This is a genomic window from Ruegeria sp. YTSC106 (genome assembly GCF_059609765.1).
In genome coordinates, this window is the sequence record NZ_JBXWMI010000009.1 from 1 (window position 1) to 113,972 (window position 113,972).

Below are 113,972 nucleotides of genomic sequence, written 5' to 3' on the forward strand. Positions count from 1 at the left end.
ATACCCCTGAAGCTCGCGGGTATGAATCACGCAGGCGGGATGGCGACAACCAAATTAATAGGTCCAGAACCTAGGTTCAGCGGGGCGGAGGTGGAAGCACTTTCTTCGACTGGAGTACCTGAAGGATGTCAATAATCGCCTCAGTACTCGTTTCGATTGAACCTCGGAAGAACAGTCCTACACCACCTTCCCCTAACTCCAGTGTGCCACCGGCGTCGTAAGCTGGCGAGAGAGAGACAAGTTCGGGAGGAAGTTCTGGGCATACCGGGTTTCTTTTTAGTATTGCGTTTGCGGTCTCGAAGAATACCTGCCGAACCTTTTCGACATTGCCCTTTGCATCGGACGTATCGGTGAGTTGATCTGGAGCAAGTCTCAGGTCATTCAGACGGAAATAAAGGCAGTCATCTCTGAATTCTGCCGAAGCGGAAGCACCCATCGTTAAACCACCAGCGAAGAGTTTCTTACCGCGTATAGATTTTCCGCCGTTACGGCTTTCGCATCGGAAGAGCTTTGCTTCGATCCTCCCGCTTAGCGAAAGCACTGTATCGTCGGTACGAACTGTTGCTTCGGTCACACCGATCAGTGCGTTGCAGACGTCTACAATCGGGGCTCCTTTGAGTTCCTCCACAAGTATTTCTTGTGCCCGGCGTAGGTCGACGACACTTTCGATCGAGATCCTTGTCGCGTTCACATCTTTTAGTCGCAACGCCAAATCCGCCGGGAACTCACGATCTCCTAGATTGACGTCCCCGGTTGCTATGAAGCTAACCTCTTCAGCCAGCAGCGCAGTTCCGAGAAACCCGGCAGTAATAAGTATCAGAAGAAAGATCCGCTGCATCATCCTTCCCCCCCAACAATACCGCGAGATTGCATAACCGCCAGGAGCTCCATCATCGTCACCGCACTGGTGTCGATTGAGCCGCTCAACGCAACACCGATACCACCGTCACCAATCTCGCGGGTACCGCCAGACTCGAAAACCGGTTTCAGAGAAGAAAGCTCCGAGGGCAATTTCGGACAAATCTCATTCTCTTCGGTGAACTCCTTTCCCTTGGTGAGAACGACCTCTTCGACGCGTTCTGTGAGGCCAATGAGATTAAACAACCCTCCGACAAACCCCGTGGGTTGAAGCACGACATCAGCAAGATCAAAGTGGACGCATTGCCCTCGAACATTGGCGCGTGCCGCTGCGGCGACTCCGATAGTCGTCGAGATAAGACGTGCTCCACGCCCGTTGCCACCCTCGGATTCCTTGTCCCGACAACGATAAAGCTCGACGTCCACTGAGCCTACGAGCTCGATGAGATCACCTTTGGCGCTGGTGTCGTCGAGTTTAACGTCAACATTCAGAGAGCAACTTTGTTCTAAGGTGCCCGACAGGAGCGCGGGCGCTTGGACTTGGAACTCTCGCAGATCCAGGAGACCGCGGAAACCCAGGCGCGTCGACGTCACGCTGCTGATGCCGGCGTTAAGCGTGTAAGGTACGCTTTTTTCTCGTGTGGCGATCTTGTCGGAGATGCTAAATTGAACTTCGCCAGCGTAGTCGTTTGGCGACGCACTCTGTGCAGTGGGTCGAGCATTCAATTCGGACTTCAATAGTTCTGGGTCTGTGGTTGCGCAGGAGGCGAAGAGAAACAAGCACACAAAGGCAAAAGGCGCGGCATTGCGCGTTCCAAATTCGGCCAAACTCCATTGTAGATCAGTACCCATTATACTTCGCCTAACTTAGCCGTCGAATACAAACCCTAACGTACTGTGTCACGGCGATGGTCAATAGTTTACACCACTAAAAGAAACTGTTGCGGTTTTGTGTTGTAGCAACGACCTGTAGTTGAAACAGGATCTTTGAAGATTTCGCACATGTGCCCGGTACGCAAGAACCCGCGCCCGCATCAAGCCCCAAGTAGGTGCCGTTGTATTCCGTTAGCTGTCGCGACTGCGAGGATTTGCTTTCCTGCTGTTGCCGGGCCAGCCCTTGTTACCAGCAAACCAACTCCTAAGCGACAGAATGTGTTTTACTCTCGACACAGGGTGTTTTTCACCTCCACAAGGGTGTTACGCTACCAAATAAGGAAAAACCATGCGCTTGCTTCCTATATTTATTGTGACGGTATTATTCACAACCGGCGCGGTTGCCCAGACAATCGACAGGATAACAAAGAACAACGAAATCCGATTTGGTTTTCGAACGGATGCTGCTCCGTTGTCTTACATTAACAACCAAGGTCGCCCGTTTGGCCTCTCACCGCTGATTTGCGATCAAGTAGCGAAGGCTATTGCGAAGAAACTGGAATTGAAGGATCTAAATGTTCAGTTCATTCCAGTCGACGCGAAAGATCGTTTCGACAAAGTTGCTTCAGGAGAGGTGGATATGCTCTGCGGGGCAGCAACGATAACACTTTCCCGACGCGAAATTGTAGATTTCTCAATACCAATTTATGTCGATGGCACGTCCGTATTGTTACCAATCGAGGCCGCGGGCACCATGGGTGCCCTCGCGGGAAAGAAGATTGGCATGAGAAGCAACACGACAACAGAGGCATCTGTTCAGAATTCATTTAAATCCGCTGGTATCGACGCAGCTATGGTTCGTTTCGCTTCACATCCAGACGGTATCAAAGCTCTTCGAGACGGCGAAATCGACGCGTACTTTGCAGATCAGTCGATTTTGCTGGTTAACTATATTTCTGCGGGGCTGAAGGGTAAATTCAAACTATCCCAGGAAATACTGACGATAGAAAAGCAAGGATTGGCCATTGCGAGGGGCGACGATGACTTTCGACTCTTTGTCGATAATGTTCTGTCAGAAATGTATGCTCAGGGCACAATGGAAGAGTTTTTTCGTCTCGCTTTGCCGGGGGTGGAGCCGAGCGAAGCACTAAAAGCTCTGTATGTTATCGCCCCCATTAATCCCTGAGTCTTGCCGCGCAAATCAGTATTGTTGGGAGTTAATCGCCCTGCGCCATAGAAGCTGGCTTGTAGGCAAATTGACGGCTCAAGCCAGATTGGCCAATGACCGTGTTTTACTAAATGATCCTGCATTTGGCATGCCAGTTGCCAGAATCACGCTCTTAGGCGATCCTTCGATAAATTGAAGGATCGCAATATGTTTAGATATATAATTTTTGCTCTCAGTTTAAGCGCATCTAACGCCCTGTTTGCACAAGAGGCGTCCGATACTGTTGCAACGGAAGATACGTCTGAGACTTCATCCGGCCTTCTATCTGATGCTGAATTGCAAACTTTGGTAGCCCCGGTGGCTCTTTTCCCCGACACTCTACTCATACAGATACTTGTTGCGGCCACTCAGCCACTGCAGATTGTTAAAGCAGAACGGTATTTGTTAGATAACGCCGACCGCGACCCCGTAGAGCTCGAGCCGGAAATCGAAGCTATGGGCTGGGATCCATCTGTAAGTGTATTAGCCACGGCGTTCCCAGCAGTCGTTGGTCAAATGGCCACCCACATCGATTGGACTGAGACAGTCGGCACCGCCATGCTCGCCCAATCCGATGATATGCTGGATGCAGTACAGGTAATGCGGGATCAGGCAATTGATAGTGGAGCCCTTGTTTCAGGGCCAGAGCAAACTGTCGAGGTGTCTGATGATGACGCAGTTGTAATTACTCCGACACAAACCGAAACAGTGTACGTCCCGCAGTATAATCCCGAGACTGTCTATACGGGCCCGTCGACCGGGGACGTAGTGGGCGCGGCGTTGCTGACATTTGGCACCGTGGCGCTGATCGACGAGATTTTCGACGATGACGACGACTGGTATGGCTACTGGGGGTGCCGGAATTGCGGCGGATGGGGCGGTGGCCCGATATACAGAAACCCAGATATCGACATAGACGTCGACGGCAACGTCAATATTGGCAATGACATCGATCTTGGCGACCGTACAAACATCGGATGGAACCCCGATCCTGACCGAAAAAAGGAAGCCCAGGACAAGATCTCTGATCGCAAAAGGCCGGGAGGTGGTCGCGGCGACCTGCCTGTCAACCGCCCCGAGGGTCGCACGGACGAACTCCGCGCAAAACTGAGCCGTGAGTCCGGTGCTGCCGACATCAGCAGGGGAGGCGCGGCAGCAGTTGCAGCCGGTGCAGGGGCGGGGGCTATCGCGAGCGGTGCTCTGGCCAATCGAGGTAGTGGGAGCAAGCCCTTGCCGCAGGTGAATCGCGGTAACGTTGATCTGGACAAGGCTGCTGCCAAGCAGCAAGCCATCGACCGGACGAAACGGCCGGATGCGGCGAAGAAGTCTGTCAAAAAGAAACCGCAAGCAGCCAAGAAACCTCAAGTAAAAAAGGCCACGGCTCAGCACAAGCCAGCAGCGTCCAAAGGTAAGGCTATGAAGAAAAAATCTTCAGGCGGCAAAGCTCACAAGGCGTCCAAACGGGGACATGCTGCTAAAGGCAAGGGGAGGCGGTAATATGCGTAAATCGGTTTATTCTTTTTTAGTGCTAGCTGTGACTACTGGACCTGCGTTTTCCGACGGTGCCCTGTTCGAAACTCCGCAAACCGCACTGGACGCTTTTGTAGAAGCGTTAACGGCCGATGATCAGAACAAGCTGCTCGAGATTTTCGGACCAGAGGCAGAAGATCTAATCGGAACAGGTGATCCGGTGGAAGATCAGCAAAGAAGGCAGGAGGTGCTTGGCATGTATGCTGAAGGATACCGCTTTCAGCCCGAGGATGATGGGGTTTTTCTTCTGCTTGGCGAAGATAGTTGGCCCTTTCCGATCCCAATTCTACAAGCTGAAAATGGTTGGAAGTTTGATTTGGAAGCCGGGGTAGAGGAGCTTTCGGCTCGTGAAATCGGACTGAATGAATTGGAAGTAATCGAAACGCTTGAGGCCTATGTAGATCTTCAGGCGGCGTTTCGTCTTGTGGATCACAATGGCGATGGCGTCATGGAATTTGCCCGAACCATCATATCGGATCCCGGCGCACGAAACGGCCTCTTCTGGCCAGAAGAAGACAGTTTTGTCGGCGCAGCCCTTGCCCGCGCCGCCGCCTCGGGCTGGAGCGACGGTGCGGTTGATTTCGAACCCGAACCTTTCCTCGGTTACTACTTTGCAATTTTGCAGGGGCAAGGGCCAAATGCTCCGGGTGGTGCCTATTCCTATTTTGTCGGCGATCGGTTCGTCGCAGGTCACGCCTTGCTTGCGGTGCCTGCGGACTACGGAGTAACGGGTATCCATTCTTTTCTCGTGGGTGAAAACGGCACCGTGTTCGAGGCAGACTTTGGCCCGGATACGCTTGAAATAACTGCTGAGATATCGACCTACGATCCCGGCCCAAATTGGTCACCAGCCGAGTGAACTTAGATTGGCGGTGACGCACTGTTGCCGGGCTTTGGTTTGCCCCCTTTTTTTGCGGTGTGCAGGCGTAGATTGAATGCAATTTTCAACTTAAGTGGCACTGGTTCGGGAAGAATCGAAGTTGGGACATCTAATTAGTCGATGAAATAACTGCCCATGGTTCAATTTGACCCAATTTGCCCGCAATGGTTTGACTGAATGGCCGCTTTGTCCGCATTGCGGTCGCTCGCGATACTTGGGCGAACGTCTGCACCGAGCCCATTCGAGACCTTCGTAGATCTCGCAGCATCAGTCAGAAACGAGCGGAAAGCAGACCTTAGCTGCAGTACAGCGCAAAATCACTCAATCAATGGAAGCGGAAGTTGGAACCTGAAAGTTCACCAAGTTGGCCCGCGAATGGTGATCACCAACACACCGGAATCAGTATTTAACCCCTAGTCAAAGCGTAAGCGCCAGCAAGAAAGGCGTTCTTCAAGTAGACAGGTAGTTTCTCGGGGTACACTTCAACTTCCTTCTTTGCAAAATGGGATAGTGTCACAGGACTGACGAACCTCGTGTTACGTCCTTCAACAAGCTGGATCAGAGTCTCGATTTAGAGGATATGGCTCCACCAGCCATTCTACCTTTCTTGGCACGTGTTTTAATCACAAATGTTTCAATTTCGTTTTCGCGGGAAAAATTGTGAAGAGCAGCTAGAAATGATCGAAGATCGGCCTCGGATGTGTCGTCCTCAAGCTCAATCCGGGCGGTTTTCGGTCGAAGCATCTCTAGGTTGCCGTCATCATTTTTGCGGACGGCGGCAAGCCGAACCTCCTTTGCCGAAATCTCACATCCACATACACTCATGTGTTTTTCCCTCTAGTGACTTGTTCACAATAACGCATTTTCTGAGCTTAAATCCCTAACCTAAGTAAGACGAACTCAAGTAGCATTGCGACTGACCAAATGAAAAACAATCGTCTTGCGTTCGGATCGGGCAAGAGGTGTCTGTAGATCAACGGCAGTTCGCAAAGTGAGGCGACTAAGCTGGTTCCTCGGAGGAACTGAGAAAACAGGCCTTTGAATCTTGGTGTCGCTGTGACCCCATCCCGCGATGCCGTCATCCGCAAATCGTAAATGCTGCGATATGCACAAACGGCATAAATGCGAAAGCTACACTGCGGCGCGGTAAGATTCGCTGTATGTCTTCTGTAGGCCGTGAGCGCGTTTGCGGTTTGGCACAACTCAGTATGGTCGTTTTGAACGGAATATCACAGCAATCCGATCCAAGATTTGTTTGTTTGCGCTTCGTGACGCCTGCTCCGCCGCGTCGAGCAACTCTTCCATTCGGGTGCGTACTTCAAAGAGCGTCATCGACGGCTGCTGCTCAAAGAAACCATAAATAGCGTCGATACCCCGATAGTCCGGGATCTCTCGCAGATCAGCACTTCGCTGTCTGACGTCATTTTTTTTGGCTTCAATCCAGAATAAATCGAGTTCCTGGGCCCAGGATTCTGCGAGTTTTTCTAGATATGGCAGCGTCAGGTGCCCGAACCGGTTGTAGCCTTGGTTTTTTGAGGGGCCGGACGCGAGAAACCTATCCAATGACTCCAAGAGTGAAACTGTTCGCTCGGGTCGGATTAGCCCCCAGCCGGCAACGGCAATTGAAACGCAAGTTTTGTACACTGTATCGGGTGAATGCCATAGCGCCATCTGATCCAAATTGTGCCTAGAACAGGAGGTCCTCAACGAGCTGTGAGATCAATTGGCTTTTGCCAGACACTCCCGCCTTTCTGTAAATCGCAGTACATTGAGCCTTAACGGTTCCAATTCGGGTTTGCCTCAGATTGGCGATCTCAGCCATAGACATCCCTTTCAGAACAAGCCATGCGATCTCTGTTTCCGCGCCAGTCAGACCGAGCTTTTCGAAATAAGCCTCTACTACTGTTGTGAACTCGCCGGACGTGATCCGGCGGGCGGTTTCGGCCCGGTGTGTCGCTTTTTGGGCCACGAGCGCAAGCCGGACACCCAGAAATGCACCAAGTATCAGCCCGATACTGGCGCCCGCTTCGACAAGCTCTCGCACATTCCAACGTAGCGGAACCGATGGGATGCCCAAAATAGATGCCAGAATTTCCCACAGGAAATAAGCACCACATAGGCACTGGATAAGGACAAGGGTCCAAACGACCCATGCGCGGTTCATCATGCGCGGCACCGTGCGCTGGTAAATTCTGTTTCAGTAGGTTGTCTCATGTCGGATTACCCACCGTTTTTTCCTTTACCGCCTTGTCCGCCACCCCCTTTGGGACCGCCATGCGCATTTGGTTCGCTCGGCTGGGAAGGTTTGTCTGGTTTGTTGGCTGACGGTGCAGGGCGCCCGTCGCCATGTGATTTCTTCGAGAAACTTTGGTCTCGCAAAACCTCTCCGGATGTACGGTTCAACACCACCTCGCGCAGCTCATTCTGATCACTCGCGGTGATGACGATGCGGCCCAGCCAAGACCGTTTTACTTCCTCGACCGTGTAACCTTCGGCCTCAATCCGCGCGATGACGTCATCCGCAACGGATACCTGAGCCTGCACCGGCGAGTGCAAGAGCATGACCACCGCAAAACTTGCGAGGATAGGTGATCTAAACATCATAAAGTTCCCGTACCTTTGCAATTTGGCTAAGGGGTTACCGCGCACCGTGTCAACCGGTGCGCGGTGGCTTTATGTTACCCGCGAGGACCGTCCCGACCGCCGTGACCGCCACGACCTTCGCCACTGCCGCCCCTTTCGCCAGAGTCAACCGTCTCGGTGCCGGAATCCGGATTTCGGCCTGCATCGTCACGCCCGCCGCGACCTGCTGGGACCCCTTGTTCGGCCAGTTGATCGCCGATGTTCCGCCGATCTTCGGGACTCAAGCTTGAGTGGTCGATATCCCCCAGCGCCACGGTTTCGCCGGTTGAAGGGTCGACGACTTCAACCTCTGAAATGTCGAGGGCGTTCCGATCACCGCCTCGGGGCTGGACTCCCTGTTCTTTCAGCTGATCCCGAATATCGGCACGTTCTTCCTCGGACAATGCTTCGAAATCCACTTCCGAAAGCTCGACGGTTTCCCCTGTACTCGGGTCAACAACCGAAATGCTTTGGGCAAGTAGCGGCTGGAACGACACTGCGGTGATCAGGGCTGCAAGGATCAACGGGCTGTGAGGGAGTGAGAGAGTACGCATGTTTAGTCTTCCTGTTTGTAAGGTTTAGCGCGGCTTAGATTGGTGCCGTGAAGCCTAGATGCAGTGAAAACATCGATTGGAATACTGGACGCGAGCCTGATTTTTGGCGGTATAAGCTAAAGTCATAAAAGCGCCCAGCATGGCCGAAATGCTCAAAATTGGCGCGTTCATAATGCGTTCTTCACGATGAGATTTTCGGTGTCAAAGGTCTATATGATTTTGGCTTAGAACGTCCTTTCGCAGCCTGAGTACAATAGTTTTCTGATCGGAAAACATGTCACCCAAGTCCCTTCAGCCGTCACTACAAAACGAACCTCGCGACCAAGAAGTGGACACGATATGCGACCAAGCACCCTGAGCTTCATAATGGCAAGCCTGATGCCTTTGTCGGCCTATGCTGAGGAGGAACCTGCGCCCGTCGATCAGCACGAATTATCGCGCATGATACAGAACGGAGAGGCAACCAAGGCGTTTCTAGAGGCCTTCGAGGCAGGGGATGAACTGACCGAGTTCAGCTTTGACGCAGCGCGCGGGGTCGGTGCCAATATCGGCGAAGGTCGTCGTTTTACGCGCATTCCCCGGGCTGATCTCGCCGACCCATCGGAGTGGGCTTCGCATTTTCCAAAGCGCGAAGGAGGGGCTAACGCGACATCGTGTATTGCCTGTCACAACGCGCCGATTGCCAATGGGGCGGGCGACGTTGCAATGAACGTTCTTTTGGATCCTGCGCATACGGGCGACGCAACCAGATATCTTGAGAGAAATACACTCCCCTTGTTTGCGCTTGGTATCCCTCAGCGGCTTGCAGAAGAAATTAGCACGGACCTATATCAACAGCGTGATGCAGCCCATCAGGTTGCCTGTAATTCGGGTCGCGCCTCAGTTCAGTTAGAGTCCAAGGGCGTTGACTTTGGAACGTTGACACTGACGCGTATTTCGCAAGACCCTTGTTCCGTCGACACGGATTCCAGTGGGTTGAGTGGTATAGACCCGGACCTCGTGATCAAACCGTTTGGATGGAAGGGTAATCATGCAACGATCAGAGCATTCACCAGGAATGCTGCGCACAATGAACTGGGATTACAGGCCGTCGAGCTTGTCGGAGATCAGGATGGCGATTTCGATGGTGTGGTGAATGAGTTGACCGTCGGCGACGTAACGGCTCTTACAGTATACATGGCAGCCCTCGAACGGCCGGTAACCAAGATTGAACTGGCCGATCTGGGTTTGATCGACCTTTCTGGATCCGAAAGAACCAGTATTCTGGCAGGAGAAGCGCTTTTTGCTCAAACCGGCTGCACCAGTTGTCACATGCCAGCGATGAGCCTTCGGGACGCAATGTTTAAAGAACCCAGCGAGATTCCGGGTTTCTACGATGCCAGGTTTCCAGATGGATCTGACCCGAATATTCATGGACTGAACGTCGTCAGTGCAATCAAATTCAATCTGGCCGGAGATCAGCCCAACAACTCGATTAAGCTGCTGGACGGTTCAGTCCACCATCTAGGTGCAATGGCGCGGAATGCCGAAGGTGAGCCAGTGGCCCGATGGTACACAGACTTCAAACGACACGATATGGGTTCCGACTTGGCAGATCCCGATGACCCTCTTGGGTTGGGGGCTTCTATGTTTCTGACGCGATCACTGGCGGGTGTCGGAGCAACTGGACCCTGGCTGCACGATGGTCGGGCGACCACTCTGCAAGAGGCAATTGTGAGTCATGCGGGTGAAGCCTCAGACAGCGCCACTGCCTACAACCACCTCAGCGAAAGTGAACAAACAAAAATCATCGCCTTTCTGGAGAATCTAACTATTTACAAGACAGTCGAAGAATAGTTGCTGGTTGAGAAAAGTAGAACGGCAGATTTGGCCGGTGCCGATTGAATTCTAGTTGCCTGAATACTGCGCGTTGAGTGAATATCTGGAACGCGGGCATTGATCGCTTTATAAGAGTGTGACGGCCCGCGTCATTAGATTTCAATAGCTTCTGCAATCGCAAGCGCGTCTTCCAACTCAGCGTCCAGATACCTAACTGTACTGACCATTTTCGCATGACCTAGCAGAAGATAAACCGTACGTAAGTCGCCACGCTTCTTGGTTATACCGCAAACTTTTGGAGCGAACGACTGGTTTGGCGGTCCGCACAGCAGAAAAGACGCCCATCGGCCAACGGCAGGTATGGGCCGGACATTGAGCTTGAACCATCATTAACTAATCAGCTTCCTGAAAGCGGCCATTCCGACATTTGCAACATTTCCTTTGCTTCGATTTCCGAGATGGGAACATGTCTGCCGTCCTGTTAAGCGAGCAGTACACTTCGCAGTGCATCTTCCCAGAGAGTTTACAGGGGCTTGCGTGCCCAGCACATGCTGCCTTTCGCCAACAGAAGTCTGGGTTTAAGCAATGACGCTCGGTGGAGCGCCTCAGAGATCGAACGTCCTGACGATTTCGAGGCGCATATGGAGTGCCAGAACGGTAAGGCCTATGAGGCTATCCAGCGCCTTGGCACTACACTGTTGATTCATCACGCGGACCAGTCAGATGATCCGAGCTAAGTGGGCCGTGCTCGCGAGTGCATGAATGCAAAGGGCATCATCCGTAAAGAATTCCAGTGACTTCTATAACATGCTCTCTAAACTCCGGGCAGTTGTTAGTCAGAATTGACGTGGGAGTTTGGGCTCAGTTGGGCGACAAAAAGGCATCAGGGACCCCGATAAGTCCCGCGCCATCATCTGCGCCAAGTTCGGAGTTAAGCGCAGCTGATCAACAGGCGCGGTTTGAAGCCACCGCTCAGGTGATGCAGGCGATCTCTGTGACCAAGGACGACGTTCAGCCGGTTTGCGATCTGATTGTTGCGCTTGCCAAAGACCTTTGCGACGCTGTTTTTGCTGGTCTGGTTCTTGGACAGGAAGGCGACGCACTTCAGCGGCTCGTGGCCAGTGTTAACCTGCACCCTGACATTCAGCAGCTCTGGTGCGACGGAAAATACACGATGGAGCCGGGCAATTCTCTGGTGACTGAAACAATCCTCAGCGGCGAGACCAAACGTGTTGTGGATATGGGAGACACTGAATTCCACAAGTCCGGCGATGAGCGGTTCAAGCTGATTGTCGACAAGCATGGGTGCCGCAGCAATCTGTTTGTTCCGTTAAAGCTGGATGGCGGTGCAATCGGATGCTTGATGTTGGCGCGAGACGAGGTGCGGCCCTATACCGACGATCAGGTCAAGCTCGTCGAAACCTTTGCCGCCCAGGCAGTAATCGCCATTGAGAATGTTCGCCAATTTCGCGAATTGCAGATCCGTCTGGCACGCGAAGGTGCCACGCGTGAGGTTCTCGAGACAATTAGTCGATCGCGGGAAGATGAGACGCCGGTGTTCCAGACAATCCTGGAAAACACCGCCCGGCTTTGCGAAACGGATGTCGCCACACTAAGCCTTTTGAATGAGGCAGGAACCCACCTCGAATATGCGGCCCACTTCGGTGATCAGTTGGCGACCTACGAGGTAGGCGTAGATCGCTGGTCGCTGGACTCATATCTCCAGATTGCGGAGTCCGTGCGCGAGGCGCGCGTTATTCACAATGTCGATTTGCGCCTGACTGACCAGTATATCAAAGGCGACCAATGGCGCCGTCAACTTGTAGACGAAGAAGGTGTCCGGTCATTTCTTACGGTCCCACTAATGTCGGCAGATGGCACGCCCGTGGGCGTCATCGGGATTTACCGACGTGAGGTTCGGGCCTTTACAGACGACGAGATTTCTCTGGTTGAGGGCTTTGCCGCCCAAGCTGTGATCGCCTTGGATAACACGCGACAATTGAATGAGCTGCACACGCAGTTAGAGCGTCAGACGGCAACGCAGGAAATTCTGACGGTCATTAGCCAAAGCCGTGATGACGATGCGCGCGTCTTTGATTCAGTGCTTCAGCAGGCCACCAGGGTATGTGATGCAGATCAGGCGGTCCTTATTTTGATTAACGCTGCAGGGACCCACGGGCGGTTGGCGGCGAATTGGGGGCATCAGAGAACCGAATTTGATGTCGGAGACGAGTGGCAGTTGGACGAATCGATTCCCATAGCCACTGCGATACGAACAGGTAAGGTTGGTCGCATCGATGATTTGACCGACACGGATTTTTATCGCTCGGGCCATCCTACAGCCGCCATGATGGTTGAGATCGAAGGCATTCGGTCACGCGTTACGGTCCCCCTGATGCAAGGAGATCAGGCTATCGGAGCCATCGCGGTCAGCCGCCGTGAGGTACGGCCATTTGCTGACCCTGACGTAAAGTTGATTGAAGAATTCGCCAAACATGCAGTTATTGCCATCGAAAACACGCGCCAGTTTCGTGAAGTTCAGGAACGGCTTGAACGGGAAGAAGCGTCGCGCGAAATCCTCGAAGTCATCAGCCGCAGTCGCGATGACGATAGCCCTGTTTTCAATAGCATACTCGAAAATGCCAGCCGTTTGTGCAAAGCGCCGCTGGCCTTTCTGTGTGTCGCCGATCACGAACGTGGCCTTGCAACAATTCCGGCCAATATCGGTGCGCGAACGGATTTTGATGAGGCCCTGAAGGGGTTCGTGGAGCCCTTGACCCGTACGGAACTCGTTGCAATCCGCCCTATGATCGATGGCCAGGTCATCCGGCAAGACGATATTGCAGATGATCCGCTTTATTATCGGGATCGCGATCCAAAACGGGTTCAGATGGTTGAAGTCGAAGGGGCTCGCTCGGTCCTTGCGGTGCCGTTGATGAAAGACGACACGGGTCTTGGGGTGATCGTTCTCTATCGCCGTGAAGTTTCGCCATTTTCGGATGATGATGTCGCTCTGGTCCAAACCTTTGCGGCCCAAGCCGTGATCGCAATGGATAACGTACGCCAGTTCCGAGAGGTGCAGGACCGTACCGCGGAAGTCACGCAAGCCTTGGAGTATCAGACTTCAACATCCGAAGTGCTGCGTGTGATCTCAGCGTCTCCCAATCAACTGTCGCCCGTTCTGGACGCCATTCTTAAAGAAGCGTCGCGCATCTGCGAATTGCAGGATGCCTATGTCGCGATGCTGAACCCGGACGATGGGCTTTTTCATGTGCACTCGACGCTCACACAGGACACGGCCTTTACAGAATACGTCAAAGCTCACCCGATTTCGCCAACGGAGAACGGTGTAAGTGGGCGTGCGATCTTGTCGAAACGCACAAGCTATGTCGAAGATGTCGAAGCGGATGACACCTACACCTGGTTGGAAGAAAGCGGCGTAGGTGATTACAAATCATTGCTTGGACTTCCGCTTGTCAAAAACGGCGAAGTCGTAGGCGTTATCTCTCTTGGGGCGCCAGTGGTCTTGGGTTTTTCCGCCAAACAGATCAAACTGCTGGAAACTTTTGCGGATCAGGCCGTTATCGCGATTACCAACGCAAACCTTTTCCACGAGTTGGAGAAGCGGACAGAAGAAGTCACGCAGGCACTGGAGTATCAAACTGCCACTTCAGACGTATTGTCGGTGATTTCGCGATCTCCGAATGAGCTGGAGCCGGTGCTGAAGGAGATACTGAAAGTCGCCAGCCGGATTTGCGAGCCAAAATATGCGGCAATCTCGATTCTGAATCCCCAAGACAACCTTTACCATACTGACATCATGCTCGACTTTGACAGTGATTTCATGAAGTTCATGAAGGCACACCCAGTGCCGGCAGGTCATGGGAGCGGTATTGGCCAAACAGCTGCACGCGGCGAAACAGTCTACTACGAGGACACTGAAGCTAACGAATACGCCTGGAAGGAAGCCGCACGTATTGGCAAGTATCGCTCGCTTCTGGGTGTCCCATTGGTCAAGGATAAGGTCGTGGTCGGTGTGATCGTGCTCTGCCACAACAAAGTCGCACCATTCGATTCAAAACAAATCGCCCTCTTGGAAACGTTCGCGGCCCAAGCTGTAATTGCGATCAACAACACCCGGTTGTTTGAAGAAGTTCAGGCCCGTACCGCCGAAGTTGAAGAAGCACTGGTGCGCGAACAAGCAAGTGCAGAAGTTCTGCATATTATCAACGAAGCGACTTCCAATTTGCAGCCGGTGTTTGACCTTATCGTCAAAAAATCAGCCGAACTCAGCCGCGCGCGGTTCTGCGTGTTGGATCAATATAAAAACGACAAATTCTATTACTGTGCGCAACACGGATTTCCGTTGGAGTTGTTTTCGGAGCTGATGTCGGATTACCCGGTCTCTGATACAGAAGGGCACATGTCGGCTTTTGTTGTCGAAGCAGGTGCCCCGGTTCAAATCGAAGATGCACAGAAATCGACGTACTACGCCCCGGAGTTCGCCGCAGCTGTTGGATGGCGTCGTATGCTGGGCGTGCCAATCAAGGCAGGCGGCAAAGTGTGGGGCTGCATCAACCTTGGCTGGCCAGGCACAGAAGAACCAGCACCTGAAACAATCGAGTTGGTCCAAAGCTTCGCTGCCCAAGCGAGTATCGCCATCGAAAATGTCCGTTTGATGCAAGAAACTCAGGCTCGCACCGCAGAAGTTGAAGAAGCGTTGAAGTACCAGACAGCCACGTCCGAAGTGCTCGGCGTCATATCCCGCTCACCGAACGATCTTCCACCGGTTTTGGACGCCATCCTGGAGGTTTCGTCGCGTATCTGTTCACCGGAATACGCGTTCTTTGCAATGAAGGATGCTGACGATGGCCTTTACCGCGTGGCCATGTCCCACAATGTCAGTGGTGCTTTTCTCAAATTCCTGTCCGATAACCCTATCGCGCCAGAGGAAGGTTCTTGCATCGGGCGCACGGCCTTGCACGGCAAGACGGTTTATATAAAAGACACCCGTAGGGATCCGACTTACACATGGAAAAAAGCGGCTGAGATCGGGGACTACCTAACCACCCTTGGTGTCCCCTTGGTCAGCAATGGCGTAACTGTTGGCGTTATTGTTATGGCGCATCGGCAGGCAGCAGCGTTTAGCGACAAACAAGTCAGCCTGCTGGAAACTTTCGCGTCCCAGGCCGTAATCGCCATCAACAATACGCGACTTTTCAAAGAAGTGCAGGCCCGCACTGCAGAAGTTGAAGAGGCATTGGGGTATCAGAAAGCCACATCCGAAGTGCTTGAGGTGATTTCCCGTTCCCCTGACGCTTTAGAGCCGGTTTTGGAAGCGTTGGTAGCGGTTTCGTCGCGCATCTGCCGGCTGCAAGATGCTTTTGTGGCGCTTAAGAAACCCGAGGACGGAAAATTTCATTTCTTTGCCGGGCACAATCTCACAGAGAGTTTTGCCAAATTTCTCGAGTCGCATCCATTTGAACCGGGGGAAACGTCGGCGACCGCCCGGGCGCTTTTATATGGGCGCGCCGATTACGTTGAGGATACTCAAGCGGACCCTAATTATGATCCAGTCCTTAGGACCAACTTGCATGGATACAGGTCGGTTCTCTCTGTACCTTTGATACGCGACGGTGACACGATAGGTGTCATCAGTATGGGCAGCCGAAATAAAGCCGCCTTTGAGGACAAGCAAATCAAGCAGATGGAGACCTTTGCCTCGCAGGCGATCATAGCGATTCAAAACTCTCAATTGTTCAACGATACGCAAGTCGCACTCTCTCGCCAAACGGCAAGTGCGGATGTCCTCAGAGTGATCTCGGAATCCCCGACAGATACCAAACCGGTTTTTGAGAAGATTGTCGGACTGGCTACGGCTCTTATCGATTGCGACTTGTCGATTGCCATGCAGGCTAACAAAACTGAATACTGGCAAGTGGCGGCCGCAACTCCGGATGGTTTAGAGGAAATCACTTGGACTGAGCGCCTGCCAATTGATCCCGACGACAACCTGCCATCCCGCGTCATCCAGAGAGGCAAGACGCTGCAATTGGATGACTCGCGCTTTGATGAACTATCTCCGCGGGACACGGAAATCGTCGAGCGGCAAGGATTCAAGTCGTTCTTGATGGTACCCTTGATGCGAGGGAAAGACTGTTTCGGCACTCTCGCCTTTATTCGGAAAACGTCGAAGGCTTTCAGTGATGACGAAGTAGCCATTGCCGAATCTTTCGCGGATCAGGCTATCATCGCGCTGGAAAACGTGCGTCTGTTCAATGAAACTCAGGCTTCCTTAGCGCGACAGACTGCCAGTGCTGATGTACTGCGGGTGATCAGCCAATCGCCTTCAGATACCACACCTGTTTTTGAGGCGATTGTGAATTCCGCGACACGGCTTGTTTCATGTGACATGGCAGGCGCCGCTTTGTCAGATGACAGTTTCTGGTGGCAAGTGGCTTTGGCGACGCCAAAAGGCCTTTTACGTGATTTCGGACGAACCCGACACCCGTTGGACCCGAAGGATAATTTTCTGTCGTCCGTGTTACTGTCCGGGAAAACTATGCATGTCCACGATTTGACGTCGCAGGGCTTGCCGCGCTTGGCAAAGAAGCTTCACGAAGAAAACGGATTTGAAGCTTTCCTTGGCACACCGTTAATGCGCGGAGACAAGTGTTTGGGCGGGCTCTATTTCATCAGGAAATCAAAAACACCGTTCTCGGACGACGATATTGCAATGGCTGAGTCTTTTGCAGATCAGTCTGTTATTGCCATCGAGAACGTGCGCCTATTCCAGGAGGCTCAAGAGGCACGTGAAGCGGCCGAGTCTGCCAACGAGGCCAAAAGTGCCTTCCTCGCCACCATGTCCCACGAAATCCGCACACCGATGAATGCCGTTATCGGGATGAGTGGGCTCCTGATTGATACCAAGTTAGATGCCGAGCAAAGCGATTATGCCAACACGATCCGCGACAGTGGCGACGCACTACTGGGCATAATCAACGAAATTCTTGATTTTTCAAAAATCGAAGCCGGGCAGATGGACATCGAGAACCATCCGTTTGACCTGCGTGAATGTATCGAAAGCGCGCTAGATCTGATCAGCGGCAAAGCCGCCGAGAAGCAGCTTGATCTGGCTTATGAGCTTGACGACGCTCTGCCCCTTGCAATCAGTGCTGACCTGACCCGGCTGCGGCAGATCCTGCTGAACCTGCTTTCCAACGCGGTGAAGTTCACAGAAAGCGGTGAAGTGGTTCTCTCAGTTAAACAAACTGCCAAAAAGCGCGGATCGCTTGAGCTGACTTTCAAAGTCCGTGACACCGGCATCGGCCTGTCCGACAAGGGGATGAGCCGTCTGTTCCAGTCCTTCAGTCAGGCAGACAGCTCAACTACCCGCAAATATGGCGGCACCGGTCTTGGTCTGGCAATTTCCAAGCGTCTTGCGGAACTCATGGGCGGCACCATGTGGGCACGAAGTGACGGCGAAGGGCATGGTTCGACCTTTACGTTTACGATCCGGGCCAAACCCTCCAAACCGGTCAAATCATCCTCGCGCGATCTGGTAGGTGTTCAGTCCGAACTGGACGGCAAACGTATTCTTATGGTGGATGACAATGCCACCAACCGAAAAATCCTGTCCCTCCAGACCGAGAAATGGGGCACTCAAACCACCACATGTGAAACCCCATCCGAGGCGCTAGCGACTCTCAAGAAGGCTGGAAAGTTCGATCTGGCCATTCTCGACATGCACATGCCAGAAATGGATGGCGAGGAACTTGCCCAGAAAATTCGGGCCAAGCATCCGGACTTGCCGCTGATCCTCTTTAGTTCTCTTGGTCCACGTGAATTTGACCTCGAAGACGGCCTCTTTGCTGCCAACCTCGCCAAGCCATTGCGTCAGTCGCATCTCTTCGACACTCTGGTCACTTTGTTTTCGACCGAAGATATCCCCGTGAAACTGACCAAGCCCGCAGACAAACCCCAGACCGATCCAGAGATGGCAAAACGCCACCCTCTGCGTATTCTGCTAGCTGAGGATAATCTGGTGAACCAGAAACTTGCGCTTCGCCTGCTGGAACAGATGGGCTATCGCGCTGATTTGGCCAGCAACGGCGCTGAGGCGGTCGAAAGTGTGAACCGGCAAACATACGATATCGTATTGATGGACGTGCAGATGCCCGAAATGGATGGGCTCGAAGCTTCACGCCGCATAAACAAAGATTTCCCCGAAGAAGACCGACCGCGTATAGTCGCCATGACTGCCAACGCCATGCAAGGCGACCGCGAGATGTGTTTGGATGCCGGGATGGACGACTACATCGCCAAACCGATACGCCTGCCTATTCTTATCGAAGCCCTTTTGAATGTTCCCAGGAAAAGCAAGTAATCCATGACAAACGGCCCAATTAATCTTGATATCTTCGCTGAACTCAAGGACGCGACTGGCGACGAATTCGCCGCCGAGCTTGTAAACACCTTTCTCGACGAAGCCCCCGGCATGATTGCCGAATTGAAAGCGGCTGCCGACGTGTCCGATGCTGATGGATATCGCCGCGCGGCTCATTCCATTAAATCGAATGCAAACACCTTTGGTGCGACTGCACTGGCCGAGTTGGCCAGAAAAATCGAGCTCGGGGACATACCCGCGACTGGTGACCTTACAGATGCGAAAGCCCTGGAGGCCGCTTTCGCCAAAGCTGCTGTGGCCCTGCGGACCCTGAACAATGACTGATGCACCCGGCCATCTCCTCATCGTTGATGACAACAAAGTCAATCGGCTACTCCTGTCTCGCAATGTTGAACTGTTGGGGCACAAAGCCTCTGTCGCGGAGAACGGCCTCGTTGCGATGGAGATGTTGTCGAGTCAGTCTTATGACCTGCTTCTACTCGATATCGAAATGCCGGAAATGGACGGATTTCAGGTTCTGGAGGCAATCAATGCGGACCCCGACCTGCGCGAATTGCCGGTGATTGTGACTTCTTCGGTCGAAGGGCTCGACAATATTGTGCGCTGCATCGAGTTAGGCGCAGAAGACTACTTGCCCAAGCCGGTGAACAAGACGCTTCTCAGCGCCCGCGTCTCCAGCTGCCTTGAAAAAAAGCGACTGCGGGACGAACAAAGACGCCTTCTCGAACGCTTCGCAACCACCGAGGTTGCGCAAGACCTGCAAGAGTCTGGGTTTGCCATCGGTGGCAAACGTGCAAACGCATCGGTTCTTTTTTGCGACATTCGCGGTTTCACAGCCCTTTCAGAAAACTTAGCGCCCGAGGCAACAATTGATCTACTCAACACCTTCTACACGTTGATGTTCGAGGCGGTGACCAGCAATGGCGGCATTGTCAGCCTGATGCTGGGTGACGGGTTGATGGCTCTCTTCGGTGTTCCACAACCTCTGAACAATACTGCGCAAAGTGCTGTAGCTGCGGGGCATGAAATGCATAGCATGATAGAGATGCTGAATCATGACCGGCTCGCGGATGGAGAACGGGGTCTCAGGATCGGGATCGGTATCGCCACAGGCGAAGTCGTCGCGGGCTATGCCGGTACTGACAATCGGGCGACCTATACCTGTATCGGATCCGCAGTAAATCTCGCAGCCCGATTGGAAGCGGAAACCCAGAACACCGGAAGCCGGATTTTGGTTGATCAAGAGACCCTGGATCTGCTCGACGGAGTTGATATTCAGGAGACATTTGGCGGGAGCCAGATCAAGGGCTTCTCCGATCCATTGGACATTCACGCTTTGTGATTTTCCGACACGAGTATCGTTTCTCCGATATCATTTCCTGAAAGATCGCTTACTACTAAACTCCCCGTCGTCGCAGCCGCTCAATTTGGATTCGCCAACCCCATGCAAAGAGCACATGCAGCACCCCGATGCACGGCGACGTCCAAACGTAGTGGCGTTCAATGCAAAAATCCTGCTGTAAGGGGTTGGTCGGTTTGCCGTATGCATGTCGCAGGCGGCAGGCATGGTTCTGGGTCAGTCAACCCCGCCTACAAGCACGGAATGCGCACCAGAGAAGCTCAGGAGATGAGGAAGGCCGTACTGAACACGTGCGTATTTCACGCCAACTCGAACGCATGATAGTCGACATGTAGAGATCCTCCGAAAGGAATTGCCCTAAGGCTTCGTGTCCTTAACCCATGAAGCCCAAAGCGCCTTCAATGTTCAGAATCTCAATTGCAGTACCCAAGGCTTCCTGATCCGAAACAAACTTGTCGTCCCAGACATAGCTGGCATCTTTGCAGTCCACCGCTTCCAACGTCTACTTGTTCTGGTTGTCCAGGCGGTAGATTTCGATTTCAAACCGATACCCATCAACAAGCACGGACTTGCACTTGTCTGACATTACTAGTTTAGGTTCATCGATATTCATTGGTGCTCTGTACCCGCGTTCTTATTCAGTCACTCTGATATCAAGACAGCCGGTGTTTTTTGCCAGAAAAACATGTCGGGGTTGCGACGCGCCGAACTCGTACCCCCTCATTGAAATCGCTAAACCCCATCATGACGCGCCGCATATAAGTGATATGGGAGCGAAGTGTTCTGATTGCGACCGTTCGATGAAGATTACGAAAGCGCAATGACATTCGAGAAACGCGGTTTTTGCTTCGGTCTGTTTGACGAAAAACTCGTGGGGTGGCACACCGTGCTAGGTAACCCCCTCAAATCCAGTCAGAAAAACCAGAAAGTGCTAAAATAAAAGCATGCCACCCACGTCAAGAGGATCGCATTGTGGCAAAGTTGTGTCCATAGCTCGTTCGGCAACTGACTGTTTACCCTCCGGAAACGAACCTTTTTGACCGAAACAGCGCCGTTACGGGAATCCCCCAATTTCGGGCTTCGCTCATATTGAGTAGTGTGGGATCAGAATAACAACTTACCCCCTCGTGACGAAGATAGAGGCTGGCCTCGACCCCCTCAGCCAGCCTCTATAAATGTTCCGACCATCCAGGAAGATTTCTTGGAGCAGGGACGTCATTCTGAACTAACCAATCACGCATTGCTGCCCAGTGGTCCTGTGATCCAGCTGTATAGCGCCGTGAATGTAAGTCGGCTATCTGCCGTTCAAGGGAAGACCACCAATGCAACTTGACCGTTATCGGGCTTGGCCCTGCGCCGATTGCGCTCGGTGTATTTTTTCTTGGGGATTATTCAAATTTGAGCGCATCCTCTGGTATCGTGATAGTAGGTTCAGACTTGGGCCGAGTATGCTCAATCAGTGGTTACCACTTCTGGCGCGAACGATTGCAGGATTCTGTTGCGACGTTATTGTTCGTTTCGTCATTGTCATGCGAGAAATGTGACTTGTTCGGAAAATTCCTTTGAAACGTACTTCGCTTTTTCTTGTGATTTGCTCTGTTTTGGCCAGCCTAGCTTCCCTGAGAGCATATATTGCTCACTTAAATGACGGTGCTGCTTCGCAATTGGAGTTGTTGAGTGAGCTAAGTTGGAGATGGCCGGGAGAAGAGAGATTTGGCGGCCTATCTGGTTTGGAAATAAGTGAAGACGGAACAAAGCTGATTGCCGTGTCAGACAGGCCGATGCTGGTTTTCTACCAAAGTACGAAGGCAAGGTGACTCAATTGTCGGCATTCAAAACATGGAGATTGTTCGCCCCAGAACTCCGGGCTCGATGAATTACCATGATGAAGTAAATAGTGACCCGGAAGCGCTCGCGTTGCAGAAGCCTGGTAGGCTTTGGGTCAGCACTGAAAACTACCACGACGTTGAGTACTTCAACCGCGGCGAATACACGGCAAACCATATCGACTACGAGACCGAAACCCAAGCGTTCAGGTCGTTGCCTTACAATCAGGGACTAGAAGCGCTGTCACTTGACCCACAGGGCCGGGTCATTGCGATACCAGAGACATGGCCGGAAAATTCCTTTCCTGTATTTCGCCTAGAGAAAGGTGAATAGTCTGTATCAGGCGAGATTCGGAAAAGTGGTTCTTACGTGCCGGTGGGAGCTGACACTGGACCTGATGGTCATTTGTATTTGCTGGAACGACGATTTGTTTGGGAGATTGGTTTTTCAAATAGGGTGAGGCGCTTCGCATTCGTGGAAGACGGAATTGTCGAAACCGACATTCTTCTACAGACCAAGATACGCACCCACGGCAACTTAGAGGGCATTGCAGTATGGTCCGACGCTTCAAATGCAATCAGATTGACAATGGTATCCGATGACAATTTCCGCATGTTCTTGGATACCGAAATCGTCGAATACCGCTGGAACGAACAGCGTCGCTAATTCCCGTTCGAAGTTGAGGCTTCAATAAAAAAAACCTCAACTAAAAGCAGTATCGAGCTTCCGAAATCGAAGAGGCGGATTCAACGCACGACACGATATTGTCTCTCTCTGAAACCACACTTTCGTATTCTGAGAATAGTCGCTGGTAGTTTTAAACTAGTTCCTCAGCTTCATAGCGAAGCGCGTTATACGAGCTCATTAGGTTATTATAGTCGTAGACCAAGTCATCGTACTCGGTAACTAGATCAGACAAATTGGATTTACACGTGAAGCCCTCATAGCCGCAAGTGTACTGGTCGAAGCAAACAGCATACTCATTGACGCATTTGCCTTAGGGTTTTGTCCCCCAAAAGTATCCAGGTAACCAGCTAAACTAGCCGCCATGTTGGCGCAAGGATAGCTAACAAATTGGTTTCTATCTGAAAAAAGTGGTGAGCCGTGCAGGATTCGAACCTGCGACCCACTGATTAAAAGTCAGTTGCTCTACCAACTGAGCTAACGGCCCACTCTTTTGCCGGATCTTGATGATCCGTGGCGCTCTTTACGGCAATTCCCCAACTAGGTTCAAGCCCTTATTTTGCGCCTCGTTTCGCCGTTACATCAAGTGTTTCCGGCGACCCGATAGGCGGCCTAATTAGGCAGGTGGCGCAAGAGGGTCAACCCCTTTTTTAAGGAAACTTCAAGACAGGGTGGATTCATGTTCCGACCAACGATATATGCCCGCCATGCAACAGAAACTCGACACCGGTTTGCCCTTCATGAAAATGCACGGGCTGGGCAATGACTTTGTCATCGTTGACGCACGCGCGCACGATGCCCCGATCACGCCGGCGCTGGCCAAAGGAATCGGGCATCGGCAATTTGGTGTGGGTTTCGATCAGTTGGCCGTTATTGAAAATGGTGAAGCTGACGCGCATCTGGTGTTCTACAACTCCGATGGATCAACCTCTGCTGCCTGTGGCAACGCCACCCGCTGTATTGCGCGATTGCTTATGAATGAGACGGGTCGCTCTGCGCTGACGCTCACCACCGAACGCGGAACACTTCATGCGCGGGATGCTGGCGATGGGCGCACCTCGGTCAACATGGGTCACCCGCAGTTGGACTGGCGCGAAGTTCCGCTGGCAGAAGAGATGGACACGCTGGAATTGCCAATCGAAGGCGCCCCAACGGCAACAGGAATGGGCAACCCGCATTGCACTTTCTTCGTTGAGAACGCCGAAGCGATCCCGTTGGCGGAGTTCGGTGCACGTTATGAATACCACCCGCTTTACCCGGAACGGACGAATGTGCAGGTGGCACAAGTCATCGGCCCGGATCACATCCGTATGCGTGTATGGGAACGCGGAGTTGGCATCACCCTGGCCTCCGGGTCGTCTTCCTGTGCAACTGCCGTTGCTGCCGCGCGTCGCGGGCTAACCGGGCGCAAGGTGCAGATTGATCTGGATGGCGGCACGCTTTGGATCGACTGGCGCGACGACGGTGTCTGGATGACCGGCCCAACGTGCCACGTCTTTTCTGGCACTCTGACGCCTGAATTTCTGAGGTCACTGGGATGAACTCGCCCAAGTTCACCACATTGGGCTGCCGCCTGAACGCCTATGAAACCGAGGCAATGAAAGAGCTGTCGCAACAGGCAGGTCTGACAGACGCTGTGGTGGTGAACACATGCGCGGTGACGGCTGAGGCGGTGCGCAAGGCCCGGCAGGAAATCCGCAAGCTACGGCGCGAGAATCCGAATGCTCGCCTGATCGTCACTGGTTGCGCCGCTCAGACCGAGCCCGAAACCTTTGCACGGATGGACGAGGTCGATGCGGTCATCGGTAACACTGAAAAGATGCAGCCTGAGACCTGGAAAGGCATGGCGGCCGATTTTATTGGTGAGACCGAGGCGGTGCAGGTCGATGACATCATGTCTGTCACGGAAACGGCCGGACACCTGATCGACGGGTTTGGTACACGTTCGCGCGCCTACGTGCAGGTCCAGAACGGCTGCGACCATCGCTGCACCTTCTGCATCATTCCCTACGGCCGGGGCAACTCGCGCAGCGTCCCCGCAGGCGTGGTGGTGGACCAGATCAAGCGGCTGGTGGATCGCGGCTATAACGAAGTCGTGCTGACCGGGGTCGACCTGACTTCCTGGGGCGCCGACCTGCCCGCGCAGCCCAAACTGGGCGATCTGGTGATGCGGATTCTCAAGCTGGTGCCAGATTTGCCACGCCTACGGATCAGTTCGATCGACTCGATCGAGGTCGATGAAAATCTGATGCAGGCGATCGCGACCGAGCCGCGTCTGATGCCGCACCTGCACTTGTCGCTTCAGCATGGCGACGATCTGATTCTGAAGCGCATGAAACGCCGCCACCTGCGCGACGATGCAATCCGCTTTACCGAGGACGCACGGAAACTGCGCCCCGCTATGACCTTCGGTGCGGATATCATTGCAGGCTTCCCGACCGAGACGGAAGCGCATTTCCAAAACTCGCTGAAACTGATCACCGATTGCGATCTGACCTGGCTGCATGTCTTCCCCTATTCCAAGCGAGAAGGCACCCCGGCAGCGCGCATACCGCAGCAGGTGAATGGAACAGTCATCAAGGATCGCGCTGCCCGCTTGCGTGCGGCGGGGGACGCTCAGGTCGCAACACACCTGTCGAAGCAAATCGGCAAGACCCATCACATCCTGATGGAGAACCCTCATATGGGCCGGACCGAGCAATTCACCGAGGTGACATTCGCAACCGCGCAACCCGAAGGGCAGATTGTGCGCACTGCGATCACGGGGCAGACCATGTCCCAACTCACGGCCTGATCCCCCCTCATCCGGAAAAATACCTCGAGGAAGAACCGCTCAAAGGCCAAGAAGGGGTTCGGACCTTTTTACTCGTTCTAGAAACAAAAACCCCCGCAGCCTGATGGCGCGGGGGTTTCAATTTCTGCATCTTGAGAAAGGTCAATCTTCTTTACGAAGCTTGCCCTTATGTGGAGCCCAGAGGCGCTTGTTGACCAGATAGAGCAGCACCGACAGAACGGTCAGGAAGATCACGCCGACAAAGCCAGCGTTCTTGCGCTCCATCATCTTCGGTTCGGCCGCCCACATCAGGAAGGCTGAAACGTCTTCCGACATATGTTCGACTGAATTCGAGTGCCCATCAGCAAACTCGACCTGTTCGTCCGACAGCGGCGGTGCCATCGAAATCCAACCTCCAGGGAAGGCTTTGTTTTCGTACAGGATGGTACCTGCTTCTTCTTTTTCTTCACCGGTGTAGCCGTCCAGCAGAGAGGCGATGTATTCGGCACCGCCCATGCCCTTGACCAATTGGTTGATACCCAGACCGTAAGGCCCGTGGAAGCCCGCGCGGGCCTTGGCCATCAGGCTCAGGTCCGGCGCGCCAACACCGTTATTGGCCGGGAAGTGGTCGGTCGGGATGGCCGGGCGGAAATCGTCCAGCTCAGGATCGAACACTTCGAAGTTGTCCGCCGCATAAGCGATAACTTCTTCTTCCGAATAGCCCAGCGCTGTCAGATCGCGCAGAGGTACATATTGCAGGCCATGGCAGGCTGCGCAAACCTCGGTATAGATCTGCAGGCCGCGCTGCAGCTGATGCTGATCCCATGTACCGAACGGGCCTTCGAACGAGAAGTCGAAGTCTTCGATATGCTGCTCACCCCCACCTGCTGCAATGGATGCAGCAGGGGTCAGGGCCAAGGCAAACGCGGCGCCGATTGCAAGTTTCTTGAACATGTTTCCGGTCCCTCTTCTTACTCGGCCGGCGTGGCTTCGGCGTCAGCCTTGCCATAATGCGCGTTGAAGTCTTCTTCGATCGTCTCGGGCTGTGCCAGAGGCTTCTCGATCACACCAAGGATCGGCAGGATCACGAAGAAATAGGCGAACCAGTAGGCGGAGGCGATCAGCGAGAAAGTCGCATAGGGCTCCTCGGCGGGCATCGCACCCAGCCACATCAGGGCGAAGAAGTCGATGATCAGCAGGTAGAACCACCATTTGAACATCGGACGGTACTTGCCCGAACGCACGCTCGACGTGTCCAGCCAAGGCGCCAGTGCCATGGCCAGGATCGCACCGAACATCGCCAGCACACCAAAGAACTTGGCGTCGATGATGCCGCCGGTGATGAAGCTGGCAAACTGAACGACCCAGACCTCACCGGTGAAGGCGCGCAGGATCGCGTAGAACGGCAAGAAGTACCATTCAGGAACGATGTGTGCAGGTGTGACCAGCGGGTTGGCCTCAATATAGTTGTCCGGGTGGCCCAGATAGTTCGGCATGAAGCCGACAATGGCCCAGAACACGACCAGGATCACGGCCAACGCGAACAGGTCCTTGATCACGAAATACGGCCAGAACGGCAGCGTGTCTTTCTTCGCCTCGTCCTTGGAACCACGACGCACTTCAACACCTGTCGGGTTGTTGTTGCCAGTGGTGTGGAAGGCCCAGATATGCACGACAACCAGTGCCGCGATGATGAACGGCAGCAGGTAGTGCAACGAGAAGAAGCGGTTCAGCGTCGCGTTATCCACGGCGGGTCCGCCCAGCAGCCAGGTTTGCAGCGCGTCACCAACAAACGGGATCGCACCAAACAGGCCGGTGATCACGGTCGCACCCCAGAAGGACATCTGGCCCCAGGGCAGAACGTAGCCCATGAAGGCGGTGCCCATCATCATCAGATAGATCAGCATACCGATGATCCATGTGATTTCGCGCGGGGCTTTATACGAGCCGTAGAACAGGCCGCGGAATATGTGGATGTAAACCGCAACAAAGAACAGCGACGCGCCGTTCATGTGCACATAGCGGATAAAGTGACCACCATTCACGTTACGCATGATGTGTTCGATGCTGGCGAAGGCCAGATCAACATGCGGGGTATAGTGCATCACCAGTACGATGCCGGTGACGATTTGCAGCGCCAGACAGAACGCCAGAACGATGCCCCAGATCCACCACCAGTTCAGGTTCTTGGGGGTTGGAATCATGAGTGTGTCATACAGCAGGCCGACAATCGGCAGACGGCTGTTCAGCCATTTCTCGCCGTTTGTCTTCGGCTCGTAATGATCGTGGGGAATTCCGGACATAAGTTTGGGTCTCCCTTAGCCGAGTTTGATTGTGCTGTTGTCCACCCATTCTGCGGGCGGGACAGGCAGGTTCTCAGGCGCGGGGCCTTTACGGATACGACCGGCGAGGTCGTAGTGCGAGCCGTGGCAGGGGCAGAACCAGCCGCCAAAGTCACCGGCGTCTCCCAGAGGTACACAGCCAAGGTGCGTACATACGCCCATCTGAACGATCCAAGCACCCGGCGCTTCGCCTTCCGGAGACGGCATGACGCGGTTTGCGTCAGTCGCGGGCGCATCAGCGCTTAGGTTGAAGTTACGCGCCAGCGGATCTGGCAGCGCATCAACGCCTTCGGCGTCCTGATCCTGGGCTTCCTGAATCTCGGCACCGGTGCGGTGACGGACGAAAACGGGTTTGCCCAGCCATTTTACCGTCAGCTGTGTGCCCGGCTCGACGCCGCTCACATCCACACGGATCGAGGACAGCGCCTGAACGTCTGCCGATGGGTTCATTTGGTTGATCAGGGGCCATACAGCTGCACCCGTTGCAACGACACCTGCGCCGCCTGCGACGTAATACAGAAAATCTCTGCGGGTGCCTTCGTGGTCTTCTGCGTGGGACACGAGGTTATCTCCGATTGTCTGGCGCCCGCGGACGGGCAAATAGCTCGCGCACCGCATGAATGCGGCGTCTTAACCGCGCTTACTATCGGGGAGAATAGTGTTCGTCCAGCGTTCATAAACGCGCAATACGCCGCATGTGTCGCTTCATGCACCTGCCGAAGGGCTTTTTTTGGTGAATCTTGCCCGCAACTTTGCCTCCGGCTTCGAATCAGCGGTTGCTGATTCGAGCTCAGAACTCTGCTTTGCGGGCCCCATCCAGTCGGTTTCAGACCACCTGGGCAGCGTCTTATTCGCGCGTGCATTCTCGACAATCAGCAACGCCAAACGCAGATTGTTTTCAGGGAAATCATATTCGCCAAATAGATGATTTAAATTGTAAATTGAGCGCAAATACACCGTTGCACTTTTTGCGCGAATGCCGGACAGCGCAAAAAACGCGCGAACTCCTGCAAGGAGACCCCCTATGTCAAAAGTCACCCCAGCCGCTGCGATGTTCACATTGGCTTTGGCCACGCAAACCATTGCCGCAGGCGATCCGGTGAAAGGTGAAGCAATGTATAACCGTTGCTCCTCGTGTCATGCGATCATCAAGGACGGTGAAGTCCTGGTCAAAGGCGGAATCACCGGCCCGAATCTCTACGGCGTCGTCGGACGCGTCGCCGGATCAGAAAATGACTATCGTTATGGCAGCGAACGCCTGCCCATCGGCATGTTCACTGACGATATGATCCGTGCTGGCGAAGAAGGTCTGATCTGGACCGAAGATAACATCGCCGCCTATTCCAAAGACCCCATCGGTTTCATCAAAGAGTATCTGGATGACGACACCGCCCGCCCTAACATGAGCGTCAAACTGAAGAAGGGTGCAGAAGATATCGCCGCTTATCTGGCAACATTCAGTTCCGAGTAATCCTGTTTCCCGGTGCTGGTTACGCCTTGTGCATCAAGGCGGCCAGCTGACCGGTTTCATTGCCAAACCCGCTGGCCACTTGATCGGCGGCAGCGATCCTTACATCGTCCGGCTTGTTCTGGCCCAGTTTCCAGGTGCCCTGGATATCCTCTACCTGCACCCGGCATGGTACGATCATTCGCATCATTCTGGCCAACGCGTCATCAGACATTTTCCCAGTGACCCATGGCGCTTTGGGCAGAAGTCGATTTTCATAGAATGCAGATTGTCGGTCCAGCAATTCGCGCAGCTCGTCCTGCGGGCGCAGCTCAAGCGTTCCGGTCAGGTGCACGGCAACATAGTTCCATGTCGGAACCTGATCTGCGACACCGTACCAGTCGGGCGAGATATACCCATCAGGCCCCTGCACCGCGATCCTGACCTCTTTCGGCCCCCGCAGCACACGAACGATCGGGTTTGACCGTACCAAATGAAGATCGGCCACCGCACCGTCTTCCGACAGCAGAAACGGCACGTGGCTGATCAATGGCGCGCCGTCGCCAGAAATCGCCAGAACGCCGAATGCCCGGTCGCGGGCGAATTCGATATGACGCGCTTTGTCTTCGGCGCGGTAGGCTGGATTTGGGTGCATGAACGACCTCCTGCCAAATCTCTTGCAGATGGGGTCGGTTCTTGGCAAGGTCCGCCTTGTTCTCAGGGCGGGGCGGAATTCCCCACCGGCGGTATGCGGGCCATGACCCGCAAGCCCGCGAGCGGCTCTGCCGTGTCCACGATCCGAAAAGTGGGAACCGGTTTTCGGACAAAGTGTGGAACCACGAAAGAGTGTCAGCAGATCTGGTGAGAGGCCAGAGCCGACGGTTAAAGTCCGGATGGAAGAGAACGTGCAGTGCGCCGGTGATGCGGCGCGCCTGCTCGTGATCGCCTTGGGTGACGTGTCATGCCGGGCTGGCAGCGAAGGTTTTCGCGACCGCCAGCAGGCCACCAAACTGAAAGGAGATCATTATGACACACACCCGCTATGCTTTTGTCAAAGCAAACTGGCATTCCGACATCGTTGACCGCGCGCTCGATGGATTTCTTGAACTGATCCCGGCCGATCAGGTCGATGTTTTCGACGTTCCCGGCGCGTTCGAGATGCCGCTGATGGCCCGCGATCTGGCCCAAACCGGCCGCTACGCCGCAGTTGCCTGCGCCGCATTTGTCGTGGATGGCGGCATTTACCGGCACGACTTCGTCGCGCAAGCGGTGGTCGATGGGTTGATGCGCGCCGGGCTCGATACCGGTGTTCCTGTCCTGTCGGTCTCGCTGACCCCGCACCAATATCAGGAAACTGATCACCACAACGCCATCTACCGCGCGCATTTTGTGGATAAAGGCCGCGAAGCCGCACAAGCTGCGCTGAAAATCACGGCCACGCGCGCCCAACTGGCTGCGGCTGCATAAGCTCGTAAGGTTGGGGTAAACACGCCCCAACCGCAAATCCGCTTGAGGCCAAGGGCCTTGCCCGCTAATCACGACGCTCAAAGGAGCACGCCCCATGTCGATGAACAGTTTTGGCCATCTCTTCCGTGTCACCACCTGGGGTGAAAGCCATGGACCCGCTTTGGGTGCCACCGTCGATGGCTGCCCGCCGGGTGTCACGATCGACGAGGGCATGATCCAGCACTGGCTGGACAAGCGCAAACCGGGGCAGAACAAGTTCACCACCCAGCGGCGCGAACCCGATCAGGTGAAAATCCTGTCCGGCGTGTTCGAAGGGCAAACCACCGGCACGCCTGTGCAGTTGATGATCGAAAACACCGATCAGCGCTCGAAAGACTACGGCGATATCATGGACAAGTTCCGCCCGGGTCATGCCGATATCACCTACTGGCAGAAATACGGCATCCGGGATTATCGCGGCGGCGGGCGCAGCTCGGCCCGTGAAACGGCGTCTCGCGTTGCGGCGGGTGGTCTGGCGCGCGAAGCCATCAGACAAATCGCTCCAAACGTGCAGATCACTGGCTACATGACCCAGATCGGACCGCACAAAATTGATCGCGGCAACTTTGACTGGTCCCAGATTGAACAGAATCCGTTCTGGACACCGGACGCATCTGCGGCAGAGGACTGGGCCGCCTATCTGGATGATCTGCGCAAGTCCGGCAACTCGGTCGGAGCAGTGGTCGAGGTCGTCGCGCGCGGTATCCCCGCCGGGATCGGAGCGCCAGTTTATGCCAAGTTAGACACTGATCTAGCCGCCGCGATGATGTCCATCAACGCTGTAAAGGGCGTCGAGATTGGCGAAGGCATGGCCGCCGCCGAACTGACCGGCGAAGCCAACGCCGACGAAATCTTCATGGGTCAGAATGGCCCGCAATACAGCTCGAACCACGCCGGAGGCATTCTGGGCGGAATCTCGACCGGGCAGGACGTTGTCGTGCGGTTTGCTGTCAAGCCAACATCATCGATCCTCACCACCCGCAAGACGATCACCAAATCCGGCGAAGAAACCAAGATCATCACCAAAGGTCGCCATGACCCCTGCGTCGGTATCCGCGCCGTTCCAGTGGGTGAGGCAATGATGGCCTGCGTGATCCTCGACCACCTTCTGCTGCATCGCGGCCAGATCGGAGAGAACCGTGGACGGATCGGCTGATCTGCGCGCACGTCTGCGTGCTGTGGTCGCACACCGCATGGAAACTGATCCCGCCCATGATCTGGCCCATCTGGATCGTGTTTGGACCAACGCCCAAGCCATCGCGAATGATCAAGCCGATATGTCCGTGCTGCTGGCCGCAAGTTATCTGCACGATCTTGTAAATCTGCCCAAGGACGATCCCAACCGGCATCTTGCCTCGCGCAGGTCCGCGATGGAATCAGAGCCTATTCTTGGGGAAATCGGGTTTAATACGGCTCAGGTCCGCGCTATCCGGCACGCGATCGAAGCCCATAGCTTTTCGGCCAATATCCCCCCTGAAACGATCGAGGCGCGCATTCTGCGCGATGCGGATCGGCTTGACGCTTTGGGCGCCATCGGCATCGCCCGCAACTTTTCCGTTTCCGGTGCTTTGGGGCGCACTCTTTATGACCCGGCAGATCCTTTTGCCAAAAACCGACCTCTGGACGACCTTCATTTCTCGCTCGACCATTGGAAGGTTAAACTGCTGCGGCTGCCGGGTGACATGCTAACCGAAACCGGCCGACTGATTGCCGAGCAACGCACCGCGCGCATGATCCGCTTTCTAGAAGACTTCGCCGAGGAGATCGGCTGCTCCTTGCCTCAATCTTGGGTGAATTGCTGAACCCACCCGTTGATCTTTGCCTGTCAAAGGCGCAGGTTCGCGCCGATGACAAAACCCTTAACATCGCATCGACCTCTGCTTGCAGTAACGCTGAAACTTGGCGCCTTGTTCCTGTTCACATCGATGTCCGCGCTGGTCAAAGCACTGTCGGATGAGTTCCCACCGGGCCAATTGGTGTTCTTTCGGTCCTTGTTCGCGATACCTGTTATCATTCTCTGGCTCATTGCGCGTGGGGAATTGTCCAAGGGTTTCGTGGTCAAGAAACCCATGGGCCATTTCTGGCGTGGCGTTCTGGGGACCAGCGCCATGGGTCTTACCTTTACCGGCCTCAGCCTGCTGCCGCTGCCCGAAGTCACTGCAATCGGGTATGCGACGCCGATCTTCACCCTGATTCTGGCCGCCGTGATGCTGGGTGAACGCATTCGGCTTATCCGCATCGGTGCAGTAGTGCTGGGTTTGCTGGGGGTCCTGATAATGACTTGGCCGCGCCTCGGCACAACCGAGATGGAGGTCGCCGCCACTATCGGCGCCTTATGTGTGCTGGGTGCTACCCTTGCCCGTGCTTTCGTTCAAATCCATATCCGGCAATTGGTCAAGGTCGATCACCCTGCGGCCATCGTGTTCTATTTCTCGATGACCGCGACGCTTTTGTCTGCCCTGACAGCACTCTGGGGGTGGTCAATGCCAACGTGGAATCAGGCTCTGATCATGGTCATGATGGGCCTGATCGGCGGCGTCGCGCAGATTTTGGTCACTTCCTCCTATCGGTTTGGTCAAGCCTCGATGCTGGCACCTTATGACTATGCAACCATGCTTTTTGCGATTGTGATCGGCTATGTCTGGTTCGACGAACTGCCAACGCTTGCAATCTTGATCGGGGCCGCACTGGTGATCGCAGGCAATGTTGTTGTCATCTGGCGCGAACACCAGTTGGGGCTGGAGCGTGGCAAGGCCCGGTCGGTTACTGACCCCAAAGCGTGACTTTACCTTTTGTAATCTTCCCCTAGGTTGGGCCGAACAGTCAAAGAGGTTCCCAAATGAGCAACGCGCAGGATCACAAGGAAAAGATGCAGAAGGTGCAGGCCCAGCACCGCAAGAAAGTGTCCGAGGCTGTGGATCCAAGCCGTGGTCTGGTCCTGATCAATACCGGCAAAGGCAAAGGCAAGTCCTCGGCCGCGTTCGGCGTGGTCATTCGCGCCTTGGGCTGGGGCCAGAAGGTTGGTGTGGTGCAGTTCATCAAGGGCAAGTGGAAAACCGGCGAGCGCCGTTTCTTCGAAGAGCGCGATCTGGTGACATGGCATACGATGGGCGAAGGTTTTACCTGGGACACGCAGGATCGTGAGCGTGACATAGCTGCTGCCAATGCAGCCTTCGACAAGGCATGTGCCCTGATGTCCAGTGGCGAATACGATCTGGTTGTACTGGACGAGATCAACATCGCCTTGCGTTACGAATACCTGACGGTCGAACAGGTCATCGAGGGTTTGAACGCGCGCTCGGACAAGACCAGCGTATTCCTGACCGGACGTGATGCACCGCAAGCGCTGCGTGACTATGCCGACCTGGTTACTGAAATGACCGAGGAAAAACATCCGTTCCAGGCCGGTATCAAAGCCCAGCGTGGCGTGGATTTCTGAAGCAGCGCGAGATGGGACTCTGGCGGCGCGCAGCCGCCAGATATGACAGTCGTTCTGCTGCGTTGACCAATCCTATCGTGTCGCAGGCTCCGGAAAACGCTGGCGGGTTCGGTTGGCGAATGCCACAAGCGACAGCATCACCGGCACTTCGACAAGGACACCCACAACCGTCGCCAGTGCCGCGCCGGAATGAAGGCCGAACAAGCTGATTGCAACGGCAACGGCCAGTTCGAAGAAGTTCGATGTCCCGATCATGGCACATGGCGCTGCGATCCGGTGGGGAACCTTCAGCGCATAAGCGGCGCCATAGGCAATGGCAAAAATACCGTAGCTTTGGATCAGAATGGGAACGGCGATCAGAACGATGACCGCAGGTTTCGCAAGAATGGTCTGACCTTGCAGGCCGAACAGGATAACTACAGTTGCAATCAATCCCATGACGGACCACGGTTTCACCCGCGCCGAAAAGGCTTCTATGGCCGTTTTAGAGCCTAGTTTTTGGCGAGTGATCAACCCTGCGATAAGCGGCAGCACCACATAAAGGACTGTGGCCAAAACCAAAGTCTGCCACGGCACTTCGATGTCAGTGACCCCCAGCAAAAAGGCCACGATCGGCGCAAATGCCACGACCATGATCAGATCATTGACCGAGACCTGAACCAGCGTGTAGGTCGCGTCGCCTTTGGTCAGTTGCGACCACACAAACACCATGGCGGTGCAAGGGGCTGCACCCAGCAGGATCAGACCGGCAGTGTATTGCGCAGCATCTTCGGGCGCGATCCAGGGCGCGAAGACATAGTCAAAAAACAGAACGGCCAGCAGTGCCATGGTGAAAGGTTTTATCAGCCAGTTCACCACCAGGGTCACAATCAGACCACGCGGCTGGCGGGCAACCCCGGCGACTGCGCCGAAATCGACGTTGACCATCATCGGGTAAACCATTGCCCAGATCAGCACCGCCACGACCAGGTTGACACTGGCAATCTCGGCTTTTGCCACCAGCTGCACCAGACCCGGCGCGGCCAGTCCGATCAGGACGCCACCGATCATCGCAAGCGCAACCCAGATCGTGAGATACCGTTCAAAAATGCTCATAATAGCGCCTCAGAAGTTTGATCCGTAAGTTTGCCGGACGTCAGAGCAGCGAGGCCAACCATCACGGCCGCCGTGCCCAGCACCAGGGGCAGCCCCCCGACCTGATAGGTCAGGCCAGACAAAACGGTGCCGGCCAACCGCCCTGTCGCATTGGCCATGTAGTAAAAGCCGACATCCATCGTCACACGCTCGGACCGGGTGAAGGCAAGAATCAAATAGGAATGCAGCGATGAGTTGACCCCGAAGATCACACCGAAGATCAGCAAGCCTGCGATGAGTGTCAGGGTCAGCCAGGTCTCGGGACCATCCGAAATCAACACACCCAGTGTTAGAGCCGCAGGAACACAGAACAGGATCGCCGCCCAGCTGCGTGCAGCGCGGATCAGATCACCTTCGGTTCGATCTGACGCACGAAGAATCCTTGGCGCGTTGGCTTGCACGGCTCCATAGAGGATGATCCATACCGCCATGAATGTTCCGATCATGAAGAACGCGACCCGATTACCCTCTTCGGTGCCATCTGAAAGAACAGCATAGAAATAGATCGGGATGCCGACCACGAACCAAACATCCCGCGCGCCGAACAAGAAGACACGTGCTGCAGACAACCAGTTCACATTTGCGGATTTTGAAAAAACCTCAGAGAACTTGGTATCCTTGCGCCCCTTCGGCAGGCCCGCAGGCATGAACAGCTTCAATGCGACCAGGATCACCGCCAGAACGGCGGCCATGGCAAGCACTGCCGGTATGAAGCCCAGCGTTGCAAGCATGGCGGCCCCCAACAGGAATCCCAGCCCTTTTACGGCGTTTTTGGAACCTGTCAGAATCGCAACCCATCGAAACAACTCGCCTCCTTCGGATGGAGCCAGCAACTTGACCGCCGATTTCGAAGACATCTTGGCCAGATCCTTGGCCACTCCGCTGGCCCCTTGCACAATCATGACAAATGTGACCGAAGCTGCGACGGTCCAGTTCGGGTCAAGCTGCGTCATGACGAGCAACGCGACGATCTGCAACCCCAGCCCAGCATAGAGGGTCGAGGTCAGCCCGAACCGTGCGGCGATCCAACCGGCGGACAGGTTGGTGACAATCCCGGCGATTTCATAGAGCACAAACAGATAGGCAAGCTGCACCGGCGAGAAGCCCAGGGTGTGAAAGTGCAACAGCACCAACATCCTGAGCGCCCCGTCGGTCAGCATGAAGGCCCAATAGGCAGCCGTGACCGCGATATAGGCCGACAGTCCTTCGGGCCGATGCGTCACAACGATGCCCCGACCATCAGCGCGACATCCACCAGCCGGTGCGCATAACCCATCTCGTTGTCGTACCACGCGTAGATTTTCACCTGCGTCCCGTTCACAACCATGGTCGATGGTGCATCGACGATCGAAGAGCGTTCGTCATTGGTATAATCGGTGGACACCAGCGGGCGCGTCTCATATCCCAAAATGCCCTTCAGTTCACCCTCGGCTGCGGCTTTGAAGAAGGCGTTGACCTCTTCAACCGTGGTTTCGCGTTCAACCTCGAATACGCAATCGGTCAGCGAGGCGTTCAGCAACGGCACCCGAACCGCGTGGCCGTTCAAACGACCTTTGAGTTCCGGATAGATCAAAGTGATGGCCGTGGCCGAGCCTGTCGTCGTCGGGATCAAAGAGTTCAGGGCCGAGCGTGCGCGCCTAAGATCCTTGGCAGGCCGGTCCACAATGGTTTGCGTGTTGGTTACGTCGTGAATCGTCGTCATCGATCCATGGCGGATGCCCAGGTTTTCGTGAATGACCTTTACGACAGGCGCAAGACAGTTTGTCGTGCACGAGGCCGCCGTAACGATCCTATGCGCCGCGGGGTCGTAGGTTCCGTCATTTACACCCATGACGATATTGGCTGTCGGACCATCCTTGACCGGAGCAGAGACAACAACCTTCTTCACCCCAGCGTCAAAATACGTTGCCAGCTTCGCCTCGGTCTTGAACACGCCGGTGCAGTCGATCACCACGTCAACACCGTCCAGCGGCAACGCGCTCAGGTCTTTGGTGCCAATAAAAGGCAGGCGGGTTCCGTTAACCGAGATGCTGTCGGCATCATGGGCAAATTCTGCGTCCCAGCGCCCGTGCACCGTGTCGAATTCCAGCAGATGCGCATGCATCTCGGGATCATCGACGGCATCGTTGATCCAGGCTATCTTTGCGCCTCGTTCAAGCAGAGGTTTCAGGGCCAGTTTTCCCATCCGGCCGAGGCCGTTCAGTGCGTAGGTTGTCATTTCGTTTCCTCGAGTGAAGCGCGCCCGATTTCATCAATGACGGATTGCAAGGCGATCCGGTCAAGGCTTTCGACCGGCAACGTTGTAAAGGCCTGAATCCGTCGCTTCAGTGCGCCATAGGCGTTTTGAAAGGCCAGGCTTTTCTCGGCGTCGGTGCCATCGGCCTTGACCGGATCTTCCATACCCCAGTGGCCACTTATCGGTTGGCTTTCCCATGCCGGACATTCCTCGTTGGCCGCCTGGTTGCAGACGGTGAAGACAAAATCCATGGCAGGCGCGTCCGGTGCCGAAAACTCGGACAGATTCTTTGACCGCAGGATCGAGGTATCGTGCCCTTTGTCGCGTAAAACCTGCACCGCAAAGGGGTTTAGCTCCGAACTTGGTTGTGTCCCGGCTGAATACGCGTTGAACCGATCTCCGCCGATCTCGCGCAGCAGGGATTCGGCAAAAATAGAGCGGGCAGAGTTGCCGAAACAAATGAACAGCACATTGAACTTCCGGTCAGTCATAGTCTCACTTCCCTTGGTCGAAGGTAAACAAAGATCAGGTCGGCCGCGGCAGCAGTCCACAATCAGGAAATCGAGCATTTGCTGCACATTCTTCATTTCAATCGAATAGAGCAGAGACGTCCCGGATCGTTCCTGCTTAACAAGCCCCGACCGTAGCAGCGCATTCAGGTAGTTCGACATGGTGCTGGGTTTGACACCCAGCTCTGTCGCCAGCTCGCCCGCGGGAACCCTGTCAGGAAACCGTCGCATCAACATGCGAAACACGGTGATACGTTGCGAGTGGCCAAGGATAGCAAGTTGATCGATTATCTCTTTTATCATATTTCATGAAATATGGAATTATTGAAATTCAGTCAATTTTGAATCCGCGACGTTACAATAAATTCACTAACCAAAATTCCAATTCGACAGGTTGGTTACAGGCTGACGGCTCACAGGTTGAGATCGGTCGCCGAGCCAGGCGACACCAAACCGATTACAACCGGGCTTGCAGGCGGCAGAGTGACAGTTTAAACGACCTTTCGCATCCGGTCATAACCAGATCCGTATGGCTTAAGGTGCCGCTGTAGCTCAGCTGGTAGAGCACGTCATTCGTAATGATGGGGTCGGGGGTTCGAGTCCCTTCAGCGGCACCAGAAAAAAAACCTGATCAAACAGAGGTCGGCGTTCCAGACGCCCGCTACCCCACTGACAGGCGCGCTAAGCGCGTTTCTCTCCGATCGAGGCGACGCCCAGAACGTCCAGTACTTTCGCCTCGATATGTTCGGCATTCATGCCGGCCACAGAATACATGTCCGCAGGATTCGCTTGATCAATGAAGGTATCAGGTAAAACCATCGAGCGGTACTTCAGCCCCAGATCAAATACACCTTCTTCCGCCAGTAATTGCGCGACATGGCTGCCGAATCCACCAACAGCCCCTTCTTCGATGGTAATCAAAGCTTCGTGGCTGGACGCCAGATCCAGGATAAGGTCGCGATCAAGAGGTTTGGCAAAACGAGCGTCGGCAATCGTGGGCGTTATGCCCTTGGCTGAAAGGGATTCCGCCGCCTTCTGGACCTCGGCCAGACGTGTACCAAAGGAAAGCAGAGCCACCCGCGCGCCATTCTGGAGAATGCGGCCCTTGCCGATCTCAAGAATCTCTCCACGTTCGGGCAAATCAACTCCGACGCCTTCACCGCGCGGATAGCGGAAGGCGATGGGGCCTTCGTCATGTGCGGAAGCAGTTGCCACCATATGCATCAGCTCGGCCTCATCAGCGGCAGCCATGACGACCATACCTGGAAGATTGGCCAAATAGGCAATGTCGAACGACCCTGCGTGGGTGGCGCCGTCGGCCCCGACCAACCCTGCCCGGTCGATTGCAAAACGTACGGGCAAGCGCTGAATTGCCACGTCATGTACAACCTGGTCATAGCCCCGCTGCAGGAAGGTCGAATACATAGCGCAAAACGGCTTCATTCCTCCTGCTGCAAGCGCAGCCGAAAACGTCACGCCGTGCTGCTCGGCAATCGCCACATCAAAGCAACGCGACGGATAGCGTTCAGCGAACAGGTTCAGACCGGTACCGTCCGGCATTGCAGCAGTCACTGCGACGATCTTGTCGTCTCGCGCGGCCTCGTCCACCAGCGCCTTGCCAAATACAGATGTATAAGATGGCGCGTTTGAGGGCGCCTTCTTCTGTTCCCCAGTCACCACATCAAACTTTGCCGTGGCATGACCTTTGTCGCGTGCCTGCTCGGCGGGGGCATAGCCCTTGCCTTTTTTCGTCAATACATGGATCAGGATCGGCCCGGTTGCCCGCGATTTCACAGTGCGCAGAACTGGCAGCAGCTGGTCCATATCATGGCCATCTATCGGGCCGAGATAGGAAAACCCAAGCTCTTCAAACAGCGTGCCACCCACCGCCAAGCCTTTTAGCATCTCCTTGGCGCGCTTGGCGCCTTCTCGGAATGGCTCAGGCAACAATGAGACAGCGCCTTTGGCAGCAGCTTTCAGATCGTGAAACGGTTCTTCGCTATAGATACGCGACAAATAGCTGGACAAGGCACCAACCGGGGGCGCGATGCTCATCTCGTTGTCGTTCAGAATGACAATCAGACGCTTTTTCAGGTGGCCTGCATTGTTCATCGCCTCAAAAGCCATGCCCGCAGACATCGAGCCATCGCCGATCACTGCAATTGCGTCACCCAACCCTTCAGGCGTTACGCCCCCCAGATCCCGTGCGACAGCAAAACCCAGGGCAGCGCTGATCGACGTGCTGGAATGCGCCGCGCCAAATGGATCATAGGGGCTCTCGCTGCGCTTGGTGAAGCCGCTGAGGCCATCCTTCATGCGCAGAGTTCGGATGCGATCACGTCGCTCGGTCAGGATTTTGTGCGGATAGCACTGATGACCCACATCCCAGATGATCTTGTCTCGGGGCGTATCAAACACAGCGTGCAACGCCGTAGTCAATTCAACGACACCCAAGCCAGCCCCCAGATGCCCGCCGGTGACGGAAACAGCCGAGATCGTTTCCGCCCGCAGCTCCTGAGCGACCTGGTGCAGTTGCGCGTCCGAGAACTGCTTGAGATCCGCAGGGCGGCTTACAAGGTCCAGCAGTGGCGTGTTTGGGCGGTCAGACATGTGGCGCGTTCCTGGCTTAGCTGTCCCGGGCAATAACGAAGCGGGCGGCTTCCTTCAAGGTTTCTGCCTTCGGACCATACCCATCCAAAGCTGTACAGGCCTGATCCACCAGCTCACCTGCGCGGGCTTTGGCAGCGGGCAGACCCAAAAGTGAAACAAAGGTGGCTTTCCCTGCCTCGGTATCCTTTTGCAAACGTTTGCCTGCCTTTTTGGCATCGCCCTCAATATCAAGGATGTCATCGGCGATCTGAAAAGCAAGGCCCAGTGCCCGGGCATATTGGCGCAACGGTTCCGGGTCTGAATGGGCCATAGTTGCTCCAACGCAGGCAGACCACTCGATCAGAGCGCCCGTCTTGCCGGCCTGAAGACGCGTGATCTCGTCCAGCGACAGCGGTTCGGCGGCGGTTTCAGCTGCAATGTCCAGCGCCTGTCCCAGCACCATCCCTTGTGCGCCGCTGGCTCTGGCCAGCGTCAGGGCAAGATCTGCACGAATGTCTGCTCCTCCCACCTCCGTATGCATGCACAGCTCGAAAGCAAGCGTGTGAAGGGCATCGCCGGCCAGAACCGCTGTCCCTTCATCCCATTCCACGTGAACAGTGGGACGACCGCGGCGCAGGTCATCGTCATCCATGCAGGGCAGGTCGTCATGCACCAAAGAATAAGCGTGCAGCGCTTCAATAGCCGTTGCAGGCCAGATCGCACGACTCTCTTCGACATCATGAAGTCGGGCACTTTCCAAAGCCAGAAACCCGCGCAATCGTTTGCCGCCTCGGGTGGCATATGCCATGGCCCGGGTCACATCGACGTCTTCAAATGCGCCTAGAACCAGATCAAACTGGCATTGAATGCTGGCTGCATCCTGCGCAAGTCTTTCGGGGAACATTCACAGACCTTCGGCGGGCGTCGTACCAGTTGGCTGACCGTTGGCATCCAGAGTGATCGCTGCGACTTTTTCTTCTGCGCGCTTCAACTCATCCTCGCACCGCTTCTTCAGCGCCGCGCCGCGTTCATAGAGCGCAATTGATTGATCCAGCGCGACGTCGCCACGTTCCAGCTGGCCAACTACGGCCTCAAGCTCTTTCATCGCCTGTTCGAATGTCATCTGGTCTACGGAGGTCTCAGTCATCGGGCTGCCTTTATCAATTCTTCCACATGGGCGCGTGTGGCCTCAGCCAGTGCGTTCAGATCATACCCGCCCTCCAGAGTCGAGACGATACGACCGCTACAGACCTCGTTGGCAATTCTGCACAGCTCTGCGGTGATCCAGGCAAAGTCATCGGTAGCCCAGTTCAGATTGGCGAGCGGGTCGTCCTGATGGGCGTCGAACCCGGCGGAAATGATAATCAGTTCCGGCCTAAAAGCCCGCAGGCGTGGAAAGGCCTTTGTTTCATAGGCGGCCCGCATCTCGGCTCCGCCACTGCCTGGCGCCAGAGGGATGTTGACAACCGTATCATGAACACCCGTTTCCTCGGGCCGGCCCGATCCGGGCCACAAAGGCATCTGCTGGCTGGTTATCACCAATGCCCGTGCTTCATCCCACAACAGGTCCTGGGTTCCATTTCCATGGTGTACATCGAAATCGACTACGGCCACACGATTCAAACCGTGATGGTCCAGCGCGTGTTTCGCCGCCAATGCAGCATTTCCAAACAGGCAAAAGCCCATTGCCGCTTCGGTTTCCGCATGGTGCCCCGGCGGGCGAACGGCACAGAACGCATTCGAGGCTTCACCGCTCAATACCAGGTCAACCGCCCGTACCACCGCACCCGCCGCGCGGTAGGCTGCGTCCACCGATCCCGGAGACAGGAACGTATCCCCGTCGATCTGTGCGAACCCATTCGAAGGGCGCGCGAATCGAATGTCTCGAATATAACTCTTTGGATGAATGCGCAGAAGATCGTCATCCGCAGCCAGCGGAGCCGTCACCCGCTCCAGGTCCAGCGCTTCCAATGCATGCAAAATGTGCTCCAGCCGCGCCACACGCTCCGGGTGCCCGTCAGGCGTCACATGGCTCAGACAATCGGCATGGGTCAATAGTGCAGTCGTCATTGGGATCCCATCTTCATCTGGCTAATAATATCCTCGCCGAAGGCCGAAATAGGCCGCGTAGCGGCACCTCAATCCGGCGCAAGCATATACCCTGCGCCCCGCACAGTCTGCAAATAGCGTGGCTGCTTGGGGTCCTGTTCGATTTTGCGTCGAAGGCGCGTGATCTGCACATCCACCGCGCGCTCCTGCGCCTGGCCCTTGTCGCGACCCAGATCCTCGACCAGCTTGGCACGGCTGATCGGCTCTCCGGGCTGGGCCGAGAATATCTTCATCAACTGGCTTTCGGTTGCGGTCAGACGGACCGGGTCTTCGCCCTGCCACATCTCACCGCGTTCAATGTCATAGCGGATGGGCCCGAGGTTCAGGATCTTCGCCGTGGTTTCTTCTGCCGGCGTTTCCGGCATCCGGCGCAGGATCGCGTTGATCCGCAACAGCAGTTCCTTCGGCTCGAACGGTTTTGCCAGGTAATCATCCGCCCCGGCCTCAAGGCCCGCGATCCGATGTTCCGTCTCACCCTTTGCGGTCAGCAGCAGGATCGGTGTCGTATGCGTTTCCCGCAAAGCACGGGTCAGACTGACACCATCCTCGCCCGGCATCATCACGTCCATGACGATCATGTCGAAATCCAACCCCGACAATACGCGCCGCGCGTGGGCCGCATCCCGTGCCGCTGTAACCAGAAACCCGTTTCGCATCAGAAACTTCTTGAGCAGATCGCGAATGCGCTCGTCATCGTCGACAATCAGCAGATGGGCATCCATATCGCTCATGAGGTCGTATCCCGAAGTTTCGTGTAGGCATGACGCATATCAGCATCCATCATTGCTTCAAGCACTTTGCGAAATCCAGCCACGGCTTCGGGACCGGCATCCTTGTAGGCGGCACGCATTCTGGCCCGCTGGGCATCTGACAGCGTGGTTTCCAGCACCTTCCCCTGTTCTGTCAGAAATAGGTGGCGTTCGCGTTTGTCCACTGTCCCCACGCGGCTTTCAACCAGACCATCCTCGATCAAGGTTCGCAAAACCCTGTTTAGAGACTGCTTTGTCACGCCAAGGATGGCCAACAAGTTGTTGACCGTCGTGCCCGGCGCGCGGTTGATGAAGTGGATTGCCCGGTGGTGGGCGCGGCCATAGGCCAGTTCCGCGAGGATACGATCGGGATCAGCCGTAAAGCCGCGATAGGCGAAGAACATGGCCTCGATCCCCTGCCGCAATTGCTCATCGGTCAAAAACAACAGGCTCTCGCCCCCATAACGCGGGGTCGGGCGGATGTCGGACATATCATGCCTCATTCGTTACTCCGGGGCCGAGTTTATGTCAGCGTTATTGACATTCCAAGAGGAGAGCGGTATCGAATCGCAGTTTTTGCGCAATATTGTGTCCGTATCGGACTTAATTGACGCAATAATCGAAAACCCAACCCGGTTCAGGAGGTTTCGCATGGCGGGGTATGATGATCGTGATGGCACCATTTGGATGGATGGCAAACTGGTGCCCTGGCGTGAGGCCAACGTGCACATTCTGACCCACGCAATGCACTATGCGTCATCGGTATTCGAAGGCGAGCGCGCATACAACGGTAAGATCTTCAAAAGCCGCGACCATTCCCGGCGTCTGATCGCCTCGGCCGAGGCGCTGGATATGCCAATGCCTTATTCGGTTGATGAAATCGAAGCCGCCAAGGAAGAAGCGCTGAAGGCCAGCGGTTTGCAGGACGCGTATGTGCGGGCGCTGGTCTGGCGCGGCTCGGGTGAGGATATGGGCGTCGCGTCGGCCCGCAACCCTGTTCGCATGGCGGTCGCGGTCTGGCCCTGGGGTGCCTATTACGGCGATGCCAAGATGCAGGGTGCCAAGCTGGACATTGCCGAATGGAAACGCCCCAGCCCGGAAACCATCCCGGTTCACGCCAAGGCAGCAGGTCTCTACATGATCTGCACCATTTCCAAGCACAAGGCCGAAGCCAAAGGATGCTCGGACGCTTTGTTCATGGACTGGCGCGGATACGTGGCCGAGGCCACCGGTGCGAACGTGTTTTTCGTCAAGGATGGCGAGGTGCATACCCCGCTGGCAGACTGCTTCCTGAACGGCATCACCCGCCAGACGGTGATCCAGATGCTGAAAGACAACGGCATTACCGTGCATGAACGCCGCATCAAGCCCGAAGAAATGGCTGACTTCGAACAGTGCTGGCTTACCGGCACCGCGGCCGAGGTAACGCCTGTCGGGCAGATCGGCGCATACACATTCGAGGTCGGCGACCTGACCCGCCAAATCGCCGAAGACTACGAGAAACTGGTCCGCTCGTAAGCTTTTGCGCTCTGCTTTGTCGGGGTGTGATTGTTACCAAACGTGCAAATTATTGTGCAAACCGTTCAGTCGTCTGGACGGATTGCACAGATTGCGTATCTTCAGCACATGTTGGACCTTCTCAGCGATATTCTCACCCGCCTTTCCCTGCGTGGCACATTTTATTTCCGCACGTCGTTCACGCCGCCCTTCGGAATTCAGGTGCCGGGGTTCGAAAACGTGGCCCGGTTTCATTTTGTGCAGCGTGGCGAGCTCAAGGTACATGTCTCGACCACGGGGGAAACCCTGCGGTTAAGGCAGGGGGACTTGATCCTGATACCCCACGGGGCGCCGCACGCGTTGCTCTGTGCCGAGGTAAAGCCGTTGGATGCACTGCCTCTGGAGCAGGTGCTGGAGCGTGCGGGCTACAAGGGCGAGGGCGTGCTGGTCTATGGCGGTGATGACGAGGAACGGGATACGCAGCTGATCTGCGGTCATTTCTCTTTTACCAGCCCGGCCGGCCGAAACGGCACCGGGCATATGCTGATCGACCGCCTGCCGCCCTATATCCTGATCGAGAATTATGGCGAAGAGGCCGGATCGTGGATGGAATCCACACTGCGCATGATTGGCTCTGAGGTTTCAGGCGCAAGAATCGGTGGCGACCTGATCGCGCTGAAACTGTCCGAGGTCCTGTTTGCACAGGCGATCCGGGCCTATCTGGAACGTCAGAGCCCGCAGGATTCTGCGTTGGCAGGATTTGCTGATCTGCGTATCTCGCGGGCGTTGACCGCGTTCCATCAAGCCCCGGCCAATGACTGGAGCGTTGCGTCATTGGCACGTGTGGCGGGTATGTCGCGCACTGCCTTTGCTCAGCTTTTTGCTGAAAAGATGGGTACAACGCCGATGCAGTACCTCACAGATTGGCGGATGCAGATCGCGTGCCATGGTCTGACCGAGGCACGATGGAACGTGGCAGATGCAGCCGCCGAGGTTGGGTATGCCTCTGAGGCAGCTTTCTCACGTGTGTTCAAGAAACAGGTTGGGCTATCGCCGGCTGCGTACCGGGCGATGCATTGATCCACCAAGCATTCTGAACGATCTGTATGATATCAGAGACGATCAGGAATTCAGCGTTCAGCTTCGGCGTCCTAACTTCCTTCTATCATTAATTGAGAAAAGGAAGATCTCATGTCCCTGCGTTTCGTTACCCGCTATGTCCATGCTTACCTCGACTACCCTGTTGCCATTGCCCTCATGACGTTGCCGTTCCTGCTGGGATTGGGTCAGTCCAACCCACTGGCCCTGTGGCTTTCCGTTGTCACCGGTGTCGCTGCGTTTGTTCTGACGGTTCTGACCGATCATCATCTTGGGATTTGGCGGGTCCTTCCCTACAAGTTTCATCTAGCCGTAGACTTGATCGTCGGCATCACCTTCCTGTTTGCCCCCAGCGTTCTGGGTTTCTCAGGGCTGGATGCGGTGTTCTACTGGCTGAATGGTGCGGCTGTCGTGTTCGTCATCTCACTCAGCGCCCCCGAGCAGGAAGTCGTCGCATAAAACCGTTGCCAGCGGGTATCCCGGTTTAACAGTAACGCCTCAAAGTCTGAGCCGCCGGGACCTCTAACCGGCGGTCCTCTTTTGCAAGCAGCCAGGGTCAGGCTGGATTGATTTTCGGTGCGCTGCGTGATTAAGGGCTCTCAAAACCGAGCGGTGACCTGAGCGACCTTTATTGGCTAACCGACGAGCAGATGGCGAAGCGCGCCCCCTTCCTCCCGAAGTCGCACGGTAAGCCTCGAGGTGATGACAATCGGGTGTTGAGTGGGATTATCTTCATCAATCGCAATGGTTTGCGCTGGCGAGATGCCTCTGGCGAATACGGACCTCACAAGACGCCGGTCAAGTACGACAAGCGCAGATACAAATCGCATCGAGATTATGTTTGGCAGGCTCAGGGATTGGGGGCGCGTGGCGACACGCCATGATCGTTGTCCCAAGGTCTTCATCTCAGCAATTGCACTCGCGGCTACCGTCATCTGCTGGTTATGAATACTGACCTCAGGCATTTGCTGAACGACAACTGAGCCCGCAAGTGGTTTCCTCGCGTCATTGTGGCTGATTGTTTTTCTAGCCGCGCTGTTTTGATATCTTTACACCCCGGAAGATGGATTCGCCCCGTCACGCTGATTAAGAGCTTAACCCGACTTGAGCCTGGGCCAAGAAAAGTTCCGACCTGCCGAGCCCCGATGCGCCAACAAAGGCGGATGTGAAACTGCATTCAAATGGCACTGGGCGTTCAGGTCAGAATGGAGCAGGTTCGCGCTGAAAAAACTCTTGGATATTGGCGAAATCCAGCGTGCATTCCCGGCTTGCTGGCAGCTCTGGCAGGCGTAAGATGGCAGCGATGAAAAATTCAGGAACCACGATGTCAAACAGCCTGTTTTCCCTTCCCGATCCCGTAACCATCCCTGTCGTTGGCGAGACGGCCGGGTATCCTGTCGGACGCATTTTCTGCGTCGGGCGAAACTACGCCGCGCATGCAGCAGAGATGGGAAATGAAGTGGATCGCGATGCGCCGTTCTATTTCACCAAATCCGCGCCAAACGCGATCCTGTCCGGCGCGACGGTTCCGTACCCGGCGGGGACGACGAATTACCATCACGAAATGGAGCTGGCGCTGGCCATCGGAAAGCCGGTGTTTAGCGCCTCGAGTGCGCAGGCGTGGGATGCGGTTTATGCCTATGGCTGTGCGCTCGATATGACCCGCCGTGATCTGCAATTCCGCGAGCGGGACAAACAGCGGCCTTGGGACCTAGGTAAAGATGTCGAAAACGGAGCAGTCTTCGCGCCGCTGATCCCTGCGGCGGCCTGGTCACCGGACGATGACAAAAACATCCGCTTGAGTGTGAACGGCGAACTGCGCCAGGACGCTACTCTGAAAGAGCTCATCTGGAAGATCGATGAAATTGTCAGCCATCTGTCCGGTTTCTACCATTTGCGCCCCGGCGATCTGATCCTGACAGGTACACCGGCCGGCGTAGGCCCGGTTGTGGCCGGGGACATGATAGCCGGAGAGATTGATGGGCTGGAACCGATCAAACTGACCCTGACTGACGCGGAATAGGCCTTATTTAGGGTCTTTCAGCCAACCCCTTGCAAACTTGACCTGTTCAACGCCTGCCAGCCGGCGTATCCGATCCAGCTCGGCGTTCAGGCGTCGGCTGCGGGCGTCAGACCAGCGCACCCCGCGTTCGGGCCAGAGTGCCTTGACATGCAGCAGGTCGCGATCGCGATGCGCCTTCATGTCGATCCGGCCGATCAATCGATCACCTTCAAGCAAGGGGAAGACGTAATACCCATATGTCCGCCTGGCTTCGGGCACGAAAACTTCGATGCGATAATGAAATCCAAACAGCCGCTCGGCCCGGTTTCGGTCCCGAAGCATCGGATCAAACGGGCTGAGCACTCGGATCCGTCCGGGCGGTTGCGGCAAGTCGGTTGCCCGATCCATCAAATTCGGGCGGGCAAAGGTTTTGCGCAGGCGTCCATCGGCGCAAGAGATTTCGATCTCTTCGATATTTCCTTGAGCCAACGCCGTGGCACACCAGTTTTTGGTCTCTGCAGCGCTGACCGTATCCCAGAATGCGGCGAGCTCTCCGGACGTTGCAAACCCCAACCGGTCCAGTGCCGCGTTGCACAGCCAATCCACGGTCGATTTTGCATCGCACGGCATGTTACCGGGGCATAACCGGGTTTCAATCACGCGCTCGGTCAGGTCATAGCGTTTCTTGAACCCATCGCGGCCCACAACGGTCAGTGCTCCGGAACGCCACAGAAACTCCAAAGCGGTTTTTGACGGATGCCAATCCCACCAACCGCCCGAGCCTTTCTTTTCATCCTTGCCAACGTCTGACGAACACACTGGTCCATGGTCGCGGATGTGTTGCAAGACAGTCTCGAACTGTTGCTCGAACCCATCCCGTCGCCAGTTCTTCCAACGGGCTTTCAAAAGATCCGCATCTCGCTGAAAGCGCAGGTGCCAGTGGGGATAGAACGACATCGGGATCACGGCCGCATCATGTGTCCAGTGTTCGAACAGCGCTTTTTCCCTTTCATAGAGCCTTTTCAGGTTGGCGCTGCGATACGCAGGCCGTCGGGAAAAAAGGATCATATCATGGGCGCGGGCAACCGTGTTGATGCTGTCGAGTTGTACGAACCCCAGCCGCTGGATGAGGTCCAGAAGCTCGGCGCCCTTGGCCGCCCCCGAGGGTTGTTCGGCCAATGCGTGACGATCCATGAAAATAGCCCGGGCCGTCCGGTTGTCGAGCCGTTTCAGGGGGGCGCTCATCGCCGTTTCAGAGTATCGCCATAGCTGATCTTGGGGGTCAGGGTGACTCGTGTCTCGATTTCAGAATCCGGATCCTTCAGGCGTTCAGCGATGATCTGTGCGGCCTGACGGCCTATATCCAGACGGCAGGCATCCATCGTCGCCAATTTGCGCGGCAGACCCTGCAAAAGCTCGACGTTGTTGAACCCGGCCAGACCGATCTGCCCCGGAATATCTACGCCCTGTTCCAGCAGGTACAATAGACCACCAGCGCCGATCATGTCGTTGGAATAATACAGGAAATCCAGTTCGGGCGAGCGTTCAAGCATGGCCTGCGTCATCTCGCGCCCTTTGGCCAGGGCAGAGCCGCCAGAATAGAACTCGCGATCTTCGATCTCGATCCCGTGTTTGCCCAGTACTTCGGTAAAACCTTCAAAGCGCTTCCGGGCGCGGTGATCCAACGGCATCTTGGTGCCCATGAAGCCAATATGCTGATACCCGGCCTTCAGGATCGCCTGCGCCATTTCACGTCCGGCCCGGCGGTGTGAAATGCCGACCATCGCGTCAACAGGTTTGCCATCGGTATCCATGATCTCGACCACGGGAATACCTGCCGAATCCAGCATGGCGCGGGCCGCGTCAGTGTGTTCAAGCCCTGCAATGATCACGCCCGAGGGTCGCCACGAAAGCATCTCGTACAGCACCTTTTCCTCTTTCTCGGGCAGATAATCCGTCACGCCAACCACAGGCTGCAACTCGGTATCTTCGAGCACCTGATTGATGCCGGTCATCACCTCGGGGAACACCATGTTCGAAAGCGAAGGGATGATCACCGCGACAAGGTTGACCCGGCTGGATGCCAGCGCGCCCGCGATCTTGTTGGGGACGTATCCCAGATCTTTGGCGGCGGCCAGAACGCGGGTGCGGGTGGCGTCGGACACATCCCCCCTGTTACGCAGAACCCGGCTCACCGTCATCTCTGAGACACCGGAAGCCTCGGACACATCACGAAGGGTAAGCGGGCGTTTGGTTTCACTGTTCACGGGAGGCACCTGCGTTGTTGTTTTGCCAGATGGTAGCGTGAACACGTCGGTGTGTACAACAATTGTGCAAAGGCGATGACAACCCGGAAAATCCCAGTTACAGAAGGCAAAACGCGGCCCCGTGGCTCAACTGGATAGAGCAGCCCCCTCCTAAGGGGCAGGTTGCAGGTTCGAATCCTGCCGGGGTCGCCAAAACCACCTGAAAAATATGGCTTATTTACAGGGCGTTGTGCGAATGTGTGCAGAAACGCCCGTCGGCTTTCGTGGCGAACTCGGCTGAAACGGCCGATTTCTCGTACAAAACCTGTACAAAAATCGCACGTTTGTGCGTATTTCGGGGGCCAATCATGAGCCGCCATAGCTTTGATCCCGAAATCGCGGGACGTGTTGGCCTGAACGCGGCGGTAATCTTCCAGAACATCACCTTCTGGATCGAGAAGAACCAAGCCAATCGCCGCAACCTGCGCGACGGTCGCTATTGGACCTACAACTCGATCTCGGCCTTCGGTGAATTGTTCCCATACCTAAGCGAGAAGCAGATCCGAACAGCGCTCGAAAAGCTGGTCGGCGCGGAGCTGATCATCAAGGGCAATTTCAGCGATGATCGCTATGACCGGACCTCTTGGTATGCCCTGGGCAACTCCATTTGCCCAAATGGGCAAATGGATCCGACCGAAAGGGAAAATGATGCATTTGCCCCTGAGGGCAAGCCATCTGCCCCAGAGGGCAAATCCTATAAGAACAGATATAAACCATATCAAAAACCAAATCCTTCGCACGCGAAGGCGGCGGTAGAGGATGAAGTTTCTGAGAAAGTTTTGTCGGCCTATCCGGAGGATCGTATTCGCAGCAAAGCGGTTTGCCTCTCACAAATCCGCCAAGCGCTGGCCAACGGAGTGGATCCCAAAGACCTCGAGGACGCCGTTCAGGCCTATGCGAGCGAGAGTGAAGGCTTCACCCGATCCAAGGTGTGCTTCTCCGACAATTGGTTCACCTCTGGTCGTTGGCTGAAATACCTTCACGACGTTGAGGAGGCGCGAGAAGCGGGCAAAGCCAAAGAGGCCGAATTGCTGAAAGGTTTGGCCGACTGGGTCACGGACAAGCACCCACTTTGCCGCCACATAACGCCCGGCCAAGTGACCGCGTTGCTGGCCGCAAACCTGGTCAGCCCTGCTGAAATCGAGGCGGCGGAGCTCCGATCATGAACGCAACTGGTCCTCACAATGTGAAGAGAGCAAGGTTACCCACCGATTACATCGGCGGGACTTGCGAGGGGCGGCAAGCCTCCCCTTCAAACCCCAACCAGGCGCACGCAAGCGGCGTCAAAGAGGCCCTTTCCGAGAGCGTGATCTTTCGATGCACCCCGCTGGAGAAGGCAGCGCTCGTGGCCAAAGCGCGCGCCGCTGGCCTGCCCAATGCCACGCTGATGCGCGAGGCTTTGGGGCTGACCGAGGCGCGTAGGCGCAAGCCCGCCCCCAAAGTTGACCCGAAGCTGACCTTTGCGATTTCCCGTGTCGGCGGCAACCTCAATCAGCTCGCCCGCTGGATCAACGTCGCGGTCAAGTCCGGCCGCGCGAGCCAGATCGATGCGCTCAAGGTTGCTGCTCAGCTTTTGGTCATCGAACGGCAATTGGCGCAGATCGTGGCGACACACACAGGCGGTGACGCATGATCATATCATTCTTCTCCACTGGCACCGGTGGCGGGGCGGCCCCCGTTGACTACCTGACCGCGCGCGAAGTTCTGGCCTATGACGAGAACCGCAATCTGATCCGCGTTGACAACGGCCAGCCGCAAACCAAGATCCGCGACCCGCTGCCCGAGGTGCTGCACGGTAACCCGGACCAAACCCGTGACCTGATCGACGCGAGCCCCAACAAGTGGAGCTATACGGCAGGCGTTATCAGCTTTGCGGACAGCGATGCTCCCAGTCCCGACGCCCAGCAAGAGGCCATTGAGCTATTTGAGGCTCTGGCCTTTGCAGGGCTGGAAAGGGATCAATACGATTGCCTTTGGGTGCGCCACTCGCATGAAGGCAATGTCGAGCTGCATTTCTGCACGCCACGCCTTGAGCTGAGCACGGGCAAGGCGCTGAACATCGCTCCGCCGGGACATGAGCACGCCTTTTCCAGCCTGCGCGATCTGATGAACAAGACCCACGATTGGGCAGACCCTTTGGAGCCAGAACGCGCCCGCGAAGTAAGGGCGACGATTGAAGCGCCGACGCGCGCGCAAGGTCGCGAGGCGCTGCACGATTGGATCCTCGATCAGGTCAGCGTCGGCACCATCACCGACCGCGCCAGCATGATCGACACACTCACTGACGCGGGGTTCGAGATCCCCCGTGCGAGCAAGAATTACATCACCGCCCAAGACCCCGACACCGGCGAGCGCTGGCGTTTAAAAGGAGAGATTTTCCATGACGACTGGCAAGCCGAACCGCCTCGCCGAGAAATTGAACGCGGACCTGGAGACAGTACGCAGCGACCACGCCGCCTTGATGGCATCTCAACTGGAGAGCTTCAAGAGCGATTTCAGCAGCATTGCGACCAGCGCGCTGCATACAATCGAGACCGATATCAGGTTCTTTCTGAGCGACAGCAGGAGCGAGTTGGAGAGGCGGAGCGAGACGATCCGGCGCTGGCTGACGATATCTCCCTGGGTGATCGTGGGGATGGTCTCGGCCTGGATCGCAACGGTGCTGATGGCGAGTTGGTTTTGGACGGGTTTGATGGCGCATTCGGAGATGACGGAACTTGGCCTGACACAGATCGAGCAGGCGGGGCAGACATGGGTGACGCTGGACCCGGACCGAGCGGAATTGAAGAGCTGCACGATGGGGCAAACGCCAATCATCTGTATCGAGATCAAGGAGCCTTAAATGACGCAGCCCCTGACAGCATTGGAGCGCGAATTGCTCGCATCCGTCGAGCGGTTGGTGACGGCCTGCGAGAGCTCAGCCAAGGAATTGCACGCCTTGGAGAAACGCTCGACCAGCAGGATCGAAAGCAAGGTGAATGGCTTGGCGCATTGCGTGGCGCTATTGATGAAATCACATCTCACGTCCGTCACCACATTGGCCGACTTGCTGCGCGAGGAGCAGAATTACGACACGCTTCAGGCGAGATTGGAGACAAGCTGGAAACTAGCGAAAGACGCCGAGAAGCGGCTGAACGAGAGCTAGATGCGAGGGATAGCCACCGCAGTGCGGGTCACTCGCTTTAATCTAACTGCAAGTGTTGGCTTGTTTAGGAGATCTGTTGCGGCATTCCTAAACGCGTTCTGCAACATTCGGAGACATGCCTGCAATGTACTCCATGGATGCACATGCGGGAAAACCAGTCATTCAGGCCCTCGGGGTTGGACGACAGTGTTGCGGGACGGAGCCGCCTTTTGCCCATGCCGCCATTGCTTACGCAGAAAGACTTCACCCTGGCGGCGCGAAAAATTCGGCGGCGCAGCAGATTTACCCAGACCGGTCGTTCAATCACGCCAATCCCGGTTGATTCCAAACCGACCTTTCGCCGCGAGCTAGTTCAACAATAGAGGAGCGGGCTGAGGAGACTCGTGCTCGCTGAGCAAAAATTCTTGACTCTCCGAACTCGCTTGGTTCGTGCGCGCAGAGCTGCGCGTTCTGCATGGCAGCAAATTTTCCAAGACCAGACTTTCAACTTCGTTTAGGAAACCTGGTATCGATCCTGCCGTTCGCTGCACGTCTGAGTCATTTGTGGCCGCTATTTCCAGTGTAATAGGTCGTTGACCCGGTTGATCTTATGATCTGGGATGTCGGCAAGCCAGATCGCATCAAACAGCTCAGAAACGAGCATACTGACGCACTAATTTCATAGTCAATTCCTACGGGACTTTTGGTACCTTTGTGGAGGTAAATTCTACTGGGGTAAAGTATCGATGGGTGATTGCATGAATTCGCGTACTGTAGGTGCAATACCCCGACTGTGAAATCCGTAGACGCCACAGGCTTGAACGGCCTCGCGTGCCGATATCTGTTCGCTAATGCGTTTCCAGATTGTTTTGGAGACAAAAGGAGCAAGGCCCGGTCTGGACGCAACCCCAAGCGTTAACCCGCGCAGGTAGTTCACCTGTTGGCGACGGTCAGGATACAACACTGTCTCAACGATGCTGCCATTCTCGTCAGGCTCACGTTCAATAACGTAAATACGATTTCCACGAAACGTCGCTAGACCATCGAATCTTGCACGCTGGCGCATGCTCCCGTCTTTCGATTTAGCGCGTTGAAGGGTTCGAGCGACAACATATCCGTTCTGTTCATAGATATGCGTGAGGATACACATTATCTGCCCATCCCAGATCGGCGTGGTGAGGTAGACGTGGTAATGTCCAAGATAGCGCCGCAAGCGTTTTGATTGATCTGAAAATGTAGTTGCCAGAATATCGGCAGGGGTTCCGTCACTGTGTCTGGAGTGTTGTTTGTGTTTCTCAATGAACTGATCATTGGGTTCGAACAGATCACTTTCCGCAACATTAAAGTAAGATGAAATTCTGTGCAGGTTGTGCGCAGCTGGCATGCTCACGCCGTTGAGATATCTGCCAAACTGGTGCCTGTTAATCCCAATTTCGCGGCAGACATGTGAAACCGAACCACTCCTTGCACACATGTGGCGTAGATTTTGAGAAAAATTCTTCTTCATAGCTGATCTCTTGTTCTATTTTATTCTAGTTCGTTCAAGTTAGCATAAGTATGCACCATTTAGCACACTTTCAAACAGAAGTTCGATGCAGCAATGGTTCTTTACCTGCTGTTTCGGACAGTCACCGATACCAAACACACCAGAGGCCATAGAAAATAATTGGGCTGAAACCATACCAAGAAGGCTTCTTAGACCAACCCAAGGGAGGAAAATATGAAAATCGAATGGACAAAGGCACCGGTGGGGCGCCGTACATTTCTGAAAGGGGCAACTGCTCTTGGCGCGGCATCTGCGCTGCCGATAGGTATGGGCTCGTCCGCAATGGCTTCGACAGATGATGTGCTGCGCGTACGAGCATATGGTGATTTGAAGTCCATGGACCCCGCGTACAGTGTGGGCCTCGTCGACGAAACAATGCACTCATGTGTTTACAACAAGCTGATCCAGTACAAACCGGGCCGTGAATGGGACTGGCAGTTGGATGCGGCAACAATGATCGAACAAGTCGACCCTACACATGTGAAATTCGCGCTAAGGGACGATATCGGATTTACCAACGGCTTTGGGGCAATGACGGCTGAGGATGTTAAATTCTCTTTTGAGCGCATTGTTTCCGAAGAAATTGCATCAACAAACAGACCCGACATGGGCCCACTTAGCCATGTTGAGGTCACAGGCGAGCGTGAGGGAACGATTGTTATGAATGAGCCGTTTACACCGCTCTTCTCGATCGCTTTGCCCTACATCACCGGCAATATTATCTCCAAGAAAGCAACCGAAGCGGCGGGGGGGCGGATCGGTACGGACCCGGTGGCTGAATCTGGTCCCTATCTGCGTGACAGTTGGAGCGCGAAATCAAAGTCCGTGCTCAAACGCAACCCTGACTGGAAAGGTGAGGCTGCTGCTTGGGACACAATTGAGATTTATCCAATTGACGATGAAAACACCGCTGAAATCGCGTTTGAAGCGGGCGAGTTGGATTTCACACGTGTCTCTCTGGGGTCTGTTGAGCGCTATCGTGCAGGTGTCCCGAACGGTGGTTCGCTGATCGAATACCCATCGCTGTTTTATGTCTGGTTAGGCATGAACCTGGATCATCCAAAGCTCCAAAACATAAAATTGCGTCAGGCGATCCAGCATGCGATAGATGTCCCTACTATTCTTGAAGCGGCATACTTCAATGCGGCCGAAGCATCGACAGGTATTCTTGCGCCGGGCCTGCCTGGGAATCGTGAAAATGGCTTGATTCCACCGGAAGCCAACTTTGAGAAGGCGGCCGCATTGCTGGCGGAATCCGGGGAGACCAACGTCACGCTCACTCTCGACATCCTGAACAAAACAACCAATTCGGTGATGGCGCAGGTTATTCAGGCGACACTGGCGCAAATCGGAATCACGGTTGAAATTAACAATTTGGAATCCGGCGCCTTCTGGGCCTCAGGCGACAATGAAAACCTGCAGCTGATCTTGAACCGCTACTCGATGACGCCAGACCCTTATTATGCGACATCATGGTTCGTTTCCGATCAAATCGGCATCTGGAACTGGGAGCGTTTCAGCAATGAGGAATTCGACAGGATCCATATCGAAGCATCTCAGGAAACAGATTTTGACAAGCGGGCTACTATGTATCGTCGGGCGCAAGATCTGATGGAAGAAAGTGGTGCTTACCGCTTTATCACCCACGAGGCTAACCCAGTTGTGCATTCAGCGAATGTGATCCCTGCGCTGCGGCCTGATGGTATAGCCCAGCTTCGCTACTTCGGCAAATCCTAAACAAAGAAGTTGACCCTTCGCGGCCACGATTGCCGCGAAGGACGACACAGGTTTGAATGAGACATGACAAGCGTCTCAAGACCTGAAATCCGTTTCAGGCGGAAAATCGAAAAAGAGAAAGAGGTGCGCGATGGTTGCGTATGCTTTGCGAAGATTTGCCCTTGCGGTGCTTATCCTGCTTGTGGCGGTTACGGTCATGTTTCTGATGATCCGGGCAGTGCCGGGTGATCCTGTATCCATCATGTTGGGGCCTCGTGCTTCACCAGAGCTAAAGGCAACGCTGATTGCGCAAATGGCTTTGGATCAGCCAATCTGGAAACAGTTGCTGATCTTTTACAAAGGCCTTTTACAGGGCGATCTGGGTATAGATGTTTTTTCGGGTCGGGCAGTTACCGACACCGTGTTTGAGCAATTGCCGTATACATTGGAACTGATTTTTGGTGCAATTATCTGGTCCGCGGCTCTTGGAATTGCTCTGGGCGCCTATGCGGCCGCACATCCGAATACTTTGATCGATCGCATTACGGCTGCCATTTCTGTCAGCGTTGTCGCAGCACCTGCATTTGTTGTCGCGCTGCTGGTACTGTTGGTTTTCTCCGTGGAACTACAGTGGTTTCCCGCCATTGGTGTTGGGGAAGGTTTCATGGATCGTGCGTACCACCTGGTGCTGCCTTGTTTTGCGATCGGGTTAAGCTGGGTTGGCTACACAGCGCGACTAGTGCGGGCATCAATGCTCGAAGTCATGGGGGAAAACCATATTCGCGCCGCACGTGCGTTTGGCCTGAATGAGCGGCGCATTGTGATGGTGTATGCCCTGCGTATTGCCATTCTGCCGGTCGTGACAGTGATCGGTGTGGGGATGGGTTTTCTGCTAAGTGCTGCGGTCTTTACAGAAATCGTATTTGCCCGCCCGGGGCTTGGTAAGCTGGTGATCGATAGCATCACCACCCGAAACTATCCCGTTGTGATGGGGGGTGTTCTTGTCTCTACGGGACTGTTTGTTTTGTCGACGGCGCTTGCCGATCTCACCAACGCGCTTCTGGATCCGCGCGCAAGAACCGCGAAGTAGGAGCAAGCAAAATGACAAGCACTACCGAAAATCCAGGGACGAAGTCGCAATCCGAGTTGATGATCATTTTGAAAGGTGTCGCCAAAGACCCTCTTGGACTGATCGGTTTGATTATTGTTGGCATGATCGTCATTAGCGCCGTTTTGGCCAGTTGGATTGTCCCCTATGACCCTGTCGCCATGAATATCCAGGACCGGTTGCAGGGACCGTCTCTCAACCATTTTCTAGGCACGGATCAACTTGGTCGCGATACTTTCTCCCGCGTGATCATGGGTGGGCAGGTGGCGCTTAAGGTGGCGCTGCCTGCCGTTTTTGGGGCCATGGCCATTGGTCTGACGTTGGGCATGGTCGCAGGCTATGGGCCCAAATGGCTCGATGCTTTTCTGATGCTGTTGTTCGACACTATCCGGTCCTTCCCGACGGTAATGTTCGCCCTTGCCGTGGTGGCCCTTGTTGGCCCCAGCCTGCAAACAGTTGTTTTTGTGGTGATGGCCACATCGATTCCGACCTATGGCAGGGTGGCCCGAACCCAGACACTGACTTTGCGCAATTCAGAATTCATCCTCGCTGAACGTTCTATGGGGGCCTCAATGTCACGTATTTTGGGTGTGCATATGCTGCCCAACATTATCGGCGTTCTTGCTGTGTTGGCGGCGATGGATATCCCTGCCGTAATTGCGCTTGAGGCCGGGCTTTCGTTTCTAGGCCTTGGGGTCAAACCACCTACCCCAAGTTGGGGTTCGTTGCTGAAGGATGGCTATGCGTTGATCCGTCAGACGCCGTGGTTGGTGGTGGGTGGCGGCCTGCCGATCATCCTTGCAACATTGGGCTTTACTTTCCTTGGCGAAAGCCTGCGTGACGTCGTTGACCCGAAACTGAGGAAAAACCGATGACCGAGACACTTCTGGAAATCGACGGCCTTAGTGTCGATTACGAAACTGCAAATGGTGATTTGAAGGCCCTGCGCGATATTACTTTTGATGTTCGCAAGGGCGAAATCGTCGGCATCGTAGGGGAAAGCGGCTGTGGGAAATCCACACTGATTTCCTCGATCCTGCGCCTAACTGCGCCAAACACACGGTTTCGCAAGGGGGAAATCCGCTTCAAAGGCGTTGACCTTTTGCAAGCCAGTCAACGCACCATACGCGACTTGCGAGGCTCGGATATTTCAATCGTATTTCAGGACCCGATGCAAACCCACAACCCGGTCATCTCAATCGGGCAACAAATGGTTGATATCCAGCACCGCTCGTCCGCGTCGAAGGCAGACAAACTCGCCAATGCGGCACGGATGCTGGGTGTTGTCGGCATCCCCGACCCTGACGAACGGCTAAAACAGTTCCCGCATGAATTTTCCGGGGGCATGCGTCAGCGCATCGCCATCGCCATGGCATTGATGAGCGAACCTGATCTTCTTATTGCGGATGAACCGACGACGGCCCTGGATGCCACGCTTGAGGTACAGATCATCGAACGCCTGCAGGATCTGCAAAAAGATTTTGATTGTTCGATCCTGTTCATCTCGCACCATTTGGGGGTGATCGCGGAACTTTGTGACCGCGTTGTCGTAATGTATGCTGGTGCCGTTGTTGAAAGCGGCGAAGTGCGCGAAATATTTCACAATCCCAAACACCCCTATACCCGCCGCCTCATCGAATGTGACCCCGGCCATATCAAAGAACGCGCCCGCGTGTTGCCGACGATTCCCGGCGAAGTACCTGACTTGGCCAATCTGCCCAACGGATGCATCTTTCTCGACCGCTGTGATCAGGCCCAGACGCGTTGTGCGACCCAGGTTCCACCTCTTGAAAAACTCGCAACAGGTCATCACGCGGCCTGTTGGCTCAACCATGCGGAGGCACAGGTATGAGCACGATCCTGGACGTCAAAGACCTGCAAACCAGCTATGGCAAGGTCAATGTTCTTGCCGGAGTGAGCTTTAAAGTTGAGGCTGGCGAAACCTATGCCATGGTTGGTGAAAGCGGATCAGGCAAAACAACCGTGATCCGCGCCATAGCCGGGCTGGCCCCGGCACAAGGCGGATCAGTCAAGTTTGACGGCCGTGAAATTCGCGGTGCATCGGAACGGGTGATGCGCCCTCTGCGCAAAGATATCGCAATGATGTTTCAGGACCCTGTCGGCAGCTTGTCGCCCCGCCTGACTATCGGCAATCTGATCACGGAACCCTACCGCATTCAGGGTATGAAAGAGCGGGATCTGAACGCCGAGGCTAAACGTCTGCTGGAGCTGGTCAATCTGCCTGCGCATTTTACCGACCGCTACCCCTATCAGTTGTCAGGCGGGCAAGCGCGTCGCGTCGGTGTCGCCCGCGCTCTTGCGTTGGAGCCGAAACTTATCCTTGCGGATGAACCAACCGCTGGACTGGATGTTTCGGTTCAGGGAGAGCTTCTCAATTTGCTCAACGATCTGCGTGAACGCCTGGGCTTGTCGATGGTAATCATTACCCACAACTTGAACGTTGTGCGTCATGTGGCTGACCGTATGGGTATCCTTTACCTGGGACGCCTGGTCGAAGAAGGCAGCTCTGAAGCCGTCTTTAGCCAGCCTCGCCACCCCTATACTCACTGCCTGCTCAGTGCCAATCCTGAACCCGATCCCGACGCGCGGCTGGAGCGCATCGCCCTTAAAGGCGAGCCTCCTAGCCTGATCCGCCGTCCTACAGGGTGCGAATTTCGGGAGCGATGCCCCGTGGCCAGCGAGGTATGTACGCAGGTGCCGCAATGGGAGGTTGACCAAGGCCACGGCATTCGCTGTCTGACGCCGCGCGCGCTTGGTTAGGCGCATCCTTTACAAATCAATACCGTATTACCATGGGCTCGCCCAACTTAAGAAAGACTAAGAATGCTGACACCAAATGATAACCTTGAGCACGTTGTCTCGCCACCATTGAACGAGATTGAGATCATCGAACATATCTGGATTAAGATGTCCGATGGCACACGTCTGTCTGCAAAGATGTGGTTGCCTGTGAATGCCAGTGAAGAGCCGGTTCCGGCGGTACTTGAAATTGTCCCTTATCGCAAGCGGGACTCTCTTGCGATGCGGGATCACCACAATCACGCATGGCTTGCGGCACGCGGGTATGCCTGCATTCGCCCTGACATGCGTGGCCACGGCGATTCTGAAGGCATCATGCGGGATGAATATTCGCCACAGGAACAACAAGATACGGTCGAAGTGGTCGAATGGCTGTCCAAACAGCCGTGGTGTGACGGGAACGTCGGTATGATGGGGCTGTCTTGGGGCGGCATCGCCAGCTTGCAGACCGCAGTTAAACAGCCCCCCGCGTTGAAAGCCATCATACCAGTGGGTGCATCTGTTGATCGGTATTACGACGATGGCGGGTATTTGGTGGGCGGTTACGCGGGGCAAGGCCTGGGCTGGGGCGGCATCATGTTCGGGTTTTGCATCAGGCCACCCGATCCGGCCGTCGTGGGCGATGGCTGGCGCGACATGTGGATGAAGCGTTTGGAAAATACGCCAATGTTCGCGGAAAAATGGCTCACGCATCAGCTCCGCGATGAGACGTGGACACAGGGATCTGTTTGCGAGGCGTATGACAAGATCAAAGTGCCGGTGCTCGGGGTAAGTGGTTGGAACGATTGCTGGCCCAACACCATGATCCGTCTGCTTGAAAACATTGATGCACCGTGCCGCGCGGTATCAGGGCCTTGGGGTCATGTGTATCCCAACCTTGGCGGACCCGGACCGTTGGCTGGATATCTTCAGTTAGCGCTGGAATGGTGGGATCATTGGCTGAAGGGCAAAGAGAACGGCGTTATGGATGCTCCGGCCTTTCTGGCCTATCTGCAAGACAGCCACGCGCCTGACCCCAACCCAACCGATCGACAGGGCCGATGGGTAGGCGAGCCGGGCTGGCCTACGCAAAGTGTCACGAACTGCCGGTATGATCTTAGGCCTGGTGTATTGTTAGAAGGATCATCTGGCGGTGCGGGTAGTGTTAGCATCTGCTCGCCAGTCGCCCTTGGCCTGAAGTCCGGGGAATATATGCCGATTTCTGGGATCGCGGAGCTCCCGCAAGATCAAAGGGGGGATGATGGACGCTCGGTCTGTTTTGACAGTGAACCATTGTCTCAGCCGCTTGATCTGTTGGGAACAACCAAAGTGCACCTGCGCCTGTCAAGCGATTGCTCTTGCGGCCTGATTGCTGCGCGGATTTGCGATGTGGCACCTGACGGGGCCTCAACCCTGATCAGCTATGGCATTCTGAACCTAAAACAGCGCAATGGCCGTGAAGTTCTGGCCGAAGTCACCCCGGGCGAAAGCATGGACGTTGCTGTCCGGCTTAATGACACCGGATGGTCCATGAAGCCGGGGCACAGATTGCGACTGGCCTTGTCTACACAGCTGTGGCCGATGGCCTGGCCCGTGGCTGAACGGGCGGTGCTTGATGTTGACCTGGCGGGTTGCTCGTTGGAACTGCCGGTTAGGGATAGTAATGCTGGTGGGGAAATTGGGGACCCCTTCGGCCCGGCAGTGTCCGCTGATCCGCCTGCGCATGAGAGCATCAAGCCATCCACGGGATCGCGCCACATCAGCCAGAATGTTGAGACGGGTCAGATCGTGATGGATGTTCGGTTTGAGGGCGCTAAAATTCGGTTTGAAGAGACCGATCTAACCTATGGCTCCAGCAATTCACAAAAGTATTCGATTGTCGAAGACGATCCGCTGTCGGCCAGCATCGAATACAAGGCAGGCTTCAGTTTCGCCCGCGAAGGCTGGAATGTACGGACTCAAAGCGAACTGGTCACGACGTGTGACGCGACCAACTTCTTCCTCAAAGGCCGGGTAATGGCGTTTGAAGATGATGTACAGGTTTTCGCTCGCGACTGGGACGTGAAAATTCCGCGCACAATATTCTGATAAATTCGAATCTCACTCCAGGGATCCTAACACAACATGCCTCTACCGCTACCTCGATCCTACGGTAAGGATTTTTTCGCGCATTTTGGGCGTGCTCAACTGCGTTGGCTGCTATGGTCGCTCACAGGGAGATCGTCGCCATGGCAACCTGGCAGCAACGCAAACACCAACTGGCTCCTGCGCCAGTACTTTCCCAGAGGCCTCGATATGTCCACCTACAGCCAGGCTACACTCAGTGCCGCCGCGTGCCAACTCAACGAGCGGCTACGAAAAACCTTGCAATACCAAACACCGGCAGAGAAGTTCGAACAGTGTGTTGCGGCGATCCGTTGAATCCGCACCCGCAGTCCAGTTATTGTCGATCTGAACTGTGCTGCAGTTTGCATGAATGACTGCTCTTCTCACAGCGGTGCGGTGCGAGATTCTGCCACCGTACAGATAGGTGCAATTTTTTCACTTCCGGTGTGGGCTCTTTCCGGCCGTTAGCTGCGTTTTACGCCAATGTCCGCACTGAGTATTAATGCTTGAAAAAATTCTCTCGGTGCCAATTCACAAATTCCGCCCTTGGCCGGTTGGCAAGGCGATCCGGCACCAAGATCTTGCCGGACGAGTTGATCATCGATGTCACGGCTTCGATGTCGTTGCTCTGACGGGAAACCAGAATAGTTAGGTCGTCTGCTAACCCAACGAGGCCGCGATCAAACATCCAATGCGCCGTTCCGGACAGGGCGAGCCCGTTGCTGACAATGTCGGGGCCGTTATGCTCGACCGGTCTGATATGAGCGGCTTCCACTTCAGCGCGCCCACCGCCATTGATGAGACGTAAACCAGTGATAGCGCAGCGCTCCCCGTAGGCGCGCAGGACGTTCTTTCTGAAATTACGGTCGCGAACCGCGCGATTGGTCAGCTGGTTGACACGTTCCCGTACAGGCATGTGTTGAAAAGGTGTTTGCGCGTCTTGAAACCCTGGCAATTGCATCGTGTCGCCTACGCGAGGCAGGATGTCCTCATCTCGTCCAAGGCCACGTTCGACTATTCGGGAAAAGTCTTCCGCTGAAAGGGTTCTTACTGCGGCTTGTGCGCGTCCCGATATCTTGCCTTGATCGTTAATCAATCCTCTTTCGATGATTGAATTCTCGTCCCGGAATGAAACTGGGTCGCCGAAATCAAGATACGTTCCTGGCTCGATCACCGCCAAGAACATGTCCTGCTTCCTAGGATCCGGAATGATCTCCTGAACCTTGGCGACAGCAAAGTACCCTTTGGTCTCTTTGACTTTGCTTGGCTCCAGGTAGACGATCCAATCCCCTTCGCACTGTTGGGCACGCGAGAGGTATTGCTTGGGAAACTGATACCGCTCCGAGGGAATGTCGTCGTAGATCGAGTCGCTGCGGTGGATGAAAATGCCGAAAGCCATCGGATCACCCGCGTTGGAGGCGTTCCAGTTTTCGATCGGCCGCGCGAAGGGTCAGCACCGCACCTGTCAAAAATGGAAGTGCCAAGCCAGCCGCAGCAATTGCAAAAATCATGATGGTGGCCAAAACTGAGTATTCAGCAGTCTGTTGTGCCAATGATAGTCTGCCCAAGCCAATCAGGTAGAACACGCTGGTTCCCAGAAAGATCAGGTAAAGCGGGCCAAAGGGTTCGATCACCTCACGGCGGGTGCGCTCCAAGACCGAATGTCGCAACATATTCCAGCGTTTGCTTGCCTTGTTCACCAGACTAATCCCTTACCAACTCGATCCATGTGTGCACGTCATCATCCGTCACTTCACGGCCTTCGACATGCGATTGATACCAGCGGGCGACTATGGCCCCGCGCTTTTCGCTTTTGATTTTTGTGCCCTCATCGGTGAGGTGCTTATCCAGCGAGCTTTCGATGTGTTTGAGCGCTTCGAAATCATGCCCAGCCCGAATGGATTTGGTGCCGAGTAGCAGCCAGGGCACGTCCACCTCGAACCGCTCACCCATCGCGACCAAGGCTTCTACAGGCATTCCGCGCTGGCCCTTTTCGTAGCTGTGATACGCGCGGGGTGAGACGCCGATAGCTTCCGCCATGGCCGCTTGTGAGAAGCCGATTTCATTGCGAGCAATGGTGAGACGAGCACCCATTGCAGCAAAAAGATCAGCATGTTTCTGCGGCATCGAAATTTTCCAATTGACTACTTCGTCGTAATTCGCGAACTTTGCAAAAAATGACGAACATTTACTGTTAATCACATCTGACCACGTCAGAAGGTGCAGAACAAGCGATTCCATGCGTGTCGCCGATTCAACTTAAGCGGACAAGGACAACTGAAATGGCAGAGACCAACTATTCAGACAGCTCTCAGATCCTGGGGCTTGGGAAAACGCCCGCTCAATGGGTCGAAGTCATGGCCGGGATGGGGATCGATATTTCTGAACGCACTTTGCGCGAACGGGCCAATGAGACCGGCGCTTTTTATCGCCTTGGGCGGACCATGCTCATCACGCCCGCGCAGATTGATACAATTTTTGAAGGAGGCCAGTCATGCCGCTCCAAATTTACAAGAGGGGCCGTGTCTATTGGGCCAAGGGGTGGATCGAATACAACGGCAGGCCAATCGCCGGCCCATACCGGCGAAGCACTAAGGCATCTACAGAAGAGGGCGCACGGGACTGGATAAACCATGAGACCGAACGTCAGATTCGTCGCTATGTCGTGGGCGAGGAGCCGAGCAAGACGTTCTCTGATGCAATCATGCTCTACAACGCGTCCCCAAAAGCAGCGAAGCAGTTGATCCCGATTGTCGAAGCAATCGGCGACCTGTCGCTGAGTGCGATTTCTGGCGCGCTACTGAAAAGCCTTGGGCCGAAGCTGAAACCCAAAGCGTCGACCGATACTTGGTGGCGCGAAATCGTGACGCCCGCGAGTGCGGTGATCAACAACGCGCACGAGCTGGAAGGCACGCCGCTCATCCGCGTGAAGCCTTACGATAAGTTTGAACGGATCGCGCAGGACAAGCGGCGAGGGAAGCTTAGCCGTGTAGAGCGCACGCCAGCTGACAAGGAATGGATCGAGGCGTTTTGCCATGCGGCTGATCCATACAATGCCGCGTTGGTCCGTTTTATGTTTGAGACGGCTGCGCGAATTGATCAGGCCGTATCATTGGAGCCAGACGATCTGCGGCCACACGAAAACAAAGTTCGGGTAAAGGCGCAGAAGGGACATCCGGAAAGCTGGATCACGGTTTCGCCTCAGATGATGGAAGAGCTGCTCGCGCTTCAGCCGAAGCGACCAAAGAACCGCAAGACCGGCAAGCTGATGAAAGCCCGTGTTTTCGGCTATGGCAGCTCGACAGGCTACAACACACGCTGGAAGACGATCTGCAAACGCGCGGGTATTCCGTACCTGTCAGCCCACCCCGCTGGGCGGCACGGTTTCTTTACTGAATTGGTCGTACGGCAAGGCGTTGATCCGGTCACAGCTGCAAAGGCTGGCCGCTGGTCTGACCCCAATTTGCCCATGCGCATCTATGCCCACGCAGAGACCGACGAGGCCGACATCAGAGCCCGTTTTCGTACAAACCATGTACAGGATGACGCTGTACAAACACCCAACAGTAAGAAATCACGAAAGGAATAGCGCTATGAATGCATCCCTCCTAAGGGGCAGGTTGCAGGTTCGAATCCTGCCGGGGTCGCCATACTTAAATGATAACACGTTGAATTAAAACGGGTAATCACCATTCTTGGCAGATTTACCCCACGCTTTTGCCCACGATTGTCAATTAACTGGCGCAAAAAGCTCGCAATTTAGATTCGTTACCTGACGTTTGGAGTTTTTTCCTGCAAGCGCACGTTTTCGGGCGTTCAGACTCAAGAAAAGCTGAGTTGCCTGTTCTTGGCTAGGCTCAGGACCCATTGGTTTTCTCTTAGCCTCGTGATTCACGGTTCGAAAACGAGCGGTGAACATGTCTGGTCTTTTCCGGCTGACCGATGCGCAGATGGCACGTCTTGAACCTTTCTTTCCCAAGTCTCATGGCAAGCGAAGCGTTGATGACCGGCGTGTGTTGAGTAGAATTATCTTCATCAATCGCAATGATTTGCGCTGGCGAGATGCCTCTGGCGAATACGGGCCTCACAAAACGCCGGTCAAGTACGACAAGCGCAGATACAAATCGCATCGAGATTATGTATGGCAGGCTCAGGGATTGGGGGCGCGTGGCGACACGCTATGACCGTTGTCCCAAGGTCTTCATCTCAGCAATCGCACTCGCGGCAATCGCCATCTGCTGGTTATGAATACTGACCCTAAGACTGTTTCGGAGAGCATAGGTGCATGGCCTTCCCCCAAAGGCTAGAAGACCCTAATCAGAGCCACATATCAGGCTCGTCATATATTCCGATGCGCGGGCCGGACCGTCAGGCTAGGCGTGAGGCAACCGGCCTTAGGCCAGGCCTAACCCAAACCCGAGTCTGGCCGCCCCGTCTGAGATACCCTCTAAAATCTCCGGCGGGGTCCTTGCACAAGATTCTGATGTGCGCGACCAACGTCAGGTTTTGAGGTCTTTCAGCTCATTCAATAGATCCAGCAACAGTTCGTGTTTTTCCGGCCCCAGTTGGGAACGAATGCGTTCCGCCTGCGCCATGCTGGCGGATAGATTGGCGTGAATGATCTGAACACCGCGCTCACTGATCTCGACAATCTGGCGGCGACGGTCCGCGGGATGGCATCGTCGGGAGATCAGGCCGCGGTGTTCCAATTTTTGCAATATACGCGTCAGGCTTGGCAATAGCAGACAGGCGCGTTCGGCAATATGCGTCGGTTCCTGCGGGCCTTCTTCGTTCAAAACCCGCAACACGCGCCACTGCTGTTCCGTGACACCGGCGTCGGCCAGCATTGCTCGTATGGGTCCCATAACCTTTTCCCGCGCCCGCAAAAGCGCAATAGGCAAAGATCGCGACGTCAGTGGGAGGTCGTCGGTCATAAAAAAATTATCACCGAAATCCGTGATTTACGCAAGGGAACCCTTGGTTTCCAATTGAAACACAAAAACCCCTGAACAGTAGAAAACCATGAGAGCTGCGCCAACCCCACCTTCAATCTCATGGCGCACAGCCGCATTCAGACTGGACAATTCGGCACCGCAGAAGAAGATGTGGAAACGTCCAATTTCACGGTCACCGTGCACCGAAGGCTTTGCATAAAGGGATACAGCATGACTGCGCCACGAAACTCATTCAAACAGGCTCTATTACAGGGAAAAACGCAGATTGGTTGCTGGATGAGCTTTGCTGAATCCATCACGGCCGAGATAATGGGAACGGCAGGTTTCGATTGGCTGGTGATCGATGGAGAGCATGCCCCAAACGACATCCGGTCAATCCGGGACCAGCTCTTGGCCCTTGCAGCAAGCGACTCTCATGCGGCTGTGAGGGTCCCCGTGGGTGAGACCTGGCTGATCAAGATGGTTCTGGATGCGGGTGCTCAGACCGTGCTGGTTCCGATAGTGGAAAGCGCCGAGCAGGCGCGAGAGCTGGTCCGGGCCTGTCGCTATCCCCCTGCCGGTGTCCGCGGTGTGGGCGCGATGGCATCGCGGGCGACGATTTACGGATCGGTCGGAAACTACATTCAGACCGCAGATCAGGAGGTTTGCTTGTTGTTACAGGTTGAAACCCGCGCCGGAATGGCTGCTCTCGACGAAATTCTGGAAGTTGACGGCGTGGATGGCGTATTCATCGGACCTGCCGATCTGTCGACCGATATGGGCCATCAGGGCAACAGTGCGGCGCCCGAGGTGCGAGAGGTTATCGGCGATGCACTGACCCGGATCAAAGCCGCAGGCAAAGCGCCTGGCATTTTGGCGACAAATGACGAGGCCCGGCAGGCATATCTGGATATGGGCGCGCAGTTTTTGGCAGTTGGCATTGATGTGATGCTGCTGGCGCAAACGGCACGTGATCTCGCCGCGCGATGGAAAGCCGGCTAACCGTTCAACGGTACATGGCCGCTGCGGCCTGGGCGTATCCGCCCGAGGCACCATCGACGAAATGCACATGATCGTCCCGTGTGGCCGACGGGACGAAACACGTCATCATCGCCTCGTCCTGCACGTGCAAACCGTATCGGATTTTGCCGCGCCCGCGCGCTTCTTCCAGCATTTGTTCGATCTGTCGCAAAGTGGCCGTATCACAATCCAATGTCATCTTCAGACCGTCATCAAACTTGCGGAAATCGGCATTGCTGCTGACCATAATCCTGTAGTGTTCGGGCTCAAACTGTCCCAGCTTTTTACCGGTCTTGAAGAGTATCGCGATCAGCAGGTTCTGAACCAGAAGAACGAGCTTGTGCAAAATCAAATTCCGCCCGTTGCGCGAAACATGCGCATCAATGTCAAGGCCAGGAGGCGGCCACCTCATGGGTGGACCATTCTCCGGCACCGGATGTCCGGCACGCTCCAGCTCTTCTGACGCGGACAGAACCGATTGCGCAAGATCGGCAAAATCACGTTCAGTTGCTGACGCGGTGGGTTCAATGACCAGTGAAACGATCTGACCGTGCCGCGCCGGGCTGTTGGACCATCTACACGACAAGCCTGTCAGGTTCGGCTGCGCACCTGGTTCGGCAGGCGCGATCATATGACGACCCGCTTTCATCTCTGCCTCGGCCCAGGCCAATCCCCCGCCAGAAAACATGGCATAATCCACGCCGGAGGACGGAGCAAAACGGGCGACACGCAAGTCCCTGCCTGCTTTTCGGATTTCTGCCACCGACACCAGCGCCGCACGCAACGGCATGGAAAACTCCTCTTCCGCCCAGCGCCGCAAGGCTGAAAGAGTATCCCGAGCTGCTTCAACTTCGCCGGGAGGAATCGCAAACGCCGCTCCGTCGCCGCCAAAGACATAGGGAAACAGCTTGCCGTCCATCGCGTTAATCATCGCCGAGATCACGGCGGCCCCAACGGTGTTGACGGTTTTGTATCGCCCTCGCGCTATTTCCCCGGTTGAATCGACAATATCGGCGACCCCCAGAAACCAGTCGTCGGGCACCGGAGAAAACTTCGCCGGGTCTGCCAGACGAGTGAAATCCCGCAACAGGGGCAGGTTTTCATAAAATGCAGAATGGAGGTCTTTCATTTTCCCCCTCGAAATCAAACTTCCGGCAAAGATAGCCGGAATGCGGCCCAAGTCCTGTTACTGAAACATAGTACACATGCTTGTGCGTTGCATCATTGCGTGCCAAGCATTCCCTTCGGATGAGCGGAAAAGAGGCGGGCTATGCAGGCGGGTTTGGTGGTTTTGTGCCTGGGCTATGTGCTCAGCCAGTTTTTCCGTGCATTTCTGGCTGTGCTCAGCCTGGATCTTGAACGCGACATCGGCGCCACACCCGAAGATCTGGCCTTTGCGTCGGGCCTTTGGTTCCTGGTGTTCGCAGCAATGCAAATTCCAGTTGGCTGGGCGCTGGACAAGGTCGGTCCGCGGCTGACCGCAGCCGCGCTTCTTCTGGTTGGTGGTGCAGGAGGATCCGCGATTTTTGCGGTCGCGACCTCACCTTTGCATGTCAGCGTTGCCATGGGCCTGATCGGCGTCGGATGCTCTCCGGTTCTGATGGCATCTTATTTCATCTTTGCCCACGAATATCCTCCGGCCCGGTTCGCGACGCTGGCCGCCGTTATGCTGGGTGTCGGCTCGGTAGGCAATCTTGTGGCCTCCTATCCGACTGCGCTTGCTGTTGAATGGATCGGATGGCGCGCAACGATGGTTGGGCTGGCCGCGATATCTGCTGCGATTGCTTTTGGTATTTGGCTGAGCGTACGCGATCCCGCGAAGGTTGGAACGGAACACAAGGGTACGCTGCTGGACCTGTTGAAAGAACCTGCACTGTGGCTGATCATGCCTTTGATGCTAGTGGCATATGCGCCCTCCGCCGCCCTGCGCGGGCTGTGGGCTGGGCCGTATCTGAACGATGTCTTCGGGCTCAGCACTACACAGATCGGCACCGCGACACTGGTTATGGGGTCGGCGATGATTGTCGGTACCTTTGTCTACGGGCCGCTGGATCGCGTTTTTGGCACCAGGAAGTGGGTTATCTTAGCAGGCAACGTGCTGGGTGCAGTGGCACTGACCCTGCTTTGCGTGTGGATTGACTATGCCACATGGCTGTCCGTTCTGCTGTTGGCCGTCATCGGTTTCGCCGGGGCCAGCTTTCCGGTCATCATGGCCCATGGACGGGCCTTCGTCCCGCCACATCTGGTGGGTCGTGGTGTGACCTTGTTGAATCTCTTCGGAATCGGAGGTGTCGGCATTGCCCAATTTGTCACTGGGCGCGTTCATGCCGCCACCGCCGAGAACGGGACAACCGCGCCTTACACAGCAATTTTCGCGTTTTTTGCCGTAACCCTTGCCATCGGTTGCGTGATTTATCTATTCAGCCGGGATAGTGTGGATTAAAGCAATTGCGGAGCAAGCCGTGCAGGAAATCGAGGTTATAGCGCCGAACCTGAAACACAGCCTCTCCGGTGTCACAACAACCGTCATCCGCCTGTTGCCGATCCAGAAGCATATGATCGGGATCGTTGCCACAGGACCCGGCCTGCCGGATGATCTGCCCCACATCCGATTGATCAAAGTTCCATTCCTTTCGAACAGGACGCCCCGGGTGTGGCATGCGCGGCGCAATACCGAAATGCTGATGGGCCTGTTTTTGAAACACGTGCTGCGGCGTAATCTGAAACTGCTGTTTACATCGGCTGCGCAGCGAAATCACTCCGGGTTCACGAAATGGCTGATCTCGAAGATGGACGCCCTGATCGCCACAACTCCGGAAGCGGCATCGTTTCTTGAACATCCCGCGACTGTCATAATGCATGGTGTGAATACCGAACTGTTTCACCCGGCCGAGGACAAATCGCTGCTGCGAAATAAACTGGGGCTGCCTGATGGGACTTTGATCGGGTGTTTCGGGCGTATTCGACCTCAGAAGGGTGTCGACCTCTTGGTGGATGCGGCGATTGAGGTTCTGCCAAACCATCCCGACGCCAGCATAGTCTTTACCGGGCGCGCCACCAAAGAATTTGAATCGTTCCAACAAGAACAGGAAGCCAAGCTCAACGCTGCCGGGCTATCGGAACGGGTGCACTTCCTGGGCGAGCGTCCTTGGGAGGAAATCGTTCAAATTTACCGCGCCCTTGACCTGTTTGTGGCCCCGGCCCGTCACGAAGGGTTCGGCCTCACACCGCTTGAGGCGATGGCCTCCGGCGTGCCTGCAATCGCCTGCCGCGGGGTTGGGGCGTTCAGCGCCCAAATCGAGGACGGGGAGACAGGCCGCTTGATCGAAAAGGATAACGCCGGGGCACTGGCCGAAGCACTGGAACAGATGTTGAGTGATCCGGACAAGCTTGTGCAATCCGGTCAGGCCGCAAGACAGCGTGTAGAGCAGCATTTTCGAATCGAAGGCGAAGCGGAAGCCATCGTGCGTGTCTATCGTTCATTGCTGAACACAGGTGAAAACGCGCGTTCGGGTTAAAATCGACGTCAATTCGGCCAATTCTTCCGCGATAGCCCTTTTTTCTTCGCTGCAACGCGGCTATGAACGCGCGTCCTTAACATTGGAGACATGAAATGGGCTATCGCGTCGTTGTCGCCGGCGCCACGGGTAACGTGGGCCGCGAAATGCTGAACATCCTGGCGGAACGCCAGTTCCCGGTCGATGAACTTGCCGCTCTGGCAAGCCGTCGTTCGCTGGGGACCGAGGTGAGCTTTGGCGACAAGACACTGACGACCCAGGACATCGACACCTTCGACTTCACCGGCTGGGACATGGCACTGTTCGCCATCGGCTCGGACGCAACCAAGACCTACGCCCCCAAGGCGGCTGCGGCTGGCTGTGTGGTGATCGATAACTCGTCGCTGTATCGCTATGACCCGGCCATTCCGCTGATCGTGCCGGAATGTAACCCCGAGGCAATCCACGACTACAAGAACAAGAATATCATCGCCAACCCGAACTGCTCGACTGCGCAGATGGTGGTGGCGCTCAAGCCCCTGCATGACCGCGCCAAGATAAAGCGCGTGGTCGTGTCGACCTATCAGTCGGTGTCTGGCGCCGGTAAAGAAGGCATGGACGAGCTTTGGGATCAGACCAAGGCGATTTACAACCCGACGACGGACGTGCCGCCGAAGAAATTCCAGAAGCAGATCGCCTTCAACGTCATCCCGCAGATCGACGTCTTCATGGAAGACGGCTCGACCAAGGAAGAGTGGAAGATGGTTGTGGAAACCAAAAAGATCGTCGACCCGTCGATCAAGGTCACGGCCACCTGCGTCCGCGTTCCCGTTTTTGTCGGCCATTCCGAGGCCGTGAACATCGAATTCGAAGAGTTTCTGGACGAAGACGAAGCCCGCGACATCCTGCGCGAAGCACCGGGTATCATGGTGATCGACAAACGCGAAGCGGGTGGCTACGTCTCACCGATCGAATGCGCGGGCGATTTCGCCACGTTCATCAGCCGTATCCGCCAGGATTCGACCATCGAAAACGGTCTGAACCTGTGGTGCGTCAGCGACAACCTGCGCAAGGGCGCCGCCCTGAACGCCGTGCAGATCGCGGAACTTCTGGGCCGCGAGGTCCTGAAAAAGGGCTGACATCCCGATTTTCGCCAAAGGTTGAAAACCAGAAAACCCGCTGATTGTTCAGCGGGTTTTTGATTATTTGTCAGTGCCAAGTTTGCGGGGAAAACTTGGCATTCGCCAATGCGCAGTATTGGAAGGCAATTTGGACGACCGCCGTGCGAATTTAACGGTCGTTTATCCAATGGCTCATGCTCTTGAGAACGCGTTGATGGAACTCGCCGTGTGCATTCTCAACTGCAGGCCCTTGGACCCATTCCAAATCCAAATTCAGTGCTCCTACAGGTACGACTTCCCGCGCAACTTCGGGCGGGGTGGTTTCGTCAGTCGTTCCGTTCTTCCAATCGTGAAAGGCTGATGAGTATCGAACGACGGCTTTGCTGGCCGGCAAATCGAGCAACCCGCCCTCTGCAAAGAACGTCAAGCCATCGCCCATCTCCTCCCCAATGAGTTTGAGCCTGTTTCCCAATCGATGTTTGAGGATGGCTACAAACACGATCGCTGCGGAAAACGTGAATTTATCGACAAGCACGACAACCTGCTTGTTTGCGCTTTCCGAGATCGCGTCGATCAAGGGCATCGTTAGAAGAAAGTCGCCCCCCGTGTTTCCGCGAACGTCAATCAAGAGCGGTTTGTTCGAACAGGCGCGCACGCGTTCCACTGCGGCTGAGATGGCTGCAAGCAGCGCACTTTCGTTCGAATCAAAGAAGCTTGGTAACGCTATTGATAGCCCAAGGTCTTGCCAGTCCTTTATCTCCACAAAAGCCTCAGGCTGCCAGGTTGGATCATCCTTGCCGTGCTCGTTTATCGGGTATAGCACAGATCCAGGAACGGTATGTTCATTGGCCACTTTCAGATTCGTTATCTGTCCATTTTCGTCCCGCAGACGATACTCGGTCGTTCCGCCGCTTGACGAAAAACCCAAACGTGCCAAAGCGTACGGCCAAGCCAAAAAAATCGGTCCGATAACCCGTTTCCTTTGTCGCCTGCCCGCTAGAAACTGCTCAGCGGTGGCTTCAATATGGCTCAAATCTGCGCCATTGACCGCTATCAGCTCTCCTCGTGGTGCAGTTATCTCTGGTACCGCGCCGATGAATTGCACGGAACACCCTACGCTCACGAACCTCAGCGGCAGCACCTCGATCGCATCGTTCGGGATCAGCCGTGTGTGCCCATTATCGGGAAGTGCCAATAGACGCATCGCTGACATCAGGAAGGCTTCGATGGAGCCCTCCAAGGCGTATCGCCGGGTTTCACCAATACAGCTGTCTATCACGGCCTTTTCGATCTTCCCAAAGCTGGGATCGGTTGGCAGCACAGTTTCCAAAATTTGTTTCAGGTCTTCCGCGAGTGACATGTTTCACGGTGCGCATAGCCGCTCGTCAATGTCCAGATTGGGCGCACAGAGGACTTTCAACAACTAAAACGGATTCGCTCTCTTTCTTGTCTGCCAGTCAAACTTCACCTCCACGTATTTCAACCGCACCCGTCAAACCTCAAAAGAAACCAGTGCAGCCGCACAGTCTAGCACGCGGTGAAGGTCGCCAACCTGTTGACAAAACCCAACGCGCTTGCCACCTAAAAACTGAACCTTGTTCGTGGCGGAGCGGATGCGACAAGCCCGATTACAAACAGTATTCCGTGCAAGGCGGAAGAGGCAGGGAATGCACATTTCGACCAAACGCAGGATTGCCAAGTCCCTGACCATCGGATGCACATGCGTTCTGATGGCACTGGTCGTCATCGGCTTTACGGGGCAGGTCTTTGCCGTGGGAGATTCAATCGCTCTGCTTCGTCCTCAGGCTGGTGTTCTGCTCCTGCCCTGCGCCGTGATACTTCTATTCATGCGCGCCAGATTTCTTGCTTTGACCACCTTGGTCTTTGCGGGGGCGGCCATTGGATCCATCGCAGCCAGCGTTGCCGCGCCCTCGGACGATTGCAATGGCTCCTGCTTGACGCTGTACCAGAAGAATCTCATGAGCAAAGCCTGGCCCCGGTATTCACTGGCCGAAGACATCATTGAGTCAAATGCACAGATCGTGACGTTGCAGGAAGTATCCAGCCACAATCGCAAGTACATGAGCAATCTGTTCGAGCATTACCCCGAAAAGGCGGTCTGTGAATTCCGCCCTGAACAAAACGTCGCCATCCTGACGACCTTGCCGATTGTCGAGAACTCCGAATTCTGTCTGCAAGGTTATGGGCTTGTGGGGTTACAGGTCAAAGCGCCCGGCGGTGATTTGGTCTGGGTCGTATCAGTTCATCTGAACTGGCCATTTCCTTACGACCAGTCCAGGCAAAGCCAGGTGATTGCCGACCGCATCAGCCAACTTGAAGGACCGGTTCTGATTGCCGGAGATTTCAACATGGTGCCCTGGGGCGAAAGCGTCAGACGGATCGGAGCGGCCGCAAACAATCAGAGTTTTGGAACCGTCCTTAACACTCACAACCTCGGCAGTTGGAAAATCCCATTGCCGATAGACAACCTTTTGTTCCCCAAAGGAACAACAGGAACGGTTGAGCTGCGCCCCTTCATGGGATCCGATCACCTGGGAAAGCTTGCCCGGTTTCGACTGGGCTAGGATTTCCGTCAAGCACACTGCCGCATGCTTCTGTAAAAAACAAAGGGCTAGCTTTGGGTTTCAACCAGTTCTTTCAGATTGGTCAGACCACGTTCATAGTCCTCGCCCACCCACGTATCCATCATCAACCCCATCCAGCGGGACATGGGGTTGAGACCCAGATCCGAGTCAAACCCCCAGGTCACTTTGGTTCCCGCCCCGTCAGGCTCAAGGTTGAATGACGCAGCGGCAGTACCCATCGGGCCAAAATCCAGCACCGTCCTGACCCGTTGGTTTTCCACGCTCTCGACGATTTCCTGTGAGCCCGTGCCGACCTGCGGGTGATCCGAATCCCAGTTCAGAGTGTTCCCGACCCCGGCGGCAGGGCCGGAATACGTCAGTTTGGTTTCGGGGTCCCGGTTCAGCCAAGGAGACCACTTTTCGGTTTCCTGCATCGAATTCACGTAAGGAAAGATGGCACTCGCCGGAGCGTCGATCGCAATGCTACGCGAAACTTCTGCCTTTCCTGGCAACAGATAGGAAACCGCGACCAGAACCAGAATGCAAACGACCAATCCTGCGAAGATGCGCTTGATGACTTTCATGGTAGGCTCCGATCTTCAAATGCAATGAGTGGAGTATACCAAAAACGGCTCTGAATCAGAGCCGCTATCTTTATCGTTTCGGACTTGCCGATGTGTCGTCGTCAGACCGGGACGAACTTTTTTTGATAAGGGTCATAGCTTTCCAACCCACCTGCACCGATATCCGTCCACAAGCCGTGCAAGCTCAGCGCTCCCTGCTCAACGGCTGACGAGACGAAGGGGAAGGTCATCAGGTTTTCCAGTGATGCGACAACCGATTGACGCTCGAACTGTCGGGCCTGTTCGACACTGTCCTCGATATCCGCGACCAGTTCGTATTTCGGCTTGAGAATATCCATCCAGCGTCCAACAAAACTGTCCTTGGCATCCAGCTGCGGCGCCTGCCCCTTGCACATGTCGATACAGCCCTGCACGCCGCCGCATTGCGAATGCCCCAGAACGATCAAATGAGCGACCTTGAGCGCTGTTACGGCATATTCAATGGCAGCGCTGGTGCCGTGGTGGTCCCCATCCGGTGCATAGGGCGGCACCAGGTTGGCGATGTTTCGGTGAATAAAGAAATCGCCCTGGTCGGCTCCGAACATGGATGTCACGTGAACCCGGCTGTCGCAGCAGGATATGACCATGGCACGGGGGCGTTGTCCCTCATCGGCAAGACGGCGATACCAGACCTGGTTTTCCGAATATGTCGTGGCCTTCCATCCGTGATACCGTTTTAAAAGGTAGCTCGGCAGAGGTTTGGCAAAGTCCATTTCAATGTTCCCGTTCTTGTCGCTGACGGATGATCTAAACCGAATTCAAGGAAAATTCGAGCCATTATCCGGTTTCCCTGCAAGGTTTTGCAAAGGAATTTGCTGCCAGGATCAAGACCGCGCCGTGGGGGCGTTTGAATTAGGGTGAATGTGGTGGAAAAGATTATCACGCTTGAACACAAGGAATCCGTCCTTCTGGACTCGGATCAACTGAGCGGACTGCACCGGCAACTTGGCGACAAGAATGCGCTGGACGTTCTGTGCCGCACGGTCGAGGAGCTTGCCGTGCGCCTGTCAAACTGCGAACGTTACTGGCGTCAGCGCGAATGGGCGGACTTGCGCAAATGTGCCAAGTCACTGGTCGCAATATCCGAACAGATCGGGATGACGGCCCTGGCCCGGGTGGCGGGTGACGTGGCCCACACCGTCGATGCCGGTGACGCCGTTGCGGCGGGTGCGACACTCGGGCGTTTGATCCGTGTCGGGGAACGATCGTTGACCGCCGTCAGGGACCAGCAGGACCTTTCCGTCTGACAGGGGTTGCGGGCAGATCATGCGCGGCTAGTCTGTGCGCGGAAACCATCAGCCGAGACGCCCATGACCCTGTCCTTCGCCCCACCCTCTGACCCGTCCATACCGCTTCATGTGATTGCGCAGCCGGATTTGGACAATTGGTTGCAGGATCAACCGGATACCGTCCAGACCTGGGTTGCCGCAAACGGGTTTACAGGTGCGATGGGGCAGACACTGCTGGTACCAGGTGCGCATGGCGCGGTTGATTTTGTACTGGCCGGTTATGGAACAGAAGTCACGCGTGCGCGACAAAGGTTCCCATTGGCCGCCGCAGCCATGACACTGCCGGAAGGAACCTATCATATCGCGTCCGGCATTCCCGCTGATCGGCTGGAGATGGAGTGTTTTGGCTGGTTGATGACAGGCTACACCTTCGATCGCTACGCGTCTCAATCCGGTGGATCGGCGGCACTGATTTCACCTGAAGGTGTGGATGCCAACCGTATCGAAGCCATGGCCAATGCCGAAGTTCTGACCCGCGATCTGGTGAATACGCCAGCCTCGGATATGGGTCCTGAGCAGTTGCAGCAGGCGGCTGAGGTTCTGGCTGGCGAATTCGGTGCCACCTGCAGCGTGATCACCGGCGAGGCCCTGCTAGATCAGAATTTTCCCATGATCCACGCGGTGGGACGCGCGGCAGAGCAGGCCCCGCGGCTGATCGAACTGAACTGGGGCAGCAGCGGCCCCCAACTGACGCTTGTCGGCAAAGGTGTGTGTTTCGACACAGGCGGGCTGAACCTGAAACCGGGCGCGTCCATGGGTCTGATGAAGAAGGATATGGGGGGTGCGGCCAATGTGCTGGGACTGGCCCGGATGATCATGGCGCTGGGTATTCCGCTGCAACTGCGGGTTCTGATCCCGGCGGTCGAAAACGCGGTGGCCGGTAATGCCTTTCGCCCCGGCGACATACTGATCTCCCGCAAGGGTTTGACAGTCGAGATCAACAATACGGATGCAGAAGGGCGTCTGGTGCTGGCGGATGCGCTGTCACTGGCCGCTGAAGAAGAGCCCGATCTGGTGATCTCGATGGCGACGCTGACCGGTGCGGCACGGGTGGCCGTTGGCCCGGATCTGGCACCGTTCTACACTGACGACCAGCAATGCGCGTCTTCCCTTTCACACGCGGCAGAGGTTTCGGCTGATCCGGTCTGGCGCATGCCGTTCCACACGCCTTACGAAGCGATGATCGAACCCGGTATTGCCGATCTGGACAACGCACCATCGGGCGGATTTGCTGGGTCGATCACCGCCGCTTTGTTTCTGCGACGGTTCGTGGGCGCGCACCGCTATGTCCATTTCGACATCTACTCCTGGCAGCCCAGTAAAGAGCCCGGTCGCACAAAAGGTGGTCTGGGTCAGGGGCCGCGCGCCGTGTTAAACGCATTGCCGGAGATATTGGAGCTATGACGGATCGCAGGTTGCTTCGCTTCAACGGACGGGTGGCGCATTCATCGCTGAAAGGTCAGGTCGAAGCTGATGCTTTTTCGGATGGTGAAACATATCATATTCAATCGGTTGTGCGGGATGTTCTGGACAAACCCAATGGTCGTCGGCATTGCCAGATGGTGTGCGGAGAAGTATTCATCATCTTGGAGCGGGCGCAGAACCACCTGTTCGGGTTTCGCGAAAAAGATGGCTATGTCGGGTGGGTGCGACAGGAAATAGAAAGACGGCCACTTCAGCCAACGCACCGCGTTTCCGTGCCAAGAGCAGTTTCATTGGAACACCCCGATGTGACCAAAAACGCGAACGAACGGATTCTGCCTTTTGGCACTGGTATAGAATACTGGCCACGCCGTGATTCAGAACGCGAAAACACCATTCGTTCGACCGGATGGGTTTGCGTGAAAGAAGAGGGCCACATTCCAACGCCGCGATACATTCGCGAAACACAGCTGGTCGAAAAAGACTGGGTGGGTTCTGATCCTGCAGCCATTGCAGAACAGTTTCTTACCACCCCTTACATCTACGGTGGCGATACCGGACTTGGACTTGACTGTTCGGGCCTGATTCAAATCGCTTTTCATTCCTGCGGATTACCCTCCCCTCGCGATAGCGACATGCAAGCAGAGTTCTTCAAGCCAATCCCAAACCCCGAACTTCGCCGGGGTGATCTGGTGTTTTGGAAAGGTCACGTAGGCATGATGCTGGATCAGGACACGCTTGTGCATGCAAACGCACATCACATGGCTGTTGCCAAAGAACCTTTGGAGGACGCTGTCTCTCGTATTGGCCTAAAAGAGTTCGGGGCTGTAACAGGATATGGGCGACATCCTGCGTCTTAGGCTCTAATCCGGGTTTACGGCCCGGATCAGCTTGCGTTCCAACACCCGTAAAACCGCGCGCAGATCGTGGCCGCGTTTCAGGATGCGGCCATCCATACCGATCACAGAGTACATTCCCTGTCTGGATCTCAGACGCGGGTGCTTTTCGACCCGATAGATCGGGTGTTCCGCGGTGCGCCGGAAGATCGAGAACACCGCCATGTCGCGCAGGTTGGAAATACCATAGTCGCGCCATTCCCCGGCGGCGACCATCCGACCATAAACGGATAGGATTTGAGACATCTCATGCCGGTCGAAAGCCACGGGCATCTGCGCTGCGCTTGCCGAGAACCGGCTGGGAGGCTGCATATTCATACCTCCAGCCTTGCCGGAAATCGTATTTGAATCAAGCCTGATGCGCTGTTGTCTTACAATTACGACACAAGTGTTACCGTCGACCGACCTGACGGCAGATCAGGATTACAGGCAGCAGACCTACCGCCAGAATGACCAGCGAAGGCACAGCTGCGCCCTCCAGTCGTTCGTCAGAAGCCAATCGATATGCCTGCACCGCCAACGTGTCGAAATTGAACGGCCGCATGATCAGAGTGGCCGGAAGTTCCTTCATCACGTCAACGAACACGATCAGAAGGGCCGTCAACAGAGACGGAGTCAGAATGGGCAGGTGAACACGCCGCAGAGTTCCCAACGGCGTCTGACCAAGTGAGCGGGCTGCGGCATCCATATTGGCGTGTACCGTGCTTTGGCCACCCTCATATGCGCTGAGCGCAGCAGCCAGGAACCGCACCATGTAGGCAGCGACCAGCAGCCAGATCGAACCTGTAACCAACAGCCCCGTGGACACATCGAAGGTCTGACGCATCCAAACGTCCAGCGCGTTGTCAAAGCTCGCGAAGGGGACGATCAAGCCAACCGCGATGACGCCGCCGGGCACCGCATATCCCAGACGCGCCATATAAGCAGTCGCAGACGAGGCGCGCCCCGGTCTGAGGCGTTGAAAGAACCCGACACTGATCGCCGCAAAAACGGTGATGACCGCCGCCGTACCAGCAAGGATCAGCGAATTCTGAATGAAGCCGATATAGCGCTGCGAAAACAGGTTCTGTTCGGATTCCAGGCCCATCTCGACCAGAATGATAACAGGCAGCAAAAACCCGAAAAGAACAGGTATCGCACAAAGCAGGAATGCGCCACAGGCCCGCAGACCCGTCAGATGTACCGCCGGTTGCGCCACATGCTGTTTCCCGGCCTGATAGTATTTTGCCTTGCCGCGCTGGGTGCGCTCGGCCACGGCCATGATCAGGGCAAAGCCCAGCAGGCACAGCGCAAGTTGTGCAGCCGCCGCCCGGTCGGCCATAGAAAACCAGCTTGTGTAGATCCCGGTGGCAAAGGTCTGCACACCGAAATACGACACGGTTCCGAAATCCGCGATGGTCTCCATGACGGCCAGCAGTACACCGCCTGCAATGGCAGGCCGCGCCATCGGGAGTGAAACGCGCCGAAACGCCAGCCATGGATTGTTACCCAGCGCCCGCGCCGCCAGAAATGCGGTCGCGCTTTGCTGTAGGAACGCAGCCCGCGCAAGCAGATAGACATAAGGATAGAGCACAAGGATCAACATGACCGCTGCGCCCTCGGTCGAGCGGATTTCCGGGAACCAGTAGTCGCGCGGGCCCCAACCGGTGACATCACGCAGCGAGCTTTGAACGATGCCCGGGTGATCCAGAATGAAGGTGTAGGCATAGGCAAGAACATAGGCCGGAAAGGCCAGCGGAAGGACCAGTGCGATCTCTAGAAACCGTACTCCGGGAAAACGGGTCATCGTTACCAGCCAGGCCGCCCCGGTGCCGATACTGAACGTTCCCGCCGCGACCAACACCACGAGAATCAGGGTCGTCACGATATAGCCGGGCAGCACCGTCTCCATCAGGTGCGAGATTGTGTCCGTTCCCCCGGTTACAGCCGCCAGGACCACGGCGATCATCGGCAAAAGGCACGCGGCAGCCACGACATAGGCGATCCCCGCCAGCAGTCGGGTACCGCGTACACCGCGATTGCGCGATCCGTTCTGTGAAAACTCGATTTCGGCCATCATCCCGGCTTGTGATTGGCAAAGGCGAAGGGTTCGCCTTTAATCGACCAAAAAGCTCGGAAACACCAGTGCATCGGTAAACAAATCTGCGGCGCAAACTGCCGCAGACTTGAAACAGGCCATTATTCGTAGACGCGCTGATCCTCGATCACCACCCCGTCCCTGGGAAGGGATCCGGGGGCCACAACCTCGATCGCGCCTTTCAGCTTCAACACCTCGGCCACCGACTTGGCATATGCCGGGTCGTCACCGCGCGGGCTTTCAATCCGGACTGTCATCGTGTCCATCTCACCCTGACGGGCTGCAATAACGCGGGCTTTGACGATTTCCTCATGTTTGTCGACCAGGGCCGCTACCTGTTCCGGGCGTACAAACATCCCCTTGATCTTGGTGGTCTGATCGGCGCGCCCCATCCAGCCTTTGATCCGGATATTGGTCCGGCCACAGGGCGAGACACCCGGCAGGACGGCCGAAAGATCTCCGGTCGCAAAGCGGATCAACGGGTAATCCGGGTTGAGAGAGGTCACGACAACCTCGCCCACTTCGCCCGGCGCTACCGGCGTACCGGTTCCGGGCGTTACGATCTCAACGATCACGTGTTCATCGATGATCATCCCCTCCATCGCAGCGCTTTCATAGGCGATGTTTCCCAGGTCCGCCGTCGCATAGCATTGCAGGCACGAAATACCGCGATCCGCGTATTCCTGACGCAGAGACGGGAACAGAGCACCACCACCAACGGCGGCTTTCGAGAAGTTCAGCGAAACGCCCATCTCGTCGGCCTTGTCCAGGATGACTTTCAGGTAATCAGGCGTGCCTGCATAAGCAGTGCAGCTAACGTCACGCGCGGCTGTCACCTGCAACTCTGTCTGTCCGGTTCCCGCCGGCAAAACGGCAGCACCTACAGCGCGGGCACCGTTTTCAAAGATCATGCCTGCCGGTGTCAGGTGGTAGCCAAAACAGTTCTGAACAATATCACCAGCACCAACACCTACGGCATTCAAGAACCGGCCCATACGCCACCAATCGTGATCGGTGCTGCCCGGTTCATAAATCGGCCCGGGGGACTGAAACACGTGATGGAAGTGGCGCGCTGGCTTCACGGTAAACCCGCCAAAAGGGGGGCGTTCCGCCTGCGCGCGGATCAGGTCCGACTTGCGCAGCACGGGCAGCATCGGCAAATCATCTGCCGAAATCACCTTATTAGTGTCTGAATCCGACAAGTGTGTAGCGAATCCGGGGGCAGATGCAGCACGTTTGATCTGCTCTGCAAGCGCTTTTGCCTGATCGGAAGCACGTTCGTCCGCCGAACGTGTTTCGAGTGCGTCGAAATAGGTCATCGCCAAATCCTCCATCCGCTCACAGCCACCTCTTGCGGCGGCGATAGGACCGCACGTCGCGAAAGCTCTTGCGACCCTCATCGGACATACCAAGGTAGAATTCCTTCACGTCCGGGTTCTCGCGCAGTTCGGCGGCCGGGCCATCCATGACAACGCGCCCGGATTCAAGAATGTACCCGTAATGCGCAAACCGCAGGGCGACGTTTGTGTTCTGCTCGGCCAACAGGAAGGACACGCCCTCTTTCTCGTTGAGGTCCTTCACGATGCCGAAAATCTCTTCGACCAACTGCGGCGCGAGCCCCATCGAAGGTTCGTCCAGCAGGATCGTCTCCGGGCGCGACATCAATGCCCGGCCCATGGCAACCATCTGCTGCTCTCCACCCGACGTATAGCCAGCCTGCGAGCGGCGGCGCTCCTTCAAGCGGGGGAAGTAATTGTAGACCAGCTCCAGATCCTGCTGGATCGCCGCGCTGCCGTCTTTGCGGGTATACGCACCCGTCAGCAGGTTCTCTTCAACTGTCAGATGCTCAAAACAGTGACGGCCTTCCATCACCTGAATCACACCTTTTTCCACCAATACGGCAGGGTCGCTTTCGTGTACGCTCTGGCCACGATACTTGATCGAGCCTTTCGTAACCTCGCCGCGTTCCGAATGCAGCAGGTTCGACACTGCCTTGAGCGTGGTCGTCTTGCCCGCGCCGTTACCACCCAGCAGGGCCGTGATACCGCCCTTGGGAACAGTCAGGCTAACGCCTTTCAGCACGAGGATCACATGGTTGTAGATCACTTCGATATTGTTGACCTCAAGCAGGGTTTCCGCCTGCACGTCAGTGGTGTGTGCCGCATCCAGCATCAGCGCGTGTCCTCATGCCTGTCCCCTTCGGGACTGTTCGTGAGGAGCGGCAGTCTGCCCGCCGCTCCGAAGTTTTGAAAGCCGGCCCAAGCCGGTACGAGACTGCCTTTATTCGCAGCGCGGTTCGATGTTGTTCTCGGCTGCATAAGCTGCCGAGTCTTCCGCGATCAGAGCGTTGATCACTTCGACATCCGTTGGCTTGAAGTCCTGAACCGGGTTCCAGGTTCCGGCCGCTGCGTCCCACTGAACAACACCGACAAGACCGGGGCCGCCGTGATTGTCGCAGGAAACCGCGAACTCGGGTCCAAATCCGGACATGCCAAGCGCTTCCATCTTGGCATTGGTGATCTCCAGCGCCTCCATGCCATCGCGCATCATGGACGCGTCGATATCAGCAGTTCCGTGCAATTCTTGCGCGGTTTTCACGGCTTCGGCTGCCAGCATCGCAGCATAGAGACCGCGGTTATACTGAACTGTACCCAGTTGATCGCCTGCACCTGCTGCTTTGCCCGCGTCCACAACGTATTTCTTCAGATCGTCATAGACAGGGTAGTCCATTCCAAGACCGGTGAAGGTCAGTGCCTTGTAACCATTAGCTTTTTCACCTGCTGGTTCAACATCGAATTCAGCACCGGACCACCAGACACCGATGAAGTTTTCCATCGGGAAACGGATGTTTGCAGCTTCTTGCACGGCCACCTGGTTCATGACGCCCCAACCCCACATGATTACGTAATCGGGCTTTTCACGGCGAATCTGCAACCACTGCGACTTCTGCTCCTGACCTGGGTGATCTACGGGCAGCAAGGACAGTTCATAGCCATGTTTTTCGGCCAGAGTTTCCAGCGTGCGGATCGGTTCCTTGCCATAAGCAGAGTTGTGATAGACCAGCGCAATCTTCTTGCCGTTCAGATCTCCACCATTCTCATCCAGCAGATAGTTGATCGCGCCCGATGCACCGTTCCAGTAGTTGGCCGGATAGTTGAACACGTGGCTGAACACTTTGCCGTTCGCAGCCGATGTTCGACCGTAACCCATCGTGTGCAGCGGGATGCCATCTGCGGTGACTTTCGGAATCAGCTGATAAGTAATGCCGGTCGACAGTGGCTGATACACCAACGCGCCTTCACCTTTGGTAGACTCGTAGCATTCAACGCCTTTTTCGGTGTTATAGCCGGTTTCGCATTCGATCACCTTCGCTGCAACACCGCCGATTCCACCGTCGCGTTCGTTCACCAGAGTGAAATAGTCGGCATAGCCGTCTGCAAACGGGATACCACCAGCCGCATAAGGTCCGGTCCGGTAGCTAAGCGACGGAAATACAAGGTCGGCCATGGCCGGGCCTGCCGCCATCAACGCGCCCAGTGCTAAGGTTGCCAGTTTCTTGTTCATCGGGTGTTTCCTCCCTTAATAGATCCGATGTTGAGTTCGGGCTTTGCACCCGTCTTTTAGTTGGGCCTGCCCCTTAGTGCGGGAACGGCCAGAGTCTGAGTTTTTCCTTCGCCACGCGCCATAGCTGCGCCAGCCCGTGCGGTTCGAGAATCAGGAACATGATGATCAGGGCACCGACAATCACCAGCTGTAGATGCGCCACGATATCCGTGGGCCAGCCGAGAACATCGACGCCGACCACTTTCAGGACCACGGGCAGAAGTACAAGGAATGCTGCGCCCGCGAAGGATCCGAAGATCGAGCCCAGACCGCCGATAATGACCATGAACAGCACCAGGAACGATTTCTGGATGCCGAATACTTCGCCGACCTCAACCGCGCCCAGATAGACCGAGAAGAACAGCGCGCCCGCGATGCCCACAAAGAACGAACTGACGGCAAAGGCAGTCAGTTTCGCCTTGAGCGGGTTCACCCCGATGATCTCGGCCGCGATATCCATATCGCGGATCGCCATCCATGTCCGCCCCGTCGTGCCGCGCGTCAGGTTGCGCGCGAGAATGGCGCAGATGGTCAGGAAAATCAGGCAAAACAGGTAAGTGGCCCAAGCCGATGCATTTGGACCAGTGATGATGATGCCGAACACATCCCGTTCCGGCGCATTGATCTGCCCCGACGCCGAATAGTTGTAGAACCACGGCACCCGGTTGAAAAGCCACACCAGGAAGAATTGCGCCGCCAGCGTCGCCACCGCAAGGTAAAACCCCTTGATCCGCAAGGATGGCAGGCCAAACAGTACACCGACGATGGCCGTTATCCCGCCGGCCAGCAACACGTGAATAAACATGCTGACATCCGGGAAAGCGGTCATTAGCTTGTAACAGGCATAGGCCCCCACAGCCATGAACCCGCCGGTGCCAAGGCTGACCTGCCCGCAATACCCCACCAGAATGTTCAAGCCGATTGCTGCAATGGCATAGATCAGGAAAGGCAATAGAAGGGCGTTTGCCCAATAGTCGTTGATGATGAACGGAATGATCCCGAACGCTACGGCAAGGACGACATAGTACCGATACCGATCGAACTTGATCGGGAAAGTCTGGCTGTCAGCAACATAGGAGGTTTTGAAATCTCCGGCCTCACGATAGAACATTTCTTACTTTCCCCATTCTTCCTGCGCCCGGTTCCGGGCTTCGGCGTCCAGTTGATTGGACCCTTTGGCATATCCGCTCGCCTCCGAGGCGCGCACCAGTTTCAGGTAGGCCAGAACCCCCATGATCAGACCCGCAAAAGCCAGGATTGCCGCGATGGTCAGCTGGCCATCCGTCAGATCGTCCGAGGTCAGGGCGATATACCCAAACGCCCAGAACCCGGCCCATGCGATCACGTTGATGATGGCGATCAGCTTGGTCATGATGAACCCCACCAAGTGAACCACATCACCAATACGAACATCGCGGCAGCTGAAATCCCCATAAGCGCAATCGTGTCCACCGTATCAAGTGCAGGTTCTACGCCGGGTCCGCGATACTTGCCGCCCGAATGAACAGCGATACCTGACGCAATAGCTGCAACACACGATACGGCCACGGCGAACATCAGACGGCTCCTAAACCCTCTCAATGATCTTCTCCCCAAACAGACCCTGCGGTCGGAACACCAGAAAGATCAGCGCCAGCACATAGGCGAACCAGTTCTCGGTCGCGCCGCCGACCATCGGGCCGATGGCAAACTCGAACAGCTTCTCACCCACGCCGATGATCAGCCCGCCAACGATGGCTCCGGGGATCGAGGTGAACCCGCCCAGCATCAGCACTGGCAACGCCTTGAGCGCGATCAGCGACAGCGAGAATTGCACGCCCGACTTGGTGCCCCACATGATACCTGCGACCAGGGCGACAAATCCCGCAACCGACCAGACCATGACCCAGATGAAGTTCAAAGAGATGCCAACGGACAGCGCCGCCTGGTGATCATCTGCTACCGCCCGCATCGCGCGGCCCTGCTTTGTGTATTGGCTGAACGCGACCAGCGCCGCGACCAGAAGCGCCGCGATGACCGTCGCCACGATGTCCAGATTGTCGATGAAGAAGCCGTAGCCGAAGATGTTGAACGTCGTCTCGTCAATCCACAGGTTGATCCCCTGCGGCAGGCCCACATCCAGCGTCTTGATCTCGGACCCCCACATCAGGTCGGCGACGCCTTCCAGGAAATATGCCAGACCGATGGTCGCCATGAACAGGATGATTGGCTCCTGCCCAACCAGATGTCGCATGACGAACCGCTGCACACACCAGGCCAGCAACACCATCACACCCATCGTCAGAACGATCGCGAACAGCGCGGGCACATTCCACCCGAAGTAGTGGATATGGGTGCCGAAAGTCGCGTTGATCAGATGCGCAAATGGTACCTGCCCGTTCATGATCCCGACCAGCGTCATCGCCGCGAACAGGGCCATAACCCCTTGGGCATAATTGAAAATCCCAGACGCCTTGTAGATCAGTACAAAGCCCAGCGCGACCAGCGCATAGAGCACCCCGGCCATCAGACCGTTGAGGATGACCTCCATCCCGAAGATAATTTGATCAGGCATGCCAGCCCCTCCTCAATTCTGCCCAGAGCTTAGTCATGGCTGACCCCCAGATAGGCGTCGATGACTTCCTGATTGTTGCGCACTTCATCAGGTGTGCCGTCACCGATCTTCTTTCCGTAATCCATGACGACCACCCGGTCGCTCAGGTCCATCACAACGCCCATGTCGTGTTCGATCAGGGCGATGGTGGTGCCGAATTCGTCATTCACGTCGAGGATAAAGCGGCTCATGTCCTCTTTTTCTTCAACGTTCATACCCGCCATCGGCTCGTCCAACAGCAGCAGCTTGGGCTCCGCCGCCAGCGCCCGCGCCAGTTCGACGCGTTTCTTCAGACCGTAGGGCAGGCGTGATACCGGCGTCTTGCGGATGTGCTGGATTTCCAGAAAGTCGATGATCTTTTCAACCGCCTCGCGGTTTTCGGTCTCTTCCTTCTCGGCCTTGCCCTTCCACAGTGCCTGCTGAAGGATGTTGGTCTTCATGTAACCCAATCGTCCGGTCATGACGTTGTCCAGAACGCTCATGCCTTCGAACAAGGCGATATTCTGAAACGTCCGCGCAATCCCCTGCTGCGCCACCTCAAAGGGCCGCATCGGCGGGCGTTTGGCCCCATGAAACCAGACCTCACCCTCCTGCGGGACATAGAAGCCCGAAATCACGTTCAGCATCGAGGACTTGCCTGCCCCGTTCGGCCCGATGATGGCGCGGATCTCGCCCTCACGAATGTCGAACGAGATATCCTTGATCGCAACCACACCACCAAAGCGCAGGGTGATGTTCTTCATTTCCATCACCACACCGCCGATCTTGCGACCGTCTTCGGTGACATATCCATCGGAATTATCCAGCATCGGTCACTCCCTGACTTGCGCGAAAACGGGACGGCGGGCGGGGCGATGACTGCAGGTCGAGCGGCGCACGTACGGCCTTCATTCTGCGGCAACCTTATGTTGGGCAACGGGAACAACCGGCACGTCGACAATTTCCAGCGTCGCTGAGATCGATCCCTTGCGACCATCCTCATAGGTGACTTCTGTGGTGGTCGAGACCGTCTTGGACCCGTCATAAAGCGCGGCAATGATGTCGCTGAACTTGTCTTCGACAAAACCGCGCCGCACCTTCCGCGTCCGGGTCATCTCGCCATCATCCGCATCCAGTTCCTTGTGCAGCACCACAAAGCGATGCACCTGACAACCCGACAGCATTTCATCGGCGGCAACCGACTTGTTCACTTCTTCCACGTGGCTCCGAATCGTCTCTAACACGCGCGGATGCCCCGCCAGTTCCTGATACGAGGCATATGCGACGTTGTTGCGCTCGGCCCAGTTGCCGACCGCCGTCAGGTCGATATTGATGAAGGCCACGCAACGATCCTTGCCATTGCCGAACACGACGACCTCAAGGATATCCGGATAAAACTTCAGCTTGTTCTCGACGTATTTCGGCGCGAACATCGACCCGTCGGCCATCTTGCCCACGTCCTTGGCGCGATCGATGATCCGCAGATGCCCCGAGCTTTCCTCGATGAACCCGGCATCACCCGTGGCCACCCAGCCCTCGACATCCTTGGTCGAGGCTGTGGAGTCTGGATTGTTGAAATACTCCACAAACACACCGGGTGAGCGATAGTGAATTTCGCCCTTGTCGTCGATCTTCAGCTCAACGTCCGGCGCAGGAACACCAACAGTATCCGCGCGCACTTCGCCATCCGGCTGGACAGTGATGAACACGGTCGCTTCGGTCTGGCCATACAGCTGTTTCAGGTTGATGCCTAAAGAGCGATAGAAATCAAAAATCTCGGGCCCAATCGCCTCACCCGCCGTATAGCCCACCCGGAAGCGCCCGTACCCCAGCGTGTCTTTGAGCGGCCCGTATACCAGCAGATTGCCCAGTGCGTATTTCAACTTGTCACCCAAGCTCACCGGCTTGCCATCCAGCAACCGACCGCCGACCTTCTTGGCATGCGCCATGAAGTAGTGGAACATGCGCTGCTTGAGCTTGCTGGCATCTTCCATCCGGATCATCACATTGGTCAGTTGGGTCTCGAACACACGTGGTGGGGCGAAGAAATAGGTCGGCCCGATCTCGCGCAGATCGGTCATCATCGTGTCGGCGCTTTCAGGACAGTTCACGCAGAAGCCGCACCAATAAGCCTGACCGATGGAAAAGATGAAATCACCAACCCAGGCCATCGGCAGGTATGACAGGATGTCTTCATTCCGGGTCAGATGATCAAATTCGGCCGAGTTCTTGGCACTTTCGATCACGTTGCGGTTCGACAGCACCACACCCTTGGGCTTGCCCGTGGTGCCCGAGGTATAGAGCATCACGCAGGTGTCGTCATAGGTGAGCTCACCGATGCGCTTATCCAGTTCCGCGTCAAACCGCGCATGACCGGCGCTGCCTTCGGCCTTGATGTCGTCAAGGGCATTCATCTGGCTGTGGTCGTATTTCCGCATCCCCCGCTTGTCGGTATAGAGGATGTGTTTGACCTGATGCAGGTTTTCCTGAATCTCGATGACCTTGTCGACCTGCTCCTGATCGCCGCAGACGACATATTTCGCACCGCAATGCTCCAGCACATAGGCCATCTCTTCGGCAACCGCGTCCTGATAGAGAGGGACCGGAATGGCACCGACCATCTGCGCCGCAACCATTGACCAGTAATGTGCCGGACGGTTGCGCCCGATCACGGCGATGTGGTCGCCCTTTCCAACGCCAAGCTCCAAGAACCCCAGCGCGATGGCGCGGATTTCCCTGGCCGCTTCGGCCCAGGTCCAGCATTGCCAGATCCCAAATTCCTTTTCCCGGTAGGCCGGGGCGTCCCCGAACTGGGCCGCATTGCGGTGTAGCAGCGCCGGAAGAGAGTGTATCCCTTCAGCGCCCGACTGCGTCTGAGCCAATCTCTTTCTCCTCCCCATCCGACCCCTCCTCTGGGCCGGAAACGGCGGACCAGGGATCAACCCCGGACGCCAACGCCCCGATAAGGGACGCAGGAAAGATCAGCGTCAACTTTTTCCTGATGTTTTCTCAATTCTTACGAATTGTAACAGGGGTGGGGAGGTGGCCATTCGAGCTGTACAAGCTGCGTAACTGGTCAGTCTGTGCAGGCCAAACGGCTGCGGGCACCGCTGCAAAATTTAGATTTGGATAAGAAGGTAACTCGAACATGCAGCTTGGTTGGAAGCATCTGTCCTGTAAGCAGAAGACATTGCGCTCAATAGTTTTCGGGGCAATTGCTATGGTCGCCTGCACAATCTGGTACGACAGCATTGTACAGTGGCCGCGCGGTCGGGGTCATGTAGTCATTGCCTGTGCCTTTATCGGCTTTCCCATTCAGGCGCTTTACTACGGATTCCGATGGCGTAAGGAGCGTAATACCTAGGAATCAAACAAGTTAAATGCTCCAAAATCTACGACTAACGATCATTAAGATACAAACTTCTTCCACTTAAGTACTGTATCGTTTGCTTGTTTGTCTCATCCTTACAACCAATCCCGTAAAATCGGGATCAGCGGCACATCCGCGGCTGGCATAGGGTAATTCCGCAACTCATTTGCACGCGCCCATTTCAGCGCCTGCCCTTCCTTGGACTGCGGAATGCCGTCCCACTTGCGACAAGCAAACAGCGGCATCAGCAGGTGAAAATCGTCATAGCTGTGGCTGGCAAAAGTCAGCGGGGCGAGGCACGAGGCCCAGGTGTCGATGCCCAGCTCTTCGTGCAATTCGCGGATCAGAGCGGCCTCGGGGGTTTCGCCTGGTTCGATCTTGCCACCGGGGAATTCCCAGAGACCGGCCATAGATTTGCCCTCGGGTCGTTGGGCCAGTAGCACCCGGCCCTCAATGTCGATCAGGGCAACGGCAGACACTAATACAGTTTTCACGAGCGATAATCCGCGTTGATCTCAATATAGCCGTGGGTCAGGTCACAGGCCCAAACGGTGGACTTGCCTACGCCCAGTCCCAGATCAACCGCGATCACCAGATCCTGACCTTTCATATAGGCGGCTGCTTCATCCTCGCGGTAGTCCGGACTGACCCAGCCCTTTTCGGCAACTAGAATATCACCGAAGGAAATACTTAGCAGGTCGCGGTCGGCGGCGGCACCGGATTTGCCAATGGCCATGACAATGCGGCCCCAATTCGGGTCTTCCCCGGCAATGGCCGTTTTGACCAGCGGAGAGTTGGCGATGGCCAGACCATGTACTTTGGCATCCGAATCCGAAGCGGCGCCGGTCACACGGATTTCCACGAATTTGGTGGCGCCTTCCCCGTCGCGCACCACTTGTTGCGCAAGGTCCAGCATCACCGTTTCCAATGCCTCCGCGAAGGCGGAATTGCCGGTGGCATCAACGCCCGAAGATCCGGTCGCACACAGCAACAGGCTGTCTGAAGTCGAGGTGTCGCTGTCCACAGTGATGCAGTTGAAGGTGCGGTCTGTCTGTGCGCTCAGCATTTCCTGCAACGCGGGTTGCTCAACCCGTGCGTCAGTGAAGATATAGACCAGCATCGTCGCCATGTCCGGTGCGATCATGCCAGACCCCTTCGCAATTCCTGCAATAGAGACTGTATTGCCGTCAATTTCGACCTGTGCGCTCGCCCCTTTCGGGAACGTGTCAGTTGTCATGATCGCCCGTGCGGCATCTTCGATAGCATGGCGGCTGAGGCCGGATTTCAACGCCTCAAGCTGAACCACGATACGGTCATGTGGCAGCGGTTCGCCGATGACACCGGTGGACGAGGTAAAGACCCGCTCGACCGTAACGCCTGTTGCTTTTGAAACGGCCTGCGTCACCTCGGCCACGGAAGTTTGACCAAAATGGCCAGTGAACGCGTTGGCATTGCCCGAGTTTACAAGGATCGCCGCCGGTCCATCGTTGGGGCCACCTATTTTCTCCTGACAATCCAGAACCGGCGCGGCCCGCGTGGTCGAGCGGGTGAAGACACCCGCCACTGACGTGCCCGGATCAAGAACCGCCAGCATGACATCTGTACGGCCCTGATAGCGCACGCCCGCTTCGACGGTGGCGAAGCGCACACCATCGATCGCGGGCAGTTCAGGGAAAGACGCGGGCGCCAGCGGCGAAACCTTGGTGATCGTGGCCACGGGTCTTTACTCCTGAATCAGGTCCAGTTGGCGCATGATCTCGGGGCCCGCGCCTTCGATTACGGGGCGTTCGATCTGTGCCTGCTGCGTCAACTCGTCGATCCGCGCCTGAATGGCATCCTGTTGTATGGACTGAGCCAACTCATCGCGCACCGCGTCCAGTTCGGGTGCCTCGGTTTTGCGCTTGTCGTTCAGCTTGACCAGATGCCAGCCAAATTGAGTTTGCACCGGTTCCGACACCTGTCCTTTTTCAAGCGCGATCACTGCTTCCTCGAATTCGGGTACCATCTGGCCTTTTCCGAACCATCCAAGCGCACCACCATTCGGGCCGGACGGACCGGTCGAGTTCTCGCGTGCGAGTTCCGCAAAGTCGGCACCATCATCAAGCTGTGCCTTGAGCGCTTTGGCTTCTTCTTCCGTTTCAACCAGAATATGGCTGGCGTCGAATTCGTCTTCACCCGCAAATTCATTGAAGCGCGCGTCATAAGCGGCCTGAATGGCTTCGTCCGTAACAACATCGTTGGTCAGGGCTGCGACTGTCTGAACCGCCTGAAGCGACCGCTTTTCATTGTCGAGTGTCAGCGCGTTCTGCTTGTTCAAACCTTCCTGTTGCTGTCCCAGCAATTGCTGCTGGATCAGCTGTTCCAGAACGAAATCGAACAGAACATCATCTTCCGCTTGCTGGTATTGCGCCGGTAGAGACGCGACGGTGGCGATCACGTGGCCCAGTGTGATCTCATCCCCGTTTACTCGAGCAACTATGGTTGACGCATCCGGCTTGGTTTCGGCGGCCAGAGGCAGGGCCATCACGGCAGCGAGGGCCAGCGATGGCAGAAAAGTGAGGCCTTTGGGCATTGAATCATCCTATTTTCTTGCCGCGACAGGGCGCAGCGTTGACACTCTGGAACCTGCCGCTTACATCGCTTCGTAGCCTTGGACAGGGCCGCCTTTCACCCCCCGTATCTATGGGTTGCGCGCAAGGTGGGCAAGCCTGTCGCAACCACGAAAAGAACAGATCCGCTGGAGTGAACATGCTGGGACTCGGAACGCTCGCCAAAAAGGTGTTCGGAACACCGAACGACCGCAAGATCAAGGCGACCCGCCCGCTGGTCGAAAAGATCAACGCACTGGAACCAGAGTTTGAAAAGCTGTCGGATCAGGACCTGATCGACAAGACTGAAGAACTGCGTAAGCGCGCACTGGATGGTGAAAGCCTGGACGACCTGCTGCCCGAGGCTTTTGCCAACGTGCGCGAGGGCGCCAAACGCGCGCTTGGACTGAGGGCCTTTGATGTGCAGCTGATGGGCGGCATTTTCCTGCATCAGGGCAACATCTCGGAAATGAAGACGGGCGAGGGCAAGACACTGGTCGCCACCTTCCCGGCTTATCTGAATGCGCTGACCGGCAAGGGCGTGCACGTCGTCACGGTGAACGAATACCTGGCCAAGCGTGACGCGGAATGGATGGGCAAGGTTTTTGCTGCCGTGGGCATGACCACCGGCGTGATCTGGTCGGGCCAGTCCGACGCGGAAAAACTGGCCGCGTATTCCTGTGACATCACATATGCCACCAACAATGAGCTGGGCTTCGACTATCTGCGCGACAACATGAAGGCGGATCTGGAGCAGGTTTACCAGAAGCATCACAACTTTGCGATTGTGGACGAGGTCGACTCGATCCTGATCGATGAAGCGCGGACGCCGCTGATCATCTCGGGTCCTGCGCAGGACCGTTCGGACCTGTACACCGCCATTGATGCCTTGATCCCGACGCTGAGCGAAGATCACTACACCCTGGACGAAAAATCGCGCAATGTGACCTTCACCGATGAAGGCAACGAGTTTCTCGAGGGCCAACTGCTTCAGGCAGGCCTGATTCCCGAAGGCCATTCCCTGTATGACCCGGAAAGCACCACCGTCGTGCATCACGTCAATCAGGCGCTGCGAGCACACAAGCTGTTCCAGCGCGACAAGGATTACATTGTGCGCGACGGCAATGTTGTTCTGATCGATGAATTCACCGGCCGCATGATGCCGGGCCGTCGCCTGTCCGAAGGTCTGCATCAGGCGATCGAAGCCAAGGAAAAGGTTCAGATCCAGCCGGAAAATGTCACATTGGCCAGCGTGACATTCCAGAACTATTTCCGCCTGTACGACAAACTGAGCGGCATGACCGGCACCGCGCTGACCGAAGCCGAAGAATTTGCCGAGATTTACGGTCTGGGCGTGGTCGAAGTTCCGACCAACCTGCCGATTGCCCGTATCGACGAAGATGATCAGGTCTATCGTACAGCCGCCGAAAAATACAATGCGATGATCGCCCAGACAAAAAAGGCACAGGAAAAGGGCCAGCCTGTTCTGCTGGGGACCACGTCGATCGAAAAATCCGAACTGCTGAGCCAGATGCTGGCGAAGGAAGGAATCGAGCACAACGTTCTGAACGCCCGTCAGCATGAACAAGAGGCTGAGATCGTCGCTGATGCCGGTCGTCTGGGTGCGGTAACCATCGCCACCAACATGGCCGGTCGCGGCACCGACATTCAGCTTGGCGGCAATGTCGAGATGAAGGTGCTGAAAGCGCTTGCCGAAAATCCTGACGCTGACCCGTCCGAGCTGCGGGCCACAGAAGAAGCACGCCACGCCGAGGAAAAAGAAAAGGTGCTGGCTGCTGGTGGCCTTTACGTCATTGCGTCTGAACGCCACGAAAGCCGCCGCATCGACAACCAGCTTCGGGGTCGTTCGGGCCGTCAGGGCGACCCGGGTCGCACGGTATTCTACCTGAGCCTCGAGGATGACCTGATGCGCATCTTTGGCTCGGAACGGCTGGACAAGGTCCTGACCACGCTAGGCATGAAAGAAGGCGAGGCGATCGTCCACCCTTGGGTGAACAAGTCGCTGGAACGCGCACAATCCAAGGTCGAAGGCCGCAACTTTGATATGCGCAAGAACGTTCTCAAGTTTGACGACGTGATGAACGACCAGCGGAAGGTGATCTTCAGCCAGCGCCGCGAAATCATGTCGGCGAACGACCTGTCCGAGATCGTCTCGGATATGCGAGAACAGGTGATCGACGACCTGATTGACGAATACATGCCGCCGAAATCCTATGCCGATCAGTGGGATACGGAGGGTCTGCACGAGGCGATCAAGGACAAGCTGTCCATCGACGCCCCGGTACAGGACTGGGCGGCCGAGGAAGGCGTGGATGACGAGCAAGTGCGCGAGCGTCTGATCAAGGCCGCCGATGAGATGATGGCCCAGAAGGCCGTCGCCTTTGGCCCTGAAAACATGCGCAACATCGAGAAGCAGGTTCTGCTGCAGACCATTGACAGCAAGTGGCGCGAACACCTGCTGACACTGGAACACCTGCGTTCGGTCGTCGGCTTCCGCGGGTACGCCCAGCGCGATCCGCTGAACGAATACAAGAACGAAAGCTTCCAACTGTTCGAAAGTATGCTGGATTCCCTACGCGAAACCGTGACACAGCAATTGTCGCGCGTGCGCCCGCTGACCGAGGAAGAACAGAAAGAAATGCTGGCACAGATGGCCGGGCAGCAGGCTCAGGCGCAGCAGGCTGTGGACAAAGCCACGAATCAGGCCGAAGCAAAAGCCGAAGCTGCGGCTTCCGGTGACGCGCTGCCGGGCTTCGACGAAAACGATCCCTCTAGCTGGGGCAACCCATCCCGCAATGACCCATGTCCCTGCGGGTCAGGCAAGAAGTTCAAACACTGCCATGGCCGCCTGACCTAACGTCACCCGTCAAATCCACAATGTGTTCGTCTCGCGGCCACAAATTGGCCGCGATTCGTGGCGAAAGTGCGATTTGCTCCTTCAACTGGGGAGGGTGTCTTGTTTGTAGTTCGAAACTACGTAACCATGTGCGGAACGGTCGCTTGTGCATTGGGCATTGGCTACCTGATGCAAAACGGATCACCTGCGCAGCCTGCCGGTGCGCAGCAAGGGGTCGACGTCGCGTCGGCATCCGAGCAGTCTTCGGTTCTGTCGGGGCTGGATGGTATCGTACAGACTTCGGCTACTGTCTCTGACGCGATTCCGGGCAACGCCACGCCTGTATCCCGTGCAGTTCCGGCGCCTTCCAGGCCTTCTGATTGCAGTATAAGTGCACGCGCTGTTGCAGTTCCCGGCGCGATGGCGCGCCTGTCCCTCAAAGCGCCGTGCCACAAGAACGAGCGGGTTGAAGTCCACCATAGCGGCCTGACGGTCAGCCAGAAAACCAACGAATCCGGTGCTCTGGACATGACGATCCCGGCACTTTCGGAATATGCGATTTTTCTGATTTCATTTGAAAATGAAGCGGGCACTGTCGCCACCACTCACGTTACCGATATTGCCGAATATGACCGCGTCGCCCTACAATGGCAGGGTGATACTGAGTTGCAGATTCACGCGCTGGAATTTGGGGCAAGCTATGGCAGCAGCGGCCATGTATGGGATGATGCATCGGCAAAAGGCGCAGGAGAAGTTCTGCGCCTGGGCCAGGCGGGTCTGGGTGATACCAAGAATGTCCAAGTGTATTCCTTTCCGGCAGGCACAACGGATCGGTCCGGCACCATCGACCTGACAGTCGAAGCTGAAGTGACCGAAGCCAATTGCGGGCACACGTTGAATGTGCAGGCGCTGGAACTTCTTTCGGATCGCCGCCTGCGGTCGCGCGACATGTCCCTGACCCTGCCTGATTGTTCACAAGCCGGTGAGTTTCTGGTGTTGAATAATCTGCTCTCAGACCTGACAATTGCGGCAAAGTAATCCGCAGGCAGGCTCGGCTCTCTTATGACTTTCTTTCGTGCGGCGGTGACCGCGCTGTTTTTCGTTGCAAGTGCGACCTGTGCCGTGGCGCAGGACATCACGCTGACGTCTCATGACGGCAAGGTCGAAGTAACAGGCAACCTGCTGGGCTTTGACGGCGAATTCTACCGCGTTGACACGCAGTTCGGTGAGTTGACCGTTGATGGTTCGGGCGTCACATGCGACGGACCTGCGTGCCCCAGCCTGACGGATTTCGTAGCCGAGTTGCGGTTTTCCGGATCATCGGTAATGGCCGAAACGGTCTTGCCCGCGCTGATCATCGGGTTTGCGCGGCAGGAAGACCTGACCGCAACGCCTGCCCGCGTGGATTCGGACACCTTCGTCTATGAGCTTTTTCAGGCAGGCCGTCAGGCCCCGCTGGCGCGGTTCTACTTTGACGTCGGGACCACGGATCGCGGGTTTGCCAAGCTGATCGAGGATCAGACAGATATCGTGATGGCCCTGCGCGAAGTACGCGAGGTGGAACGGGATGCAGCAGAATCCGCAGGGCTGGGTGATCTGAAACGGGCCCGACGATCCAGGGTTGTTGCATTGGACGCCATGGTTCCGGTGGTGGCACCCGATAGTGTGATGCGTCAGATTTCGCTGGCCGATTTGGCGCGCATTCTGTCAGGTGAAGTGAAGAACTGGGTGGACCTGGGCGGGCCGGATGCACCGATCGCCTTGCATGTGCCGGATCCGGGATCAGGGCTGGCGCAGGCCGTCGAGGATCAGGTCCTGAAAACGGCCGGTGTGGAAATGTCTGAAAGTGCGATCCGCCATGCGCGCGCACGCGATCTGATCAGGGCTGTGGCCAAAGATCCGTTTTCCATCGGAATCGCCAGCAAGGCGACAGCCGACAACGTCCGAGCCCTGCCGCTGACCGGAGGTTGTGGGCATCCGCTGGCAGCAACCCGTCAATCGATCAAGACTGAGGATTATCCGCTGAATCTGCCGATGTTCCTATATCTGCCCGAACGCCGCCTGCCGCGGATCGCGCGACAGTTTCTGGCCTATAGCCTAAGCCCCGGTGCCCAGATGGCCATTCGTGACGCAGGTTACGTGGATCAATCGCCCGAAATCTTGCCGATTGGCGTACAAGGCGGCCGGCTGGCCAACGCCATCGCCACCGGAGGGCCAGAGGTTGGGCTGGACGAGCTTCAGCGCATGATCAAAACACTGCGTCCCCTGTCGCGCCTGTCCCTATCGGTCCGGTTCGAGCCGGGGTCGTCCCGCCCGGACGCACAGTCACGCTCCAACATTCAGCAGTTGGCGCATATGCTTGATGCCGGAACACTGAACGCACGCAAGCTGGTGTTTGCTGGCTTCAGCGACGGGGATGGTGGGGCCGCCGCCAACGCCCGCATTGCCCTGCGGCGTGCGCAAACCGTGCGAAACGCGGTTCTGGCCGCAGCTGAGACATCAATATCAGACAGTATCGAGGTATCCACCGAAGGATTTGGCGAAGCAATGCCGATGGCCTGTGACGACACCGAATGGGGGCGCAAGGTCAACCGCCGGGTCGAGATCTGGGTGCAGTAGACGTTACAGATGCCCTTCCGCACGAAAGCTCAACTCGGTCGATTTTCCTATGATTAGGTGGTCGTGCAGGGTCAGGCCCAACGCCGAACAGGCATCCTGAATACGGTTGGTCATGTCGATATCCGATTGCGAGGGCGTCGGATCACCCGACGGGTGGTTGTGCACCAGAATCAGGGCCGAGGCATTCAGCTCGAGCGCCCTTTTCGCGACCTCGCGCGGGTACACCGGCACATGATCCACAGTGCCCTTGGCCTGTTCCTCATCCGCGATCATTACGTTCTTGCGATCCAGATAGAACACGCGGAACTGTTCGATCTCACGATGCGCCATCGTGGTGTGACAGTAATCCAGCAGCGCGTCCCAGCCCGAGATCACATGCCGCTGCATCACTCGGGCGCGGGCCATCCGGTGGGCACAGGCCTCAAGGATCTTCAGGTCTGTGATTATAGTATCCCCAACGCCCTTGATCTGACGCAGCCGTTCCTCGGGCGCGGTCAGGACACGATTGAAATCACCAAAGGTATCCATCAACGCCCGTGCCAGTGGCTTCACATCCTGCCGGGGAATGGACCGGAACAAGACCAGCTCCAGCAGCTCATAATCCGGCATTGCGGCCGACCCACCCGCGATGAACCGTTCACGCAGTCGCCTGCGGTGGTCTTTAATGTAGGAGGGTAAACGACCAGAGGGCAGCGGCTGCGCCGGCGCTTCGTCCGTATCAAACAGCATCGGGGCTTCGGCAAAGGCGTCCTGTGTCATAACCTCACCCTGACCCAGAATAGGTTTCTGATTGGTTAACGCATCTCACCTGCCATGCGTGCCGTGGCCCGGCGGACAATCATGTGCAGAAGGATCGAGAACACACCCAGCGTCAACATCGCGGCAAACATGAGATCGGTCTTGGCCCGCCCATTGGCCAGCAGCATCAGATAGCCCAGCCCCTGCGACGAGCCGACCCATTCACCGATCACTGCCCCAATCGGTGCATACACCGCCGCCAGCCGCATCCCCGACGCCAGCGACGGCAGAGCAGCCGGAATACGGATATGCCACAATACGGCGCGCTTGCTGGCCTGCATCGTTCGGGCCAGATCCAGATACCCCGAAGGGGTGCGCATAAGCCCGTCGAAGAAAGACGAGGTGATCGGGAAATAGATGATCAGCACTGCCATGGCGACCTTGGACCAGAGCCCGTAGCCCAGCCACAGTGTCAGCAACGGAGCCAATGCGAAAACCGGCAGAGCCTGCGTAAACACGAGCATCGGCTGTACCAGCACCCGCGCCGCCCGAGAGTTTGCCAACTGCAACGCGGTGACGACACCCAGCAGCGTCCCGCACGCCATACCGATAACCACTTCGATCGCCGTGATCCAGGTATGTTCCGCTATCACCCAGCGGTTCTGCCACCAGGTCTCGGCCACCACGGCAGGCCCAGGCAGGATGAATTTTGGCAATCCGGTCAGGGTCACGATGCCCTGCCAGATCAACAAAGCAAACAAAGTTGCGGCCAATGCAGAAAAATGCTTCATGCCGCGCCCTCACGGAGAAGACGCAGCAAGGCACCTTGGGTTTCCAATGTCTCCAAGTCGTCCACGCTGCGCGGGACCGGGGCGTGCGGCGGGTCGCAGGGCGTCAATCCGTGTTCCGTCATCACTACGATGGATTGCCCCAAACGCGCAGCTTCCGCCGGATCATGTGTCACAAGAAGGACGGTGCGGCCGTTCAAAGCTTCGGCGGCCAGTTCCTGCATGTCAGCGCGGGTGCGGGCATCAAGCGCCGAAAAGGGCTCGTCCAGCAAAACAACGGGGCGATCTTCCATCAAGGTCCGGGCCAAAGCGACACGCTGGCGTTGCCCACCGGACAACGCGTTGGGCTTCTTGTTCATGTGATCCTGCAGCCGCATACGTTCGATAAGGCGGTCGCGTCGATCAAGATCAACGGTTTCACCACGCAAACGCGCGCCCAGAGAGACATTCTGCGCAACGGTTGCCCAGGGTAACAGAAGATCGTCCTGAGCCATGTATGAGACACGCCCAGATACCGGAAAGCCATCACTGGCCGTGATTCGACCAGCAAAAACCGCCCCGGTCTCGAGCCCGGCAATCAACCGCAGAATTGTGGTTTTTCCCACGCCCGAACCGCCCAGCAGGCACGTCCACGCCGCGGCCCCAAGGGTCAGGGACAGCGGCGCAAACAGGGTCGCGCCGTCGATCGTGGCGGTACCGCTGATGGTCAGATCGGGCGCAGGGGTCATGGAGTCAAACCCATCTGCCAGAAGTCAACCTCAAGCTCTGTCGCCTTGCGGAAGGTCTGGCACAGTCGATCCCAGCGTGGCGAATCCTGAAAATCTGCCCCAATGCGTCTTGTTAGAGCCTGATCCAGCAACTCGCCGACCGCCGCACATGCGTCTTGGTAGTCTTCGCCAGCATAAGTGTCGATCCAGCCGCGATATGTCCCCGAAGTTTCTTCAGCGGACAGACGCGTACCGATCTCACCATATCCCATGACGCAAGGAACAAGCGCCGCCAGCAGATCCAGAAGGTCTCCGCTGTAGCCTGCTTCCAGGACAAAACGGGTATAGGCCAGATTCTCGTGACGCTCCGGTGTGGCAAACAGCTCAGCCTGCGAGATGCCTTCTGCCGCGCAGATACCGATATGCAGTTTCATCTCTTCGCTGATCAAACCGTTCACGGTTCGCGATGCGGCAAGCATTTCTTCATGCGTTTCCGATTTCACCACCGCCAGGGCCCACGCGCGGCTGAAGTGGATAAGGAACACATAATCCTGCCGCAGGTAGTGCAGAAACGCCTCGCGCGGCAGCGTTCCATCTTTCATGCCCTCCACGAAGGCGTGGCCGGTATAATCCCGCCACGGCCCCGCCGCAGCATCACGCATCAGCGCAAAGGCTTTGCCATAGTTGCTCATTGCGCGGTCACGTCGATGGTGATGTCACTGACCGGAAGGACGCTGTCGATCATCCCGCTTTCGTTCAGGAAGGTTTCGAACCGAGCATAACGACCGGCCTCAAAACCTGCCGGACGCAGTGCAAAGCGCGGCAGTGTATCAACCCAGGCGCGGGCATTCAGCTCGTCCTGAAGTTCGGGCGAGGTGGCCGCAAAGATCTCCCAGCTTTTCTCCGGATTGTTGACGATATATTGAGTCGCTTTTTCTGTCGCGGCGAGGAACCTGGCAATCTTGTCCTTGTCCATCGTATCCGGGTTGGCGACATAGATCAGTTCGTCATAAGACGGAACGCCCTCTTCCTCGATGTAGAAGCAGGTGCCGGGACGACCTTCGATATCCATCTGGTTCAGCTCGAAGTTGCGATATGCGCCAATGACCGCATCCACCTGACCGGTCATCAGCGACGGCGAGAGGGAAAAGTTGACGTTGATCAGTTCAACATCGTCCAGAGCAACACCATATTTGCCCAGAACGGTACCAAGGATGGCTTCTTCCACCCCTGCAACCGAGAACCCGATTTTTTTACCCTTGAGGTCGGCCGGCGACTTGATTGGCCCGTCTTCCAGCACCAGAAGACAGTTCAGTGGTGTTGCGACCAGTGTTCCAACGCGCTTCAAGGGCAAACCCTCGTGAATCTGCAGGTGCAATTGCGGTTGGTAAGACACTGCCAGATCAGCCTGACCGGCAGCCACCAAGCGTGGCGGGGCGGACGGGTCGGCGGGCGGAACGATCTCGACCTCAAGCCCCTGTTCGGCAAAATAGCCGTTTTCCTGCGCCACGATGATGGGACCATGGTCAGGGTTGATGAACCAGTCCAGCAGGACGGTCATCTGGTCTTCGGCCCATGCTGGCGCGGCGGCCAGAAGGGCGATGGCTGTCATCAGCTTTTTCATGTCTCGCGTTTCCTTTTTCTTCACGAGGTTGAAGCCGCGACGAGGACAATCTCGCCCGGCCAATCTGGTTGAATCTGTTCGGCGGCGCGCCATGCACGCAGACCGGTGGCACAGCAAATCACCAGCCGTTTTCCCTTGTTAGGGTCTATTTCGTGTAAGTTATCCGGTGATATGCGCGTCGCGTTCGAATGGGTGGGTACGGGCGCTTCCTGCGAACTGCGTAGCTCGATTATTTGATCCGTGTCCTTCAGCTGGCTTGTGGACAGAAAGCGAAAGCAGCTGTCGGGCTCGGGTGCATCATCAAAGCGAAACCCAGTGCTGCGCAGGGTTCTTGCGTCATATTGAACCAACTGCCCAAGGGGCGCGGGATCAAGCCCAAGGATCACGTTAAGCGCCATCTGCGCTTGAATCGCCCCGATCACGCCAACCACGGGGCCCAGAACCCCCGCAGTGGCGCAGCTGGCGCCACTGTCCGGCGCATCTGGAAAGACAGCGCGCAGGGACGGGCCCCCACCGCAGAACCCACCCACATAACCCGAAAGCCCCAGAACCGAGGCACTGATCAAAGGCTTGCCTTGCGCCAGACAAGTATCCGACAGGATGTAGCTGGCCGCGTAGCTGTCAGCGCAATCCAGAATGATATCAGCTCGCGAGACCATTTCAGGCGCGTTCTCGCCAGTCAGAACCTGATTCAAACCTGTGACATCAGTTTCACCATTCAGCGCGCGACAACGGGCGGCGGCGGTTTCCGCCTTGGATTGCCCGCAATCGGCCTCGGAGAAAAACGTTTGACGGTGCAGGTTCGACAGATCGACGGTGTCACCATCCAGTATCGTTACTTGTCCGACCCCGGCCCCCGCCAAAAGCGGCAGAACCGGTGCAGCAAGACCGCCCGCACCGACGACCAGAACACGGGCCGCTGACAGTCGTGCCTGCCCTTGCGCCCCAACTTCGGGCAGAAGCGTCTGGCGGGCATATCGGCTCATCGTGTGACCTCAATCCACGCGCGCAGCCGGGCTTCGGGGTCGGCATTCAGTGTGATGTCCGTGACCGCCGAGACAATGTCCGCCCCGGCCTCCAGCACACCTGCCGCGCGCTCAACACTCATCCCACCAATACCAACCAAAGGAATACCACCGACCCGCGCCTTCCATTCCGTTACGCGGGGCAGGCCCTGCTGATGCCATTTCATCTTTTTCAGAATGGTGGGGTAGACTGGACCCAGGGCCACGTAGTCGGGATCCATGGCCAGTACACGCTCAAGCTCATCATCGTCATGGGTGGAAACACCCAGTTTCAGACCCGCTTTTCGAATGGCTTTCAGGTCTGCATCGTTCAGATCTTCCTGTCCCAGATGAATCCAATCGCAACCCAGATCGATCGCGTGCTGCCAATAGTCATTGATAACCAGAACCGCCCCATGGTCGCGGCACAGATCGCGGGAGACTGCAATCTGGTCGCGCACCACATCGTCTGGCTGATCCTTGACGCGCAGCTGCACCAGTTTCACGCCCAGCGGCAGCATCCGCCGCAGCCAGTCCGAGTGATCAAAGATTGGATAGAAACGGTCCAGCGTCATGACAGGAATGCCTTTCCAACAACCGGAGTGGAAGGTTCAGCCATATCGCGCGCCTCGATCGGGTCTGCCTGATGGGCCAACTGCCCGGCAAGGGTTGCCTGCGCCATCGCTCTGGCCATCAGAACAGGATCTCCGGCGCGGGCCACAGCGGTGTTGAGCAGAACCGCGTCATAGCCCAGTTCCATCGCGTGGGCCGCGTGGCTGGGCAAGCCGATACCGGCATCCACGACCAGGGGTATGTCAGAAAACTCGGCCCGCATCGCGCGTAGGGCATATTCGTTGTTCAAACCACGCCCGGACCCGATAGGCGCACCCCAGGGCATCAGCACCTCGCACCCCGCTTCAAGCAGGCGTTCCCCCACGATCAGGTCATCGGTGGTGTATGGAAAAACCTGAAACCCGTCCTCGGTCAGAATGCGCGCGGCTTCGACCAGTTGGAAGACGTCTGGTTGCAGGCTGTCCGTGTGTCCGATGAGTTCCAGCTTGATCCATCGGGTCTCAAACACTTCGCGGGCCATATGGGCGGTCGTCACGGCCTCTTTCACCGTATGGCAACCGGCGGTGTTGGGCAGGATGCGTACACCCAAGTCGCGGATCATGTTCCAAAAGGTCTGGCCCGCACCCGCTTCGCGCCGAAGGGAAACCGTCGCAACGCCTGCGCCGCTTTCGCGGAAGGCGTTTTCCAGAATGGCCGGGCTTGGATATTGCGCCGTGCCCAGCATCAGCGGGTTGGGCAGTTCAGTGTCGTAAAACGTCTTCATCTTCAACCCCCCTGCATCGGAGCGACAACTTCAACCCGGTCGCCTTCAGCCAGTTTGTGAGCGATGCGCAGGCTTGAGGGCACGAAATCTTCGTTCACGGCGGTCGCCACACGACCCGAGAAACCGCATTCTTCCAACAATTCCGACAGGGTTTCGGCGTGCACCTCGCGCGCCTCGCCGTTAAGCACGATCTTCATCGACCATCTCCGAATGTGTGTTGTCCAGCGCCAGATCCGCAACGCCCCGCGCCAGTGCCGGTGCCAGCAGATACCCGTGGCGATAGAGCCCGTTGGCATAGATCGTCCGGCCCAAACGTCGGATACGCGGCAAGTTGTCAGGGAAGGCGGGGCGCAGATCGACGCCTATCTCCAAAACTTCAGCTTCGCCAAAAGCCGGGTTCACGGCATAGGCTGCGCTGAGCAGTTCCAGCATCGAGCGGGCGGTGATGCGACCGCTATCCTCGGATTCGATCATGGTCGCACCCAACATATAGACGCCGTCGCCGCGCGGAACGATATAGAGCGGCATCCGCGGGTGCAGCAATCGAACCGGGCGTGTCAGTTCCACGTCAGGGCATCGAATAACCAACATCTCGCCCTTCACGCCGCGTAGATCATGCAGGTATTCGCGCGCGTGAAGACCACGGCAGTCAATGGCATTTTCCAACTGGGCAGGTGCCAGTTTCCGGTGGAGCTCCACGCCCTGGCTTAGCAATTGACGATGCAGATCGCGCAGCGCCTGGCGCGGATCGACATGGGCTTCGTGTTCGAAGAACAGGCCCTGGCCAAACCTCGCCAGATCAGGCTCTAATTCGGATATTTTTGCCCGTTTGACCATTGTGAACTCTTTTGTTCGACGCGCGAAGCGGTGCAGGTCCGGCACATCACGGGCGCTCGCGACAACAAGCGTTCCCCGCTGGGTCACCTTGGTGCGTTGAGCCCACCATTCGATCGCAGACTGCCCCAGGCGCAGCACCGGTTCTTCCGCGTTTTCATATTCGCACCACGGTGCCAGCATTCCCCCGGCCCACCACGAACAGCCATGCGGGCCCGGTGGCCCGCCGGGGTCGAATATCTGCACTTTCGCACCGCGCGACGCCAGTTCGCTGGCAACGGCAAGACCGGCAACCCCTGCTCCTATGACAGACCAAAGCGTCACGAGGGCCAAACCCGGTGGAAATGATGCACCGGGCCGTGCCCAGCGCCGACATTCAACTCATCCGCGCGCGCGATGGCCCCTTGCAGATAGTCATGCGCCTGCGCAACCGCGTCCCTCAGGGCCAGCCCATTGGCCAAACCGGCAGTGATGGACGACGACAAAGTACACCCTGTCCCATGGGTGTTTTTTGTATCCTGACGCGGGGCCTGAAACTCGGCCACGGTACCCGAAGGATCAATCAGCATATCGTGGCAGATATCACCCGACCCGTGTCCGCCTTTCATAACTACTGCATCCGCACCCAAGGCGCACAACGCTTGGCCCTGTTCGGCCATCTCTTCCGGGGTTTCCGCCGATTGCGTGTTCAGCAGACACGCCGCCTCAGGCAGATTTGGCGTGAGAACCGTCGCCATTGGCAACAACACATCGCGCAGCGTCCGGACCGCCTCTTTCGCCAGCAGGGCATCGCCGGATTTGGCGATCATAACCGGATCAAGAACGACAGGACCTTCAAACGCCGCTAAACCCCTGGCGACTGTATGAATGATCTCAGGTGTCGCGAGCATGCCGATTTTGACGGCCTTGACGTCCAGATCACTCAGAACCGTCTCAATTTGGGCAGCAATTACGTCCAGTGGAATCCCATGCACCGCGGTGACAGCTTGCGTGTTCTGCGCGGTCACGGCGGTGATGACACTCGCCCCAAAAACACCCAGCGCTGACATAGCCTTTAGGTCGGCCTGAATGCCCGCGCCACCGCCGCTATCAGATCCTGCTATGGTCAGGGCAATTGCCGCCATGTCGTTGCTCCATCTTCTTTGGGCAACGGGGTAAGGAAAACGTCTGTGTTCAAGAGACCGTTCCCTACGCCGGAATTGCCCGGATCAGGTTCGATGGGTTAACGCGATTGCGCCTCTCAGCCCTGTAACAGGGCACCCCAACGGTTGAGGCGGACAATCTCAGGGTCGAGGATCAGAATCAAGACTCAATTTCCAAGACGTATTGCCACTTTCAGCTTTCTGCTAAGGCCAAAACACTATGAGAATAATAGTGTCCAGCGAGGCTCCCCCTCGCGCTCCGGGATATTTTTAGCCAGATGAAGAACGAGTCCCTTGCTTCATCTGGCCATCAATATCCCGGGGGAATCGCCCTAAGGCTGCGGGGGAAGAGCCCCCATCAGTGCACGATCTCAGCCTTTCATTCCGTCCCAGAAGGATTTGACGGATGAGAAAAAGCTTTTTGATTCCGGATGGTTGTCTTCGCCCAGATCATCAAACTCGCGCAGCAGCTCTTTCTGGCGGCTGGTCAGGTTGACCGGGGTTTCCACGGCCAGTTCAATGAACATGTCGCCGACGCCACCGACGCGCAGCGCTGGCATGCCTTTTCCGCGCAGGCGCATTTGCCGACCCGACTGGCTTCCGGCTGGAATCTGAACGCGGCCGCGGCCGCCATCGATGGTCGGAACCTCGATCGATCCGCCCAACGCCGCCTTTGCCATGCTGACCGGCACGCGGCAATAGAGATTGACGCTGTCACGTTCGAACAGTTTGTGCTCGGATACTTCCACGAAAATGTACAGATCGCCCGGAGGACCACCACGCAGTCCGGCCTCACCTTCGCCCGCCAGGCGAATGCGCGTTCCGGTTTCGACACCAGCAGGGATGTTCACCGACAAAGCACGGTCTTTTTCGACCCGGCCAGCCCCCTGACAGGATTTACAAGGGTTCTTGATGATCTGACCCAGCCCCGAACAGGTCGGGCAGGTTCGTTCCACCGTAAAGAAGCCCTGTTGTGCCCGTACTTTCCCCATGCCTGAACAGGTGGGGCAGGAAGTGGGCTCAACGCCACCTTCGGCCCCGGTGCCGTCGCAAGATGAACACGCCACAGCCGTTGGCACATTTATGGTTTTTTGCAGGCCAGAGAATGCCTCTTCCAGCGTCACACGCAGGTTGAAGCGCAGGTCCGAGCCGCGCGCGGCGCGACGCCCGCCGCCACCCCGTTGACCACCCATGAAATCACCGAACAGGTCGTCAAACACATCCGAGAATGCGCTGGAGAAATCGCCTTGCCCGCCAAAGCCGCCACCTGGGCGACCACCTCCGCCCATGCCGTTTTCAAAAGCAGCATGACCAAAGCGATCATATGCAGCCTTTTTTTCGGCATCGCGCAGAACATCATAAGCCTCGTTGGCTTCCTTGAACTGCGCCTCAGCATCCGGGTTGTCCTTGTTGCGGTCAGGATGCAGCTCTTTGGCTTTCCTGCGAAAACCCTTCTTGATCTCGTCCGCCGAAGCGCCCTTGGACACGCCGAGCACTTCATAGTAGTCGCGCTTTGACATTTGTTATTCCTTCGTGCCGCCGGACGCGGTGCTTTTATTGAGTCTGTACACGCCGTTGGTGTTGTTTGCAAAACTGGCCACGTAACCTGCCTTATTCAAGATCTGGTCAAGCCCATCGTCCGAATGCTTGATTTCTATCAGCAGCACTTCAGGCCAGATCTCCCGCGGGGCATCTTCAAAAAAAGCGCGCAATACGCGGATTTCCTGGCCTTCAATATCCATTTTCATCGCATCAACCCTAGTCAGCCCGGCATCGCGTATGGCGTCCAGCAACGAAACCGCCTGAACGCACAGATCGCCCGACTCGGCAACTTTGGCGTGCCCCCTGTCACCGAGATTCGCAGACTCGAACCACACCTCACCCGGTTTGTCAGACAGTGAATTATCGCAATGAGTGACTTCACTGGCTTGATTGGCAGCCAGATTGGTACCGAGACGGGCCTTGTTGACCGGATCCGGCTCAACAGCCAGAGCCCTTAGGTTGCGCCCAAACTTCTGCGCAACTGATCTGACCCACAGGGTGTAAAGCCCGACATTCGCACCAGCGTCGACAAAGACATAATCACCAGAGCCCTGCGATATATGTTTGGCCAGTGATTGACGCTCATCCAGATCAAAGAATTGCGATCCGGTTATGACTCGACGTTCGGCCCAGTTGTCTGAAGGGTACAATCGGCATTTCTGCCCGCCGAACACCTCAACATCGTAAGGCTCTCGCTGAGAAGCCATCAATACCCTTCGAATTCCGGACGACATCCATTGACGCGGCATGCCTTCAGACCACCGGCGCAATCTTTCCACCCGAGTTGAGAGGGCGTAGGTGCCAATTGGAGGTTTCAGAGACGCGTGCTGCATGGTGGAGACCGTTCCGGCGGGCCCTGAATGGGTCCGCCGGAAACCGAGCAACTGGTCAGGCGCGCTTGTTGTCGTCGAGATCTTCGAACTCGGCGTCGACGATGTCATCGTCACCTGGTGCGGCGTCAGCGGCAGCAGGTTCCTCTTCGCCTTCTTCGGCCTGCGCCTTATAGATGGCTTCGCCCAGCTTCATGGCTGCTTCGGTGACGTTCTGGATACCCGACTTGATCTTGTCGGCATTTTCGGTTTCCAGCTCGTCCTTCAGCGCGGCGATCGCCAGCTCGATGGCTTCGATCGTGGTCGGGTCGACCTTGTCGGCATGCTCTTCCATCGACTTCTCGGTCGAGTGGATGAGGCTTTCCGCCTGGTTCTTCGCCTCGATCAGCTCGCGGCGTTCCTTGTCCGCCTCGGCGTTCTCTTCGGCGTCCTTGACCATCTTGTCGATATCTTCGTCTGACAGACCACCCGATGCCTGGATGGTGATCTTCTGCTCTTTACCGGTGCCTTTGTCCTTGGCCGAAACCGAGACAATGCCGTTGGCGTCGATGTCAAAAGTCACCTCGATCTGAGGCATGCCGCGCGGTGCGGGCGGGATATCTTCAAGGTTGAACTGACCCAGGATCTTGTTATCCGCAGCCATTTCGCGCTCACCCTGGAAACAGCGGATGGTCACAGCGTTCTGGTTGTCCTCGGCGGTCGAGAAGACCTGAGACTTTTTCGTCGGGATCGTGGTGTTACGGTCGATAAGACGAGTGAACACGCCACCCAACGTCTCGATACCCAGCGAAAGCGGGGTTACGTCCAGCAGAACCACGTCTTTGACGTCGCCTTGCAGAACGCCGGCCTGAATAGCGGCGCCCATGGCAACAACTTCGTCCGGGTTCACACCCTTGTGCGGTTCTTTACCGAAGAATTTGGTGACCTCTTCGATCACCTTCGGCATGCGGGTCATACCGCCGACCAGAACAACCTCATCAATGTCGCCCGCCGACAGACCGGCGTCTTTCAATGCGGCCTGACAGGGTTTCATCGACTTCTTGATCAGATCGCCGACCAGCGATTCCAGCTTGGCACGGGTCAGTTTCATGACCATGTGCAGCGGCTGACCGTTGGCGCCCATCGAGATGAACGGCTGGTTGATCTCGGTCTGCGAGGTCGAGGACAGTTCGATCTTGGCTTTTTCAGCGGCTTCTTTCAGACGCTGCAGGGCCATCTTGTCGCTGGACAGATCGACACCGTGTTCTTTTTTAAACTCATCCGCCAGGTAGTTGACGATGCGCATGTCAAAGTCTTCACCACCCAAGAAGGTGTCGCCATTGGTCGATTTGACCTCGAACAGCCCGTCGTCGATTTCCAGAATGGTCACGTCGAACGTACCACCACCAAGGTCATAAACCGCGATGGTTTGGGTTTCTTCTTTGTCCAGGCCATAGGCCAGCGCGGCGGCTGTCGGTTCGTTGATGATCCGCAGTACTTCCAGACCAGCGATTTTGCCTGCGTCTTTGGTGGCCTGACGCTGGGCGTCATTGAAATACGCGGGAACGGTGATGACCGCTTGCGTGACTTCTTCACCCAGATAGCTCTCGGCGGTTTCCTTCATCTTGCCCAGAGTGAAGGCCGAAATCTGGCTTGGGGAGTATTTTTCGCCGCGGGCTTCCACCCACGCGTCACCGTTGCCGCCATCCACGATGGCGTACGGCACCATTTTCTTGTCCTTCTGGACTTCTGCATCATCCACACGACGACCGATCAGACGCTTGACGCCAAAGATCGTGTTGTCGGGGTTGGTGACCGCCTGACGTTTTGCAGGCTGACCGACCAGTCGCTCATCTTCGGTGAAGGCGACGATCGAAGGCGTGGTCCGCGCCCCTTCGGCGTTTTCGATGACCTTTGGCTGCGAGCCTTCCATGATGGCCACACAGGAGTTTGTGGTTCCGAGGTCAATCCCGATTACTTTTCCCATTTTTGCAATCCCTTTCTCTTCAAGGCGATGTCCCGAGGATCGGACCCGTTATGGCATCCCACCCCCGATCTGATGTGCGCGACAGCACTACCATCGCGCGTCCCGGCGTATATAAGGGCGAGACAAGGGGCCTGCAAGCACCGTAGAACGCAGGTTTTCGGGAATTTGATGTCTTTTTTGGCAATGAATTGGAAAGGTTTGGGGTTTCCGGAATGACGCGGGTGATTTTGCGAGAGTTCGAAATCAGAAAAGGCTATCTTGATCCCGCCGCTCAGACACAGGTGATCGCAGCCCTGCGACCGATTCTGAAAGCTGCGCCCTTGTTTCGACCCGTCACGCCGTCGGGTAAAGAGATGTCGGTGCGAATGACTTCGGCCGGGGATCTGGGATGGGTGACCGACAACGCGGGCTATCGCTATCAGGGCGAGCATCCGAAAGGCGGGGTCTGGCCTGAAATTCCCCTCGCCATTCTTGATATCTGGCGTGACCTGGTCGGCACCGAGCGCGCACCGGATTGCTGTTTGATCAACTACTATGGGGAAGGCGCCAAAATGGGCCTGCATCAGGACAAGGACGAAGCAGATTTTTCCTGGCCGGTTCTGTCGGTTTCCTTAGGCGATGACGCCCTGTTCCGGATCGGCAATACGACCCGTGGCGGCAAAACCGAGTCGATCTGGCTGGGCTCGGGCGACGTGGTGATCATGGGCGGCCCGGCACGGCTGGCCTATCACGGGGTCGACCGGATCAGATACGGGTCATCCCGGCTGTTGCCAAAAGGCGGACGGATCAACTTGACGCTGCGGGTCGCACGTTAGCGCCGCGCGTTCCAGCTCTGTGAAACATGCTGGCGTGTAAAAAACTCACCCATCAGTCCGATCATCAGCAAGGCGATTCCAACCCACAATGCGTACTCCCAGCTTGTGTTTCGCGGAAAATAGTTTCGGAAAATGAAGCCCCGACACTGGTCGATAATATGAAACAACGGGTTCCAGGCGAACATCATCAACAATCCGCCTCCCAGTGTGTTTGCAACGAACATCTTTCCCGAAAACACCATGTTCAGGCGACGATAGATACTGGTGAGCATTCCCACGGTTGTCGGAAACCAGGGTTTCATCGCCATGAACACCAAGCCCACGGCGCATCCGGTAAACCAGGCCAATATCAGCATCGCGAATGCACCGCCGGGATCCTGCACCTCGATCGGGGCGACCGCGACGCTGTAGATGAACAGGATCACAAACATGGCCAGCAATTGCTTGTAAAGAATACCGAGCGCCGCAGACAGGATCGTCACCATCACATTCATAGGTGAATGGAGCATCATCGGATTGTTCGCGGACCCCACCCCTGAAATCGCACCTATTGACTGGATATGCAGCATGAAGGGGAACACGCCGGACAGAACATACAGCAGAAATTCGCCCCTGATCTTTGGAATTCCGCCCCGGCCCATCAGCGACATGAGCAGGTAGAAAGTGGTTCCCATCACCACAAGTTGCAGGACATTGATCAGGATGGCGACGATCGCATTCGGATGTTGCGAGCGCACCTTTCGTACGGTGGCATGGAACACCAGCTCAGCCGTCGTGAAAGCGCTGCCCAGCAGCGTTTGGTTACGCTTGAAATAGAA

103 protein-coding genes, 3 tRNA genes, 5 pseudogenes and 2 riboswitches (1 of these 113 running past the window's edge) are annotated in these 113,972 nt (G+C 56.2%); of the genes and pseudogenes, 47 read left to right on the forward strand and 64 right to left on the reverse strand.

Annotated features, from left to right (window positions below; genetic code table 11):
- Positions 1 to 76: 76 nt before the first annotated feature.
- Positions 77 to 841 (reverse strand): hypothetical protein, encoded by a 765-nt coding sequence (locus tag AC2FEB_RS13345; protein WP_496884104.1) that lies wholly within the window; start codon positions 839 to 841, stop codon positions 77 to 79.
- Entirely contained in the window at positions 838 to 1,710 is an 873-nt protein-coding gene (locus AC2FEB_RS13350) for a hypothetical protein (RefSeq protein ID WP_496884105.1), read from the reverse strand. The genes AC2FEB_RS13345 and AC2FEB_RS13350 overlap by 4 nt, the downstream gene beginning before the upstream one ends.
- A gap of 370 nt (positions 1,711 to 2,080) precedes the next feature.
- Between AC2FEB_RS13350 and AC2FEB_RS13355 the strand changes: the two genes are divergently transcribed.
- The 3 genes from AC2FEB_RS13355 to AC2FEB_RS13365 all read left to right on the forward strand — a co-directional run bounded on the left by AC2FEB_RS13355 (position 2,081) and on the right by AC2FEB_RS13365 (position 5,327).
- Positions 2,081 to 2,917, forward strand: a complete 837-nt coding sequence (locus AC2FEB_RS13355) for an amino acid ABC transporter substrate-binding protein (RefSeq protein WP_496884106.1) — start codon at positions 2,081 to 2,083, stop codon at positions 2,915 to 2,917.
- Between the two features lie 189 nt (positions 2,918 to 3,106).
- Positions 3,107 to 4,435, forward strand: coding sequence for a DUF3300 domain-containing protein (locus tag AC2FEB_RS13360; RefSeq protein ID WP_496884107.1), 1,329 nt, complete (start codon positions 3,107 to 3,109; stop codon positions 4,433 to 4,435).
- Positions 4,436 to 4,472: 37 nt separating this feature from the next.
- Entirely contained in the window at positions 4,473 to 5,327 is an 855-nt protein-coding gene (locus AC2FEB_RS13365; RefSeq protein ID WP_496673402.1) for a DUF2950 family protein, read from the forward strand.
- A gap of 579 nt (positions 5,328 to 5,906) precedes the next feature.
- Here AC2FEB_RS13365 and AC2FEB_RS13370 read toward each other — a convergent pair.
- The 5 genes from AC2FEB_RS13370 to AC2FEB_RS13390 all read right to left on the reverse strand — a co-directional run bounded on the left by AC2FEB_RS13370 (position 5,907) and on the right by AC2FEB_RS13390 (position 8,524).
- On the reverse strand, positions 5,907 to 6,173 hold the full coding sequence (locus AC2FEB_RS13370) for a DUF3010 family protein (protein WP_496673405.1): 267 nt from the start codon (positions 6,171 to 6,173) through the stop codon (positions 5,907 to 5,909).
- Between the two features lie 378 nt (positions 6,174 to 6,551).
- A complete protein-coding gene (locus AC2FEB_RS13375) occupies positions 6,552 to 6,911 on the reverse strand; it encodes a hypothetical protein (protein WP_496673408.1) in 360 nt (119 codons plus the stop codon).
- 124 nt (positions 6,912 to 7,035) lie between these two features.
- Complete coding sequence (locus tag AC2FEB_RS13380; protein ID WP_480642060.1) at positions 7,036 to 7,515, reverse strand: helix-turn-helix transcriptional regulator; 480 nt, start codon at positions 7,513 to 7,515, stop codon at positions 7,036 to 7,038.
- A 53-nt stretch (positions 7,516 to 7,568) separates the two neighbouring features.
- On the reverse strand, positions 7,569 to 7,949 hold the full coding sequence (locus AC2FEB_RS13385) for a hypothetical protein (RefSeq protein WP_496673411.1): 381 nt from the start codon (positions 7,947 to 7,949) through the stop codon (positions 7,569 to 7,571).
- A gap of 77 nt (positions 7,950 to 8,026) precedes the next feature.
- Complete coding sequence (locus AC2FEB_RS13390) at positions 8,027 to 8,524, reverse strand: hypothetical protein (RefSeq protein ID WP_496673414.1); 498 nt, start codon at positions 8,522 to 8,524, stop codon at positions 8,027 to 8,029.
- A gap of 366 nt (positions 8,525 to 8,890) precedes the next feature.
- Between AC2FEB_RS13390 and AC2FEB_RS13395 the strand changes: the two genes are divergently transcribed.
- Positions 8,891 to 10,360: a di-heme oxidoredictase family protein gene (locus AC2FEB_RS13395; RefSeq protein WP_496884108.1), complete on the forward strand. Its 1,470-nt coding sequence runs from the start codon at positions 8,891 to 8,893 to the stop codon at positions 10,358 to 10,360.
- A gap of 134 nt (positions 10,361 to 10,494) precedes the next feature.
- Here AC2FEB_RS13395 and AC2FEB_RS13400 read toward each other — a convergent pair.
- Positions 10,495 to 10,638 (reverse strand): annotated as a pseudogene (locus tag AC2FEB_RS13400) (integrase); the annotation flags it as partial.
- A 698-nt stretch (positions 10,639 to 11,336) separates the two neighbouring features.
- On the opposite strand from AC2FEB_RS13400, the gene AC2FEB_RS13405 reads away from it, so the two are divergent.
- From AC2FEB_RS13405 to AC2FEB_RS13420, 4 genes and pseudogenes are all read left to right on the forward strand, one after another.
- Complete coding sequence (locus AC2FEB_RS13405) at positions 11,337 to 18,728, forward strand: GAF domain-containing protein (RefSeq protein WP_496673420.1); 7,392 nt, start codon at positions 11,337 to 11,339, stop codon at positions 18,726 to 18,728.
- 3 nt (positions 18,729 to 18,731) lie between these two features.
- Positions 18,732 to 19,073 (forward strand): Hpt domain-containing protein, encoded by a 342-nt coding sequence (locus AC2FEB_RS13410; protein ID WP_496884109.1) that lies wholly within the window; start codon positions 18,732 to 18,734, stop codon positions 19,071 to 19,073.
- A complete protein-coding gene (locus AC2FEB_RS13415) occupies positions 19,066 to 20,091 on the forward strand; it encodes an adenylate/guanylate cyclase domain-containing protein (RefSeq protein ID WP_117871492.1) in 1,026 nt (341 codons plus the stop codon). Before AC2FEB_RS13410 ends, AC2FEB_RS13415 begins: the two co-directional genes overlap by 8 nt.
- Positions 20,092 to 21,870: 1,779 nt before the next feature.
- Positions 21,871 to 22,602: pseudogene (locus AC2FEB_RS13420) on the forward strand (esterase-like activity of phytase family protein).
- A 429-nt stretch (positions 22,603 to 23,031) separates the two neighbouring features.
- On the opposite strand, the gene AC2FEB_RS13425 reads toward AC2FEB_RS13420, so the two are convergent.
- Positions 23,032 to 23,107: transfer RNA gene (locus AC2FEB_RS13425), tRNA-Lys, on the reverse strand.
- A gap of 211 nt (positions 23,108 to 23,318) precedes the next feature.
- On the opposite strand from AC2FEB_RS13425, the gene dapF reads away from it, so the two are divergent.
- Complete coding sequence (gene dapF, locus AC2FEB_RS13430) at positions 23,319 to 24,161, forward strand: diaminopimelate epimerase (protein WP_496673426.1); 843 nt, start codon at positions 23,319 to 23,321, stop codon at positions 24,159 to 24,161.
- Positions 24,158 to 25,414, forward strand: a complete 1,257-nt coding sequence (gene mtaB / locus AC2FEB_RS13435; protein WP_496673428.1) for a tRNA (N(6)-L-threonylcarbamoyladenosine(37)-C(2))-methylthiotransferase MtaB — start codon at positions 24,158 to 24,160, stop codon at positions 25,412 to 25,414. Before dapF ends, mtaB begins: the two co-directional genes overlap by 4 nt.
- Before the next feature lie 141 nt (positions 25,415 to 25,555).
- Here the strand turns inward: mtaB and AC2FEB_RS13440 are convergent, their stop codons facing one another.
- The 4 genes from AC2FEB_RS13440 to AC2FEB_RS13455 all read right to left on the reverse strand — a co-directional run bounded on the left by AC2FEB_RS13440 (position 25,556) and on the right by AC2FEB_RS13455 (position 28,773).
- Positions 25,556 to 26,347 carry a cytochrome c1 gene (locus tag AC2FEB_RS13440; RefSeq protein WP_496673431.1) on the reverse strand — a complete coding sequence of 264 codons (792 nt, stop codon included), beginning with the start codon at positions 26,345 to 26,347 and terminating at the stop codon, positions 25,556 to 25,558.
- 17 nt (positions 26,348 to 26,364) lie between these two features.
- Positions 26,365 to 27,696 (reverse strand): cytochrome b, encoded by a 1,332-nt coding sequence (petB, locus tag AC2FEB_RS13445; RefSeq protein WP_117871464.1) that lies wholly within the window; start codon positions 27,694 to 27,696, stop codon positions 26,365 to 26,367.
- 15 nt (positions 27,697 to 27,711) lie between these two features.
- Entirely contained in the window at positions 27,712 to 28,296 is a 585-nt protein-coding gene (gene petA / locus AC2FEB_RS13450; protein WP_117871462.1) for a ubiquinol-cytochrome c reductase iron-sulfur subunit, read from the reverse strand.
- 144 nt (positions 28,297 to 28,440) lie between these two features.
- Positions 28,441 to 28,773: a hypothetical protein gene (locus AC2FEB_RS13455; protein ID WP_496673437.1), complete on the reverse strand. Its 333-nt coding sequence runs from the start codon at positions 28,771 to 28,773 to the stop codon at positions 28,441 to 28,443.
- On the opposite strand from AC2FEB_RS13455, the gene AC2FEB_RS13460 reads away from it, so the two are divergent.
- Positions 28,760 to 29,206, forward strand: coding sequence for a c-type cytochrome (locus tag AC2FEB_RS13460; RefSeq protein WP_496884110.1), 447 nt, complete (start codon positions 28,760 to 28,762; stop codon positions 29,204 to 29,206). The two genes, AC2FEB_RS13455 and AC2FEB_RS13460, sit on opposite strands and share 14 nt — an antisense overlap.
- A gap of 19 nt (positions 29,207 to 29,225) precedes the next feature.
- On the opposite strand, the gene AC2FEB_RS13465 is transcribed toward AC2FEB_RS13460, so the two are convergent.
- Entirely contained in the window at positions 29,226 to 29,837 is a 612-nt protein-coding gene (locus AC2FEB_RS13465; RefSeq protein WP_496884111.1) for an FMN-binding negative transcriptional regulator, read from the reverse strand.
- A gap of 54 nt (positions 29,838 to 29,891) precedes the next feature.
- A riboswitch (FMN riboswitch) is annotated at positions 29,892 to 30,091 on the forward strand.
- A 117-nt stretch (positions 30,092 to 30,208) separates the two neighbouring features.
- On the opposite strand from AC2FEB_RS13465, the gene AC2FEB_RS13470 reads away from it, so the two are divergent.
- The 5 genes from AC2FEB_RS13470 to cobO all read left to right on the forward strand — a co-directional run bounded on the left by AC2FEB_RS13470 (position 30,209) and on the right by cobO (position 34,127).
- On the forward strand, positions 30,209 to 30,649 hold the full coding sequence (locus tag AC2FEB_RS13470; RefSeq protein ID WP_299900002.1) for a 6,7-dimethyl-8-ribityllumazine synthase: 441 nt from the start codon (positions 30,209 to 30,211) through the stop codon (positions 30,647 to 30,649).
- Between the two features lie 94 nt (positions 30,650 to 30,743).
- Positions 30,744 to 31,844 (forward strand): chorismate synthase, encoded by a 1,101-nt coding sequence (gene aroC, locus AC2FEB_RS13475; RefSeq protein WP_299899999.1) that lies wholly within the window; start codon positions 30,744 to 30,746, stop codon positions 31,842 to 31,844.
- The gene (locus AC2FEB_RS13480) at positions 31,828 to 32,490 is read left to right on the forward strand and encodes an HD domain-containing protein (protein WP_299899996.1); all 663 of its coding nucleotides are present in this window, start codon (positions 31,828 to 31,830) and stop codon (positions 32,488 to 32,490) included. Before aroC ends, AC2FEB_RS13480 begins: the two co-directional genes overlap by 17 nt.
- Positions 32,491 to 32,535: 45 nt before the next feature.
- Positions 32,536 to 33,471 carry a DMT family transporter gene (locus AC2FEB_RS13485; protein WP_496884112.1) on the forward strand — a complete coding sequence of 312 codons (936 nt, stop codon included), beginning with the start codon at positions 32,536 to 32,538 and terminating at the stop codon, positions 33,469 to 33,471.
- Between the two features lie 56 nt (positions 33,472 to 33,527).
- The gene (gene cobO / locus AC2FEB_RS13490) at positions 33,528 to 34,127 is read left to right on the forward strand and encodes a cob(I)yrinic acid a,c-diamide adenosyltransferase (RefSeq protein WP_117871446.1); all 600 of its coding nucleotides are present in this window, start codon (positions 33,528 to 33,530) and stop codon (positions 34,125 to 34,127) included.
- A 72-nt stretch (positions 34,128 to 34,199) separates the two neighbouring features.
- Here cobO and arsB read toward each other — a convergent pair whose 3' ends face one another.
- From arsB to AC2FEB_RS13510, 4 genes are read right to left on the reverse strand one after another with little or no spacing between them, the layout of a single operon-like run.
- A complete protein-coding gene (arsB, locus tag AC2FEB_RS13495) occupies positions 34,200 to 35,222 on the reverse strand; it encodes an ACR3 family arsenite efflux transporter (RefSeq protein WP_496673457.1) in 1,023 nt (340 codons plus the stop codon).
- Positions 35,219 to 36,484 (reverse strand): organoarsenical effux MFS transporter ArsJ, encoded by a 1,266-nt coding sequence (gene arsJ, locus AC2FEB_RS13500; RefSeq protein ID WP_496673460.1) that lies wholly within the window; start codon positions 36,482 to 36,484, stop codon positions 35,219 to 35,221. The genes arsB and arsJ overlap by 4 nt, the downstream gene beginning before the upstream one ends.
- On the reverse strand, positions 36,481 to 37,479 hold the full coding sequence (locus AC2FEB_RS13505) for an ArsJ-associated glyceraldehyde-3-phosphate dehydrogenase (protein ID WP_496673463.1): 999 nt from the start codon (positions 37,477 to 37,479) through the stop codon (positions 36,481 to 36,483). Before AC2FEB_RS13505 ends, arsJ begins: the two co-directional genes overlap by 4 nt.
- Positions 37,476 to 38,309: an arsenate reductase/protein-tyrosine-phosphatase family protein gene (locus AC2FEB_RS13510; RefSeq protein WP_496673466.1), complete on the reverse strand. Its 834-nt coding sequence runs from the start codon at positions 38,307 to 38,309 to the stop codon at positions 37,476 to 37,478. Before AC2FEB_RS13510 ends, AC2FEB_RS13505 begins: the two co-directional genes overlap by 4 nt.
- Positions 38,310 to 38,547: 238 nt before the next feature.
- Between AC2FEB_RS13510 and AC2FEB_RS13515 the strand changes: the two genes are divergently transcribed.
- Positions 38,548 to 38,623 (forward strand) — tRNA-Thr (locus AC2FEB_RS13515).
- 64 nt (positions 38,624 to 38,687) lie between these two features.
- Here the strand turns inward: AC2FEB_RS13515 and dxs are convergent.
- From dxs to AC2FEB_RS13545, 6 genes are all read right to left on the reverse strand, one after another.
- On the reverse strand, positions 38,688 to 40,616 hold the full coding sequence (gene dxs, locus AC2FEB_RS13520) for a 1-deoxy-D-xylulose-5-phosphate synthase (RefSeq protein ID WP_496673469.1): 1,929 nt from the start codon (positions 40,614 to 40,616) through the stop codon (positions 38,688 to 38,690).
- Positions 40,617 to 40,632: 16 nt separating this feature from the next.
- Positions 40,633 to 41,499, reverse strand: a complete 867-nt coding sequence (locus AC2FEB_RS13525; RefSeq protein WP_117871434.1) for a polyprenyl synthetase family protein — start codon at positions 41,497 to 41,499, stop codon at positions 40,633 to 40,635.
- The gene (locus AC2FEB_RS13530) at positions 41,500 to 41,742 is read right to left on the reverse strand and encodes an exodeoxyribonuclease VII small subunit (protein ID WP_117871432.1); all 243 of its coding nucleotides are present in this window, start codon (positions 41,740 to 41,742) and stop codon (positions 41,500 to 41,502) included.
- Positions 41,739 to 42,665 carry a histone deacetylase family protein gene (locus AC2FEB_RS13535; protein WP_496673473.1) on the reverse strand — a complete coding sequence of 309 codons (927 nt, stop codon included), beginning with the start codon at positions 42,663 to 42,665 and terminating at the stop codon, positions 41,739 to 41,741. The genes AC2FEB_RS13530 and AC2FEB_RS13535 overlap by 4 nt, the downstream gene beginning before the upstream one ends.
- 68 nt (positions 42,666 to 42,733) lie before the next feature.
- On the reverse strand, positions 42,734 to 43,435 hold the full coding sequence (locus AC2FEB_RS13540) for a response regulator (RefSeq protein ID WP_152459691.1): 702 nt from the start codon (positions 43,433 to 43,435) through the stop codon (positions 42,734 to 42,736).
- Entirely contained in the window at positions 43,432 to 43,944 is a 513-nt protein-coding gene (locus AC2FEB_RS13545) for a MarR family winged helix-turn-helix transcriptional regulator (protein ID WP_299899934.1), read from the reverse strand. The genes AC2FEB_RS13540 and AC2FEB_RS13545 overlap by 4 nt, the downstream gene beginning before the upstream one ends.
- Positions 43,945 to 44,104: 160 nt before the next feature.
- Here AC2FEB_RS13545 and AC2FEB_RS13550 point away from each other — a divergent pair, with 160 nt between their 5' ends.
- The 5 genes and pseudogenes from AC2FEB_RS13550 (at position 44,105) to AC2FEB_RS13570 (ending at position 48,071) form a co-directional block, all read left to right on the forward strand.
- A complete protein-coding gene (locus AC2FEB_RS13550; protein ID WP_117871424.1) occupies positions 44,105 to 44,971 on the forward strand; it encodes a branched-chain amino acid aminotransferase in 867 nt (288 codons plus the stop codon).
- Between the two features lie 108 nt (positions 44,972 to 45,079).
- A complete protein-coding gene (locus AC2FEB_RS13555; RefSeq protein WP_496673738.1) occupies positions 45,080 to 46,030 on the forward strand; it encodes an AraC family transcriptional regulator in 951 nt (316 codons plus the stop codon).
- 111 nt (positions 46,031 to 46,141) lie between these two features.
- Positions 46,142 to 46,507: an SPW repeat domain-containing protein gene (locus tag AC2FEB_RS13560; RefSeq protein ID WP_496673478.1), complete on the forward strand. Its 366-nt coding sequence runs from the start codon at positions 46,142 to 46,144 to the stop codon at positions 46,505 to 46,507.
- 158 nt (positions 46,508 to 46,665) lie between these two features.
- A pseudogene (locus AC2FEB_RS13565) lies at positions 46,666 to 46,996 on the forward strand (transposase).
- Positions 46,997 to 47,372: 376 nt separating this feature from the next.
- A complete protein-coding gene (locus AC2FEB_RS13570; protein ID WP_496884141.1) occupies positions 47,373 to 48,071 on the forward strand; it encodes a fumarylacetoacetate hydrolase family protein in 699 nt (232 codons plus the stop codon).
- Positions 48,072 to 48,074: 3 nt separating this feature from the next.
- On the opposite strand, the gene AC2FEB_RS13575 is transcribed toward AC2FEB_RS13570, so the two are convergent.
- Both AC2FEB_RS13575 and AC2FEB_RS13580 read right to left on the reverse strand, forming a co-directional pair.
- Positions 48,075 to 49,295 carry a winged helix-turn-helix domain-containing protein gene (locus tag AC2FEB_RS13575; RefSeq protein ID WP_496673481.1) on the reverse strand — a complete coding sequence of 407 codons (1,221 nt, stop codon included), beginning with the start codon at positions 49,293 to 49,295 and terminating at the stop codon, positions 48,075 to 48,077.
- The gene (locus AC2FEB_RS13580; RefSeq protein WP_299643949.1) at positions 49,292 to 50,317 is read right to left on the reverse strand and encodes a LacI family DNA-binding transcriptional regulator; all 1,026 of its coding nucleotides are present in this window, start codon (positions 50,315 to 50,317) and stop codon (positions 49,292 to 49,294) included. Before AC2FEB_RS13580 ends, AC2FEB_RS13575 begins: the two co-directional genes overlap by 4 nt.
- A gap of 115 nt (positions 50,318 to 50,432) precedes the next feature.
- On the opposite strand from AC2FEB_RS13580, the gene AC2FEB_RS13585 reads away from it, so the two are divergent.
- The 4 genes from AC2FEB_RS13585 to AC2FEB_RS13600 all read left to right on the forward strand — a co-directional run bounded on the left by AC2FEB_RS13585 (position 50,433) and on the right by AC2FEB_RS13600 (position 53,542).
- Positions 50,433 to 50,509 (forward strand) — tRNA-Arg (locus tag AC2FEB_RS13585).
- Positions 50,510 to 50,664: 155 nt separating this feature from the next.
- Positions 50,665 to 51,522 carry a hypothetical protein gene (locus AC2FEB_RS13590; RefSeq protein ID WP_496884113.1) on the forward strand — a complete coding sequence of 286 codons (858 nt, stop codon included), beginning with the start codon at positions 50,665 to 50,667 and terminating at the stop codon, positions 51,520 to 51,522.
- Positions 51,519 to 51,989, forward strand: coding sequence for a plasmid mobilization protein (locus AC2FEB_RS13595; protein ID WP_496884114.1), 471 nt, complete (start codon positions 51,519 to 51,521; stop codon positions 51,987 to 51,989). The genes AC2FEB_RS13590 and AC2FEB_RS13595 overlap by 4 nt, the downstream gene beginning before the upstream one ends.
- Positions 51,986 to 53,542 (forward strand): relaxase family protein, encoded by a 1,557-nt coding sequence (locus tag AC2FEB_RS13600; protein WP_496884115.1) that lies wholly within the window; start codon positions 51,986 to 51,988, stop codon positions 53,540 to 53,542. Before AC2FEB_RS13595 ends, AC2FEB_RS13600 begins: the two co-directional genes overlap by 4 nt.
- Positions 53,543 to 54,207: 665 nt before the next feature.
- Here AC2FEB_RS13600 and AC2FEB_RS13605 read toward each other — a convergent pair.
- Positions 54,208 to 54,987 carry a helix-turn-helix transcriptional regulator gene (locus AC2FEB_RS13605; protein WP_496884116.1) on the reverse strand — a complete coding sequence of 260 codons (780 nt, stop codon included), beginning with the start codon at positions 54,985 to 54,987 and terminating at the stop codon, positions 54,208 to 54,210.
- 213 nt (positions 54,988 to 55,200) lie between these two features.
- Between AC2FEB_RS13605 and AC2FEB_RS13610 the strand changes: the two genes are divergently transcribed.
- The 7 genes and pseudogenes from AC2FEB_RS13610 to AC2FEB_RS13640 all read left to right on the forward strand — a co-directional run.
- The gene (locus tag AC2FEB_RS13610; protein ID WP_496884117.1) at positions 55,201 to 56,763 is read left to right on the forward strand and encodes an ABC transporter substrate-binding protein; all 1,563 of its coding nucleotides are present in this window, start codon (positions 55,201 to 55,203) and stop codon (positions 56,761 to 56,763) included.
- A gap of 130 nt (positions 56,764 to 56,893) precedes the next feature.
- The gene (locus tag AC2FEB_RS13615) at positions 56,894 to 57,832 is read left to right on the forward strand and encodes an ABC transporter permease (RefSeq protein ID WP_496884118.1); all 939 of its coding nucleotides are present in this window, start codon (positions 56,894 to 56,896) and stop codon (positions 57,830 to 57,832) included.
- A gap of 11 nt (positions 57,833 to 57,843) precedes the next feature.
- Positions 57,844 to 58,725 (forward strand): ABC transporter permease, encoded by an 882-nt coding sequence (locus AC2FEB_RS13620; RefSeq protein ID WP_496884119.1) that lies wholly within the window; start codon positions 57,844 to 57,846, stop codon positions 58,723 to 58,725.
- Positions 58,722 to 59,702: an ABC transporter ATP-binding protein gene (locus AC2FEB_RS13625; protein WP_496884120.1), complete on the forward strand. Its 981-nt coding sequence runs from the start codon at positions 58,722 to 58,724 to the stop codon at positions 59,700 to 59,702. Before AC2FEB_RS13620 ends, AC2FEB_RS13625 begins: the two co-directional genes overlap by 4 nt.
- On the forward strand, positions 59,699 to 60,631 hold the full coding sequence (locus AC2FEB_RS13630) for an ABC transporter ATP-binding protein (protein ID WP_496884121.1): 933 nt from the start codon (positions 59,699 to 59,701) through the stop codon (positions 60,629 to 60,631). The genes AC2FEB_RS13625 and AC2FEB_RS13630 overlap by 4 nt, the downstream gene beginning before the upstream one ends.
- Positions 60,632 to 60,694: 63 nt before the next feature.
- The gene (locus AC2FEB_RS13635) at positions 60,695 to 62,737 is read left to right on the forward strand and encodes a CocE/NonD family hydrolase (protein WP_496884122.1); all 2,043 of its coding nucleotides are present in this window, start codon (positions 60,695 to 60,697) and stop codon (positions 62,735 to 62,737) included.
- A gap of 135 nt (positions 62,738 to 62,872) precedes the next feature.
- Positions 62,873 to 63,070: pseudogene (locus tag AC2FEB_RS13640) on the forward strand (transposase); the annotation flags it as partial.
- A gap of 184 nt (positions 63,071 to 63,254) precedes the next feature.
- Here AC2FEB_RS13640 and AC2FEB_RS13645 read toward each other — a convergent pair.
- Genes AC2FEB_RS13645 through AC2FEB_RS13655 form a run of 3 tightly spaced genes read right to left on the reverse strand, consistent with a single transcriptional unit; the run spans position 63,255 to position 64,996 of the window.
- Positions 63,255 to 64,154, reverse strand: a complete 900-nt coding sequence (locus tag AC2FEB_RS13645; RefSeq protein WP_496884123.1) for an HNH endonuclease — start codon at positions 64,152 to 64,154, stop codon at positions 63,255 to 63,257.
- Between the two features lie 4 nt (positions 64,155 to 64,158).
- Positions 64,159 to 64,455 carry a hypothetical protein gene (locus AC2FEB_RS13650; RefSeq protein ID WP_157063748.1) on the reverse strand — a complete coding sequence of 99 codons (297 nt, stop codon included), beginning with the start codon at positions 64,453 to 64,455 and terminating at the stop codon, positions 64,159 to 64,161.
- A gap of 4 nt (positions 64,456 to 64,459) precedes the next feature.
- Positions 64,460 to 64,996 carry a helix-turn-helix domain-containing protein gene (locus tag AC2FEB_RS13655; protein ID WP_496884124.1) on the reverse strand — a complete coding sequence of 179 codons (537 nt, stop codon included), beginning with the start codon at positions 64,994 to 64,996 and terminating at the stop codon, positions 64,460 to 64,462.
- 253 nt (positions 64,997 to 65,249) lie between these two features.
- Between AC2FEB_RS13655 and AC2FEB_RS13660 the strand changes: the two genes are divergently transcribed.
- Positions 65,250 to 66,344, forward strand: a complete 1,095-nt coding sequence (locus tag AC2FEB_RS13660; protein ID WP_496884125.1) for a tyrosine-type recombinase/integrase — start codon at positions 65,250 to 65,252, stop codon at positions 66,342 to 66,344.
- A 328-nt stretch (positions 66,345 to 66,672) separates the two neighbouring features.
- A pseudogene (locus tag AC2FEB_RS13665) lies at positions 66,673 to 67,003 on the forward strand (transposase).
- 251 nt (positions 67,004 to 67,254) lie between these two features.
- Here AC2FEB_RS13665 and hpaR read toward each other — a convergent pair.
- Positions 67,255 to 67,689: a homoprotocatechuate degradation operon regulator HpaR gene (hpaR, locus tag AC2FEB_RS13670; protein WP_299643324.1), complete on the reverse strand. Its 435-nt coding sequence runs from the start codon at positions 67,687 to 67,689 to the stop codon at positions 67,255 to 67,257.
- A gap of 231 nt (positions 67,690 to 67,920) precedes the next feature.
- Here hpaR and AC2FEB_RS13675 point away from each other — a divergent pair, with 231 nt between their 5' ends.
- Positions 67,921 to 68,691, forward strand: a complete 771-nt coding sequence (locus tag AC2FEB_RS13675) for an aldolase/citrate lyase family protein (RefSeq protein WP_496884126.1) — start codon at positions 67,921 to 67,923, stop codon at positions 68,689 to 68,691.
- Between the two features lie 4 nt (positions 68,692 to 68,695).
- Here the strand turns inward: AC2FEB_RS13675 and AC2FEB_RS13680 are convergent, their stop codons facing one another.
- Positions 68,696 to 69,838 carry a DUF3095 domain-containing protein gene (locus AC2FEB_RS13680; RefSeq protein WP_496884127.1) on the reverse strand — a complete coding sequence of 381 codons (1,143 nt, stop codon included), beginning with the start codon at positions 69,836 to 69,838 and terminating at the stop codon, positions 68,696 to 68,698.
- 141 nt (positions 69,839 to 69,979) lie between these two features.
- On the opposite strand from AC2FEB_RS13680, the gene AC2FEB_RS13685 reads away from it, so the two are divergent.
- The 3 genes from AC2FEB_RS13685 (at position 69,980) to AC2FEB_RS13695 (ending at position 73,345) form a co-directional block, all read left to right on the forward strand.
- Positions 69,980 to 71,152: an MFS transporter gene (locus tag AC2FEB_RS13685; protein ID WP_496719035.1), complete on the forward strand. Its 1,173-nt coding sequence runs from the start codon at positions 69,980 to 69,982 to the stop codon at positions 71,150 to 71,152.
- Between the two features lie 19 nt (positions 71,153 to 71,171).
- The gene (locus AC2FEB_RS13690) at positions 71,172 to 72,227 is read left to right on the forward strand and encodes a glycosyltransferase family 4 protein (RefSeq protein ID WP_496673487.1); all 1,056 of its coding nucleotides are present in this window, start codon (positions 71,172 to 71,174) and stop codon (positions 72,225 to 72,227) included.
- Between the two features lie 95 nt (positions 72,228 to 72,322).
- Positions 72,323 to 73,345 (forward strand): aspartate-semialdehyde dehydrogenase, encoded by a 1,023-nt coding sequence (locus AC2FEB_RS13695; protein WP_496673490.1) that lies wholly within the window; start codon positions 72,323 to 72,325, stop codon positions 73,343 to 73,345.
- Between the two features lie 151 nt (positions 73,346 to 73,496).
- Here the strand turns inward: AC2FEB_RS13695 and AC2FEB_RS13700 are convergent, their stop codons facing one another.
- Positions 73,497 to 74,540: a S41 family peptidase gene (locus AC2FEB_RS13700; RefSeq protein WP_496884128.1), complete on the reverse strand. Its 1,044-nt coding sequence runs from the start codon at positions 74,538 to 74,540 to the stop codon at positions 73,497 to 73,499.
- 454 nt (positions 74,541 to 74,994) lie between these two features.
- Between AC2FEB_RS13700 and AC2FEB_RS13705 the strand changes: the two genes are divergently transcribed.
- Positions 74,995 to 75,912, forward strand: a complete 918-nt coding sequence (locus AC2FEB_RS13705) for an endonuclease/exonuclease/phosphatase family protein (protein ID WP_496684880.1) — start codon at positions 74,995 to 74,997, stop codon at positions 75,910 to 75,912.
- Between the two features lie 47 nt (positions 75,913 to 75,959).
- Here the strand turns inward: AC2FEB_RS13705 and AC2FEB_RS13710 are convergent, their stop codons facing one another.
- The gene (locus tag AC2FEB_RS13710; protein WP_496884129.1) at positions 75,960 to 76,496 is read right to left on the reverse strand and encodes an SRPBCC family protein; all 537 of its coding nucleotides are present in this window, start codon (positions 76,494 to 76,496) and stop codon (positions 75,960 to 75,962) included.
- 101 nt (positions 76,497 to 76,597) lie between these two features.
- Complete coding sequence (locus tag AC2FEB_RS13715) at positions 76,598 to 77,248, reverse strand: carbonic anhydrase (protein ID WP_299899906.1); 651 nt, start codon at positions 77,246 to 77,248, stop codon at positions 76,598 to 76,600.
- Between the two features lie 144 nt (positions 77,249 to 77,392).
- On the opposite strand from AC2FEB_RS13715, the gene AC2FEB_RS13720 reads away from it, so the two are divergent.
- From AC2FEB_RS13720 to AC2FEB_RS13730, 3 genes are all read left to right on the forward strand, one after another.
- Complete coding sequence (locus AC2FEB_RS13720; RefSeq protein WP_496884130.1) at positions 77,393 to 77,782, forward strand: hypothetical protein; 390 nt, start codon at positions 77,393 to 77,395, stop codon at positions 77,780 to 77,782.
- 63 nt (positions 77,783 to 77,845) lie between these two features.
- A complete protein-coding gene (locus tag AC2FEB_RS13725) occupies positions 77,846 to 79,228 on the forward strand; it encodes a leucyl aminopeptidase family protein (protein ID WP_496673505.1) in 1,383 nt (460 codons plus the stop codon).
- Complete coding sequence (locus AC2FEB_RS13730) at positions 79,225 to 80,106, forward strand: C40 family peptidase (RefSeq protein ID WP_496673508.1); 882 nt, start codon at positions 79,225 to 79,227, stop codon at positions 80,104 to 80,106. The genes AC2FEB_RS13725 and AC2FEB_RS13730 overlap by 4 nt, the downstream gene beginning before the upstream one ends.
- Before the next feature lie 3 nt (positions 80,107 to 80,109).
- Here AC2FEB_RS13730 and AC2FEB_RS13735 read toward each other — a convergent pair whose 3' ends face one another.
- The 14 genes from AC2FEB_RS13735 to AC2FEB_RS13800 all read right to left on the reverse strand — a co-directional run bounded on the left by AC2FEB_RS13735 (position 80,110) and on the right by AC2FEB_RS13800 (position 94,336).
- On the reverse strand, positions 80,110 to 80,460 hold the full coding sequence (locus tag AC2FEB_RS13735) for a DUF2794 domain-containing protein (RefSeq protein WP_117871396.1): 351 nt from the start codon (positions 80,458 to 80,460) through the stop codon (positions 80,110 to 80,112).
- Between the two features lie 73 nt (positions 80,461 to 80,533).
- The gene (locus AC2FEB_RS13740; RefSeq protein WP_496673744.1) at positions 80,534 to 82,198 is read right to left on the reverse strand and encodes an ABC transporter permease; all 1,665 of its coding nucleotides are present in this window, start codon (positions 82,196 to 82,198) and stop codon (positions 80,534 to 80,536) included.
- A 122-nt stretch (positions 82,199 to 82,320) separates the two neighbouring features.
- On the reverse strand, positions 82,321 to 83,538 hold the full coding sequence (locus AC2FEB_RS13745) for a phenylacetate--CoA ligase family protein (RefSeq protein ID WP_496673511.1): 1,218 nt from the start codon (positions 83,536 to 83,538) through the stop codon (positions 82,321 to 82,323).
- A 19-nt stretch (positions 83,539 to 83,557) separates the two neighbouring features.
- Complete coding sequence (locus AC2FEB_RS13750; RefSeq protein WP_117871394.1) at positions 83,558 to 84,391, reverse strand: ABC transporter ATP-binding protein; 834 nt, start codon at positions 84,389 to 84,391, stop codon at positions 83,558 to 83,560.
- A gap of 108 nt (positions 84,392 to 84,499) precedes the next feature.
- Complete coding sequence (locus AC2FEB_RS13755) at positions 84,500 to 85,783, reverse strand: ABC transporter substrate-binding protein (RefSeq protein WP_117871392.1); 1,284 nt, start codon at positions 85,781 to 85,783, stop codon at positions 84,500 to 84,502.
- Between the two features lie 73 nt (positions 85,784 to 85,856).
- Positions 85,857 to 86,933, reverse strand: a complete 1,077-nt coding sequence (locus tag AC2FEB_RS13760; RefSeq protein WP_117871390.1) for a branched-chain amino acid ABC transporter permease — start codon at positions 86,931 to 86,933, stop codon at positions 85,857 to 85,859.
- Between the two features lie 3 nt (positions 86,934 to 86,936).
- A complete protein-coding gene (locus AC2FEB_RS13765; protein WP_117871388.1) occupies positions 86,937 to 87,194 on the reverse strand; it encodes a hypothetical protein in 258 nt (85 codons plus the stop codon).
- Entirely contained in the window at positions 87,191 to 87,379 is a 189-nt protein-coding gene (locus tag AC2FEB_RS13770; protein WP_480685585.1) for a hypothetical protein, read from the reverse strand. Before AC2FEB_RS13770 ends, AC2FEB_RS13765 begins: the two co-directional genes overlap by 4 nt.
- A gap of 10 nt (positions 87,380 to 87,389) precedes the next feature.
- Complete coding sequence (locus AC2FEB_RS13775; protein WP_117871384.1) at positions 87,390 to 88,376, reverse strand: branched-chain amino acid ABC transporter permease; 987 nt, start codon at positions 88,374 to 88,376, stop codon at positions 87,390 to 87,392.
- Between the two features lie 29 nt (positions 88,377 to 88,405).
- On the reverse strand, positions 88,406 to 89,224 hold the full coding sequence (locus AC2FEB_RS13780) for an ABC transporter ATP-binding protein (protein WP_117871382.1): 819 nt from the start codon (positions 89,222 to 89,224) through the stop codon (positions 88,406 to 88,408).
- Between the two features lie 78 nt (positions 89,225 to 89,302).
- Positions 89,303 to 91,276 (reverse strand): AMP-binding protein, encoded by a 1,974-nt coding sequence (locus tag AC2FEB_RS13785; RefSeq protein ID WP_496673521.1) that lies wholly within the window; start codon positions 91,274 to 91,276, stop codon positions 89,303 to 89,305.
- Positions 91,277 to 91,859: 583 nt separating this feature from the next.
- Entirely contained in the window at positions 91,860 to 92,258 is a 399-nt protein-coding gene (locus AC2FEB_RS13790; RefSeq protein ID WP_117871376.1) for a (deoxy)nucleoside triphosphate pyrophosphohydrolase, read from the reverse strand.
- A complete protein-coding gene (gene argJ / locus AC2FEB_RS13795; protein ID WP_496673524.1) occupies positions 92,255 to 93,481 on the reverse strand; it encodes a bifunctional glutamate N-acetyltransferase/amino-acid acetyltransferase ArgJ in 1,227 nt (408 codons plus the stop codon). The genes AC2FEB_RS13790 and argJ overlap by 4 nt, the downstream gene beginning before the upstream one ends.
- A 6-nt stretch (positions 93,482 to 93,487) precedes the next feature.
- Positions 93,488 to 94,336, reverse strand: a complete 849-nt coding sequence (locus tag AC2FEB_RS13800) for a peptidylprolyl isomerase (RefSeq protein ID WP_496673527.1) — start codon at positions 94,334 to 94,336, stop codon at positions 93,488 to 93,490.
- A gap of 176 nt (positions 94,337 to 94,512) precedes the next feature.
- On the opposite strand from AC2FEB_RS13800, the gene secA reads away from it, so the two are divergent.
- From secA to AC2FEB_RS13815, 3 genes are all read left to right on the forward strand, one after another.
- The gene (gene secA / locus AC2FEB_RS13805) at positions 94,513 to 97,230 is read left to right on the forward strand and encodes a preprotein translocase subunit SecA (protein ID WP_496673530.1); all 2,718 of its coding nucleotides are present in this window, start codon (positions 94,513 to 94,515) and stop codon (positions 97,228 to 97,230) included.
- A 99-nt stretch (positions 97,231 to 97,329) separates the two neighbouring features.
- Complete coding sequence (locus AC2FEB_RS13810) at positions 97,330 to 98,247, forward strand: hypothetical protein (RefSeq protein WP_117871368.1); 918 nt, start codon at positions 97,330 to 97,332, stop codon at positions 98,245 to 98,247.
- A 24-nt stretch (positions 98,248 to 98,271) separates the two neighbouring features.
- Positions 98,272 to 99,828, forward strand: coding sequence for a phosphate ABC transporter substrate-binding/OmpA family protein (locus AC2FEB_RS13815; protein WP_496673533.1), 1,557 nt, complete (start codon positions 98,272 to 98,274; stop codon positions 99,826 to 99,828).
- A 3-nt stretch (positions 99,829 to 99,831) separates the two neighbouring features.
- Here the strand turns inward: AC2FEB_RS13815 and radC are convergent, their stop codons facing one another.
- The 14 genes from radC to dnaK form a co-directional block, all read right to left on the reverse strand.
- A complete protein-coding gene (radC, locus tag AC2FEB_RS13820) occupies positions 99,832 to 100,587 on the reverse strand; it encodes a RadC family protein (protein ID WP_496673536.1) in 756 nt (251 codons plus the stop codon).
- A 35-nt stretch (positions 100,588 to 100,622) separates the two neighbouring features.
- Positions 100,623 to 101,357: an ABC transporter permease gene (locus tag AC2FEB_RS13825; RefSeq protein ID WP_496673539.1), complete on the reverse strand. Its 735-nt coding sequence runs from the start codon at positions 101,355 to 101,357 to the stop codon at positions 100,623 to 100,625.
- Entirely contained in the window at positions 101,354 to 102,082 is a 729-nt protein-coding gene (locus AC2FEB_RS13830; protein WP_496884131.1) for an ABC transporter ATP-binding protein, read from the reverse strand. Before AC2FEB_RS13830 ends, AC2FEB_RS13825 begins: the two co-directional genes overlap by 4 nt.
- Positions 102,079 to 102,753 carry a thiaminase II gene (gene tenA, locus AC2FEB_RS13835; protein ID WP_496673545.1) on the reverse strand — a complete coding sequence of 225 codons (675 nt, stop codon included), beginning with the start codon at positions 102,751 to 102,753 and terminating at the stop codon, positions 102,079 to 102,081. Before tenA ends, AC2FEB_RS13830 begins: the two co-directional genes overlap by 4 nt.
- On the reverse strand, positions 102,750 to 103,685 hold the full coding sequence (locus AC2FEB_RS13840) for an ABC transporter substrate-binding protein (protein WP_496884132.1): 936 nt from the start codon (positions 103,683 to 103,685) through the stop codon (positions 102,750 to 102,752). Before AC2FEB_RS13840 ends, tenA begins: the two co-directional genes overlap by 4 nt.
- Before the next feature lie 20 nt (positions 103,686 to 103,705).
- A complete protein-coding gene (locus AC2FEB_RS13845; protein WP_496673551.1) occupies positions 103,706 to 104,671 on the reverse strand; it encodes a HesA/MoeB/ThiF family protein in 966 nt (321 codons plus the stop codon).
- Positions 104,668 to 105,264, reverse strand: coding sequence for a thiamine phosphate synthase (locus AC2FEB_RS13850; protein ID WP_496673553.1), 597 nt, complete (start codon positions 105,262 to 105,264; stop codon positions 104,668 to 104,670). The genes AC2FEB_RS13845 and AC2FEB_RS13850 overlap by 4 nt, the downstream gene beginning before the upstream one ends.
- Positions 105,261 to 106,025 (reverse strand): thiazole synthase, encoded by a 765-nt coding sequence (locus AC2FEB_RS13855; protein ID WP_496673556.1) that lies wholly within the window; start codon positions 106,023 to 106,025, stop codon positions 105,261 to 105,263. The genes AC2FEB_RS13850 and AC2FEB_RS13855 overlap by 4 nt, the downstream gene beginning before the upstream one ends.
- A 2-nt stretch (positions 106,026 to 106,027) precedes the next feature.
- Positions 106,028 to 106,222 (reverse strand): sulfur carrier protein ThiS, encoded by a 195-nt coding sequence (gene thiS / locus AC2FEB_RS13860; RefSeq protein WP_117871347.1) that lies wholly within the window; start codon positions 106,220 to 106,222, stop codon positions 106,028 to 106,030.
- Positions 106,206 to 107,183, reverse strand: a complete 978-nt coding sequence (locus AC2FEB_RS13865) for an FAD-dependent oxidoreductase (protein WP_496673560.1) — start codon at positions 107,181 to 107,183, stop codon at positions 106,206 to 106,208. Before AC2FEB_RS13865 ends, thiS begins: the two co-directional genes overlap by 17 nt.
- Positions 107,180 to 107,983, reverse strand: a complete 804-nt coding sequence (thiD, locus tag AC2FEB_RS13870) for a bifunctional hydroxymethylpyrimidine kinase/phosphomethylpyrimidine kinase (protein ID WP_496673563.1) — start codon at positions 107,981 to 107,983, stop codon at positions 107,180 to 107,182. Before thiD ends, AC2FEB_RS13865 begins: the two co-directional genes overlap by 4 nt.
- Before the next feature lie 44 nt (positions 107,984 to 108,027).
- Positions 108,028 to 108,133: riboswitch (TPP riboswitch) on the reverse strand.
- A 239-nt stretch (positions 108,134 to 108,372) separates the two neighbouring features.
- Positions 108,373 to 109,521: a molecular chaperone DnaJ gene (gene dnaJ, locus AC2FEB_RS13875; protein WP_496673566.1), complete on the reverse strand. Its 1,149-nt coding sequence runs from the start codon at positions 109,519 to 109,521 to the stop codon at positions 108,373 to 108,375.
- A 3-nt stretch (positions 109,522 to 109,524) separates the two neighbouring features.
- A complete protein-coding gene (locus AC2FEB_RS13880; protein WP_496673568.1) occupies positions 109,525 to 110,250 on the reverse strand; it encodes an FkbM family methyltransferase in 726 nt (241 codons plus the stop codon).
- Between the two features lie 181 nt (positions 110,251 to 110,431).
- Complete coding sequence (gene dnaK / locus AC2FEB_RS13885) at positions 110,432 to 112,339, reverse strand: molecular chaperone DnaK (protein ID WP_299899852.1); 1,908 nt, start codon at positions 112,337 to 112,339, stop codon at positions 110,432 to 110,434.
- Between the two features lie 212 nt (positions 112,340 to 112,551).
- Here dnaK and AC2FEB_RS13890 point away from each other — a divergent pair, with 212 nt between their 5' ends.
- Positions 112,552 to 113,154: an alpha-ketoglutarate-dependent dioxygenase AlkB family protein gene (locus tag AC2FEB_RS13890; protein ID WP_496673571.1), complete on the forward strand. Its 603-nt coding sequence runs from the start codon at positions 112,552 to 112,554 to the stop codon at positions 113,152 to 113,154.
- Here AC2FEB_RS13890 and AC2FEB_RS13895 read toward each other — a convergent pair.
- Positions 113,151 to 113,972 carry the 3' portion of an ABC transporter permease gene (locus AC2FEB_RS13895; RefSeq protein WP_496673574.1) on the reverse strand. Its footprint extends 3 nt past the window's final position, so 822 of the gene's 825 nt are visible here — the last part of the coding sequence; the start codon falls outside the window, past its right edge — the gene reads right to left on this strand; the stop codon is at positions 113,151 to 113,153. The two genes, AC2FEB_RS13890 and AC2FEB_RS13895, sit on opposite strands and share 4 nt — an antisense overlap.

What these genes read in the sequence shown, in the direction of transcription:
- AC2FEB_RS13345 (WP_496884104.1), bottom strand. Translation starts at nt 841, where the DNA reads ATGATGCAGCGGATCTTTCTTCTGATACTTATTACTGCCGGGTTTCTC.
- AC2FEB_RS13350 (WP_496884105.1), bottom strand. Translation starts at nt 1,710, where the DNA reads ATGGGTACTGATCTACAATGGAGTTTGGCCGAATTTGGAACGCGCAAT.
- AC2FEB_RS13355 (WP_496884106.1), top strand. Translation starts at nt 2,081, where the DNA reads ATGCGCTTGCTTCCTATATTTATTGTGACGGTATTATTCACAACCGGC.
- AC2FEB_RS13360 (WP_496884107.1), top strand. Translation starts at nt 3,107, where the DNA reads ATGTTTAGATATATAATTTTTGCTCTCAGTTTAAGCGCATCTAACGCC.
- AC2FEB_RS13370 (WP_496673405.1), bottom strand. Translation starts at nt 6,173, where the DNA reads ATGAGTGTATGTGGATGTGAGATTTCGGCAAAGGAGGTTCGGCTTGCC.
- AC2FEB_RS13380 (WP_480642060.1), bottom strand. Translation starts at nt 7,515, where the DNA reads ATGATGAACCGCGCATGGGTCGTTTGGACCCTTGTCCTTATCCAGTGC.
- AC2FEB_RS13385 (WP_496673411.1), bottom strand. Translation starts at nt 7,949, where the DNA reads ATGTTTAGATCACCTATCCTCGCAAGTTTTGCGGTGGTCATGCTCTTG.
- AC2FEB_RS13390 (WP_496673414.1), bottom strand. Translation starts at nt 8,524, where the DNA reads ATGCGTACTCTCTCACTCCCTCACAGCCCGTTGATCCTTGCAGCCCTG.
- AC2FEB_RS13395 (WP_496884108.1), top strand. Translation starts at nt 8,891, where the DNA reads ATGGCAAGCCTGATGCCTTTGTCGGCCTATGCTGAGGAGGAACCTGCG.
- AC2FEB_RS13410 (WP_496884109.1), top strand. Translation starts at nt 18,732, where the DNA reads ATGACAAACGGCCCAATTAATCTTGATATCTTCGCTGAACTCAAGGAC.
- AC2FEB_RS13415 (WP_117871492.1), top strand. Translation starts at nt 19,066, where the DNA reads ATGACTGATGCACCCGGCCATCTCCTCATCGTTGATGACAACAAAGTC.
- dapF (WP_496673426.1), top strand. Translation starts at nt 23,319, where the DNA reads ATGCCCGCCATGCAACAGAAACTCGACACCGGTTTGCCCTTCATGAAA.
- mtaB (WP_496673428.1), top strand. Translation starts at nt 24,158, where the DNA reads ATGAACTCGCCCAAGTTCACCACATTGGGCTGCCGCCTGAACGCCTAT.
- AC2FEB_RS13440 (WP_496673431.1), bottom strand. Translation starts at nt 26,347, where the DNA reads ATGTTCAAGAAACTTGCAATCGGCGCCGCGTTTGCCTTGGCCCTGACC.
- petB (WP_117871464.1), bottom strand. Translation starts at nt 27,696, where the DNA reads ATGTCCGGAATTCCCCACGATCATTACGAGCCGAAGACAAACGGCGAG.
- AC2FEB_RS13460 (WP_496884110.1), top strand. Translation starts at nt 28,760, where the DNA reads ATGTCAAAAGTCACCCCAGCCGCTGCGATGTTCACATTGGCTTTGGCC.
- AC2FEB_RS13465 (WP_496884111.1), bottom strand. Translation starts at nt 29,837, where the DNA reads ATGCACCCAAATCCAGCCTACCGCGCCGAAGACAAAGCGCGTCATATC.
- AC2FEB_RS13470 (WP_299900002.1), top strand. Translation starts at nt 30,209, where the DNA reads ATGACACACACCCGCTATGCTTTTGTCAAAGCAAACTGGCATTCCGAC.
- aroC (WP_299899999.1), top strand. Translation starts at nt 30,744, where the DNA reads ATGTCGATGAACAGTTTTGGCCATCTCTTCCGTGTCACCACCTGGGGT.
- AC2FEB_RS13485 (WP_496884112.1), top strand. Translation starts at nt 32,536, where the DNA reads ATGACAAAACCCTTAACATCGCATCGACCTCTGCTTGCAGTAACGCTG.
- cobO (WP_117871446.1), top strand. Translation starts at nt 33,528, where the DNA reads ATGAGCAACGCGCAGGATCACAAGGAAAAGATGCAGAAGGTGCAGGCC.
- arsB (WP_496673457.1), bottom strand. Translation starts at nt 35,222, where the DNA reads ATGAGCATTTTTGAACGGTATCTCACGATCTGGGTTGCGCTTGCGATG.
- AC2FEB_RS13505 (WP_496673463.1), bottom strand. Translation starts at nt 37,479, where the DNA reads ATGACAACCTACGCACTGAACGGCCTCGGCCGGATGGGAAAACTGGCC.
- AC2FEB_RS13510 (WP_496673466.1), bottom strand. Translation starts at nt 38,309, where the DNA reads ATGATAAAAGAGATAATCGATCAACTTGCTATCCTTGGCCACTCGCAA.
- dxs (WP_496673469.1), bottom strand. Translation starts at nt 40,616, where the DNA reads ATGTCTGACCGCCCAAACACGCCACTGCTGGACCTTGTAAGCCGCCCT.
- AC2FEB_RS13525 (WP_117871434.1), bottom strand. Translation starts at nt 41,499, where the DNA reads ATGTTCCCCGAAAGACTTGCGCAGGATGCAGCCAGCATTCAATGCCAG.
- AC2FEB_RS13530 (WP_117871432.1), bottom strand. Translation starts at nt 41,742, where the DNA reads ATGACTGAGACCTCCGTAGACCAGATGACATTCGAACAGGCGATGAAA.
- AC2FEB_RS13535 (WP_496673473.1), bottom strand. Translation starts at nt 42,665, where the DNA reads ATGACGACTGCACTATTGACCCATGCCGATTGTCTGAGCCATGTGACG.
- AC2FEB_RS13540 (WP_152459691.1), bottom strand. Translation starts at nt 43,435, where the DNA reads ATGAGCGATATGGATGCCCATCTGCTGATTGTCGACGATGACGAGCGC.
- AC2FEB_RS13545 (WP_299899934.1), bottom strand. Translation starts at nt 43,944, where the DNA reads ATGTCCGACATCCGCCCGACCCCGCGTTATGGGGGCGAGAGCCTGTTG.
- AC2FEB_RS13550 (WP_117871424.1), top strand. Translation starts at nt 44,105, where the DNA reads ATGGCGGGGTATGATGATCGTGATGGCACCATTTGGATGGATGGCAAA.
- AC2FEB_RS13555 (WP_496673738.1), top strand. Translation starts at nt 45,080, where the DNA reads ATGTTGGACCTTCTCAGCGATATTCTCACCCGCCTTTCCCTGCGTGGC.
- AC2FEB_RS13560 (WP_496673478.1), top strand. Translation starts at nt 46,142, where the DNA reads ATGTCCCTGCGTTTCGTTACCCGCTATGTCCATGCTTACCTCGACTAC.
- AC2FEB_RS13570 (WP_496884141.1), top strand. Translation starts at nt 47,373, where the DNA reads ATGTCAAACAGCCTGTTTTCCCTTCCCGATCCCGTAACCATCCCTGTC.
- AC2FEB_RS13575 (WP_496673481.1), bottom strand. Translation starts at nt 49,295, where the DNA reads ATGAGCGCCCCCCTGAAACGGCTCGACAACCGGACGGCCCGGGCTATT.
- AC2FEB_RS13590 (WP_496884113.1), top strand. Translation starts at nt 50,665, where the DNA reads ATGAGCCGCCATAGCTTTGATCCCGAAATCGCGGGACGTGTTGGCCTG.
- AC2FEB_RS13595 (WP_496884114.1), top strand. Translation starts at nt 51,519, where the DNA reads ATGAACGCAACTGGTCCTCACAATGTGAAGAGAGCAAGGTTACCCACC.
- AC2FEB_RS13600 (WP_496884115.1), top strand. Translation starts at nt 51,986, where the DNA reads ATGATCATATCATTCTTCTCCACTGGCACCGGTGGCGGGGCGGCCCCC.
- AC2FEB_RS13605 (WP_496884116.1), bottom strand. Translation starts at nt 54,987, where the DNA reads ATGAAGAAGAATTTTTCTCAAAATCTACGCCACATGTGTGCAAGGAGT.
- AC2FEB_RS13610 (WP_496884117.1), top strand. Translation starts at nt 55,201, where the DNA reads ATGAAAATCGAATGGACAAAGGCACCGGTGGGGCGCCGTACATTTCTG.
- AC2FEB_RS13615 (WP_496884118.1), top strand. Translation starts at nt 56,894, where the DNA reads ATGGTTGCGTATGCTTTGCGAAGATTTGCCCTTGCGGTGCTTATCCTG.
- AC2FEB_RS13620 (WP_496884119.1), top strand. Translation starts at nt 57,844, where the DNA reads ATGACAAGCACTACCGAAAATCCAGGGACGAAGTCGCAATCCGAGTTG.
- AC2FEB_RS13625 (WP_496884120.1), top strand. Translation starts at nt 58,722, where the DNA reads ATGACCGAGACACTTCTGGAAATCGACGGCCTTAGTGTCGATTACGAA.
- AC2FEB_RS13630 (WP_496884121.1), top strand. Translation starts at nt 59,699, where the DNA reads ATGAGCACGATCCTGGACGTCAAAGACCTGCAAACCAGCTATGGCAAG.
- AC2FEB_RS13635 (WP_496884122.1), top strand. Translation starts at nt 60,695, where the DNA reads ATGCTGACACCAAATGATAACCTTGAGCACGTTGTCTCGCCACCATTG.
- AC2FEB_RS13645 (WP_496884123.1), bottom strand. Translation starts at nt 64,154, where the DNA reads ATGGCTTTCGGCATTTTCATCCACCGCAGCGACTCGATCTACGACGAC.
- AC2FEB_RS13655 (WP_496884124.1), bottom strand. Translation starts at nt 64,996, where the DNA reads ATGGAATCGCTTGTTCTGCACCTTCTGACGTGGTCAGATGTGATTAAC.
- AC2FEB_RS13660 (WP_496884125.1), top strand. Translation starts at nt 65,250, where the DNA reads ATGCCGCTCCAAATTTACAAGAGGGGCCGTGTCTATTGGGCCAAGGGG.
- hpaR (WP_299643324.1), bottom strand. Translation starts at nt 67,689, where the DNA reads ATGACCGACGACCTCCCACTGACGTCGCGATCTTTGCCTATTGCGCTT.
- AC2FEB_RS13675 (WP_496884126.1), top strand. Translation starts at nt 67,921, where the DNA reads ATGACTGCGCCACGAAACTCATTCAAACAGGCTCTATTACAGGGAAAA.
- AC2FEB_RS13680 (WP_496884127.1), bottom strand. Translation starts at nt 69,838, where the DNA reads ATGAAAGACCTCCATTCTGCATTTTATGAAAACCTGCCCCTGTTGCGG.
- AC2FEB_RS13685 (WP_496719035.1), top strand. Translation starts at nt 69,980, where the DNA reads ATGCAGGCGGGTTTGGTGGTTTTGTGCCTGGGCTATGTGCTCAGCCAG.
- AC2FEB_RS13695 (WP_496673490.1), top strand. Translation starts at nt 72,323, where the DNA reads ATGGGCTATCGCGTCGTTGTCGCCGGCGCCACGGGTAACGTGGGCCGC.
- AC2FEB_RS13700 (WP_496884128.1), bottom strand. Translation starts at nt 74,540, where the DNA reads ATGTCAGCGATGCGTCTATTGGCACTTCCCGATAATGGGCACACACGG.
- AC2FEB_RS13705 (WP_496684880.1), top strand. Translation starts at nt 74,995, where the DNA reads ATGCACATTTCGACCAAACGCAGGATTGCCAAGTCCCTGACCATCGGA.
- AC2FEB_RS13710 (WP_496884129.1), bottom strand. Translation starts at nt 76,496, where the DNA reads ATGAAAGTCATCAAGCGCATCTTCGCAGGATTGGTCGTTTGCATTCTG.
- AC2FEB_RS13715 (WP_299899906.1), bottom strand. Translation starts at nt 77,248, where the DNA reads ATGGACTTTGCCAAACCTCTGCCGAGCTACCTTTTAAAACGGTATCAC.
- AC2FEB_RS13725 (WP_496673505.1), top strand. Translation starts at nt 77,846, where the DNA reads ATGACCCTGTCCTTCGCCCCACCCTCTGACCCGTCCATACCGCTTCAT.
- AC2FEB_RS13730 (WP_496673508.1), top strand. Translation starts at nt 79,225, where the DNA reads ATGACGGATCGCAGGTTGCTTCGCTTCAACGGACGGGTGGCGCATTCA.
- AC2FEB_RS13735 (WP_117871396.1), bottom strand. Translation starts at nt 80,460, where the DNA reads ATGAATATGCAGCCTCCCAGCCGGTTCTCGGCAAGCGCAGCGCAGATG.
- AC2FEB_RS13740 (WP_496673744.1), bottom strand. Translation starts at nt 82,198, where the DNA reads ATGGCCGAAATCGAGTTTTCACAGAACGGATCGCGCAATCGCGGTGTA.
- AC2FEB_RS13745 (WP_496673511.1), bottom strand. Translation starts at nt 83,538, where the DNA reads ATGACCTATTTCGACGCACTCGAAACACGTTCGGCGGACGAACGTGCT.
- AC2FEB_RS13750 (WP_117871394.1), bottom strand. Translation starts at nt 84,391, where the DNA reads ATGCTGGATGCGGCACACACCACTGACGTGCAGGCGGAAACCCTGCTT.
- AC2FEB_RS13755 (WP_117871392.1), bottom strand. Translation starts at nt 85,783, where the DNA reads ATGAACAAGAAACTGGCAACCTTAGCACTGGGCGCGTTGATGGCGGCA.
- AC2FEB_RS13760 (WP_117871390.1), bottom strand. Translation starts at nt 86,933, where the DNA reads ATGTTCTATCGTGAGGCCGGAGATTTCAAAACCTCCTATGTTGCTGAC.
- AC2FEB_RS13765 (WP_117871388.1), bottom strand. Translation starts at nt 87,194, where the DNA reads ATGACCAAGCTGATCGCCATCATCAACGTGATCGCATGGGCCGGGTTC.
- AC2FEB_RS13770 (WP_480685585.1), bottom strand. Translation starts at nt 87,379, where the DNA reads ATGTTCGCCGTGGCCGTATCGTGTGTTGCAGCTATTGCGTCAGGTATC.
- AC2FEB_RS13775 (WP_117871384.1), bottom strand. Translation starts at nt 88,376, where the DNA reads ATGCCTGATCAAATTATCTTCGGGATGGAGGTCATCCTCAACGGTCTG.
- AC2FEB_RS13780 (WP_117871382.1), bottom strand. Translation starts at nt 89,224, where the DNA reads ATGCTGGATAATTCCGATGGATATGTCACCGAAGACGGTCGCAAGATC.
- AC2FEB_RS13800 (WP_496673527.1), bottom strand. Translation starts at nt 94,336, where the DNA reads ATGCCCAAAGGCCTCACTTTTCTGCCATCGCTGGCCCTCGCTGCCGTG.
- secA (WP_496673530.1), top strand. Translation starts at nt 94,513, where the DNA reads ATGCTGGGACTCGGAACGCTCGCCAAAAAGGTGTTCGGAACACCGAAC.
- AC2FEB_RS13815 (WP_496673533.1), top strand. Translation starts at nt 98,272, where the DNA reads ATGACTTTCTTTCGTGCGGCGGTGACCGCGCTGTTTTTCGTTGCAAGT.
- radC (WP_496673536.1), bottom strand. Translation starts at nt 100,587, where the DNA reads ATGACACAGGACGCCTTTGCCGAAGCCCCGATGCTGTTTGATACGGAC.
- AC2FEB_RS13825 (WP_496673539.1), bottom strand. Translation starts at nt 101,357, where the DNA reads ATGAAGCATTTTTCTGCATTGGCCGCAACTTTGTTTGCTTTGTTGATC.
- AC2FEB_RS13830 (WP_496884131.1), bottom strand. Translation starts at nt 102,082, where the DNA reads ATGACCCCTGCGCCCGATCTGACCATCAGCGGTACCGCCACGATCGAC.
- tenA (WP_496673545.1), bottom strand. Translation starts at nt 102,753, where the DNA reads ATGAGCAACTATGGCAAAGCCTTTGCGCTGATGCGTGATGCTGCGGCG.
- AC2FEB_RS13840 (WP_496884132.1), bottom strand. Translation starts at nt 103,685, where the DNA reads ATGAAAAAGCTGATGACAGCCATCGCCCTTCTGGCCGCCGCGCCAGCA.
- AC2FEB_RS13845 (WP_496673551.1), bottom strand. Translation starts at nt 104,671, where the DNA reads ATGAGCCGATATGCCCGCCAGACGCTTCTGCCCGAAGTTGGGGCGCAA.
- AC2FEB_RS13850 (WP_496673553.1), bottom strand. Translation starts at nt 105,264, where the DNA reads ATGACGCTGGACCGTTTCTATCCAATCTTTGATCACTCGGACTGGCTG.
- AC2FEB_RS13855 (WP_496673556.1), bottom strand. Translation starts at nt 106,025, where the DNA reads ATGAAGACGTTTTACGACACTGAACTGCCCAACCCGCTGATGCTGGGC.
- thiS (WP_117871347.1), bottom strand. Translation starts at nt 106,222, where the DNA reads ATGAAGATCGTGCTTAACGGCGAGGCGCGCGAGGTGCACGCCGAAACC.
- thiD (WP_496673563.1), bottom strand. Translation starts at nt 107,983, where the DNA reads ATGGCGGCAATTGCCCTGACCATAGCAGGATCTGATAGCGGCGGTGGC.
- dnaJ (WP_496673566.1), bottom strand. Translation starts at nt 109,521, where the DNA reads ATGTCAAAGCGCGACTACTATGAAGTGCTCGGCGTGTCCAAGGGCGCT.
- AC2FEB_RS13880 (WP_496673568.1), bottom strand. Translation starts at nt 110,250, where the DNA reads ATGGCTTCTCAGCGAGAGCCTTACGATGTTGAGGTGTTCGGCGGGCAG.
- dnaK (WP_299899852.1), bottom strand. Translation starts at nt 112,339, where the DNA reads ATGGGAAAAGTAATCGGGATTGACCTCGGAACCACAAACTCCTGTGTG.
- AC2FEB_RS13890 (WP_496673571.1), top strand. Translation starts at nt 112,552, where the DNA reads ATGACGCGGGTGATTTTGCGAGAGTTCGAAATCAGAAAAGGCTATCTT.